A 115343-nucleotide genomic window follows, 5' to 3' on the forward strand; every position below is an offset into this window, starting at 1 on the left:
CGGCGAGTTCACCTGGGTCCTGCCCGTACTGCACGTCGGGATCATCGGGATGCTGATCCTGACCCGCTGGTGGGACTTCTGGACCAGCTGATACTTCGGCCCGGACCCCTGCTGCACGGGGCCGGGCGGGATTGTCAGTGGGGTGACATAGGGTTTTCGACGTGGAGCCCGACCTGTTCACCGCCGCAGCCGAAGACCGCCAGGAAAAGGACCCGTCCAGCAGTCCCCTGGCCGTCCGGATGCGCCCGCGTACCCTCGACGAAGTCGTCGGCCAGCAGCATCTGCTGAAGCCGGGGTCACCCCTGCGCCGCCTTGTGGGGGAGGGTGATCCGGCCCGCGGCGGGTACAGCCCCGCGGGCCCTTCGTCGGTGATCCTCTGGGGCCCGCCCGGCATCGGCAAGACGACCCTCGCGTACGTCGTCTCCAAAGCGACGAACAAGCGTTTCGTGGAGCTCTCCGCGATCACCGCGGGCGTCAAGGAAGTACGGGCCGTCATCGACGGAGCCCGCAGGGCACTCGGCGGTCACGGCAAGGAGACGGTCCTCTTCCTCGACGAGATCCACCGCTTCAGCAAGGCCCAGCAGGACTCCCTCCTGCCGGCCGTCGAGAACCGCTGGGTCACCCTGATCGCGGCGACCACGGAGAACCCGTACTTCTCGATCATCTCCCCGCTCCTGTCCCGCTCCCTGCTCCTCACCCTCGAATCCCTCACGGACGACGACCTGCGCGCCCTGCTCCGGCGCGCCCTCGCCGAGGAGCGCGGTCTCGGCGGCGCGGTCACGCTCCCCGATGACGCCGAGGCGCATCTGCTGCGCATCGCGGGCGGCGACGCCCGCCGTGCCCTCACCGCGCTCGAGGCGGGCGCGGGTTCGGCCCTCGCCAAGCAGGAGAAGGAGATCACCCTCCAGACCCTGGAGGAGTCCGTCGACCGCGCCGCGGTCAAGTACGACCGGGACGGCGACCAGCACTACGACGTCGCGAGCGCCCTGATCAAGTCCATCCGCGGCTCTGACGTGGACGCCGCCCTGCACTATCTGGCCCGCATGATCGAGGCGGGTGAGGACCCCCGCTTCATCGCCCGCCGCCTGATGATCTCCGCGAGCGAGGACATCGGCCTGGCCGACCCGACGGCCCTGCCCACAGCCGTCGCCGCGGCCCAGGCCGTCGCGATGATCGGCTTCCCCGAGGCGGCGCTCACCCTCAGCCACGCGACGATCGCCCTCGCCCTGGCCCCGAAGTCGAACTCCGCGACGACGGCGATCGGCGCCGCTATGGAGGACGTCCGCAAGGGCCTCGCCGGCCCGGTCCCGCCCCATCTGCGCGACGGCCACTACAAGGGCGCGGCCAAGCTCGGCCACGCCCAGGGGTACGTGTATCCGCACGACGTCCCCGGAGGCATCGCCGCCCAGCAGTACGCGCCGGACGCGGTCAAGGGCAAGCGCTACTACCAGCCCACCCGGTACGGGGCGGAGGCCCGGTACGCGGACGTGGCCGAGCGTGTCCGCGAGCGCCTCACCGGCGAGCAGCCGGGCGCGACGGACGGCTGACGGCGAGTTCCTCCGCGCGCCACCTGCCCTGCGTGACCCTGGTCCGCGGCACTCCTCGGCACCCTGTAAACTCTCCGAAGCGCTGCGTCTCGCGTCCGGCCCCGGTCGGCACCACCAGAGCGGGACATGCAGCCGGAACCCCGGCGCCGCAAGGCATGGGGATCCAGGAGCGTCGCGCACCGTCGATAGGTGTCGCGGGCAGCCCACCACCATCCCGGACCTCCGGGAAGCGGTCGGTGGGCCACTCGCGTGCTGCACGTATGTGCCCAGACCAGGGAGCGGCTGCCTGCCCCGTCCGCAAGGACAAGGCGGGTTTCCCCGGCTGCGGATGCGACCTCCCTTAACCCTGGTGAAGCCGTATCCACACAGAACAATGAGGTGTTTGGTTCATGACGAACCAGTCCCGCCCCAAGGTCAAGAAGTCGCGTGCCCTCGGTATCGCGCTGACCCCGAAGGCCGTCAAGTACTTCGAGGCCCGCCCCTACCCGCCGGGCGAGCACGGCCGCGGCCGCAAGCAGAACTCGGACTACAAGGTCCGTCTGCTGGAGAAGCAGCGTCTGCGCGCGCAGTACGACGTGTCCGAGCGCCAGCTCGTCCGCGCCTACGAGCGTGCCGCCAAGACGCAGCTCAAGACCGGTGAGGCCCTGGTCATCGAGCTGGAGCGTCGTCTCGACGCCCTGGTTCTGCGTTCGGGCATCGCCCGCACGATCTACCAGGCCCGCCAGATGGTCGTTCACGGCCACATCGAGGTCAACGGCGGCAAGGTCGACAAGCCGTCGTACCGCGTCCGTCCCGACGACGTCGTGATGGTCCGTGAGCGCAGCCGCGAGAAGCCGCTGTTCCAGGTCGCGCGTGAGGGTGGCTTCGCCCCCGACGGCGAGATCCCGCGTTACCTCCAGGTCAACCTGAAGGCCCTGGCCTTCCGTCTGGACCGTGACCCGAACCGCAAGGAAATCCCCGTGATCTGCGACGAGCAGCTCGTCGTCGAGTACTACGCCCGCTGATCATTCGGCGGACGCAGCACTTCCTGCGTTTCAGCCCGTCGTCTCCCCGCCCTGCACGGTCGGGGAGGCGACGGGTTCGCGCGTTTCCGGGGCCGGATGTGCGGCCCGCGGCCCCGGCACGGCGGGCGGCCGGGATCCGGTGTCCCGCCCGAGCGCCCGCTCCACGGCCTCCCCGAGCTCGAGGCGCGCCCCGGCCGCCACGAACGACTCGAACCGCGCGTCGCCGAGCATCGCCCGGGCGTCCGACGCGCACCGCTCGTGCGGCACGTTGTAGTGCTCCGAGCCGAACAGCGGCAGCCCCACCGACGGCCAGATCCGGCCCGCCGCGCCCTGGAGCAGCGCCGCCTCGCCCGCGTCCCCCTCCGTGACCGTGACGAGCGCCAGCAGCTCGATGGTCAACACCGTGCCCAGCAGATCGTGAAACGTGTCCCCGATGACGAGGCACTCGCGCAGCAGCTGCCGTGCCCGCACCAGATCGCCCTTGACCCACTCCGCGTACGCCAGGACGTAGAGCGCGTACGCGAGCGTCCACCGCTCGCCGTGGTCCTCGCAGACCAGCCGTACGTCCTCGCACAGCTCGACGGCCGTGGCCAGATCGCCCTGGAAGGCCACGGCCATCGCCAGCTCGACCTGCCCCATCAGCACGCTGCTGTTCAGCTCACCGATCTCCCGGTACCCGGCGAGCGCCGTGCGCAGCAGTTCCTCGGCGCGCGGCAGATCGTCCGTGACCAGCGCCAGGCAGCCCCTGCGATGCACCGCGTACGCGACCGCCGTGGCGTCACCGATACGTTCCGCCTCGTCACGGCACTCCTGGAGTGCGGCCAGCGCGGGCACCGTGTCGCCCTGGAGGATCGCCACGTAGCCGAGTACCCACAGGGCCTTCAGACGGGACCGGGCGTAGTCGCCGCCCTCGCTCTCCGCGTCGAGTTCCACGCTGCGCTCCAGCCAGTGCCGCCCCTCCGACAGCTGGCCGCAGCCCGCCCAGTAGAACCACAGCGTGCCCGCGAGGTACTGCCCCAGATGCGTCTCGCCCGGCTCCGTCAGACAGAACTCCAGTGCCGCGCGCAGATTCGGCAGCTCCGCACCGATCTGCGCCGCCACGTCCGACTGCCGCGGCGAGAACCAGTCCAGCTCGCACCAGGTGGCGAGGCCCATGTACCAGTCGCGGTGCCTGCGCCGCATCCGCGTGGTGTCGCCCGACACCTCCAGCCAGTCCGCGCCGTACGCCCTGACCGTGTCGAGCATCCGGTAGCGCACCACGGAGTCCGCCTCCTCGCGGATCACCAAGGACTGCGCGATCAGCTCCGAGAGCACATCGAGGACCGCGTCGGCGTGCAGCCCGTCACCACTGCAGATGTACTCCGCCGCGTCCAGGTCGAACTGCCCGGAGAACACGGAGAGCCGCGCCCACAGCAGCCGCTCCTGCGCCGTGCACAGCTCGTGGCTCCAGCCGATCGCCGTCCGCAGCGTCTGATGCCGCGGCAGTACCCCGCGCGCGGTGCCCGTCAGCAGCCTGAACCGGTCGTCGAGCCGGCCGAGGAGGTCCGCCGGGGACAGCGCCCGCAGCCGCCCGGCCGCCAGTTCCACCGCGAGCGGCAGACAGTCGAGCCGTCGGCAGACCTCGACGACATCCGTCCGGTTCCCGTCGTCCAGCGTGAAGCCGGGCAGCAGTGCTACGGCCCGGTCGGCGAAGAGGTCAGCCGCGTCCGCCGTGCCGAGCGGCGCCAGCGGGAAGATGCGTTCTCCTTCGACGGACAGGGGCCTGCGCCCCACCGCGAGGATCCGCAGATCCGCCGCCGCGCCCAGGAGTTCCCGTACGAGTGAGGCGCACGCGTCGACGAGATGCTCGAACCCGTCGATGACGAGCAGGAGTTGACGCTGCCCGAGATGGTCGAGGAGGACGTCGTGCTGCGGACGGCTCGTGTGGTCGGTCAGTTCGAGGGCCGCGGCGAGCGCGTACTCGACCAGGTTCGGCTCGCGCACCGTGGCGAGGTCCACCCGCCGGACGGCCTCGCAGCCCAGGTGCTCCGCGGCCAGGGCCGCCGCTCTCGCGGAGAAGCGGGACTTGCCGACGCCGCCGGCGCCGGTCACGGTGACCAGGCGAGCTGCCTCAAGAGCCCGCGTGAGCTCCGCGAGTTCGGCGGCCCGACCGACGAAGCGGTTGAGCTCGAGGGGGAGGTTGCCGGGCGGGGTGGAACCCTCCGGCCTGTCGGCAGGGCGCAGTTCGCGTCGCATGAGGTACGGAGCGTACTCATGCGTAAGCACTCCGTACAATCGGTACGCGAGACTCCGCCCGCGGCGAGGGGTAATCCGGTACGGAGCGCGGACCCCGGCGCGATAGGCTCGGGGGACTATTTCTTTCGGTGTTTTCGATGTTTCAGGGAGCGGTGCTAAGTGTCCGGTGGAGAGGTGGCCGGGATCCTGGTGGCCGTCTTCTGGGCGATCCTGGTCTCCTTCCTCGCGGTGGCTCTGGCGAGGCTGGCCCAGACGCTCAGGGCGACCACCAAGCTCGTGGCGGATGTGACCGAGCAGGCGGTCCCGCTGCTTGCCGACGCCTCCGCCGCCGTGCGTTCCGCGCAGACGCAGATCGACCGGGTCGACGCCATCGCGTCGGACGTCCAGGAAGTCACGTCGAACGCGTCGGCACTCTCCTCCACCGTCGCCTCCACCTTCGGTGGCCCGCTCGTCAAGGTGGCCGCCTTCGGCTACGGAGTGCGGCGGGCGATCGGCCGCAAGTCCACGGGTGCCTCCGCAGCCGACGCGCCCGCCAAGCAGTCCCGCCGCACCGTGATCGTGGGCCGCACCGTCCCGTCGGCGCGGCGCAGCAAGCGGGCCACGCGGGACAACCCGAACAAGAGGGACTGACGCAGCGATGTTCCGCCGTACGTTCTGGTTCACCGCGGGCGCAGCCGCCGGCGTATGGGCCACCACCAAGGTCAACCGCAAGCTGAAGAAGCTGACGCCGGAGAGCCTCGCCGCGCAGGCCGCGAACAAGGCGATCGAGGCGGGTCACCGCCTCAAGGACTTCGCCCTCGACGTCCGCGACGGCATGGCCGAGCGCGAGGCCGAACTCGACGACGCACTGGGCCTCAACGCCCCGGTCGACGCCGAACTCCCCGCGCAGCGCCGCTTCGCCGTCATCGAGAACCACATGAAGAACAACTACGTGAAGAACAACCCCAAGTACCTCGAGAACACGACGTACTCGTACAACCGGAATGAGGACCACTGATGGAGTCGGCTGAAATCCGCCGCCGCTGGCTGAGCTTCTTCGAGGAGCGTGGCCACAAGGTCGTGCCCTCGGCGTCGCTCATCGCGGACGACCCGACTCTGCTGCTGGTCAACGCGGGCATGGTCCCGTTCAAGCCGTACTTCCTCGGCGAGGTCAAGCCGCCCGCCCCGCGCGCCACATCGGTGCAGAAGTGCGTGCGCACGCCGGACATCGAAGAGGTCGGGAAGACCACGCGCCACGGCACGTTCTTCCAGATGTGCGGCAACTTCTCCTTCGGCGACTACTTCAAGGAAGGTGCCATCAAGTACGCCTGGGAGCTGCTCACCAGCTCCGTGGCGGACGGTGGTTACGGCCTCGACCCGGAGAAGCTCTGGATCACGGTCTACCTCGACGACGACGAGGCCGAGCGCATCTGGCACGACGTCGTCGGCGTGCCCAAGGAGCGCATCCAGCGCCTGGGCAAGAAGGACAACTTCTGGTCCATGGGCGTCCCCGGCCCCTGCGGCCCGTGTTCCGAGATCAACTACGACCGCGGCCCCGAGTTCGGTGTCGAGGGCGGCCCGGCCGTCAACGACGAGCGGTACGTGGAGATCTGGAACCTGGTCTTCATGCAGTACGAGCGCGGCGCCGGCATCGGCAAGGAGGACTTCGAGATCCTCGGCGACCTGCCGTCGCAGAACATCGACACGGGTCTCGGCCTCGAGCGTCTCGCCATGATCCTGCAGGGCGTACAGAACATGTACGAGACGGACACCCTGCGGGTCGTCATGGACAAGGCCACCGAACTCACCGGTGTCCGGTACGGCGAGAAGCACGGCACCGACGTCTCGATGCGCGTCGTCTCCGACCACATCCGCACGTCCGTGATGCTTATCGGCGACGGCGTGACCCCCGGCAACGAGGGCCGTGGCTACGTCCTGCGCCGCATCATGCGCCGCGCCATCCGCAACATGCGCCTCATGGGCGCCACCGGTCCGGTCGTCAAGGACCTCGTCGACGTCGTGATCGACACGATGGGCCAGCAGTACCCGGAGCTCATCACCGACCGCAAGCGCATCGAGACCGTCGCCCTCGCCGAAGAGGCCGCCTTCCTCAAGGCCCTCAAGGGCGGCACGAACATCCTTGACACCGCCGTCATCGACACCAAGGCCGCGGGCGGCACGGTCCTCGCCGGCGACAAGGCGTTCCTGCTCCACGACACCTGGGGCTTCCCGATCGACCTCACCCTGGAGATGGCCGCCGAACAGGGCCTGTCCGTGGACGAGGACGGCTTCCGGCGCCTGATGAAGGAGCAGCGGGAGCGCGCCAAGGCCGACGCCCAGGCCAAGAAGACCGGCCACGCCAACGTCGGCGCCTACCGCGAGATCGCCGACGCCGCCGGCGCCACCGACTTCATCGGCTACACGTCGACCGAGGGCGAGTCCACGGTCGTCGGCCTGCTGGTCAACGGCGTCTCCTCCCCGGCCGCCTCCGAGGGTGACGAGGTCGAGGTCGTCCTCGACCGCACCCCGTTCTACGCCGAGGGCGGCGGCCAGATCGGCGACACCGGCCGCATCAAGCTGGACAACGGCGCAGTCATCGAGATCCGCGACTGCCAGAAGCCGGTCCCGGGCGTCTACGTCCACAAGGGCGTCGTCCAGGTCGGCGAGGTCACCGTCGGCGCCCCGGCCCAGGCCGTCATCGACGTGGCGCGCCGCCGCTCCATCGCCCGCGCCCACTCCGCCACGCACCTCACGCACCAGGCGCTGCGCGACGCCCTCGGCCCGACGGCCGCCCAGGCCGGTTCGGAGAACCAGCCCGGCCGCTTCCGCTTCGACTTCGGCTCGCCGTCCGCCGTGCCCACGACCGTGATGACGGACGTCGAGCAGAAGATCAACGAGGTGCTCGCCCGCGACCTCGACGTCATGGCCGAGGTCATGAGCATCGACGACGCCAAGAAGCAGGGCGCCATCGCCGAGTTCGGCGAGAAGTACGGCGAGCGCGTCCGCGTCGTCACCATCGGCGACTTCTCCAAGGAGCTGTGCGGCGGTACGCACGTGCACAACACCGCCCAGCTGGGCCTGGTGAAGCTGCTCGGCGAGTCGTCCATCGGCTCGGGCGTGCGTCGCATTGAGGCCCTGGTGGGTGTCGACGCGTACAAGTTCCTCGCCCGCGAGCACACGGTCGTCGCCCAGCTCCAGGAGCTGGTCAAGGGCCGTTCCGAGGAGCTCCCGGAGAAGATCTCCGCCATGCTCGGCAAGCTGAAGGACGCCGAGAAGGAGATCGAGAAGTTCCGCGCGGAGAAGGTCCTCCAGGCCGCCGCCGGTCTCGCCGCGGGCGCCACCGACGTACGCGGGGTCGCCCTGGTCACCGGTCAGGTCCCGGACGGCACCGGCGCCGACGACCTGCGCAAGCTCGTCCTCGACGTGCGCGGCCGCATCCAGGGCGGACGCCCCGTAGTGGTGGCCCTGTTCACGACGGTCAACGGCAAGCCGCTGACGGTCATCGCCACGAACGAGGCCGCCCGTGAGCGTGGTCTGAAGGCCGGCGACCTGGTCCGCACTGCCGCCAAGACCCTCGGCGGTGGCGGCGGCGGCAAGCCGGACGTCGCCCAGGGCGGCGGCCAGAACCCGGCCGCCATCGGTGACGCCGTGGCTTCCGTCGAGCGCCTCGTCGCGGAAACCGCCTGATGCGACGCGGCCGACGACTCGCGATCGACGTCGGGGACGCCCGGATCGGGGTCGCCTCGTGCGACCCCGACGGGATCCTCGCCACCCCGGTGGAGACCGTGCCGGGACGCGATGTCCCGGCCGCCCACCGGCGGTTGAGACAACTCGTGGAGGAGTACGAGCCGATCGAGGTCGTCGTCGGACTCCCTCGCTCCCTCAAGGGGGGCGAGGGGCCGGCCGCGGTCAAGGTCCGTGCCTTCGCCCAGGAGCTGGCCGGCGGGATCGCCCCCGTCGGCGTGCGGCTCGTGGACGAGAGGATGACCACAGTGACGGCCAGCCAGGGGCTGCGCGCCTCGGGCGTGAAGTCCAAAAAGGGCCGGTCTGTCATCGACCAGGCGGCCGCGGTCATCATCCTCCAGCAGGCACTGGAGTCCGAACGGGCGTCGGGTAAAGCTCCGGGCGAGGGCGTCGAAGTGGTCAGCTGATCGCGATACGGTAACGTTCCGCGCGACCGGCGGCGTTCGAACAGCTGCCGCACAGCATCAAGAGGCGGAACGGTTGCCCTGCCACCCAGACGCGGCCGCCGCCTCGCGGCTTGTAGGGGATCGATGACTGAGTATGGCCGGGGCCCGGGCTCCGAACCGTGGCACCCCGAGGACCCGCTCTACGGGGACCAGGGGTGGGGGCAGCAGGCCGCCGACGGCCAGTCTGCCTACGGCGGCCAGGGGCAGTACCACCCTCAGCAGCCGCAGCAGCAGCATCCTCAGGGCCAGCAGCAGCCGCAGCATCCTCATCAGGCCCAGCAGCAGCCGCAGCAGTACGGCGGCGACTGGGGCACCGGCCAGCACGACCAGTACGGCCAGCAGCAGTACGGCGGCGGCCAGCAGTACGGCGGTCAGCCGCAGGGTGGCGGCTGGGACACCGGTCAGCACGGCCATGTCCCGTACAACCCCGACCCGGTGGACGCGTACGGCGCTCAGCAGCAGCCTGTCGCGTACGGCGGTGAGCAGCCGGACCTCTACGGCACCCCCGACGCGTACCCGCCGCCGGAGCCGCCCGGCCGGCGTGGGGCCGCCCCGGAGCCGGAGACGAACTGGGACCCGGGCCCCGATCAGGGTGAGCACGCGTTCTTCGCCGGTGGCGGCGATGACGACGCCGACGACTACGACGACCCGCGTGACCGGGGCGCCCGGCGCGGCCGCGGCGGTAAGAAGCCGAAGAAGCGGCGCAGCGGATGCGCCTTCCTGGTCCTCGTGATCTTCGTGGGCGCTGTCGGCGGCGTCGGCTATTTCGGCTATCAGTTCTACCAGGACCGTTTTGGATCGGCGCCGGATTATGCGGGGTCCGGAAATGGTGAATCCGTTTCCGTGGACATTCCCCCGGGCGCGGGCGGCTATGTCATCGGCCAGCGTCTGAAGGACGCGGGCGTCATCAAGAGCGTGGACGCCTTCGTCTCGGCGCAGGAGCAGAATCCGCGGGGCAAGTCCATTCAGGACGGCGGATATACGCTCGAGAAGGAAATGTCGGCCGAAAGCGCGGTCGAGTTGATGCTCAGCCCGAAGAGCCGGAACAACCTGATCATTGCCGAGGGCCGCCGTAACGCGTGGGTCTACGAGCAGATCGACACCCGGCTCGGTGTCGCCAAGGGCACGACGCAAAAGGTGGCGAAGAAGGACTACAAGAAGCTCGGTCTGCCCTCCTGGGCCATGAACGAGCCGAACGTGAAGGACCCCCTGGAAGGGTTCCTCTACCCGTCCAGCTACGGCGTCGCCAAGGGCGCAAAGCCCGAGACGGTCCTGAAGCAGATGGTGTCGCGGGCGACCCAGGAGTACGACGCGATGGGCGTCGAGAAGAAGGCCAAGAGCCTTGGCCTCGACAGCCCGTGGCAGCTCATCACGGTGGCGAGCCTCGCGCAGGCCGAGGGCACCAGCCACGACGACTTCCGCAAGATGGCCGAAGTGGTCTACAACCGCCTCAAGCCCGGCAACGAGCAGACCAACGGAATGCTGGAGTTCGACTCCACGTACAACTACGTCAAGGGTCAGAGCAAGATCGACCTGAGCCTTGCCGAACTGCGCAAGTACGACAACCGCTACAACACGTACTACTACAAGGGTCTGCCGCCGGGGCCGATCGGAAACCCGGGTGAGCAGGCTCTGAAGGGCGCCATCAACCCGACCAGCGACGGCTGGTACTACTTCATTTCGATGGACGGCAAGACCAGCGAGTTCACCAAGACGAACGACGAACACCAGAAGCTGGTCGACGAGTGGAACGCGTCGAGGAAGAACTGATGTCAGCAATCAGGAGGGCGGCCGTACTCGGGTCGCCCATCGCCCACTCCCTTTCCCCGGTGCTGCACCGCGCCGCCTACGAGGAACTGGGCCTGAAGGACTGGTCCTACGACCGTTTCGAAGTCGACGAGGTGGGCCTGCCCGACTTCCTGGCCGGGCTCGGGCCCGAGTGGGCGGGACTCTCGCTGACGATGCCGCTGAAGCGCGCCGTGATTCCGATGCTCGACACGATCAGCGACACGGCCGCCTCCGTCGAGGCCGTCAACACCGTCGTCCTCACCGAGGACGGGCACAAGGTCGGCGACAACACCGACATCCCCGGCATGGTCGCCGCCCTCGCCGAGCGCGGCATCGACAAGGTCGAGTCCGCCGCGATCCTGGGCGCGGGCGCCACCGCCTCCTCCGCGCTCGCCGCCCTCTCGCGGATCTGCGCCGGCGAGATCGTCGCGTACGTGCGCAGTGACGCCCGCGCCGCCGAGATGCGGGAGTGGGGCGAGCGGCTCGACGTGGACGTGAAGATCGGGCAGTGGTCGGACGCGGCGCGTGCCTTCGCCGCGCCGCTGGTCGTCGCCACGACGCCCGCCGGGACCACGGACGCCCTCGCCGCCGAGGTCCCCGAACGGCCCCGCACCCTTTTCGACGTCCTCTACGACCCGTGGCCCACCCAGCTCGCGGCCCGCTGGTCCGCGTACGGCGGAGCGGTCGTCAGCGGCCTCGACCTGCTGGTGCACCAGGCCGTCCTCCAGGTCGAGCAGATGACGGGACGCGCCCCGGCGCCGCTCGGTGCGATGCGCCGGGCGGGGGAGCGGGCGCTCGCCGGCTGACCGAACCGTGTCCGTCCCGGCGTCCGTCTGATGGACCGGCGCCGGATCGCGCGCGCGGACGTGGGAGGATCGAGGTGGCGGGCCGGGGCCGCGCACCCGGCCGCGCCAACGCAGTTTCGAGGCGCGAGCAAGAGGAGCACCGTTGAGCAGGTTGCGCTGGCTGACCGCTGGGGAGTCCCACGGACCCGCACTTGTCGCGACGCTGGAGGGACTTCCCGCCGGCGTGCCGATCACCACGGAGATGGTGGCGGACCACCTGGCCCGGCGGCGGCTCGGCTATGGACGAGGCGCGCGGATGAAGTTCGAGCGCGACGAGGTGACCTTCCTCGGCGGCGTGCGTCACGGCCTCACCATGGGCTCGCCGATCGCGGTCATGGTGGGCAACACCGAGTGGCCCAAGTGGGAGCAGGTCATGTCGGCCGACCCGGTCGACCCCGAGATCCTCGCCGATCTGGCGCGTAACGCGCCGCTGACCCGTCCCCGCCCCGGCCACGCCGACCTCGCCGGAATGCAGAAGTACGGCTTCGACGAGGCCCGGCCGATCCTGGAGCGGGCCTCCGCCCGTGAGACGGCGGCCCGCGTCGCGCTCGGCGCCATCGCCCGCTCCTACCTCAAGGAGACGGCCGGCATCGAGATCGTCAGCCACGTCACCGAGCTGGCGAGCGCCAAGGCGCCCTACGGCGTCTACCCGACCCCGGCCGACGTCGAAAAGCTCGACGCCGACCCGGTGCGCTGCCTGGACGCGGACGCGTCGAAGGCGATGGTCGCGGAGATCGACCAGGCCCACAAGGACGGCGACACCCTCGGCGGCGTCGTCGAGGTCCTCGCCTACGGCGTGCCGGTGGGCCTCGGCTCGCACGTGCACTGGGACCGGCGCCTGGACGCCCGGCTCGCGGGGGCCCTCATGGGCATCCAGGCCATCAAGGGTGTCGAGGTCGGCGACGGCTTCGAGCTCGCGCGCGTGCCCGGCTCGAAGGCGCACGACGAGATCGTGACCACGGACGAGGGCATCAAGCGCACGTCGGGCCGCTCCGGTGGCACCGAGGGCGGCCTCACCACCGGTGAACTGCTGCGCGTGCGTGCCGCGATGAAGCCGATCGCGACCGTCCCGCGCGCGCTGGCCACCATCGACGTCGCGACCGGCGAGGCCGCGAAGGCCCACCACCAGCGCTCCGACGTGTGCGCGGTCCCGGCCGCCGGCATCGTCGCCGAGGCCATGGTCGCGCTCGTGCTCGCCGACGCCGTCGCGGAGAAGTTCGGCGGCGACAGCGTCCCCGAGACCCGGCGCAACGTGCAGTCGTACCTCGACCACCTCCAGATCCGGTGACCGGCCCACTGGTCGTACTCGTCGGCCCGATGGGCGTCGGCAAGTCCACGGTGGGGGAGCTCCTCGCCGAGTGGCTGGGCTGTCCCTACCGGGACACCGATGCGGACATCGTCGCCGCCCAGGGCCGCCCCATCGCGGACATCTTCGTGGACGAGGGCGAGCCCCACTTCCGCGCACTCGAACGGCAGGCCGTGAGTGCGGCCGTCGCCGAGCACCCGGGTGTGCTCGCGCTCGGGGGCGGAGCGATCCTCGACGAGTCGACGCGCGCTCTGCTCGCGCCGCTCCCCGTCGTCTATCTGTCGATGGACGTCGAGGAGGCGGTCAAGCGGACCGGTCTCAACACCGCCCGTCCGCTGCTCGCCGTCAACCCGCGCCGCCAGTGGCGCGAGCTGATGGAGGCCCGCCGCCACCTGTACACCGAAGTCGCCCGCGTCGTCGTACCCACCGACGACCGCACCCCCGAAGAGGTCGCCCGCGCGGTCCTCGACGCCCTGGAGTTGAAGAAGGCATGACCGAGCAGCAGGTGACCCGGATCCAGGTCGGCGGCACGGCCGGCACCGATCCGTACGAGGTCCTCGTCGGGCGTCAGCTCCTCGGCGAACTCGGCGGTCTGATCGGCGAGTCCGCCCAGCGCGTCGCGATCATCCACCCCGAGGCGCTCGCCGAGACGGCTGACGCGCTGCGCGGCGACCTCGCCGAGCAGGGCTTCGAGGTCGTCGCCATCCAGGTGCCCAACGCCGAGGAGGCCAAGACCGCCGAGGTCGCCGCCTACTGCTGGAAGGCGCTCGGCCAGTCCGGCTTCACCCGCACCGACGTCGTCGTCGGCGTGGGCGGCGGGGCCACCACGGACCTCGCCGGGTTCGTGGCCGCGACCTGGCTGCGCGGGGTGCGCTGGATCGCCGTGCCGACCACCGTGCTCGGCATGGTGGACGCGGCGGTCGGCGGCAAGACCGGGATCAACACCGCCGAGGGCAAGAACCTCGTGGGTGCCTTCTACCCGCCGGCCGGCGTGCTCTGCGACCTCGCGGCTCTGGACTCGCTGCCGGTCAACGACTTCGTGTCCGGGCTCGCGGAGATCATCAAGGCCGGCTTCATCGCCGACCCGGCGATCCTCGACCTGATCGAGTCCGACCCCGAGGCGGCGCGCTCCCCGCAGGGCCCGCACACCGCCGAGCTCATCGAGCGCTCCATCAAGGTCAAGGCCGAGGTCGTCTCCGGTGACCTCAAGGAGTCGGGTCTGCGCGAGATCCTCAACTACGGGCACACCCTCGCGCACGCCATCGAGAAGAACGAGCGGTACAAGTGGCGGCACGGCGCCGCCGTCTCCGTCGGCATGCACTTCGCCGCCGAACTCGGCCGTCTCGCCGGGCGCCTGGACGACGCCACCGCCGACCGGCACCGCACCGTCCTGGAGTCCGTCGGGCTTCCCCTGAGCTACCGCTACGACCAGTGGCCCAAGCTCCTGGAGAACATGAAGGTCGACAAGAAGTCGCGCGGCAACCTGCTGCGCTTCATCGTGCTCGACGGCCTCGCCAAGCCGACGGTCCTCGAAGGACCCGACCCGGCCGTGCTCCTCGCGGCCTACGGCGAAGTGGCCGAATAGCTCCCGTCTTCGGGCACTTCGCGACCTCCCCGGCCGTTCACACAACGGCGGCCGGGGAAGGTACCGTTCGGTAGCGCCTTGTTCGCCGGCGCCAGTTGCCTGTACGAGACGGAGTCGCACCGGATGCAGCACGGAGTGGGTTCGCCGCTGCCGCCGCCCCCTCAGCCGGGGCACGGACCGGCCGCCGGCTGGTCCCAGGCCGCGCATCACCCGGGCGCCCACCCGGGCCCCGGACCGGCGGGTCCGCCCCCGCCCGCCCCGGGCTTCGCGGTCCCACCCGGTCCCTCGGGCCCGGCGCCGCACGCCCCCGCGCCCGCCGCGCACCAACCCGCGCCGCACAGCCAGCCGCCGCACCCGGGCGTCCCCCAGCACGCACCCCCGCACTCCCCGCAGCCCCCCTCGCGGGACACCACGGGCCATGTGCAGCTCCCGCCCGGCGGCCCCGTCGCCATGCCGAGCCCGCCGCCCGCCGCAGGCACGGCCGACGCCACCGGCACGACGCTCGCCGTCCTGCTCATCGGCCCCGCCGGCGCGGGCAAGACGAGCGTCGCGAAGCACTGGGCGGAGCAGCGCCGCGTCCCCACGGCCCACATCAGTCTCGACGACGTACGCGAGTGGGTGCGCTCCGGCTTCGCCGACCCGCAGTCCGGGTGGAACGACCACTCGGAGGCCCAGTACCGCCTCGCCCGCCGCACCTGCGGCTTCGCCGCGCGCAACTTCCTGGCCAACGGGATCTCGTGCATCCTCGACGACGCCGTCTTCCCGGACCGCCCGGTCGTGGGCCTCGGAGGCTGGAAGCGGCACGTGGGCCCCGGCCTGCTGCCCGTGGTGCTGCTCCCCGGCCTGGAGATCGTCCTCGAGCGGAACGCGGAGCGCAGCGGGAACCGTCGCCTCACGGACGAGGAGGTCGCCCGCATCCACGGCCGCATGGCCGGCTGGTACGGCTCGGGCCTGCCGATCATCGACAACTCCCAGATGGACGTGCCCACCACGGCCCGCATCCTGGACGACGTCCTCGCCCGCTCGATCGCGAGCCCGCCCCAGTGGTAGCGGGCCCCTTGCCCGTCACACACCCGCCTGCTGCGGCCTCCTCGCCGCCCGTCCGGACGCGCTGACCAGGCCGCGTTCCTCTGTCACTCGTACGCTCGGTTCATGTCAGAGGTGTACGCGGCCCGTAGGGACCGGCTGAGGGAGCGCGCTGCGGCGGGCGGCAGTGCGGCCGCCCTCGTCTCGCGCCCCGCCAACGTTCGCTATCTCGCGGGTGCGGCGCCCCACGGCGCCGTACTCCTGCTGGGCAAGGGCCCGGGCGCCGAGGGCGATGTCCTGATGTGCCGGCTGCCGCCCGGCGAACAGCACGCCGAGGGACGGCCCGACGAGTCGCTGCGCATCCAGGTGCTCGACGCGCCCGCCGGTGACCCCGCCGTGGCCGCCGCCGACGTCGCGCTGTCCGGCGGGGCCGATTCGCTCGCCGTCGAGGAACACCATCTGACCGTGGCCAGGCACCGGGCACTGGGTTCCGTGGCGCCACGGCTGCGACTCACCGATCTGGGCGGCGCCGTGGAGCAGCTGCGCCTCGTCAAGGACGAGGACGAGATCTCCTGTCTGCGCATCGCCGCAGAGATCGCCGACCAGGCCCTCGGTGAACTGCTCGAATCGATCCTCGTCGGCCGCACGGAGCGCCATCTCGCCCTGGAGCTCGAGCGCCGGCTCGTCGATCATGGCGCGGACGGCCCCGCCTTCCCGACCTCGGTCGGCACCGGGCCGAACTCGGGCCGCGGTGCCCACCGTCCCACCGATCGCCGCGTCGAAGAGGGCGACTTCCTCTCGGTCTGCCTCGGCGCCGCCTATCGCGGATACCGGTGCGAGATCGGCCGAACGTTCGTCATCGGCACCTCGCCCGCGGACTGGCAGATCGACCTGTACGACCTGGTCTTCGCAGCCCAGAGGGCCGGCCGGGAGAGCCTCGCACCCGGCGCCGAGTGCCGCGAGGTGGACCGTGCGGCACGCCACGTGCTGGACTCCGCGGGGTACGCGGACGGCCTCTCACAGCTCACCGGACACGGCGTCGGACTCGAAATCGACGAGGAGCCGCAGTTGGCCCCCGCGGCCATGGGTAAACTGGACCTTTGTGTGCCGGTCACCGTCGAACCGGGGGTCCACCTTCCGGGCCGGGGCGGTGTCCGGATCGATGACACGCTCGTCGTGCGCCCCGAGGCGGACGGCGGACCCGAGCTACTCACCATTACGACCAAGGAGCTGCTCGCGCTGTAACGGCGCGCGCCCCCGGGGTCGTCCATCGTCAGTCCAGGAGATTCCGCAACCGTGGCTTCCACGAACGACCTCAAGAACGGCCTGGTGCTCAAGCTCGACGGGGGCCAGCTCTGGTCCGTCGTCGAGTTCCAGCACGTCAAGCCCGGCAAGGGCCCTGCCTTTGTGCGCACCAAGCTCAAGAACGTGCTCTCCGGGAAGGTCGTCGACAAGACCTTCAACGCCGGCGTCAAGGTCGAGACGGCCACGATCGACAAGCGCGACATGCAGTTCTCGTACATGGACGGCGAATACTTCGTCTTCATGGACATGCAGACGTACGACCAGCTCATGGTCGACCGCAAGTCTGTCGGTGACGCCGCCAACTTCCTGATCGAGGGCTTCAACGCCTCCGTCGCGCAGCACGAGGGCGAGGTGCTCTTCGTCGAGCTGCCGGCCGCCGTCGAGCTCGTCGTCCAGGAGACCGAGCCGGGCGTCCAGGGTGACCGCTCCACCGGCGGCACCAAGCCCGCCACGCTGGAGACCGGCCACCAGATCCAGGTGCCGCTCTTCATCACGACCGGCGAGAAGATCAAGGTCGACACCCGCACGAGCGACTACCTCGGCCGGGTGAACAGCTAACCGTGGCTGCTCGCAACACGGCCCGCAAGCGCGCCTTCCAGATCCTTTTCGAGGCAGACCAGCGCGGAGTCGACGTCCAGACGGTCCTCGCGGACTGGATCCGGCACTCCCGGTCCGACACCCGGCAGCCACCGGTCAGCGAGTACACGATGGAGCTGGTCGAGGGATACGCACGCAAGACCGCGCGTATCGACGAGCTCATCTCGCAGTACGCCGTCGGGTGGACCCTGGACAGGATGCCGGTCGTCGACCGCAACATCCTGCGCCTGGGCGCCTACGAGCTCGTCTGGGTCGACGACACCCCGGACGCCGTGGTGCTCGACGAGGCGGTGCAGCTTGCCAAGGAGTTCTCCACGGACGACTCCCCGGCCTTCGTCAACGGGCTTCTGGGGCGCTTCAAGGACCTCAAGCCGACGCTGCGCCGCGACGAGGCGTAGCAGACAGGCAGCGACAGCCGTCAGGCCCGGAGCGGACACCGAATGGTGTGCCACTCCGGGCCTGACGCTTTTGCCGGGACACCGGGACACCGGGACACCGGGACACCGGGCCAGTAGGCCAGCAGGGCACGGGAACGCCCAAGGGGCGGGCCGCGAAAACGCGGGCCCGCCCCTTGGGCGTGACGTTTCTGCCGACTTCCGTCTGTCAGAGGTCGTCGTGTCCGACAGCGCGACGCGCGTCGGCGTCGAGGACGCCCCAGCTGATGAGCTGCTCGGTCAGGACCGAGGGCGACTGGTCGTAGATGACGGCGAGGGTGCGCAGGTCGTCCTGGCGGATCGACAGCACCTTGCCGTTGTAGTCACCGCGCTGCGACTGGATCGTCGCCGCGTAGCGCTGCAGGGGGCCCGCCTTCTCCGGCGGGACGTGGGCCAGGCGCTCCAGGTCGAGAACGAGCTTCGGCGGCGGCTCGGCCGCACCGCCCGGCGTGGTGCCCGGCAGCAGCTCCTGCACCGGCACCCCGTAGAAGTCCGCCAGCTCGGCGAGGCGCTGCACGGTCACGGCACGGTCGCCGCGCTCGTACGAACCGACCACGACCGCCTTCCAGCGCCCCTGGGACTTCTCCTCGACACCATGGAGGGAAAGGCCCTGCTGGGTGCGGATGGCGCGGAGCTTGGCCCCGAGCTGTTTGGCGTATTCGCTGGACATATAGCTCCCGGACGCTGTATCAACGTGCGGCTCCGCCGCGTGGCTGGTAACTCACTGTGAGGTTACGCAGCGTTACTTGGCTGCGTCAAGCCGAGTGGTCCGTTACCGACCTTCCCCTGGAACGGCGTCCCTCGCACCTCCAGGGGGGTGATCGGCGGCGTTGCGGGCCTGGTAACGTGGACGGCGCAAATCCGACGTCCTTTAAGGTCCGTCCCGTGAGGCGGAGAAGGGGGTCCGTTTTTTATGGACATCAGCAGCTCCGATGAGGCACGCCCCGTACTCGAGGGCCCCGACATCGCGCGGGTACTGACCCGCATCGCTCACGAGATCGTCGAGCGCGCCAAGGGCGCCGAAGACGTCGTGCTCCTGGGCATTCCCACCCGCGGCGTCTTCCTGGCCCGCCGGCTCGCGGACAAGCTCGAAGAGATCACCGGACGGAAGATTCCGGTCGGCTCCCTCGACATCACCATGTACCGCGACGACCTGCGCATGCACCCGCCGCGTGCGCTGGCCCGCACGGAGATCCCCGCCGACGGCATCGACGGCCGCCTCGTCGTCCTCGTCGACGACGTGCTCTTCTCCGGCCGCACCATCCGCGCCGCACTCGACGCCCTGAACGACATCGGGCGGCCCCGCGCCGTGCAGCTCGCGGTCCTCGTCGACCGCGGCCACCGCGAACTCCCCATTCGCGCCGACTACGTCGGCAAGAACCTCCCCACGTCGCTGCGGGAGACGGTCAAGGTCCAGCTCGCCGAGGAGGACGGACGCGACTCCGTGCTGCTCGGCGCCAAGCGGACCGCTCCGGCCGGCGAGCAGTAGCCACCCTCAGCCCGATCCTGAGGGTGCTGCCGCGCGCCCGTATGCCCGAATACTCCTGAACTTTCCTACGGAGCCTCCCCGATGATGCGACACCTCATCTCGGCCGCCGACCTCACCCGCGACGACGCCGTCCTCATCCTCGACACCGCCGAGGAGATGGCCCGGGTCGCCGACCGGCCGATCAAGAAACTGCCCGCCCTGCGCGGCCGCACGATCTGCAACCTCTTCTTCGAGGACTCGACCCGCACCCGGATCTCCTTCGAGGCCGCCGAGAAGCGCCTGTCGGCGGACGTCATCAACTTCGCCGCCAAGGGATCCAGCGTCTCCAAGGGCGAGTCCCTCAAGGACACCGCCCAGACCCTGGAGGCGATGGGCGTCGACGCCGTCGTCATCCGGCACGGCGCCTCCGGCGCGCCCTACCGCCTCGCCACCTCGGGCTGGATCGACGCCCCGGTCATCAACGCGGGCGACGGCACCCACCAGCACCCCACGCAGGCGCTCCTCGACGCGTTCACGATGCGCCGCCGCCTGGTCGGCCGTGACGCCGGGCTCGGCAAGGACCTCGAAGGCAAGCGCATCACGCTCGTCGGGGACGTCCTGCACAGCCGCGTCGCCCGCTCGAACGTCGACCTGCTGCACACCCTCGGCGCCGAGGTCACCCTCGTCGCACCGCCCACCCTCGTCCCGGTCGGCGTCGAGACCTGGCCCTGCGAGGTCTCGTACGACCTCGACAGCACCCTGCCGAAGTCCGACGCGATCATGATGCTGCGCGTCCAGCGCGAGCGGATGAACGCCGCCTTCTTCCCGACCGAGCGCGAATATTCGCGTCGCTACGGCCTGGACGGCGACCGCATGGCGAAGATGCCCGAGCACGCCATCGTGATGCACCCGGGCCCGATGGTCCGCGGTATGGAGATCACCGCCGAGGTGGCCGACTCCGACCGCTGCACGGTCGTCGAGCAGGTCGCCAACGGCGTCTCCATCCGCATGGCCGTCCTGTACCTGCTTCTGGGCGGCAACGAACCCGCCGTCACCCACACCCGTACCGAGGAGAAGTAAGAACCATGAGCAAGATCCTTATCCGAGGTGCGAAGGTGCTCGGCGGCGAGCAGCAGGACGTCCTGATCGACGGCTCCGTCATCGAGGCGGTCGGCACCGGCCTGTCCGCCGAGGGCGCCCAGGTCGTCGAGGCCGCAGGCAAGGTGCTCCTGCCGGGTCTCGTCGACCTGCACACCCACCTGCGCGAGCCCGGCCGTGAGGACTCCGAGACCGTCCTGACCGGCACCCAGGCCGCCGCCTCCGGTGGCTACACCGCCGTGTTCGCCATGGCCAACACCTTCCCGGTCGCCGACACCGCCGGCGTCGTCGAGCAGGTCTACCGGCTCGGCCAGGAGCACGGCTACTGCGACGTGCAGCCCATCGGCGCCGTCACCGTCGGCCTGGAGGGCAAGAAGCTCGCCGAGCTCGGCGCCATGCACGAGTCCGCCGCCGGCGTCACGGTCTTCTCCGACGACGGCAAGTGCGTCGACGACGCGGTGATCATGCGCCGCGCCCTGGAGTACGTGAAGGCCTTCGGCGGTGTCGTCGCCCAGCACGCGCAGGAGCCCCGCCTCACCGAGGGCGCCCAGATGAACGAGGGCATCGTCTCGGCGGAGCTCGGGCTCGGCGGCTGGCCCGCCGTCGCCGAGGAGTCGATCATCGCCCGCGACGTGCTGCTCGCCGAGCACGTCGGCTCCCGCGTGCACATCTGCCACCTGTCCACGGCCGGCAGCGTCGAGATCGTGCGCTGGGCCAAGTCCCGCGGCATCGACGTGACCGCCGAGGTCACCCCGCACCACCTGCTCCTCACCGACGAGCTGGTCCGCTCGTACAACCCCGTCTACAAGGTCAACCCGCCGCTGCGCACCGAGCGCGACGTCATGGCCCTGCGCGAGGCGCTCGCCGACGGCACGATCGACATCGTCGCCACCGACCACGCCCCGCACCCGCACGAGGACAAGGACTGCGAGTGGGCCGCGGCCGCCATGGGCATGGTCGGGCTCGAGACCGCCCTGTCCGTCGTGCAGCAGACGATGGTCGAGACCGGGCTGCTCGACTGGGCCGGCGTCGCCGACCGCATGTCCGTCAAGCCCGCGCAGATCGGCGGGGCGAAGGGCCACGGACGGCCCGTCTCGGCAGGTGAGCCCGCGAACCTCGTCCTGGTCGACGCCGATTACCGTGGAGCCGTGGACCCCGCCGGCTTCGCCTCGCGCAGCCGCAACACGCCCTACGAGGGGCGTGAGCTGCCCGGACGCGTCACGCACACGTGGCTGCGGGGCAAGGCCACGCTCGTCGACGGGAAGCTCGCGTGACACGACTGACGCAACCACTGGCAGCGCTCGCCGCCGAACAGAAGTCGGCGGACGTGACGGACTGGCCCGACCGGATCGGCTGGATCGTCGGACTGCTCCTGTTCATCACGCTCGTCTACTGGCTGATGCGCCAGGGCTGGAAGTGGCGCGGCACCCTCCAGGGCGACCTGCCGCCGCTCCCCACCGTGCCGTCCGCGCCCGGTCCGGCCAGACTTGAGCTGAGCGGCCGCTACCACGGCTCCACGACCGCGGGGCAGTGGCTCGACCGCATCGTGGCGCACGGCCTCGGCACCCGCAGCCGCGTCGAGCTCACGCTCACGGACGAGGGTCTGGACGTCGTACGCCCCGGGGCCACGGACTTCTTCATCCCCGTCGCACAGCTGCGCGAGGCCCGACTCGACAAGGGCATCGCCGGCAAGGTCCTCACGGAGGGCGGTCTCCTGATCGTCACCTGGGGGCACGGCGACAAGCTGATCGACTCCGGCTTCCGCTCCGACCACGCCGCGGAGCAGGCCGAGTGGGTCGAGACCCTCAACAACATGATCGACACGAACAGCACGAACAGCACGAACAGCACGAACAGCACGAGCAGCTCAGGCAGCACCAGCAGTACGAGCACCTCAAGCAGCACGAACAGCACGACCATCACGACGGAAGGCACCGCACGATGACGACCTCCACCCGGGGAGCCGCCAAGGCTCCCGCCGTACTCGTCCTGGAGGACGGCCGCATCTTCCGCGGCCGCGCCTACGGGGCCGTGGGGGAGACCTTCGGTGAGGCGGTGTTCAACACCGGCATGACCGGCTACCAGGAGACCCTGACCGACCCGTCGTACCACCGGCAGGTCGTCGTGATGACCGCCCCGCACGTCGGCAACACCGGCGTGAACGACGAAGACCCCGAGTCGAAGCAGATCTGGGTCGCGGGTTACGTCGTGCGGGACCCCGCGCGCGTGCCCTCCAACTGGCGCTCCCGGCGCTCACTCGACGAGGAGCTGCGCAAGCAGGGCGTCGTCGGCATCAGCGGCATCGACACCCGCGCCCTCACCCGCCACCTGCGCGAGCGCGGCGCCATGCGCGTCGGCATCTTCTCCGGCAACGCGCTGCCCGACGACGGCACGATGCTCGCCGAGGTGCGCCAGGCGCCCGAGATGAAGGGCGCGAACCTCGCCGCCGAGGTCGCCACCAAGGAGGCGTACGTCGTCCCCGCGATCGGTGAGAAGAAGTTCACCGTCGCCGCCGTCGACCTCGGCATCAAGGGCATGACCCCGCACCGGATGGCCGAGCGCGGCATCGAGGTGCACGTGCTTCCCGCGACGGCCACGGCCGAGGACATCTACGCGGTCCAGCCGGACGGCGTGTTCTTCTCCAACGGTCCGGGCGACCCGGCCACCGCCGACGGCCCCGTCGCGGTCATGCGGGAGGTCCTCTCCCGGAAGACCCCGCTGTTCGGCATCTGCTTCGGCAACCAGATCCTCGGCCGCGCCCTCGGCTTCGGCACCTACAAGCTGAAGTACGGCCACCGCGGCATCAACCAGCCGGTGCAGGACCGCACGACCGGCAAGGTCGAGGTCACCGCGCACAACCACGGATTCGCCGTCGACGCCCCGCTCGACAAGGTCTCCGACACCCCCTACGGCCGCGCCGAGGTCTCCCACGTCTGCCTGAACGACCAGGTCGTCGAGGGTCTGCACCTCCTCGACCAGCCGGCCTTCAGCGTCCAGTACCACCCCGAGGCAGCGGCGGGCCCGCACGACGCGGCCTACCTGTTCGACCGCTTCGTAGAGCTCATGGCAGAAAAGGGAGCCCAGCGTGCCTAAGCGCACCGATATCCAGTCCGTCCTGGTCATCGGTTCCGGACCGATCGTCATCGGCCAGGCCGCCGAGTTCGACTACTCGGGCACCCAGGCCTGCCGCATCCTGCGCGCCGAGGGCCTGCGGGTCATCCTCGTGAACTCCAACCCGGCGACGATCATGACCGACCCGGAGATCGCCGACGCCACGTACGTCGAGCCGATCACCCCCGAGTTCGTCGAGAAGATCATCGCCAAGGAGCGCCCCGACGTGCTCCTGCCCACCCTCGGCGGCCAGACCGCGCTCAACACCGCGATCTCCATGCACGAGAACGGCGTCCTCGAGAAGTACGGCGTCGAGCTCATCGGCGCCAACGTCGAGGCCATCAACAAGGGCGAGGACCGCGACCTCTTCAAGGGTGTCGTCGAGGCGGTCAAGGAGAAGATCGGCTACGGCGAGTCCGCCCGCTCGGTCATCTGCCACTCCATGGACGACGTCCTCAAGGGCGTCGACACGCTCGGCGGCTACCCCGTCGTCGTCCGCCCCTCCTTCACGATGGGCGGCGCGGGCTCCGGCTTCGCGCACGACGAGGAGGAGCTGCGCCGCATCGCCGGCCAGGGCCTGACCCTGTCTCCCACCACCGAGGTGCTCCTGGAGGAGTCCATCCTCGGCTGGAAGGAGTACGAGCTCGAGCTGATGCGCGACAAGAACGACAACGTCGTGGTCGTCTGTTCCATCGAGAACTTCGACCCGATGGGCGTCCACACGGGTGACTCGATCACCGTCGCCCCGGCGATGACGCTCACCGACCGCGAGTACCAGCGGCTGCGCGACATCGGCATCGCGATCATCCGCGAGGTCGGCGTCGACACGGGCGGCTGCAACATCCAGTTCGCGATCGACCCGACCGACGGCCGGATCATCGTCATCGAGATGAACCCGCGCGTCTCGCGGTCCTCGGCGCTCGCCTCCAAGGCCACCGGCTTCCCGATCGCCAAGATCGCCGCCAAGCTGGCCGTCGGCTACACGCTCGACGAGATCCCGAACGACATCACCGAGAAGACGCCGGCCTCCTTCGAGCCGACGCTCGACTACGTGGTCGTGAAGGCCCCGCGCTTCGCCTTCGAGAAGTTCCCCTCCGCCGACTCCACCCTCACCACCACCATGAAGTCGGTGGGCGAGGCCATGGCGATCGGCCGCAACTTCACCGAAGCCCTCCAGAAGGCGCTGCGCTCCCTGGAGAAGAAGGGCAGCCAGTTCACCTTCGTCGGCGAGCCCGGCGACAAGGCCGAGCTCCTCGCCGAGGCCGTCCGCCCGACCGACGGCCGCATCAACACCGTCATGCAGGCCATCCGCGCCGGAGCCACCCAGGAAGAGGTCTTCGAGTACACGAAGATCGACCCCTGGTTCGTCGACCAGCTCTTCCTCATCAAGGAGCTCGCGGACGAACTGGCCGCCGCCGAGCGCCTCGACGTCGACCTGATCGCCGAGGCCAAGCGGCACGGCTTCTCCGACGCCCAGATCGCCGAGATCCGCGGCCTGCGCGAGGACGTCGTACGTGAGGTCAGGCACGCCCTCGGTGTCCGCCCGGTCTACAAGACGGTCGACACCTGCGCCGCCGAGTTCGCCGCGAAGACCCCGTACTTCTACTCCTCGTACGACGAGGAGACCGAGGTCGCGCCGCGCACCAAGCCCGCGGTGATCATCCTGGGCTCCGGTCCGAACCGCATCGGCCAGGGCATCGAGTTCGACTACTCCTGCGTCCACGCCTCCTTCGCCCTGAGCGACGCGGGCTACGAGACCGTGATGGTCAACTGCAACCCGGAGACCGTGTCCACGGACTACGACACCTCCGACCGTCTGTACTTCGAGCCGCTGACGCTCGAGGACGTCCTGGAGATCGTCCACGCGGAGTCCCTCGCGGGCCCGATCGCGGGCGTCGTCGTCCAGCTCGGCGGCCAGACCCCGCTCGGCCTGTCGCAGGCGCTCAAGGACAACGGCGTACCGGTCGTGGGCACCCCGCCCGAGGCCATCCACGCCGCCGAGGACCGAGGCGCCTTCGGCCGCGTCCTGGCCGAGGCCGGTCTGCCCGCGCCCAAGCACGGCACGGCGACCACCTTCTCCGAGGCCAAGGCCATCGCCGACGAGATCGGCTATCCGGTCCTCGTCCGCCCGTCGTACGTCCTCGGCGGCCGCGGCATGGAGATCGTGTACGACGAGACCCGCCTCGCCTCGTACATCGAGGAGTCGACGGAGATCTCCCCGTCCCGCCCCGTGCTCGTCGACCGCTTCCTCGACGACGCGATCGAGATCGACGTGGACGCGCTCTACGACGGCACCGAGCTGTACCTCGGCGGCGTCATGGAGCACATCGAGGAGGCCGGTATCCACTCCGGCGACTCGGCGTGCGCCCTGCCCCCGATCACGCTGGGCGGCTTCGACATCAAGCGCCTGCGCGCCTCGACCGAGGCCATCGCCAAGGGCGTCGGCGTCCGCGGCCTGATCAACATCCAGTTCGCGATGGCGGGTGACATCCTCTACGTCCTCGAGGCGAACCCCCGCGCCTCGCGCACGGTCCCCTTCACCTCGAAGGCGACCGCGGTGCCGCTCGCCAAGGCCGCCGCGCGCATCTCGCTCGGCGCGACCGTGGCCGAGCTGCGCGAGGAAGGCCTGCTCCCGAAGACCGGCGACGGCGGCACGCTGCCGCTGGACGCGCCGATCTCCGTCAAGGAGGCCGTGATGCCGTGGAGCCGCTTCCGCGACGTCCACGGACGCGGCGTGGACACCGTCCTCGGCCCGGAGATGCGCTCCACCGGCGAGGTCATGGGCATCGACTCGGTCTTCGGCACGGCGTACGCCAAGTCGCAGGCCGGCGCGTACGGCCCGCTGCCGACGAAGGGCCGCGCGTTCATCTCGGTCGCCAACCGGGACAAGCGCACGATGATTTTCCCGGCGCGCGAACTCGTCGCGCACGGCTTCGAGCTGCTCGCCACGTCCGGCACCGCCGAGGTGCTGCGGCGCAACGGCATCAACGCCACGGTCGTGCGCAAGCTCAGCGAGGGCGAGGGCCCGAACGGCGAGAAGACGATCGTCCAGCTCATCCACGACGGCCAGGTCGACCTCATCGTCAACACCCCGTACGGCACGGGCGGCCGCCTCGACGGCTACGAGATCCGTACGGCGGCGGTGGCGCGCAGCGTCCCGTGCCTGACCACGGTGCAGGCCCTGGCGGCCGCCGTACAGGGCATCGACGCCCTCAACCACGGTGACGTGGGCGTCCGTTCACTCCAGGAACACGCGGAACACCTGACCGCGGCCCGCGACTAGCAGCCCACTGAGGGGGACATCGGAAACGGTGTCCCCCTCCGTGTGAGGACACCCACGATGTACAAACTGTTCTTCAACCTCGTCTTCAAGCGCATGGACCCCGAGAAGGCGCACTACCTGGCCTTCCGCTGGATCCGCCTCGCGGCCCGCGTCCCCGTGCTCCGCACGTTCGTCGCGGCCGTCCTCGCGCCCCGGTACAAGGAGCTGCGCACGGAGGCCCTCGGCCTGCGCATGCACGGCCCCTTCGGGCTCGCCGCCGGCTTCGACAAGAACGCCGTCGCGATCGACGGCATGACGATGCTCGGCTTCGACCACATCGAGATCGGCACCGTCACGGGCGAGCCGCAGCCCGGCAACCCCAAGAAGCGCCTGTTCCGCCTCGTGCCGGACCGCGCGCTGATCAACCGCATGGGGTTCAACAACGAGGGCTCCGCGGCCGTGGCGGAGCGCCTGGCGGCCCGCAGGCCCGCCTTCCGGGCCACGGTCGGCGTGAACATCGGCAAGACCAAGGTCGTGCCCGAGGAGGAGGCGGCCGGCGACTACGTGAAGTCGACCGAGCGCCTCGCCGCCCACGCCGACTACCTCGTCGTGAACGTCTCCTCGCCGAACACCCCCGGCCTGCGCAACCTCCAGGCCACCGAGGCGCTGCGCCCGCTCCTGACCGCCGTGCGCGAGGCCGCCGACCGCACCGTCACCTCGCGCCGCGTCCCGCTCCTGGTGAAGATCGCCCCCGACCTGGCCGACGAGGACGTCGACGCCGTCGCCGACCTGGCCGTGGAGCTCGGCCTCGACGGGATCATCGCAACGAACACCACCATCGCGCGCGACAGTCTCGGCCTGGCCTCCGACCCGTCCCTCGTGAAGGAGACCGGCGGCCTGTCGGGCGCGCCCCTCAAGGCACGCTCCCTGGAGGTCCTCAGGCGCCTCTACGCGCGCGTGGGGGACCGGATCACCCTGGTGGGCGTCGGCGGCATCGAGAACGCCGAGGACGCCTGGCAGCGCATCCTCGCGGGCGCCACCCTCGTCCAGGGCTACAGCGCCTTCATCTACGAGGGCCCCTTCTACGCCCGAGCCATCCACAAGGGCCTCGCCGCCCGCCTGAACACCTCGCCGTACGCCACCCTCGCCGACGCCGTCGGCGCCGACGTGAAGAAGGCCCACGCATGACGGTTCTCGAACCCTTCGGCGCCCGACTGCGCCATGCCATGGACGAGCGGGGCCCCCTCTGCGTGGGCATCGACCCGCACGCGGCGCTGCTGTCGGCCTGGGGCCTGAACGACGACATCGACGGCCTGGAGCGCTTCACGCGGATCTCCGTCGAGGCGCTCGCCGACACCGTCGCCGTCGTCAAGCCGCAGTCGGCGTTCTTCGAGCGCTTCGGCTCGCGCGGCGTCGCCGTCCTGGAGCGCGCCGTCGCGGACCTGCGCGCCGCCGGCACGCTGGTCGTCATGGACGCCAAGCGCGGCGACATCGGCTCGACCATGGCCGCGTACGCGGAGACCTTCCTGCACCAGGACTCCCCGCTCTTCTCCGACGCCCTCACCGTCTCGCCGTACCTCGGCTACGGGTCCCTGAAGCCGGCCGTCGACCTGGCCCGCGAGTCCGGCGCGGGGCTCTTCGTCCTCGCCCTCACCTCCAACCCGGAGGGCGGCGAGGTGCAGCACGCCGTCCGCGCCGACGGGCGCAACGTGGGTGCGACGATGCTCGCCCACCTCGCCGAGGAGAACGCGGGCGAGACGCCCATGGGCTCCTTCGGCGCGGTCGTCGGCGCGACGCTCGGGGACCTGTCCTCGTACGACCTGGACATCAACGGTCCGCTCCTCGCCCCGGGCATCGGCGCCCAGGGCGCGACCCCGGGGGATCTGCCGAGCGTCTTCGGCAAGGCCGCGCGCAATGTCGTCCCGAACGTCAGCCGGGCCGTCCTGAAGGCGGGCCCTTCGGTGGCCGCCCTGCGCGAGGCGTCGGTGCGCTTCGCGGACGAGGTTCGCGCGGCGGTCGCCGCCGCCTGACCGGATCTCGATCTGCCCCGAAGGCCCCCGCACGCGCGTGTGGGGGCCTTCGGCATGCCCGTGAGGCATCCGGAATGCGGGCATCAGGTCACGGATTCGCTGCTGTTCGAGGTGCTGAGAGGCGCCGCCGAGGTGCGAAAAGAGTCCTTGCGAGGGCTCTCGAGAGCCTGCTTGACCATTCCGTGATGTTTCAGCGGGGCCCCGGGGAGGGGCTCGCATCCGGATCCGGGCAGAAATCCGGGGCTATATGTCTGTAATGTCTGGCTCGACGGAGGCTGACCAGGACTTTTCGTCTGTTCTCGCTGACTCAGGCGGTCCTGGCCGCTAGTCTCCGTCGAGTGGGGGCACCCCCCCACACTCTCAACGCAGTGGGGGAGGAACGGGCGAGCGTATTGCTCGTTGCTCCCCAGGTGAGGGGCGACTAGGTTCCTCACGGTCCGTATCCGACAGTTCGACATCCGAGGTGACGTAGGCGTGGCTCTTCCGCCCCTTACCCCTGAACAGCGCGCAGCCGCGCTCGAAAAGGCCGCCGCGGCTCGCCGGGAGCGGGCCGAGGTCAAGAATCGACTCAAGCACTCCGGCGCCTCCTTGCACGAGGTCATCAAGCAGGGTCAGGAGAACGACGTCATCGGCAAGATGAAGGTCTCCGCCCTCCTTGAGTCCCTTCCGGGCGTGGGCAAGGTCCGCGCCAAGCAGATCATGGAGCGGCTCGGAATTTCCGAGAGCCGCCGCGTGCGTGGACTCGGTTCCAACCAGATCGCGTCCCTGGAGCGCGAGTTCGGCAGCACCGGCGCCTAGTCCTCCGTGCCCGGACCGACTGGTCCGGGCATGCGGGGATAGCTGGAATAATCGCTGCATGAGTGAACGTCCGCGGCTGACCGTGCTCTCCGGCCCCTCCGGGGTCGGCAAGAGCACGGTCGTCGCTCATATGCGCAAGGAACACCCCGAGGTCTGGCTGTCGGTTTCGGCCACCACCCGCAAGCCGCGCCCCGGCGAGAAGCACGGTGTCCACTACTTCTTCGTCACCGACGAGGAAATGGACAAGCTGATCGCCAACGGCGAGCTGCTGGAGTGGGCCGAGTTCGCGGGCAATCGTTACGGGACCCCGCGCCGGGCCGTCCTGGACCGTCTCGAGTCGGGCGAACCCGTCCTCCTCGAGATCGACCTCCAGGGCGCCAGGCTCGTCCGTGAGTCGATGCCCGAGGCGCAGCTGGTCTTCCTCGCCCCGCCGAGCTGGGAGGAGCTGGTCCGCCGGCTCACCGGTCGGGGGACCGAGGCCCCCGAGGTGATCGAGCGCAGACTCGCGGCCGCCAAGGTCGAACTCGCCGCCGAGGCGGAGTTCGATACGACCCTGGTCAACACCTCCGTCGAAGACGTGGCCCGTGAGCTGCTAGCCTTGATGAGAGTTGTTTGATCTTCGATCTATATGTGATCTCGAATTCCGCCGGAGCAATCCCGCGTTTTCTTGATCACATGTGATCTTCAATCCCATCGGAAGGCAGAGAGTGTCCTCTTCCATTACCGCGCCCGAGGGCATCATCAACCCGCCGATTGATGAGCTGCTCGAGGCGACCGACTCGAAGTACAGCCTCGTGATCTACGCCGCCAAGCGCGCGCGCCAGATCAACGCGTACTACTCGCAGCTCGGTGAGGGCCTGCTCGAGTACGTCGGCCCGCTGGTGGACACCCACGTCCACGAGAAGCCGCTCTCGATCGCGCTCCGCGAGATCAACGCGGGCCTGCTGACCTCCGAGGCCATCGAGGGCCCCGCTCAGTAGGCAATCAGTTTTTCTTGGCCACAGGCCCGGCAGCGCGACTGTCGGGCCTGTGGTGTGTCATGGAGTCGTACGTCTCCGAGGGGAGTCGTACGTTCCCGAGTGCGGGAATCCGAGTGCGGGGAGGCACGGACCGTGGACAAGCCCAAGGTCGTTCTGGGGGTCAGTGGCGGAATCGCCGCCTACAAGGCGTGCGAGCTCCTGCGCCGGCTGACCGAGTCGGGACACGACGTGCGCGTCGTGCCGACCGAATCCGCCCTGCACTTCGTCGGGGAGGCGACCTGGTCGGCACTGTCCGGCAACCCGGTCTCGACCGAGGTCTGGGAGTCCGTCCACGAGGTCCCGCACGTGCGCATCGGGCAGCACGCCGACCTCGTGATCGTCGCGCCGGCCACCGCCGACATGCTCGCCAAGGCCGCGCACGGTCTCGCCGACGACCTCCTCACGAACACGCTCCTGACCGCCCGCTGTCCGGTCGTCTTCGCCCCCGCCATGCACACGGAGATGTGGGAGCACCCGGCGACGCGGGAGAACGTGGCCACGCTCCGCCGCCGCGGCGCCCTCGTCATCGAGCCCGCCGTCGGCCGCCTCACCGGCGTCGACACGGGCAAGGGCCGCTTCCCCGACCCGGTGGAGATCTTCGAATTCGTACGACGGGTACTCGCCCGCGGCGAGCAGGCGACCACTCAGGATCTCGTCGGCCGGCACGTCGTCATCAGCGCAGGCGGCACCCGCGAGCCCCTCGACCCGGTCCGCTTCCTCGGCAACCGCTCGTCGGGCAAGCAGGGGTACGCCCTCGCGCGCACGGCGGTCGCCCGCGGCGCCCGCGTCACCCTCCTCGCGGCGAACGCGGCCCTGCCCGACCCGGCCGGTGTCGACGTCGTCCACGTCGGGACGGCCGTACAGCTGCGCGAGGCCGTGCTCAAGGCTGCGCCGGAGGCGGACGTGGTGGTCATGGCGGCCGCGGTGGCCGACTTCCGCCCCGAGACGTATGCCACAGGGAAGATCAAGAAGAAGGACGGACACGAGCCGGAGCCCATCGCTCTGGTCCGTAACCCGGACATCCTCGCCGAGGTCTCGGCGGACCGGCCGCGCCCGGGACAGATCGTCGTCGGCTTCGCCGCCGAGACGGACGACGTCCTCGCCAACGGTCGCAAGAAACTGGCCCGCAAGGGCTGTGACCTGCTCGTCGTCAACGAGGTGGGGGAGCGCAAGACCTTCGGCTCCGAGGAGAACGAGGCCGTTCTGCTCGGCGCGGACGGCAGCGAGACCCCGGTCCCGTTCGGTCCGAAGGAAGTGCTCTCGGACACGATCTGGGACGCGGTCGCCCGGCTGCTGCCCGTCGGCGACGCGCGGGCCCAGGAGCGGATCTACGACGGCGAGTGAATGCCACTTTCGCTCCAGCGGAGGCCCCGAACCGCATGAAACCCTTACAATTCGGGCACCTGCCCCTCTTCCTAAGAGGGATGGTCGTACCGCAAAATGCAGTGCCGCTGGTCACAGCGCTCCCAAGTGGCGAGACGCGTGGTCCGACGGCCGAGAGTGACCGATAAACTGGTCGCGGACGACGTCGGGCGCAGCCCCCGGCCGTCCGCAAATGATCAGCCAGCAGCCGCTGCAACCACAGGGAGCGTTGTGTCCCGTCGCCTGTTCACCTCGGAGTCCGTGACCGAGGGTCACCCCGACAAGATCGCTGACCAGATCAGCGACACCATTCTTGACGCGCTTCTGCGGGAGGACCCGACCTCCCGGGTCGCCGTGGAAACGCTCATCACGACGGGCCTCGTGCACGTCGCCGGTGAGGTCACGACCAAGGCGTACGCGCCGATCGCGCAGCTCGTGCGCGAGAAGATCCTCGAGATCGGCTACGACTCCTCGAAGAAGGGCTTCGACGGCGCCTCCTGCGGCGTGTCGGTGTCCATCGGCTCGCAGTCCCCCGACATCGCCCAGGGCGTCGACACGGCGTACGAGTCGCGTGTCGAAGGTGACGAGGACGAGCTCGACAAGCAGGGCGCGGGCGACCAGGGCCTGATGTTCGGCTACGCGTGCGACGAGACGCCCGAGCTGATGCCGCTCCCGATCCACCTCGCGCACCGCCTCTCGCGGCGTCTGTCCGAGGTCCGCAAGAACGGGACGATCCCGTACCTGCGCCCCGACGGCAAGACCCAGGTCACCATCGAGTACGACGGCGACAAGGCCGTCCGCCTCGACACGGTCGTGGTCTCGTCCCAGCACGCGTCGGACATCGACCTCGAGTCGCTGCTCGCCCCCGACATCCGCGAGTTCGTCGTGGAGCCCGAGCTGAAGGCCCTCCTCGACGACGGCATCAAGCTGGAGACCGAGGGCTACCGCCTCCTGGTCAACCCGACCGGCCGCTTCGAGATCGGCGGCCCGATGGGCGACGCCGGCCTCACCGGCCGCAAGATCATCATCGACACGTACGGCGGCTACGCCCGCCACGGCGGCGGCGCCTTCTCGGGCAAGGACCCGTCGAAGGTCGACCGCTCCGCCGCGTACGCGATGCGCTGGGTCGCCAAGAACGTCGTCGCCGCCGGCCTCGCCTCGCGCTGCGAGGTCCAGGTCGCGTACGCGATCGGCAAGGCCGAGCCCGTCGGCCTGTTCGTCGAGACCTTCGGCACGGCGACGGTGGACCCGGACAAGATCGAGCAGGCGATCACCGAGGTCTTCGACCTCCGCCCCGCCGCGATCATCCGCGACCTCGACCTGCTCCGCCCGATCTACGCGCAGACCGCCGCGTACGGCCACTTCGGCCGCGAGCTCCCCGACTTCACCTGGGAGCGCACGGACCGCGTGGACGCGCTGCGCAAGGCCGCGGGCCTGTAAGCGGATCCGCACGGGCGGACGACGCCCGTGCATGAACGGCCCCGGACCGGTTCGGTCCGGGGCCGTTCATGCGTCGTCGCCCCCCCATCGCGGCGGCCGGTGTCAGTGGCGTCTGGTAGGAATTTGGCTGTGAGCAGCGAGAACGGGCAGGGCGAGGGTGGCGGTGACGGGGCGCCGCCCGAGCAGCTTGCGCTGATTCGGGAGAGCGTGCGTCAGGCCAAGGTTCCGCGGGCCAAGCCGCGGACGTGGCGGGGGGCCGCACTCGCCAAGGAGCTGCCCGTGGCCCGGGTGCTCGTCGACAAGGGCGTGCTCCATCTCGACCGGTACTTCGACTACGCGGTGCCGGAGGAACTCGACGACGACGCGCAGCCGGGGGTGCGGGTGCGCGTGCGGTTCGGCGCCGGGAAGCACTCCGTGCGGGACGGGCGCCGCGAGGGCGGCGGGCTGATCGACGGGTTCGTCGTCGCGCGGGTCGCAGAGTCCGAGTACCAGGGGCCGCTGGCCGCCCTCGCGCAGGTCGTGTCGCCCGAGCCCGTGCTCGGGGAGGAGCTGCTCGGCCTCGCCCGCGCCGTCGCCGACAGGTATGCGGGAAGCCTCGCCGACGTGCTCCAGCTGGCCGTCCCGCCGCGGAACGCGCGCGCGGAGAAGAAGCCGTCGCCCGAGCCGCTCCAGCCTCCGCCGGCGCCGGATGCGGGGAGCTGGCGGCGGTACGAGCGCGGGCCGGGATTCCTGGACGCTCTCGCGTCGGGCGGCGCGCCCCGGGCCGTATGGAACGCGTTGCCCGGACCGGAGTGGGCCGACGAAGTGGCGCGCGCCGTCGCCGCGACCCTCTCCTCGGGGCGCGGAGCCCTGGTCGTCGTGCCCGACGGGCGGGTGGTCGCGCGGGTCGACGCCGCGCTGAGCGCCGTACTCGGCGAGGGGCGGCATGCCGTGCTGACCGCCGACGCGGGGCCCGAGAAGCGGTACCGGGAGTGGCTCGGGGTGCGGCGCGGGTCGGTGCGGGCGGTCGTGGGCACGCGGGCCGCGATGTTCGCCCCCGTGCGGGACCTGGGGCTCGTGGTCATCTGGGACGACGGCGACTCCAGCCATGCGGAGCCGCATGCTCCGCAGCCGCATGCGCGCGATGTGCTGCTCCTGCGAGCGGCGCACGACAAGTGCGCTTTCCTGCTGGGGAGTTGGAGCTGCACGGTCGAGGCCGCGCAGCTCGTCGAGAGCGGTTGGGCCGCGCCCCTCATCGCCGGGCGTGAGCAAGTGCGGGGCGCCGCACCTCTCGTACGGACCGTGGGGGACGGGGATCTCGCGCGCGACGAGGCGGCGCGGGCCGCGCGGTTGCCGACGCTCGCGTGGCAGGTGGTGCGGGAGGGTTTGAAGAGCGGGCCGGTTCTGGTGCAGGTGCCACGGCGCGGTTACGTACCGCGGCTCGCGTGTGAGCGCTGCCGCGAGCCCGCGCGCTGCCGCCACTGCGCCGGGCCGCTCGAGGCGAGTGAGGGGACCTCCGCCCTGAAGTGCGGTTGGTGCGGCCAGGAGGAGAGCGCCTGGCACTGTCAGGAGTGCGGGGGGTTCCGGCTGCGGGCGCAGGTCGTGGGGGCGCGCAGGACGGCGGAGGAGCTGGGGCGGGCGTTTCCGGCGGTGCCGGTACGCACGTCCGGACGGGAGCAGGTGCTCGACACGGTGGCGGGGGCGCCGGCCCTGGTGGTGAGTACGCCGGGCGCCGAGCCGGTGGCCGAAGGCGGGTACGCGGCCGCCTTGTTGCTCGACGGCTGGGCGATGCTGGGCCGCCCCGACCTGCGGGCGGGGGAGGACGCGCTGCGGCGCTGGATCGCGGCGGCCTCGCTGGTCAGACCCCAGGGGGCGGGCGGCACGGTGGTGATCGTGGCCGAGCCGACGCTGCGTCCTGTGCAGGCGCTGGTGCGGTGGGACCCGGTGGGGCACGCCGTGCGGGAGCTCTCCGAGCGGGCCGAGCTCGGCTTTCCTCCGGTGTCGCGGATGGCGGCGGTGTCGGGTGCACCCGAGGCGCTCGCCGGGTTCCTGGCGGCGGTGGAACTGCCGGGTGACGCCGAGGTGTTGGGCCCCGTCCCGGTGCCCGACGCGGCGCCTGGACCGTCACGCCGCCCCGGAGCGCCGCCGCCGGGGGAGCACTGGGAGCGCGTCCTGGTCAGGGTCGCGCCCGGCAGCGGCGCGGCACTCGCGTCGGCCCTGAAGCACGCACAGGCGGCCCGGATGGCCCGGGGTGGCACGGAGCCGGTACGGGTGAGGGTGGATCCGCCGGATATCGGGTGAGACGGCGTACGTCGTTCGGGGTGGCGGCGCCGGTGGACGGGCTGGTGGCGGTGTGCCTGCCCGGTGTCGCTGCGAGGCGACGTGTGCCGCGGAGCACGCTGCGTTCCGGGGAGTGGTGCGCCGAGAGGCGACGTGTGCGCCGGGGCGACGTGCCGCCTTCCGGGAAGTGGGGCGGCCCGGGCGGAGTTGGCGTTCCGGAGGCATGTGCCGTCCTTGGGCGGTGCGTTGGCAGTCGGACTGGCTCACGTGCTGCTGCGGGGTGTGTGCCGCGGAGCAACATGATGCGTCCCAGGGAGCGGTGTGCTGCGAGGCGACGTGTGTGCCGAGGCGGCGTGCCGCCTTCCGGGAAGTGGTGCCGCCGGTGAGGAGTTGGCGTTCCGAGAGCATGTGCCGTCCTTGGGCGGTGCGTTGGCAGTCGGACTGGCTCAGGTGTCGCCGCGAGGCGACGTGTACACCGGAACAACATGCCGCCCCGGCAGAGTTGCCGTCCGGAGAGAGCACATCGCCGGGACAACGCGCCGCCCGGGAGCCCCGACGCACGCCTCCGAACACAGCCCCGCCCCCTCCGAACACAGCTCTGCCTCCCCGCACTTGATGTGCGGGGAGGCAGAGCAGTGGGTTCAGCCGTTGCGTGGGCCGGGGAAGGCCGTGGGGCGGGGGTCTTCGCGGAGGACCGGGCTGCCCGCGGTCGGCTGCGTGGGCATGGAGCGGGCGGCGGGGACGGACGGGATCGTCGCCGTGCCGATGGGGACGGGGGGCCGTGTCCCCATCGTCTCCGTGGCGCGCTCGGCGTCGGCCGCCGCCTGCGCCGCGGCCCTGCGGGCCCCGTACCTGCGGTGCACCGCCTGCTTCGTCACCCCGAGCGCCGAGCCCACCGCGTCCCACGAGAAGCCCAGCGAGCGGTCGAAGTCGACCGCTGCGGTCACCAGGGTCTCGACGCTGTCGCGCAGCTCCTGGGCCAGGCGGACGGTCGGGGCGGGGGCGCGCCCGTAGACGACGAAGCCCGTGGAGGGGCCGGAGCGGCGCGGGCGGTAGACGTTGCCGAGCTGGGCGGTGAGGGTGCGCAGTGCGTCCACCTGCCGGCGGACCCGCTCGATGTCCCGTACCAGGAGGTGCAGGCTGGCCCGTGCCTGGGCGTCGTGGGTTGCGTGGTCGGCCATGAACAAGCCTCTCGAACCGGCGTTGAAACGGATCGGGCCGCATCTGTGGCCCTTGGTTGGTCAACTCTTCCTTGACCAACGCGCCAGTTGGTGAGGGGTCACGCTGGAGGGGCGTATGCGCATATGCGCAGGGCGCGCGTCGATGCGTACGCCCCCAGGGGCAGGCGGCCCGGAATACCGGAGGGAACGGGGCCGTGGAACGGCCATAGACTGGTGTGCTGCCCGTCAAGTCCCTGCCCCGAGAGGCCGAAAGACACCGATGAAGCTCGTCTTCGCAGGCACCCCCGAGGTCGCCGTTCCCGCTCTGGACGCCCTGATCGCCTCCGACCGGCACGAGGTCGCCGCGGTCGTCACCCGGCCGGACGCTCCCGCGGGCCGCGGCCGCAGGCTCGTCGCCAGCCCGGTCGCCGAGCGCGCGGAGGAGGCGGGGATCGAGGTCCTCAAGCCGGCGAAGCCGCGCGACGAGGCGTTCCTGGCCCGGCTGCGCGAGATCGCGCCCGACTGCTGCCCGGTCGTCGCCTACGGCGCACTGCTGCCGAAGGTCGCCCTCGACGTCCCGGCCCGCGGCTGGGTCAACCTGCACTTCTCGCTGCTGCCCGCCTGGCGCGGCGCCGCCCCCGTGCAGCACGCGATCATGGCCGGCGACGAGATCACCGGAGCGTCGACGTTCCTGATCGAGGAGGGGCTCGACTCGGGGCCCGTCTACGGGACGGTGACGGAGATGGTGCGGCCCACCGACACGAGCGGTGACCTGCTGACCCGGCTGGCCTTCGCAGGTGCCGGGCTGCTCTCCGCGACCATGGATGGCATCGAGGACGGCTCGCTGAAGGCTGTGGAGCAGCCCGTCGACGGCATCACGGTCGCCCCCAAGATCACCGTCGAGAGCGCGCACGTCGACTGGACGGCGCCCGCCCTGCGCGTCGACCGAGTCGTCCGCGGCTGCACGCCGGCGCCCGGCGCCTGGACCGTCTTCCGCGACGAGCGCCTCAAGCTCATCCAGGCCGTCCCCGTCCCGGACCGTACCGATCTGGCTCCCGGCGAGCTCGCGGTCGGCAAGAAGAACCTGTACGTCGGCACCGGTTCGTACGCCGTGGAGCTGCTGTGGGTGCAGGCCCAGGGCAAGAAGCCGATGGCCGCGGCCGACTGGGCGCGCGGGGTGCGGATCGCCCCGGGCGAGCGCCTCGGCGGGACCGACGTAGGCTGAATGGGTTCGAGCCGATACCAGCAGCGGAGCACCTTTGAACGACCAGCCCGGCCGGCGTCCCCAGAAGTCGGGTAAGCCCGGCACCTCCGGGAAGCAGGGCAAGCCCGGCAAGCCGTACCGCCGTCCTCAGAAGGACCCGGTCCGCTACCTCGCCTTCGAGGCGCTGCGGGCCGTGGACGAGCGCGATGCGTATGCGAACCTCGTGCTCCCGCCGCTGCTGCGCAAGGCCCGCGAGAAGGAGGGGCCCGAGAAGTTCGACGCCCGTGACGCCGCGCTCGCCACGGAGCTGGTCTACGGGACGCTGCGCCGGCAGGGCACGTACGACGCGATCGTCGCCGCCTGTATCGACCGACCGCTGCGGGAGGTCGACCCGCCCGTTCTCGACGTGCTGAACATGGGCGTCCACCAGCTGCTCGGCACCCGGATCCCCACGCACGCCGCCGTGTCGGCCTCCGTGGAGCTGGCGCGGGTCGTGCTGGGCGACGGGCGCGCCAAGTTCGTGAACGCCGTGCTGCGCAAGGTCGCGCAGGACGACCTCGACGGATGGGTGGAGAAGGTCGCGCCCCCGTACGACGAGGACGCCGAGGACCATCTCGCCGTGGTGCATTCGCATCCGCGATGGGTCGTCTCGGCGCTGTGGGACTCGCTCGGCGGTGGCCGGGCGGGCATCGAGGACCTGCTGGAGGCCGACAACGAGCGGCCCGAGGTCACGCTCGTGGCGCGGCCGGGCCGGACGACCGCGGACGCCGTCCTGGACGAGGTCGGCGAGGAGTCGGCGCTGCCGGGACGCTGGTCGCCGTACGCCGTGCGCCTCACCGAGGGCGGTGAGCCCGGCGCGCTCGACCCCGTGCGGACCGGCCGGGCCGGCGTCCAGGACGAGGGCAGCCAGCTCGTGGCGATCGCCCTCGCGAACGCGCCCCTGGAGGGCCGCGACGAGAAGTGGCTCGACGGCTGTGCGGGACCCGGCGGCAAGGCGGCCATGCTCGCCGGCCTCGCCTCCGAGCGCGGTGCCGCCCTGCTCGCTGCCGAGAAGCAGCCCCACCGCGCCCGCCTCGTGGCGAACGCGCTCGCGGGGAACCCGGGCCCGTACCAGGTCATCGCGGCCGACGGCACGCGCCCGCCGTGGGGGCCCGCCACCTTCGACCGCGTCCTCATGGACGTGCCGTGCACCGGTCTCGGCGCGCTGCGCCGTCGGCCCGAGGCGCGCTGGCGGCGGCGCCCCGAGGACCTGGAGGGCTTCGCGCCGCTCCAGCGCTCGCTCCTGACCACCGCCCTCGACTCCGTACGGGTGGGCGGCGTCGTCGGTTACGCGACCTGCTCGCCGCACCTCGCCGAGACCCGCGCGGTCGTGGACGACGTCATGAAGCACCACCCCGGCGCCGAACTCATCGACGCCCGCCCGCTGATGCCCGGCGTACCGGCGCTCGGGGATGGCCCCGACATCCAGCTCTGGCCGCATCTGCACGGCACGGACGCGATGTATCTGGCGCTGATCCGGCGTACCGCCTGACCAGCGCCCGACACGGACATACGGCTGACCGTCGGTCCCGCGCGCCGTCAGGTGCCGGGGCAGGCGGTCAGTTGGGTCGTGGGTGCCGGGGACGCAGGGAGAGGCGGGAAGAGGCGGGGAGAGGCGGTGTGCGAGGTACGCCGCCTGACCGCGAAGCCGATCTCCGCGAACGCCACCGTCGGGAGCGTGCCGAGGGCGGCGAAAGTGCCGGCCAGGACGAGTCCCGCCGAGGCGATGACCGAGCCGGCCGGGGCGCACAGCATGACACGGAGGCGCGAACGCGGCATCCGGGGAGCGAGACAGGTCTGGACCGGGGGGAGCAACCGGCGCCGGGCATGGCAGTCTTGGGTCATGGCCGTGCAGATCAACCCCAGCATCCTGTCCGCGGACTTCGCCCGCCTTGCCGAAGAGGCAAAGGCCGTCGAGGGCGCCGACTGGCTCCATGTCGACGTCATGGACAACCACTTCGTCCCGAACCTGACCCTCGGGGTGCCGGTCGTGGAGTCCCTGGCGCGGGCCACGGACATCCCGCTGGACTGCCATCTGATGATCGAGGACGCTGATCGCTGGGCCCCGCAGTACGTCGAGGCGGGTGCCGGATCCGTCACCTTCCACGCCGAGGCCGCGGCCGCCCCCATCCGGCTGGCCCGCGAGATCCGCGCCAAGGGCGCCCGCGCCTCCATGGCGCTCAAGCCGGCGACGCCCATCGAGCCGTACGAGGACCTGCTCCCCGAGCTCGACATGCTGCTGATCATGACGGTCGAGCCGGGCTTCGGCGGGCAGTCCTTCCTGGACATCATGCTGCCGAAGATCCGCCGCACCCGAGAGCTGATCAGCAAGCACGGCCTCGAGCTCTGGCTCCAGGTCGACGGCGGGGTCTCGGCCTCCACCATCGAGCGCTGCGCGGAGGCGGGCGCCGACGTCTTCGTCGCCGGTTCCGCCGTCTACGGCGCCGCCGATCCCGCCCAGGCGGTACGTGCACTGCGCACGCAGGCGGAGACGGTGTCGACCGCCGCGGCCTGGGCATGCGGCCACTGAGCCACGGGAACGTGAACGCCGCCCATCAGGGCAGATCGAGTCCGCCACATCTGCGAGGATGAACGGCGAATCCAGGTTGTGAACAGCAGTGAGGAGATCGCCGTGTCGGCACTGTCGCCGGGTCGCTCAGCGATGCGGATGGGACCCGCGGAGCTGGTGCAGGCGGCGGCCATGGCCCGCCGCTTCTATCTCGAGGGCAAATCCAAGATCCAGATCGCCGAGGAGTTCGGCGTGAGCCGCTTCAAGGTGGCCAGGGTCCTGGAGACCGCGCTCGAACGGGATCTCGTACGCATCGAGATCCGCGTACCGGCCGAGCTCGACGCGGAGCGCTCCGACGCGCTGCGCGCCCGCTACGGCCTGCGGCACGCCGTGGTGGTCGAGTCCCCGGCCGAGGCCGAGGAGTCGCCCGACCCCGAGAACCTCGGCGAGGTCGCGGCCGACCTCCTGGGCGAGCTGGTCTCCGAGGGCGATGTGCTCGGCCTGGCGTGGGGCCGCTCGACCATCCACATGGCGGCTGCCCTCGACCGGCTGCCGCCGTGCACGGTCGTGCAGCTCACGGGCGTGTACGACGCCGGGACCGCCGAGCGCGGCTCCGTCGAGGCCGTGCGCCGCGCCGCCCAGGTCTCCGGCGGCGAGGCCCACCCGATCTACGCCCCGATGCTGCTGCCCGACCCGGCCACCGCGGCCGCGCTGCGCAACCAGACGGGCATCGCCCGCGCCTTCGAGTACTTCGACAAGGTCACGGTCGCCTGCGTCTCCATCGGCTCCTGGGAGCCGGGCATCTCCACCGTCCACGACATGCTCAGCGACGAGGAGCGGGCCCACTACGCCTCGCTCGGTGTCGCCGCCGAGATGTCCGCGCACCTCTTCGACGCCGAGGGCCGACGCGTCGGCCGTGACCTGGGCGAGCGGTGCATCACGGTCGAGGCGGACCGTCTGCGACGGATACCGGAAGTCGTCGCCATCGCGGGCGGTCAGCGCAAGGCTGCCGCCATCGACGCGGTGCTCAGGTCGGGGCTCGTCACCAGCCTGGTCACGGACACGGCCGCCGCGGACTTCCTCCTCACCGCGGGCCCCACGCCGAAGCCGGCGCTGAACCGGGCGGATCCCGACGGGGTCTGAGCCTCTTCGGGCGGTACTCACGTCGCGTGCCGCGCTCACCGGAGGCGGCTGTGGCAGCATCGGCGGCATGCTGCCGCGGCTTCTCACCCGCCATCCCACCCGCCTCCCCACTCTGCTCCTGGGGGGTCTGCTCGTCGCTCTCGCCCTGCTGGTCACCGGGTGCTCCGCACAGGACACACAGCAGGTCACACCGGCCGCCCCGGCCCGCTCCACGCCCGCCTGGGCGCGTGGCATGCCCACGGTCCCCGCGTCGCGGCTCCCCGCCGAGGCCCGTACGACCCTGACGCTCATCGACAAGGGCGGGCCGTTCCCGTACGCCAAGGACGGCACGGTCTTCGGGAACTTCGAGCGGGAGCTGCCCCGGCAGAGCCGCGGCTACTACCACGAGTACACCGTCCCCACCCCCGGCGAGCGGGACCGCGGCGCCCGGCGCATCGTCACGGGGCAGAGTCACGAGACGTACTACACCGATGACCATTACGAGTCGTTCAAGGCGGTGCTGAGATGACCGGAGGTCCCGACAGGATCCGCGTCCTCGACCTCGAAGGTGTCAAGGACAAGGCCGGGTTCATGGACCGGTGCGTGCGCGACCTGGAGCTGCCGGACTGGTTCGGCCGTAACTGGGACGCGCTCTTCGACGTCCTGACCGACGTCTCCTTCTGGCCCGACGGCAGCGACCAGGACCTGCTCCTGTCCGTCGTGGGCTGGCGGGCCTACGCCGGCGCCCGGCCCGGGGACTGGGAGACCGCGCTCGACGTGTTCACCGACGCGGTCGACCGCAGGCGTGGCCGAAACCCGAGGCTCGTGATCGCACTGACCCTTGGAGGATCCGACCACAGCCCCTCGCAACCGCCTGTGTAATCGTCCGTGGGCATGTGGTAGCGGTGGCATGGGACAATGAAGTACGTGCTTTCCCCCACGGGCTGTCCTGCTCGGGGGCCACCTCTGATCGACTGGGATGAGCAGCACGTGCGTTTCCTCAACGACATCCAGCCTGCGTACGACCTGACCTACGACGACGTCTTCATGGTGCCGAGCCGCAGCGCCGTGGGTTCCCGTCAGGCGGTCGACCTGGCGTCCCCCGACGGCACCGGCACCACGATTCCGCTGGTCGTCGCCAACATGACCGCGATCGCCGGGCGCCGCATGGCCGAGACCATGGCCCGCCGCGGGGGCCTCGTCGTCATCCCGCAGGACATCCCCATCGAGGTGGTCACCGAGGTCATCTCCTGGGTGAAGACCCGGCACCTGGTTCTCGACACCCCCATCGTCCTCGCCCCGCACCAGACCGTCGCGGACGCGCTCGCTCTGCTGCCCAAGCGCGCGCACAACGCCGGCGTCGTCGTGGACGAGGAGCAGCGGCCCGTCGGCGTCGTCACGGACGCGGACCTGACGGGGGTCGACCGGTTCACGCAGCTGTCCGAGGTCATGTCGAAGGACCTGCTCCTGCTCGACGCGGACATCGATCCGCGCGACGCCTTCAACAAGCTGGACCACGCCAACCGCCGCTACGCCCCCGCCGTGGGCGCGGACGGCCGCCTCGCGGGCATCCTGACCCGCACGGGCGCCCTGCGCGCGACCCTCTACACCCCGGCCACCGACGCGAACGGCAAGCTCCGTATCGCTGCCGCCGTCGGCATCAACGGCGATGTCGCGGGCAAGGCCAAGCAGCTTCTCGACGCCGGCGCGGACACCATCGTGGTCGACACCGCCCACGGCCACCAGGAGTCGATGATCTCCGCGATCAAGGCCGTCCGCGGCCTCGACCCGCAGGTGCCCATCGTCGCGGGCAACATCGTCGCCGCCGAGGGCGTCAGGGACCTCATCGAGGCCGGCGCCGACATCATCAAGGTCGGCGTGGGCCCCGGCGCCATGTGCACCACGCGCATGATGACCGGTGTCGGCCGGCCGCAGTTCTCCGCCGTCCTGGAGTGCGCCGCCGAGGCGAAGAAGTACGGCAAGCACGTGTGGGCCGACGGCGGTGTCCGTCACCCGCGCGACGTGGCCATGGCGCTCGCCGCCGGTGCGTCGAACGTCATGATCGGCTCCTGGTTCGCGGGCACGTACGAGTCCCCGGGCGACCTCCAGCACGACGCCCAGGGGCGCGCGTACAAGGAGTCCTTCGGCATGGCCTCGGCCCGCGCCGTCAAGAACCGGACCTCCGACGAGTCCGCCTACGACCGCGCCCGCAAGGCGCTGTTCGAGGAGGGCATCTCCACCTCGCGCATGTTCCTCGACCCGGAGCGTCCGGGCGTCGAGGACCTCATCGACTCGGTCATCGCGGGCGTCCGCTCCTCCTGCACCTACGCGGGTGCCAGCTCCCTCGCGGAGTTCGAGGAGAAGGCCGTCGTCGGCATCCAGTCCGCCGCCGGCTACGCCGAGGGCAAGCCGCTCCACGCCAGCTGGAGCTAGTCGCCACCCAGCAGCACCCTGCCCCGCGCCCCATTTTTGGGGCGCGGGGTTTCGCTTTTTGCGGCAGTTTTCCCGGGAGCCGGAACGCAACGGACGAAACGGACCGCGCAACGTTCGTCCGTACCCGCGCGCACCACGCAACGTTCATGCGCGTATACGCAAGGTTGCTGCATTACAGCTGGGAACAGAAACCCTTTAGAGTCAAGCGCTGTACGTGGCGTGGCGGGGACGGCCTGCTCGGCGGTCCCCGGTCTGGTGTGGGCTGCCGTTGCTTGCCGTTTCCGGCGCGCGCCCACCTGACCGGCAGCGATGAAGGAGCCAGCCCGTGCTCGACCACGGCGCACCACCGCGCACCCGAACAACCGAGACCCCCACCCCGGGCCTCGGCGCCAGGCTGATGCGGCGCAAGCCGGTAGAAGCACTGGTCGCAGAGGGTGGCCAGGGTGAGGGCGGCAGTCTGCGCCGCTCGCTCGGCATGTGGCAGCTGACCATGATCAGCATCGGCGCAACGCTCGGCACCGGCATTTTCGTGGTGCTCGGCGAGGCCGTCCCGAAGGCGGGCCCCGCGGTCACCGTCGCGTTCGTCATCGCCGGACTCACGGCGCTGTTCTCCGCGCTCTCGTACGCCGAACTGGCCGGCTCCATACCGGTCGCCGGCTCCTCCTATTCGTACGCTTACGCAACGATGGGTGAACTCGTCGCCTGGGTCTGCGGTTGGTGTCTGGTCCTGGAGTACGGCGTTTCCGTCGCCGCCGTGGCCGTCGGCTGGGGCGAGTACCTCAACGAGCTGCTCGACGGCACCATCGGTGTGACCCTCCCCGACGTGATCTCGTCGGCCCCGGGTGAGGGCGGCGTCATCAACCTGCCCGGTCTGGTCGTCGTCCTGCTGGCGATGGTGTTCCTGCTGGGCGGCGCTCGCGAGTCCGCCGTGGTCAACACGATCATGGTCGCGGTGAAGATCGTCGCGCTCGCGCTGTTCTGCGCGATCGGCTTCATGGGCTTCAAGTCCGGCAACTACCGCGACTTCATGCCGCTCGGCACGGCGGGCGTCAGCGCCGCCGGCGCCAGCCTGTTCTTCTCGTACATCGGTTTCGACGCCGCCTCCACGGCCGGCGAGGAGGCCAAGAACCCGAAGCGTGACCTGCCCCGCGCGATCATGCTGTCGCTGCTCATCGTCACCGTCCTCTACGTCCTGGTCGCCGCCGTCGCGGTCGGGGCGTGGAACTGGAAGCAGTTCGAGGGCTCCGAGGCCACGCTCGCGGCGATCATGAACGACGTCACCGGCCAGACCTTCTGGGGCACCATGCTCGCCGCAGGCGCGGTGATCTCCATCGCCAGCGTCGTCCTCACCGTCCTCTACGGCCAGACCCGCGTCCTCTTCGCGATGTCCCGCGACGGCCTGGTCCCGAAGGTCTTCGGCAAGGTCAGCGGCAAGACGGGCACCCCGCGCGTGAACACGGTCATCGTGTCGCTCTTCTGCGGCGTGCTCGCCTCGCTCATCCCGCTGGGCAAGCTCGTCGACGCCACCAGCATCGGTACCCTCTTCGCCTTCGGCCTGGTCAACATCGCGGTCATCGTGCTCCGCTACACCCGCCCCGACATGCCGCGCACCTTCAAGGTGGCGCTCGGGCCGGTCTTCCCGGTCCTCGGCTTCGTCTTCTGCGCGTACAACATGTTCAGCCTCGACGCCGTCACCTGGGTGGTCTTCGGCGTGTGGATGGCCGTCGGCCTCGTGTTCTACTTCCTTTACGGGGCCCGTCGCTCCCGACTCGCCTCCGCGCCTGCCCAAGAGAAGTGAACCACCTGCCTTGCTGAACGATCTCGACGAACGCATCGTGCACGCCCTCGCCGAGGACGCCCGTCGCTCCTACGCCGACATCGGCCAGCTCGTCGGCCTGTCCGCGCCCGCCGTCAAGCGGCGCGTGGACCGGCTGCGGGCCACCGGGGCCATCACGGGCTTCACGGTCAGGGTCGACCCGGCCGCGCTCGGCTGGGAGACCGAGGGGTTCATCGAGATGTACTGCCGCCGCAACACCTCGCCCGAGGCCATCAAGCGCGGCCTCGAGCGCTACCCCGAGATCGCGTCCGCCTCCACCGTCACCGGCGACGCGGACGCGATCATCCAGGTCTTCGCCGCGGACATGCGGCACTTCGAGCGGGTCCTGGAACGCATCGCGGGGGAGCCGTTCGTGGAGCGGACCAAGTCGGTGCTCGTCCTGTCGCCGCTGATGCGCCGCTACACGTCGGGCTCGCCCGCGTAACGCCTCACTTCGTGGGATACACCGGGTGCCACGGCAGCACCTCGAAGTCGCCGGTGCCCTTCTTGACCGTCTCGAAGGGCGCCGAGCCGAGGCACTGCGGCACCTTGTTCTTCTCCGTGTCGGCACTCGCCCAGCTGTAGCCGACGCGGTCGTGCCGGCCGTCGTCCTGGACCGTGATGCCGACCCGCTTCCCCTTGAACGGGGTGTCGGAGTCGGTGACGACGCCCGTCATCACGGCCACCTTGCCGCCCGTCAGCAGGCAGTCGACCCGGCCCTTCGCCCAGCCGCCCTTTCCGTTCAGGTAGTGGCTGAAGGCGAAGGTGCCGTACGCCTTCTCCGGCTTCATGTTGTCCCGCGCCGCCAGATGCGCGTCGAACGTGAACGTGATGTCGTCGCCGAGCGGCCGGTACAGCTTCGCCGAGCCGGTCAGCGCGGCGGCCTCCCGCTCCTTGTGCGGCCGGTGCCCGGCGCCGCCGTCCGCGGTCGCCGCGGCCGTGCCCGCCGCTGCCGCCACCAGAAGAGCCGCCGTCGCCGCCAGGATGCGGATGTGCGCCATGGGATCCCCCCGGGTTCTTCCTGCTCACCCGGTCCGTCCGGGCGAGATCACGATCCCGCGAAGGAGGTACCCGGCACGTCGGGCCACGGTCGGCTTCCTGCCTCCGCCGCGCGGCTGAGGCCGCCCCGTACGAACTGCGACCGAGGGCTCACCCGGGCGCGCAACGAATCGCCGCAGACGGCCCGTGAGGCGCAACGGATCGTACGAGAAGACGCAACAGTCCCGTCTTGTCCCGCCGGTCCGCGGAAACGTACCGTCTTATCCGATCCCCCTCCCCCTTTTCGCACGCTCCCTAGGACGCCCATGCCGCCGCTGCGCACCGCCCTGCTCCAGAGCTCCGGCCGCCCCGGGTCCGTCGCCGAGAACCTCAAGGTGCTCGACGAGGCCGCGGGCCGCGCCGCCGCGACCGGAGCCCGGCTCCTGGCGGCCCCCGAGATGTTCCTGACCGGGTACGCGATCGGCGACGACGCGGCCCGCCTCGCCGAGCCGGCCGACGGCCCCTCCGCGCAGGCGATCGCCGAGATCGCGGCCCGCCACGGCGTCGCCCTGGCCTACGGTTACCCGGAGCGCGACGGAGAGCTGGTGTTCAACTCGGCCCAGCTGATCGCCCCCGACGGCACCCGCCTCGCGAACTACCGCAAGACGCACCTCTTCGGCTGCTTCGAGCGCGACGCGTTCACGCCCGGCGACCAGGCCGTCGTCCAGGCCGACCTCGACGGTGTCCGCATCGGCCTCATGATCTGTTACGACGTCGAGTTCCCCGAGAACGTGCGCGCGCACGCCCTCGCCGGCACGGACCTGCTGCTCGTACCCACGGCCCAGATGCACCCGTACCAGTTCGTCGCAGAGTCCGTCGTGCCGGTGCGCGCCTTCGAGAACCAGATGTACGTCGCGTACGTCAACCGGGTCGGCCAGGAAGGGGAGTTCGAGTTCGTCGGGCTCTCCACGCTCGCCGGGCCCGACGGGGTCGCCCGCGCGCGTGCCGGCCGCGGTGACGAGCTGATCTGTGCCGACGTGGACCCCGCCTTCCTGGCCGCGTCCCGCGACGCCAATCCGTACCTCAGCGACCGCCGCCCGGCCCTGTACACGCCGCTGATCTGAGCCCCGAGCCGCCGCCCCGAACCTTCAGTACCTCAGTTCCCGCAAGGAGTCCGTACCCCATGACGTCCACGGTGCCCAACGCCGTCCAGCACACCGACGCGCAGCCCCCCATCACGATGTTCGGGCCGGACTTCCCGTACGCGTACGACGACTTCCTCGCGCACCCCGCGGGACTCGGCCAGATACCGGCGACCGAGCACGGCACCGAGGTCGCGGTCATCGGCGGTGGCCTCTCCGGCATCGTCGCCGCGTACGAGCTGATGAAGATGGGCCTCAAGCCCGTCGTGTACGAGGCGGACGAGATCGGCGGCCGGCTGCGCACCGTCGGCTTCGAGGGCACCCCCGCCGAGGCCGCCGGGCTGACCGCGGAGATGGGCGCGATGCGCTTCCCGCCGTCGTCGACCGCGCTCCAGCACTACATCGACCTGGTCGGCCTAGAAACGCGGCCCTTCCCCAACCCGCTCGCCCCCGAGACCCCCTCGACCGTCGTCGACCTCAAGGGCGAGTCCCACTACGCGAACACCGTCGACGACCTGCCGCAGGTCTACCGCGACGTCATGAACGCGTGGAACGCCTGCCTCGAAGAGGGCGCCGACTTCTCCGACATGAACCAGGCCATGCGGGAGCGCGACGTGCCGCGCATCCGCGAGATCTGGTCGAAGCTCGTCGACAAGCTCGACAACCAGACGTTCTACGGGTTCCTCTGCGAGTCGGAGTCCTTCAAGTCCTTCCGGCACCGGGAGATCTTCGGGCAGGTCGGCTTCGGCACCGGCGGCTGGGACACCGACTTCCCGAACTCCATCCTGGAGATCCTGCGGGTCGTCTACACCGAGGCCGACGACCACCACCGCGGCATCGTCGGCGGCTCCCAGCAGCTCCCGCTGCGCCTGTGGGAGCGCGAGCCGGAGAAGATCGTCCACTGGGCGTACGGCACCTCGCTCGCGGAGCTGCACGACAGTGGGAAGCCGCGCCCGGCCGTGACCCGGCTGCACCGCACCGCGGGCAACCACATCACCGTGACCGACGCGTCCGGTGACATCCGCACCTACCAGGCGGCGATCTTCACCGCCCAGTCCTGGATGCTGCTGTCGAAGGTCGCGTGCGACGACTCGCTCTTCCCGATCGACCACTGGACGGCGATCGAGCGCACCCACTACATGGAGAGCTCGAAGCTCTTCGTCCCTGTGGACCGGCCGTTCTGGCTGGACAAGGCCGTCGACGACATGGGAAACCCGACCGGGCGGGACACGATGTCCATGACCCTCACCGACCGCATGACGCGCGGCACCTACCTGCTGGACGACGGCCCGGACAAGCCGGCCACCATCTGCCTGTCGTACACGTGGTGCGACGACAGCCTGAAGTGGCTGCCCCTGTCGGCGAACGAGCGCATGGAGGTCATGCTCAAGTCGCTCGGCGAGATCTATCCGAAGGTCGACATCAGGAAGCACATCATCGGCAATCCGGTGACCGTGTCCTGGGAGAACGAGCCCTACTTCATGGGCGCGTTCAAGGCGAACCTGCCGGGTCACTACCGCTACCAGCGCCGCCTGTTCACGCACTTCATGCAGGACCGCCTCCCCGAGGACAAGCGCGGCATCTTCCTCGCGGGCGACGACATCTCCTGGACGGCCGGCTGGGCCGAGGGCGCCGTGCAGACCGCGCTCAACGCGGTCTGGGGCGTGATGCACCAGCTCGGCGGCGCGACGGACGGCACGAACCCCGGCCCTGGTGACGTGTACGACGAGATCGCTCCGGTCGAGCTGCCCGAGGACTGACGGGCGTGCGGGCCCCGGCAGACGCCGGGGCCCGCACCGCTCAGACCCCGGCCTCGCGCGCCGCCGTGTACACCTCGGCCGCGACATCCGTCAGCTCGTCCGCGTCACGGACGAGGCCCTGGAGGTCGATCAGCATCTCCTCCAGGCCCACCGCGTTGTGCGCCACCAGGTCCTCGACGATCTGCGCGACGCTGCCCTGGAACGGGCGGCGGTCGTCGCCCTTGTACTCGTCGCGCGTGTAGATCGTGTTCACCCGCAGCACGCTCTGGATCGGTTCCTTGCGACCGCGCTCCTCGGCCAGTTCCTGAAGACTCCGCCACTGCTCGGCGAGCTCCTGCGCGCCCGCGGCCCCCGGCATCCAGCCGTCCGCGCGGTCCACGAGCCGGCGCGCGGCCTTCGGGCTGTTCGCCGGCAGGAGCACCGGGATCGGCCCGGCGGGCTTCGGCCCCACCACGGACGGCGCGATCGTCGTCAGCTCGCCCTCGTAACTCACCGGGTCGGGGCCCCACACGGCCTCGAACACGTCGAGCAGCTCGTCCAGGACCTGGCCGCGCTTCTCGAAGGGGGCCACGGAAGCGGCCGCGTACTCGTCGTGGGACCACCCCGTGCCGATGCCCGCGACGACGCGGCCACCGCTCGCCGCGTCCAGCGAGGCCAGGGCGCGCGCCAGTTGGAACGGCACGTGCAGCGGGGCGACAAGGACGCTCGTGCCGAGCCTGGCCCGCTCGGTGACGGCGGCGGCCAGGGTGAGGGAGACCAGCGGGTCGGCGACCGAGCGGTACTGGTCCGGCCAGGGCAGGCCCGGGACCCCGTACAGGCCCTGGCGTGCGGGCTCCGGGAACAGGATCCGCTCGAAAACCCACAGGCTCTCGTAGCCGATCTCCTCGGCGGCGCGCGCGACCGCAGGAATGTCGCGCCCGATGTCGTACTGCTTCATCTGGGGGAGGCCGAGGCCGAGTCGGGTCGCCATTCCTGTGCTCCTTCGCGTTCGCATCCGGGATCGCTCGCGTAGCTCCTCGTCAACGTACAGCGATCACCCGGGAGTTCCGCGGCTGTGGCGGGCGCGTGGCCGAATCAGTCCGGCAGGGGCGTGAGCATCATGCGGCCGACCAGGCCGACCGATGTGTCGAGACGCCGGATGAACTCCTCGGTGACATCCGGGAAACCTCGCAGCGCCCACAGGGCGCGGGCCGCGGCCCAGGCGCCGTCCCTGGCGCGCTCCAGGGTCCAGGAGCCGAGCAGATGGGTCAGCGGATCGGCCACCTGGAGCAGATCGGGGCCCGGCATCAGATCCTCGCGGATGCGCTCCTCCAGCGAGACGAGGACATCGCCCACGCGGTCGAACTCGTCCTCCACATCGGCCGGTTCACAGCCGAGCGTACGGCAGGTGTCCACGACGGCGAGCGCCAGATCGTGGCCGATGTGCGCATTGATGCCCGAGAGCGCGAACTGCAGCGGGCGTACGCCTGGATGGCGCCGGTACTGGAGCAGCGGACGCCAGCAGGCGGGCGGACGGTGGTCGGGGGAGCGGGTGCCGACGGCCGCCAGATAGCGCCCGGCGAAGCGGACGTCCAGCATGGTCGCGGCTTCGGCGTCGGCGAACCGGCCGCCGTCGATGTGCCGGTCGACCTCTTCCGTGACGGACAGATAGACCCGGTTGAAGACGCCCACACCGTCGCCGGCCGGCCAGGACTCGGCCAGCTCACGCATCCGGGACACCACGGAGTCGACCCCGCGCGCGGCGGGCGTGCACTTCGCGAACCGTTCCAACTGCGCCATGGGGGCAGGTTCTCAAGCCCGGGCCGGCCCGCGCGGCGCCTGGCCGGGGGCTTCCCCAGAACGAGGGAACGGGCCAGGGCCTGTGCGTGGGGGCGTCTTCCCTACTCGGCTTCCCTACTTGGCGGACCGGCCGCCGCCGTCCGAGGACGGGTCGTCGTACGTCGAGGTCCCCGAGTCGAGGAGCGGCTCCTGAGTCTTGAGGTGCGCGGGGGCCAGGGCGCGCAGCGCGTGGTAGCCGGTGATGACGACGATGGTGCCCAGCGCGATGCCGCTCAGCGAGAAGTTGTCGGTGAACTTCAGGGACACGTTGCCGACGCCGATGATGATGCCGGCGGCGGCCGGGACGAGGTTCAGCGGGTTGCGCAGGTCGACCTTGGCGCTGATCCAGATCTGCGCGCCGAGCAGGCCGATCATGCCGTAGAGGATGACGGTGATGCCGCCGAGGACGCCGCCCGGGATGGCGGCCACGATGGCGCCGAACTTCGGGCACAGGCCGAAGAGCAGCGCGAAGGCGGCGGCCGCCCAGTACGCGGCCGTCGAGTAGACGCGGGTCGCGGCCATCACGCCGATGTTCTCGGAGTACGTCGTGTTGGGCGGGCCGCCGACCGCGGTGGAGAGCATGGAGCCGACGCCGTCGGCGGAGATCGCGGTGCCGAGCTTGTCGTCGAGGTTGTCGCCGGTCATCTCGCCGACGGCCTTGACGTGTCCGGCGTTCTCGGCGATCAGCGCGATCACGACGGGCAGTGCGACGAGGATCGCCGACCACTGGAACGACGGTGCGTGGAAGGAGGGCAGGCCGATCCAGTCGGCCTTGCCGACGCCGGACAGGTCCAGGCGCCAGTGGTCGACGGCCTCGGCGCCGCCGGAGACCGAGTGGATCCGGCCGAAGATCCGGTCGAACACCCACGAGATGCCGTAGCCGAAGAGCAGCCCGAGGAAGATCGCGATGCGGGACCAGAAACCGCGCAGGCACACCACGGCCAAACCGGTGAACAGCATCACGAGGAGCGCGGTCCACTGGTCCTGCGGCCAGTACGTCGACGCCGTCACCGGCGCGAGGTTGAAGCCGATCAGCATGACGACCGCGCCCGTGACGATCGGCGGCATGGCGGCGTGGATGATCCGCGCGCCGAACTTCTGCACCGCGAGCCCCACCAGGAACAGCGCGGCGCCGACCACGAAGACCGCTCCGGTCACCGTGGCGCTGGTCCCGCCCTGCGCCCGGATCACGGCGGCGACGCCGACGAAGGAGAGCGAGCAGCCCAGATAGCTGGGCACGCGGCCGCGGGTGGCGAGCAGGAAGATCACCGTCGAGACGCCGGACATCATGATCGCGAGGTTCGGGTCGAGACCCATCAGGACGGGCGCCACGAAGGACGCGCCGAACATCGCGACGACGTGCTGGGCGCCGAGCCCGAACGTGCGCGGCCAGGAGAGCCGCTCGTCCGGGCGCACGACGGCGCCCGGAGCCGGGGTGCGCCCATCGCCGTGAAGTTTCCAGCGCACACCGAGGTCCATATGAGTTCTGCTTTCTGTGGTGCTTTTGTGGCTCGAAATAACCGCCGCCATGTTAATGCGCCGTAAGGCCACTTTCGTGCCACGCCCGGCGGCCCCGATCTCATCCGTGAATCCCTGCCGGAGGCATTGTCACCACCACCTCGGCGCCCTACGCTCGCACGGCTCAGTCCATGAACATCGTTCAGATATGTGATGGGAGTTGTGATGCGTGCCAGATCCCGTGTGCGTCTCGGTGCTCTGCTCACCGCGGCGGCCGCCCTCGCCGCCGTCGTCGCCGTCCCCGTGTCGGCCCAGTCCGCGACGGCCGGAGTGAGGGCCCCGCGAACCGCCGTCCTCGACGGTGAGCGCCTGCTGCGGACCAAGCAGCGCCTCGACCACGGCGACCCGCAACTCAAGCGCACGGTGCGGGACTTGACGGCCCGCGCCGACACCTGGCTGGACCAGGGTCCCTGGACCGTCGTCGACAAACCGAAGCCCGCGCCCGGCGGTGACGTCCACGACTACCTGAGCCAGGCTCCCTACTGGTGGCCCTCACAGACGCCGACCGCCGACAACCCCTGGGGCTGCCCCTACGTCCAGCGCGACGGGCAGCGCAACCCCGAGGTCGACACCGGGACCGACCGCCAGGACGTGGAGAAGGTCTTCGACTCGACGTACGACCTCGCCCTCGCCTGGTACTACACGGGCCGCAAGGTGTACGCGGAGAAGGCCGCCTCGGTCCTGCGCACCTGGTTCCTCGACCCGGCCACGCGCATGAACCCGAACCTGGACCACGCCCAGTTCATCCCCTGCAAGTACGACGGCCGGGCCATCGGCATCATCGACTTCTCGCAGTCGTACACGAGCGTCACCGACGCCGTCGCCCTCCTCGGCACCGGCGCCCCGGGCTGGTCGAAGGGCGACCGCTCGGCGATGGGGGAGTGGAACAAGGACTTCCTCGGCTGGCTCGTGGACAGCGACTTCGGCAAGGAGGAGGGCGCCGCCGAGAACAACCACGGCACGTTCTACGACCTCCAGGTCGCGGCCCTCGCCTACGCGACCGGCGACACCGCCCTCGCCCGCCGCACCGTCCTCGACGCCCGCACCAAGCGCATCGCCCCGCAGATCGCGGGCGACGGCAGCCAGCCGCAGGAGCTCGCCAGGACCCGGAGCTGGCACTACTCGACCTTCGACCTCGTCGCCTACACCCGGCTCGCCGCGATCGGGCGGCATGTGGGCGTCGACCTGTGGTCGTACCGGGGCCCGGACGGGCAGAGCCTGTTCAAGGCCGTCGACTATCTGCTGCCCGCGGCGACCGGGGCGACGGCGTGGCCGCACCCCGAGCTGGAGTTCCACCGGTTCGCGGCGAGCGACATCGTGCACGCGGCCGCCGACGCCGGGAGCGCGGCGGCGAAGCGGGCGGTCCCGCATCTGGAGACGCCGCCCGGCGGGGACCTGTGGGCGCTGCGCCCGGCGGCCGAACAGCTGGACTCGATCGCGGGCTGAGCGGGTCGTGCGGCGCCCCGGACCCGGCCTGCTGAGCGTTTGCTTAGTTCAAGGTCGTACGATGGGGCTCTTGTGCGTACCGCATCAGCTGTACGTACCGCATCAGTGCCGCACCAGGAGCCCCACCCGTGACAGCCGAAGCCCTCGCCCGCCCTGCCCGGACCTACGGGCAGCTCGTTCCCGTCGCCGTCCACTTCGACGACCTCGACGCGCTCGGCCTGCTCCACAACGCCCGCTACCCGGTGCTGGCCGAGCGCGCCTGGACCGCGCTGTGGGCGGAGCGCGGCCTCGTCTTCGAGGGCGACTGGGTGGCGGCCGGCGACTTCTGCAACGCGGTCAAGGAACTGCGCATCACGTACGACGCGCCGGTCAACCGCCCCGGCGCGTACGCCGTGCACCTCTGGCTGGACCGGCTCGGCACTACCGGCCTGACGTACGGCTTCCGCTTCTGCTCGGCGGACGGCGGGACGACCTACGCCCACGGCACCCGCGTACTCGTCCGCCTCGACCCGGCCACCCTGCGCCCCGCCCCCTGGAGCGAGATGTTCAGGACCCTTGGCCGTGAGCTCCTGCGCTCGCAGGACTGACCTCGGCCTGCTTCGTCCGGGTCCGGTCCCCCGTGCGCAGCACCCCGGCGAACACCGCGAGCCCGCACGCCAGGAACGTCACCAGGCCGAACGACACCACCAGGCTCGTCGCGTCGGCCAGCGTCCCGATCGCGGAAGGGGCGACGAGGCCCGAGGTGTACGTGATGGTGGCGACGCCCGCGATGGCCTGGCTCGGATTGGGTCCACTGCGCCCCGCCGCCGCGAAGGCGAGCGGCACGACGACCGCGATCCCGAGGCCCATCAGGCCGAAACCGGCCATCGCGACCGCCGGGTTCGGCGCCACCACCACGAGCAGTCCGCCGAGTGCGGCGCCCACCCCGCCGACCCGCACGGTGCGCACCGCGCCGAACCGGTCCACGACCCTGTCGCCGACGAGCCGCGCCACGGCCATCGTGAGCGTGAACGCGGTGGTGCACGCGGCCGCGAGGCCGGCGGAGGTGTCCAGGACGTCCCGCAGATAGACCGCCGACCAGTCCAGGCTCGCCCCCTCGGCGAACACGGCGCAGAAGCCGACCGCGCCGATCAGCAGCGCCGACCTGGGCGGCAGCGCGAAGCGCGGTGGCGGCTCCTCGTCCTCCGTGGGGCGCAGGTCCAGCACGCCTGCGCACGCGATGAAGCCCATGACCGTCAGCGTCGCCGCGGCTAGCAGGTGGTGCAGCCGGGCGTCGGAGCCGAGGTGCGCGGCCAGCGTGCCGGCCGCCGAACCGATGAGGGCACCCACGCTCCACATGCCGTGCAGGCCGGACATGATCGACCGGTCGAGGCGGTTCTCCACCTCGACCCCCAGTGCGTTCATCGCCACGTCCGACATGCCCGCCGACGCGCCGTACGCGAAGAGAGCCACGCACAGCACGAGCAGATTCGGCGCGAGCGAGGGCAGGATCAGCGCGAGCGTCCACAGGGCCAGCAGCCCGCGCAGCGCCGTGCGCGCGCCGAACCGGTGACTCACCCGGCCCGCGAGCGGCATCGCCACCGAGGCGCCGAGCGCGGGGAAGGCGAGTGCGAGTCCCAGCTGGCCCGCGCTGACTCCCGCGTGCTCCTGGATCCAGGGCACCCGGGTCGCAAACGACCCGGTGACCGCTCCATGGACGCAGAAGACGGTCGCGACCGCGATCCGGGCACGCTTCAACTCCCTTGGTCCGTAAGCGACTTCACTCATTCGACGTGCCCTCCCGATACCGTCCCCAGGCTGCTGGCGTAAACTATCAGGAACCCTGCCTGATAAATAGTCGGTTTCCCACCGGTCTCCCCGCACGGCCCCGGTCCCGGCAGCGAAGGCGATCTGGAAGGATCCGCGCCATGCCCGCATCACCGAGTACCGCCCGGGCCATCAACGACCGGCTCGCACTGCGCCTCCTCCAGAGCGAAGGGCCCCTGACGGCCGGACAGTTGAAGGAACTCACTGGCCTGTCCCGGCCCTCGGTCGCCGACCTCGTCGAGCGGCTCACGGCCCGGGGCCTGATAGAGGTCGTCGGGGAGGCCGGAGCCCAGCGCCGCGGCCCCAACGCCAAGCTCCACGGGATCGTCTCCGGGCTCGCCCATCTCGCCGCGCTCGACGTCCGCACCGAGGGCGTCACCCTGACTGTCGCCGACCTGGTGGGCACGGTCCTCGCCGAGGCGTCCGCGCCCATCGGCGGCGAGGAGGGCACCGGCCCCGCCGTCGAACGGGCCGTCGCCCTGGTCGAGGGCACCGCGAAAGAGGCGGGCGCCGAGCCCCTGCACACCGTGGGAATCGGCGCCCCCGGCCTCGTCGACCCCGTCACCGGCGAACTCCGCGACTCCTCCGGCCTGCCCGAGTGGCACCGCCGCCTCGTCGCCGCCCTCCACGAACGCCTGCCCGCCCGCGTCCTAGTGGAGAACGAGACCAATCTCGCCGCCCTCGCCGAACAGCGCGACGGCGCCGCGCGCGACCGCGGCACGTTCGCCCTGCTCTGGCTCGGCCACGGCATCGGCGCCGCGGTCGTCCTCGACGGCGTCCTGCGCCGCGGGGCCTCCGGCGGCACCGGCGAGATCGGCTTCCTGCCCGTGCCGGGAACGTCCGGACTCCCGTCCGCGACCGGGTGCGACGGAGGTTTCCACTCGCTGGCCGGATCCGCCGCCATCGCCGAACTCGCCCGCGCCCACGGCCTGGTGGGCCCTTCGGCCGCACCGGGGGAGCCGGCCGCCGCGGCGCTCGTGCGCGAAGCCGTGCGGGCGGAGCCCGGGACTCCCGCCGCCCGCTTCCTCGACGCACTCGCCGACCGGCTCGTCCTCGGGGCCGCCTCCGTCGTCGCCGTCCTCGACCCCGGCTGCCTCGTCCTGGGCGGCGAGGTCGGCCGCGCGGGAGGCGACCGCCTCGCGACCCTGGTCGCCACCCGCCTCGCCGCCATGTCCCCCCTGCCCACCGAGGTGCGCCCGAGCGCGCTCGGCGGCGGCGCGGTGCTGCGAGGAGCGCTGCTCATGGCACGTGACGGGGCGCAGGACGACGTCTTCGCGCCGGCGGGTCGCTGACCCCGCGCACGCACCTGGATCAGCTCGCGGGGAACCGCCGTGCGAGGAAATCCTCGAACGTGCCCTTGCCCGCCGCGCGTCCGGGCGTCAGATGCCCGCCGTCCCGCATGCCCTTGTACGTCTTCCCGGCCAGGCGCACCTCGAGGACCGGCCGACGCCGATCGCTCGCGCGCAGATAGGCGCGGGCCAGATCCGGCGCCGTACGCACCTCGGGACCACCCATGTCCGCCACGCGTCCCGCAGGTCCGCCCGTCGCCAACTCCGCGAGGCGGTCGGCCACTTCGGCGACCTCGACCGGCTGGTCGGCGACCCCCGCCGGAAGGATCACCACCGGCAGCTTGGCCAGCGCCTGAACGCCCTGGAACACCAGGTCGTGGAACTGCGTCGTGCGCAACACCGTCCAGCCGAGACCCGACTCCTCGATCAGCTTCTCGACCGCGTACTTGGCCTTGTAGTAGCCGAGCGGCACCCGGTCCACGCCCACGATCGAGATGTACAGCAGATGCGGCACCCCGGCCCGTCGCGCGGCCTCGATCAGATGCCCGGCCGCCTCCTCGTCACCGCCGCGCGGCGTGCTCGCACAGTGCACGATCGTGTCCACACCCGCGACGGCCTCGTCCAGGCCGGGCCCGCCCTTCCGCAGGTCCACCGCGTACGGCCGCGCATGCCGGCTGAGTACCCGCACCTCGTGCCCGTCCGCGCGCAGCCGCTCGGCGACGAGCCTGCCGAGGGTTCCCGTGCCGCCGGTCACCAGGATCGTGGTCATCGCACTTCAGCTCCTTCGCACACCGGACGCTCCACGACGGAACGTCCCTCGCCAGGTGAGACTGGTGACGGCGCGAAAATGTGACATCGCCCGCGAGGCGCCTCAGGATTCCGCCGACAATTCGCCCGCCTCGGCGGTTGCGATCGTCACGCTCTTGCGCGGGCAGAGGCGACCGCCCGGAACGCTGCGCGAGTCCACGCACACGTCCTGTGAGCCAGCCCACAGGCGATCACCCGTTTGGCCCACGCGAGGACGTGGCACACTGGCCCTGTACCAGAAGCAGCGCACTCCGGGGTCGGTGAAAGTCCGAACCGGCGGTTACAGTCCGCGACCCGGTCGCTTCCAGCGGCCGGTTGACCAGGTGAAATTCCTGGACCGACGGTTAAAGTCCGGATGGGAGGCAGTGCGCGGCGGGCGGGCATTCGTGCGCGCCGCCGTTTGTTTCGACATGTCCTCAGGGACAGGTCTCATTCGGCGTCGGCCTCGGTGTCCTCGCCCGTACGTTCTGTCGCCGTATCGCGACAGTGCCCCGGAGTCCGTGCCCGAAGAGGCAGGAGGACCCGGTGGCCCCCACTTCCGCAGTGCCCGCCCGGCGAGCAGCCGTGCGCCCGCACGCGTCCTTCGCTCCTTCAGGAATCCCCGCCGGCCCTGAGGCGTTGCGCCTCACCGCCACCCTTGTCGGCCCCGCGGCCCCTGCAGCGAAGGAGCACTGAAGTGTTCACCGGAATCGTCGAAGAGCTGGGCGAGATCACTGCCGTCGAGGAACTCGGCGACGCCTCCCGCTTCAGGCTGCGCGGCCCCGTCGTCACCGAAGGGGCCCGGCACGGCGACTCCATCGCCGTCAACGGCGTCTGTCTGACGGTCGTGGAGCACGAGGGCGACGAGTTCACCGCCGACGTCATGGCGGAGACCCTCGACCGGTCCAGCCTCGGCGCCCTCGCGGTCGGCTCCCGGGTCAACCTGGAGCGCCCCACCGCTGTCGGCGCCCGCCTGGGCGGACACATCGTGCAGGGACACGTCGACGGCACGGGCAGCATCGTCGAGCGCAAGCCGTCGGAGAACTGGGAGATCGTCAAGGTCTCGCTCCCGGCGCACCTCGCGCGCTACGTCGTCGAGAAGGGCTCCATCACCGTCGACGGAGTGAGCCTCACGGTCGTCGACGCGGGCCCCGACTACTTCACCATCAGCCTCATCCCCACGACCCTCGCCCTGACCACGCTCGGCCTGAAGCAGCCCGGCGACCCGGTCAACCTCGAGGTCGACGTCATCGCCAAGTACGTCGAGCGGCTGCTCGGCGACCGCGCCCAGGAGGCCACCAAGTGAGCCTGAACTGGCTGAACTCCGAGGCGTTCACGCTCTTCGGGCAGCACATTATGTGGTCCGACATGATCGGCAACACCGTCGGTCTGGTCGCCCTGGCGCTCGGCTGGCGCCGCTCGATCTGGACCTGGCCCGCGCAGCTCGTCTCCGGCCTCATCCTCCTCACGGCCTTCGCGACCGCCCACCTCTCGGGCAGCGCGGGCAAGCAGCTCGTGGTCATCGTCGTCGCCGCGTGGGGCTGGTGGCAGTGGAACCGCGGCAAGGGCAGGGCCCAGGACGGCTCCCTCGCCGTCCGGTTCGCCACCTGGCGCGAGCGCGGCTTCCTGCTGGGCGCCGCCGCACTCGGCACCCTCGCGGTCGGCGGCCTCTTCACCGCATTCCCCACGCTGTCGTGGGACCCCTGGCCGGACGCGTACATCTTCGTCGGCACGATCGTCGCCATGTACGCCCAGGCGCGCGGCATGGTCGAGTTCTGGTTCGCCTGGCTGCTCGTCGACCTGGTGGGCGTACCGCTGAACTTCGCCAACGGATTCGCCTTCTCCGGTTTCGTCTACGTGATCTACGGCGCGCTCGTCCTGTGGGGCATGCGCGACTGGTGGCTGCGGTCCCGTTCGGCCTCGCAGCCCGCCCTGGAAGGAGCACCGGCATGACCACGGCCCCCATTTGGTACAGCACCGCGCACGACGAGGACACCTCGGACCTGTCGCTCGACCCCGTCGAGCAGGCGATCCGCGACATCGCGAACGGCCGCCCCGTCGTGGTCGTCGACGACGAGGACCGCGAGAACGAGGGAGACCTCGTCATCGCGGCCGAGAAGGCCACCCCCGAGATCGTCGCCTTTATGATGAGCGAGTGCCGCGGGCTGATCTGCGCTCCCATGGAGAACGACGAGCTGGAGCGCCTCCAGCTGCCGCAGATGGTCGAGCACAACACCGAGTCGATGCGGACGGCCTTCACGGTCTCCGTCGACGCGGGCCCCGCGCACGGCGTGACCACCGGCATCTCCGCCGCCGACCGCGCCACCACGCTCCAGCTCCTGGCCGGCGGCACCGCGGAGGCGGGCGACTTCGTGCGGCCGGGCCACATCTTCCCGCTGCGTGCCAAGGCCGGCGGTGTCCTGGTCAGGAACGGCCACACCGAGGCCGCCGTCGACCTCGCCCGGCTCGCGGGCCTGCGCCCCGCCGGGGCGATCGTCGAGATCGCGGGCGAGGACGGCACGATGCTCCGCCTGCCCGAACTGATCCCGTTCGCCCGCAAGCACGGCCTGACGATCATCTCCATCGAGGACCTGATCGCCTACCGCCGCTCCTCCGAGCCGACCGTCCGCCGCGAGGCCGAGGTCAATCTGCCCACCGCCTTCGGCGCCTTCACCGCGTACGGCTACCGCTCCACGGTCGACGGCGTCGAGCATGTCGCCCTCGTCCACGGCGAGATCGGCGACGGCAAGGACGTCCTCGTCCGGGTCCACTCCGAGTGCCTCACCGGCGACGTCTTCCACTCGCTGCGCTGCGACTGCGGCCCCCAGCTCGAAGAGTCGATGCGGCGCATCACCGAGGAGGGGCGCGGCGTCGTCGTCTACCTGCGTGGTCACGAGGGGCGCGGCATCGGGCTGCTCTCCAAGCTGCGCGCCTACGAGCTCCAGGAGCGCGGCCGCGACACGCTGGACGCCAATCTGGAACTGGGCCTGCCGGCCGACTCGCGGGACTACGCGGCGGGCGCCCAGATCCTCGAGGACCTCGGCGTGCGCAGCCTGCGCCTGCTGACCAACAACCCCGACAAGACCGACGCGCTCGTGCGGCACGGCCTCGAGGTCGCCGCCCGCGAGTCCATGCCGGTCCAGGCGGGCGAGCACAACCTCCGTTACCTGCGCACCAAGCGGGACCGGATGGGCCACGACCTGCCCTGGTTGGACGCCCCCGCGACCACGACCTGCGCGAACCAGTAGCCCGTACCCCTTTCGGGCGACATACCGCACACCGAATCACCGCACACAGCACAACGAACACAGCACGACATCAGCACCACACAAGCACTGAGGAGCAACGTGAGTGGCAAGGGCGCACCCGAACTGTCCGTACGCAACTGCGGTGACCTGCGCGTCGCCGTCATCGCGGCACAGTGGCACGAGAAGGTGATGGACGGCCTCGTGGACGGCGCCCTGCGCGCCCTGCACGAGCTCGGCATCGACGAGCCGACCCTCCTGCGGGTACCGGGCAGCTTCGAACTCCCCGTCGTCGCCAAGGTCCTCGCGGGCCGCGGCTACGACGCGATCGTCGCCCTCGGCGTCGTCATCCGCGGCGGCACCCCGCACTTCGAGTACGTGTGCCAGGGCGTCACCATGGGGCTGACCCAGGTCACGATCGACACCGGTGTCCCCGTCGGCTTCGGCGTGCTGACCTGTGACACCGAGGAGCAGGCCCTCGACCGTGCCGGAATCGAGGGCTCGAACGAGGACAAGGGCCACGAGGCCGTCACGGCGGCCGTCGCCACCGCGGCCACACTGCGCTCGGTCAGCGAACCCTGGCGCTGAGTGGCCGGGCGTAACCCCGTAGTCTTAGGACCATCATGGCGAACAAAACCTTCGAAGAGCTCTTCGCCGAGCTTCAGCTCAAGGCCAAGAACGGCGACCCCGCGACGTCCCGCACCGCCGAACTGGTGGACAAGGGCGTCCATGCCATCGGCAAGAAGGTCGTCGAGGAGGCCGCCGAAGTCTGGATGGCCGCCGAGCACGAGGGCAAGGAGGCAGCTGCCGAGGAGATCTCGCAGCTGCTGTACCACGTCCAGGTGATGATGGTCGCCCGGGGAATCTCCCTCGACGACGTCTACGCCCACCTCTAGAGCCGACGCCCGGTTCACCGCCGCACCCGTCACACCTCTCTTTCACGACTCACACGCACTTTCACGCAAAGGAATCCGACCTCATGCTGCGCATCGCCGTCCCCAACAAGGGTTCACTGTCCGGACCTGCGTCGGCGATGCTCCATGAGGCCGGATACCAGCAGCGCAAGGAGTCCAAGGAGCTCGTCCTCGTCGACCCGGCCAACGAGGTGGAGTTCTTCTACCTGCGGCCCAAGGACATCGCGATCTACGTGTCGGCGGGCAAGCTCGACATCGGCATCACCGGCGAGGACCTGCTGATCGACTCCGGCGTCAACGCCGAGGTCATCCTGCCGCTCGGCTTCGCCCGCTCCACCTTCCGCTTCGCCGCCAAGCCGGGCACCGTGTCCGGCCTCGAAGACCTCGCGGGCAAGACGATCGCCACCTCCTACGAGGGCATCGTCGCCAAGCACCTCGCCGAGTCAGGCGTCGACGCGTCCGTCGTCCACCTCGACGGCGCCGTCGAGACGGCCATCGAGCTGGGTGTCGCCCAGGTCATCGCGGACGTCGTCGAGACCGGCACCTCCCTGCGCAACGCGGGCCTCGAGGTCTTCGGCGAACCGATCATGAAGTCCGAGGCCGTCGTGATCCGCCGCTCCGGCGCGGCCACGGAGGAGCCCAAGGTCCAGCAGTTCCTGCGCCGCCTCCAGGGCGTCCTCGTCGCCAGGACGTACGTGATGATGGACTACGACTGCCGCGCCGAGTTCCTGGAGAAGGCCGTGGCCCTGACCCCCGGTCTCGAATCGCCCACGATCTCGCCCCTGCACAACGAGGGCTGGGTCGCCGTCCGCGCGATGGTCCCCACCAAGGACGCCCAGCGCATCATGGACGACCTGTACGACCTCGGCGCGCGGGCCATCCTGACCACGGCCATCCACGCCTGCCGCCTCTGAGGACCGCCGTCATGTCCGAAGTCCCCACGCTGCCCGTCACCTTCCGGCCGGCCCGCACCCGGGCCGTCCTGCTCGGCCTCGGCGGAGCGATGTTCGTCACTCTCACGGCCATCGCCCTCATGCTGGGCGGCCTCAACCCCGGCGACCGCCTCACCTTCATCTTCACCGGGGCGCTCCTCGCCGGCGGCCTCGTCCTGCTCGCCCGGCCCAAGGTCGTGGCGGACGACGAGGGCGTCACCGTGGTGAACATCGCCCGCAGCCGCCGCCTGTCCTGGGCGGAGATCGTCCAGGTCACCCTGCGGCCCGGCGACCCCTGGGTGTTCCTCAACCTCAGCGACGGCACGAGCCTTGCGGTCATGGGCATCCAGCCCGCCATGGCCAAGGAGCGTGCCCTCGCCGACGCGCGTGCCCTGCGCGCCCTCACCGAGGCCCGTTCTGTGTTTTCGGGGGGATCCGGGCGATCCGGGGAACTTCAGGGCTGACTCAGGGCCGCACGCCCTGACGCTTCCACCCCTGTCTTGATTAATCTGGTGGCGGGCGCGCGCACATCGCCGCCCCGCCCCCGACGACGGGTCCGCCAGGGCCCCGGGGGTTTCCTGCTACCCGAGGAGTGACTCCCTCCGGCGATGGACGGTTCGTCCTGCAGTACATGCGCCGCCCCCTCCCGACCTAGCGCGACCGAATTGCGCTGTGTGTGCGCGGAGGCGGCGGCATGACCATCCCCTTGTTGCTCCTCGGAGCGGCATTCCTGCTGATCCTGGCCAACGGCTTCTTCGTGGCGGCCGAGTTCGGCCTCGTCACGGTGGAGCGCGCCGACGCCGAGAAGGCAGCGGCCGACGGCGACCGACGGGCCCGTACCGTCGTGAACGCCCTCAAGGAGCTGTCCTTCCAGCTCTCCGGCACCCAGCTCGGCATCACCATCACCTCGCTGGTCGTCGGCATGCTCGCCGAACCGGCGCTCGCGACGCTGCTCGCGGGGCCCTTCACCGCCGTCGGCATCCCGGAAGGAGCCGTCGGAGGCGTATCCGTCGTCGTCGGCATGCTGCTGGCCTCCGCGGTGCAGATGGTGATCGGCGAGCTGGTGCCGAAGAACTGGGCGGTGTCCAAGCCGCTCCAGGTCGCACGGTTCGTCGCGGGCCCCCAGCACGCGTTCTCGCGCCTCTTCCGGCCCGTGATCGCCCTGCTCAATGCCGTGGCCAACCGCGCAGTACGCGCCCTGGGCGTCGAGCCCGCCGACGAGCTGGCCTCGGCCCGCACCCCCGGCGAGCTCGTCTCCCTGGCCCGGCACTCCGCGCAGGCGGGCACCCTGGAGCAGGACACGGCGGACCTTTTCGTCCGCACCCTGTCCCTCGGGGAGCTCACCGCCCAGCACGTCATGACGCCGCGCGTGAAGGTCAGCGCGCTCCAGGCCTCGGCGACCGCCGAGGACGTCGTGAACCTCACGCGCGCCACCGGCCTCTCCCGCTTCCCGGTCTACCGCGAGCGGATCGACGAGATCGTCGGCATGGTGCACCTCAAGGACGCCCTCGCGGTGCCCGCGCACGACCGGCTGCGCACCCCCGTGAGCCGTATCGCGCAGGCCCCGCTGCTCGTCCCGGAGACGCTGCCCGTGCAGCCCCTCCTGGAGCGCCTGCGCAGCGAGCAGCCCATAGCCGTCGTCGTCGACGAGTACGGCGGTACGGCCGGGGTCGTGACCCTGGAGGACATCGTCGAGGAGCTCGTCGGTGAGGTCCGCGACGAGCACGACCGACTCGACCTGCCCGAGCTCGCGCTCGCCCCGTCCGAGGACGGCCGCCCCGCGTGGGACGCCGACGGCAGCTGCCGGGTCGACATCCTGCGCCGCATAGGCCTCGACGTCCCGGAAGGCCCGTACGAGACCGTCGCCGGTCTCGTCGCCGATCTGCTCGGCCGGATCCCGGCGCCCGGTGACCGGGCCGAGCTGCCCGGCTGGCGGCTCGCGGTGCGTCAGGTCGACCACTACCGCGCGGAGCGCGTCCGGATCGTACGGACAGCGGACGCCGTCCAGCTCGCGGAGGCGGCCCGATGAGCGCGCTCCAGCTCTTCTTCGCCCTCCTCCTCGTGCTGGCCAACGGTTTCTTCGTGGGCGCCGAGTTCGCCCTGGTCTCCGTGCGCCGCAGCCAGATCGAGCCGATCGACAACAAGCGGGCCCGACAGGTCCTGTACGGCCTGGAGCACCTGCCGCAGATGATGGCGGCGGCCCAGTTCGGCATCACCGTCTGCTCGTTGACGCTCGGCGCGGTCGCCGAGCCGACGGTCGCCCAGCTGCTGGAGCCGCTCTTCGAGGCGATGCACCTGCCCGAAGGAACGATCCACCCCCTCGGCTACGTCATCGCGCTCGCCGCCGTCGTCAGCCTCCACCTCGTCATCGGCGAGATGATCCCGAAGAACCTCGCGATGGCGGCGCCGGAGAAGACCGCGCTCTGGTTCAGCCCCGGCCTCGTCGCCTTCGCCCGGCTGTGCCGGCCGGTCACCATCGCCCTCGGCGCCTGTGCCCGGCTCGTGCTCAAGCTGTTCGGGGTCGAGCCGCGGGACGAGGTCGAGGCGGTCTTCACCAGCGTGCAGCTCGGCCGTCTCGTCGAGGACTCCGGACAGGCGGGGCTGCTCGAACCCGAGGCGCAGGAACGCCTGGGGGACGCCCTGGAGCTGGGCTCGCGCCCGGTCACCGACGTCCTGCTCGACCGGGCGTCCCTCGTCACGGTCGGCCCCTCGGTCACCCCCGGCCAGGTCATCGAGCTGACCGGCCGCACGGGCTACTCCCGTTTCCCCGTCTGCGCGGAGGGGGGCGCCTTCATGGGCTATCTGCATGTGAAGGACGTCCTCGACCTGATCGACTCCGCCGACCACGACCGCGCGGTGCCGCAGCAGATCTGGCGCCCCATGACGACGCTGCGCGCGGAACTCCCGCTCGACGACGCCCTGACGGTGATGCGCCGTGCCGCGACGCACCTGGCGCAGGTCGCCGACGCCTCGGGCCGGGTCCTCGGCCTGGTCGCCCTGGAGGACGTCCTGGAGATGCTCGTCGGCGAGGTCCGTGACCCCGCGCACCGGGACGCTCCGGCGCCCGGGACAAGGGTGGCGGAGCCGCGGGCCGAGGCGCCCGAGGAGGCGCTGGCCGGCTGACGGCACACGGCGAAGGGGCGGGTCCCGTTTCGGACCCGCCCCTTCGCCGTGTCACATCGCCGACGGATCCTGGGGCCCGCGCCCCGAGAGGACCTCGCCGTACGCCTGCATCAGATCGGGCAGCCGCAGCGTCGACAGATCGTCCCGCGTCGGTGTGGTCGCGTACCCCGTCAGCCGCAGGTCCCGGTAGGCGCACGACTTCTCGTACAGCGTCCGCAGGAACCTTCCGTTGCCGAGTTCGTCGATCCAGCCCTGGTCGACGACGTGTCCGCTGATGGAGCGCAGCTCGTCGAGGGCCTCCTCGTCCCACACGTCACCGTTCTCCCCGGCGAGCACCTCGCCGATCGCGGTGAGTTCGAGGGGCCGGTACGAGGGGAAGTCGACCCGCGTCGTGAAGCGCGAGGACAGTCCGGGGTTCGCCGCGAGGAGGCGGTCCATGCCCTCGGGGTAGCCCGCGAGGATCACCACGAGGTGGTCCCGGTTGTCCTCGGCGCGCTTGAGGAGAACCTGAAGCGCCTCGTCGCCGTACGCGTCGCCCTTGCCGTAGCCCGAGTTCGACAGGGCGTACGCCTCGTCGACGAACAGGACTCCGCCGATCGCCGAGTCGATCAGCTCGTTCGCCTTCACGGCCGTCTGGCCCAGATACTCGCCGACCAGGTCGGCCCGCTGAGCCTCCACGAGATGGTCGCCGCCGAGCAGCCCGAGCGCGTAGAAGACACGCCCCAGGATGCGGGCCACGGTGGTCTTGCCGGTGCCGGAGGGGCCCGAGAAGACGAAGTGCCGTTTCGGCGGCTGCACGGGCAGGCCCTGCCCGGCCCGCAGACGCGCCATGTTGAGTTGCGCCGAGAGCGCTTTCACCTGCCGCTTCACGGGTTCCAGGCCGACCATCCGCTCCAGCTCGGCGAGGGCCTCCTCGAGGAGCGCGGGGTCGGCGGGCCCGGCCGGCAGCTGCGGCGTGATCGGTACGACGGCCTTCTCGCGGACCGCGTCCGTCTCGGCGGGCACGGCGCCGGGCGGCGGCAGATCGGGCTCGCTCACCTTCAGGTCCCGGCCGTCGCCCTCGTACAAAGGATCCATCGACTCGGAGCCGTCCAGCACATCCTGGCCCAGCCCGGTCAGGGTGAGGGGACTGAGGTCCGTGCCGTCGCCGAAGTCGCCGTAGCCGTCGCTCTCGGCGATGGCCGCGAGGCGGGCCGAGGTGTCCATGAAGGCGGGGTCCACGCGGTGCACGGCCCGGTACAGGGGGAGCGCGGCGGCGGAGCGGCCGGTGCCCTCGTGCGCGCGGGCCAGCCAGTAGCGCAGCTCCTTGCGCTGGGGCTGCTCGCTCCGGCAGCGCATCAGCGCGGCGGACAGCAGCGGCTCTGCCTGCCCGTACATCTCCAGGCGCACCCGGGCCATCCCGCCGAAGAGCCCGGCCTCGATGCCGAGGAGCCCGTCGTCGAGCAGCGGGTCCGTGTGCCGGACCAGCTGCTCCCAGTCCTTGACGAGGTAGGCGCGGCAGGCGTGCAGGAACCGCACCTGCGGATCGGCGTCCACGCGCGGCAGCGTCGCCAACGCCCCGTCCAGGTCCGGGACATGGCGCCCGTCGAGCCAGTGCGACGCGTGCGCGAGCAGCAGATCGCGCGGCCGCTCCAGGACGGGCTGCACCCACCAGCCGAGCCAGTACCAGGAGTTGAGGGTGCGCCGGTGCCGCGTGCGCTGCTCGCCGAACCGGTCGCGGTGCCGGAACATGCGCAGCAGCGCCGTCGTCGTGTCGATGCGTAAGGCGTGCAGCCCGAGCCAGCCGTCGGCCATGCCGGGATCCATCCGGACCGCGGCCCGGAACTCCTCCTCGGCCTGCGGATAGGCGCCCATGGTGTAGGCGTCCACGCCACGCACCCAGGCGAGGTCGGCCGGGCCGGGCGAGCCCTGTGTGCCGAAGTCCATCACGTCCCCCACAAACCGTGCCCCCGTGGTGCTCCGCCGGGCCGGTGCCCGCCGGCTCCTGCGCCGAACCGATGTGCTGTGGACGGGAGTTGTCACGGTGCGGACCGCGAGCCGTCCGTAGGCCGCACCGAAAGGCATCGTACCTGCGCAGGAGTCGTCGGCCGAGGGCGCCGCAGGGCCGGATCCGGGAGGGGCGGCGCAGGTGGGGGCGGGGCCGGACGGTGACCGAGGGTGAACGAATCGGGGCTCAACGCACCCCTGAAAGGGTGAACAGGGCAGAACGAAGCCCCCGATCACGGGGGAACAACCGGGGGCTTCGCGTCTGCCGGCGACCCCGTAAGGCCGCACATTCAGAACGTAAGTCCTGTACGGCCCCTCGGTCAAGCCGAGTTGAGGCACTCGCGGAAACTGGCGGAAGGCGGCTCAGGAGGGGGCAGCGCGCTGCCGACCGACCCTCACGGTGAGTGACGGAAGGCGTCGGAAGTCAGGCCCCGGGAGGTGCCTGACGTGCCTCGTAGCCCTCTGGACACTCACGTACCAATGTCTGCGCGAAGGGGCGCGAAGGGTCGTCGGCGAAGTGCGCGCGCTCCGCACGGATCCAACCGTCCCAGAATTCGCGCTGCGCCGGTCCGTCCCGTCGCCGCCCCCGTTCCCAGGACACCTCGGTGGGCATGTCCATCCACAACAGCCGCGCCAGGAAGGGCCGTACGGCGCGTCGGCCCGCGCCCACGCCCTCCATCAGCACCACGGGCGCCGGCGCCAGGGCGCGCGGTGTGCCGAAGCGCCGGGTGTTCCAGTCGTACGGCTCGTACCGGGCGCTCTCGCCGCGGGAGAGCGGATCGACGACCTGCTCGCGCAGCCGCGCCGTCCAGTCGAAGAGGGCGTCGTGGCTGGCGAGATCGTCGAGGTGCAGGACGGGCGCCTGCCCGAGTGCCTCGGCGAGCCGGGCGGCGAACGTCGACTTGCCGGAGCCCGCATGGCCGTCGACGGCGATCAGCCGGACCGGCCCGCACGAGGGCGGCAGGGCGCGCAGGGTCGCGGCGAGCCGGGGGAGCGGCAGGTGCTGGAAGGTCATCGCCCGCAAGGGTACGGGAGGCGCCCGGCCGGTTTCCCGCGCGCCGCCGCAGGTCATGCCAGTGGTACAGGCCAATATTGGTAGTGACGACCGGACCGGAAACGCTGGTGGAAGTCAGCGGGTACCGGCCATAGTTGGCGCACTGTCGTGCACCTCACCCGCCCCTTTACGGATATCTCGTCGACTGGGGGAGCCCCGCCCATGACCCGACCCGAACCTCTGTCCCGCAGAACCCTGCTCACCGCCGCCGCGGCCACCGCGGGCGTCGCCGCGCTCGCCACGACCGCGGGTCCCGCCGTCGCCGACACCGGCGCACCCGCGCGAGCTCACGCGGCCCCGCGCCTCGTGGACAACCACGCCTGGACCTCGCACACGGACTGGCGCTCCGGAACGGCGGCCGGCACCCGCGCGGTCGCCGGGTCCCGCCCCGGGCTCACGCTCGCGACCCCCGAGGGCCGCACCGACTACACGGATCCGCACACGGGCAAGACCGCCACCTGGGAGTACGGCCGGTGGACCTCCCCGGCGCACCGCCTGTCGGTGCCGGCCACGGAGGTCATCGCCTCCTGGAACGCGCGGACACCGGCCGGCACCTGGATCCAGATCGAGCTCCAGGGCACGTACTCCGACGGCGCGGCGACGCCCTGGTACGTGATGGGCCGCTGGGCCGCCGGCGACCAGGACATCCGGCGGACCTCCGTCGACGACCAGTCGGACGGCAAGTCCAGCATCTGGACGGACACCTTCTCCATCGACGACGCGGCCTCGGGCCTGCGCCTCGTCTCCTACCGTCTGCGCCTGACCCTGTACCGCGCCCCGGGCTCCAAGGCCGCGCCCCTCGTGTGGCGGCTCGGCGCCATGGGCTCCGACGTCCCCGACCGCTTCTCGGTCCCGGCCTCTAAGCCGGGGCTCGCCAAGGAGCTGGCCGTTCCGCGCTACTCGCAGAGCATCCACGCGGGCCAGTACCCCGAGTACGACAACGGCGGCGAGGCCTGGTGCAGCCCCACGTCCTCGCAGATGATCGTCGAATACTGGGGCCGCGAGCCCTCCTCGGGCGACCTTTCCTGGGTCAACCCGGACTACGCCGACCCGCAGGTCTGCCACGCGGCCCGCTACACGTACGACTACCAGTACGAGGGCTGCGGGAACTGGCCCTTCAACGCGGCCTACGCGGCGACGTACAAGGATCTTCAGGGAGTCGTCACGCGGCTCGGCTCGCTCGGTGATCTGGAGACCCTGATCGCGGCGGGGATCCCGGCCATAACGTCTCAGTCGTTCCTCAAGGAGGAGCTGACGGGCGCGGGTTACGGGACGTCCGGACACCTCATGACGGTGATCGGCTTCACCGCGGACGGCGACGTGATCGCCAACGACCCGGCGTCGCCGAGTGACACGGCCGTGCGCCGCGTCTACAAGAGGGCCGAGTGGGAAAAAATCTGGCTCCGTACCAAGAGGTACAACGCCAGTGGCAGCGTCGTGTCCGGCACCGGCGGCGTCTGCTACCTGTACTTCCCGGCTCACCCGACCCCGAAGCAGCGCAGCGCGCTCCAGGCGGTCGGTGTCCGCTGAGGAACCTGCCACGGCCCCTCCCGGCGTGTCCGGGAGGGGCCGTGGCGTGCCGCGTTCCGAAGCGGTGCGTGACCAAGCTCTCGCCCACAGGCGGTCGCGGCGGTGGCATGGTGGACGGGTCAGTGGGGGGATGCCACTGCCGGACGACCTCAGCGAGATGCCATGACCGCGACCACCGCCACGAACCGCGCCGCCCGGACCCGCACCGGCGGCCCCAAGGACAACGGGCCCAAGATCCTTGAGCACGTCCTCGGCTGGACCTTCGTCGTGGTCCTCGCCATGTTCGTCACGCAGGCCGGACTGATGTGACCGGGCTCTCCCCGGCGCCCGGCTCGACGCGCCAGTGCCGGTCCGGGAGCCCCACGAGCCCGTAGAGCCATCGCACGGGAGAGCGCCGGGGCAACAGGACGAGCCCCGCGAGCACCGCGAACAGCGGCAGCCCGGCCCAGGCCCCCGCCAGCCGCACCAGGACGCTCGCGGCCAGCGCCCCGGCGAACGGCAGCCCGTACACACCGGCCCCCGCGATCGCCACCGCGACCACCCGGGGCACCCCGCGGTCCTCGTCCGCGCCGGGCAGTGCCCATCCCTCGACGAGCCAGCCGATCTCCGTCAGGAGCATCGTGCCGATCACGGCCGCACCGAGGACGAGCAGCGCGAGAAACGTGCCGGACGTCAGGAAGTCGAGCACGTGATTGACCACGCTGTCCCGCGGCCAGTGCGTGAAGTCGTCGGCGCCGGGGGACAGGAACCGCTCGTAGCCCCGCCCGTCCCAGCCGTGGATCAGCGTCCCGAACAGCAGGAAGTAGCCGCCCACGCACTGGAGGTACGCCCAGTACCCCGCGCCGACCAGGACGAGTGCCTGTGCCGCGAGGAACCCGAGCACGGCGCCGACCGGGATCCCGCCCGCGTACAGCAGCACGAACCCGGCCCACACGCCCCCGTGGCCGCCTGCCACGTGCATGGTCGCCCACGACGGGTTCTGCCAGAGCAGGAAGAGGCCCGTCGGCACCAGCAGGACCGACGCGAACGCGAGGGTCAGTGTGAGGTACGGGTTCGCCGCCCGGCTGCGTGTACGCGGGCCCTCACTCGCGTTCAGCCTTTCCCACACCTGGAGTTGACGCCCCGCGGACAGCGCGAAGGTGGCGCCCGCGCCGTACGCCCAGAACAGGGCCGCCTGGATCTCGATCACGGCCGCGCCCCCAGGGTCAGCCCGCCCGCCACGATGGAGTCGGAGGTCACCAGGGCCTGTTCGGCGTCGACGTCCGTCATGAAGACGAACGGCGGCACGACGGGCGGCACCGGCAGCCGGTCCGGCGTGAAGGTCAGGCAGAGCATGCCCTCCAGGCAGCCGCTGAACTTCGTCAGATAGAGCGTCACTTTGCCGATGAGATCCAACGTGTCGGCGCCCAGGGCGAGTTCTCGGCTGCCGTCACGGGTGCTCAGCCGGTAGTCGGTCAGTGAGGCGGCGTCCATGCGCAGGACCATCACCTTCAGCGGGCCGTCGGCCGTGGGGACGGTACGGACACCGGCGAGGAGAAAGCCCTTGGGGGCGAAGAGTGTCGTGGTCACGGTCGGCGGGGTGCGCGCCGCCGTGATGCCACCCGCGTCGGCCGCCCGCGCCGGGTTCCCGTGCAGCGACGCGCCGATGATCACGACGGGCAGCAGCACGGCGAGCGTATGGGTGCCCTGGTGGTCGCGTACTTTCGTCCGCCCCGCCGTCTCCTCCGGCGTGGGCGTCCAGCCGAATCCCATCGCGCTGCCCACGATCCCGAGGACCATGCCGGCGAGGAACCCTCCGAGGTTCGTCGCCGCGAACGAAAGGACGGACAGGATCAGGGCGTTGAGGCTGACGTAGTGGCGGGTGTGCGGCAGCAGCCAGAGGAAGCCGCCCGCGACGACCAGGGCGATCCCGATGCCGATCGCCGCGATCCCGCCGAGCCCCAGGCTGACCAGGACCGTCAGCGGGGACAACGGCACGAGCAGGAGTTCGGTGCCGCCGAGGATGAGCAGCAGCCCCGCCCAGAACGGCCGCGTCCTGCGCCACTCGCGCACCACCCGGCGCAGGTCTCTCAGCGGCAGCCGGTCGTCCAGCCGTCTGTCCAGCCATCCGTCCCTCAGAAGCACTTCTTGCCGCCGATGCTCACATCGACCTTCATGCCCCGGAGCCGGAAGTTCCCGCCGGTCGCGGACCAGGCGTGCGACCTGACCCCGGCGACCTCGATGCCGCGCGCCTGGAGCCCGAACTTGCCGCGCTCGCCCCGGACTCCGTTCACCGCGTCCAGGGTGGAGGCGTCGCGCCCGATCTCCGCCGTGCCGAACCGGGCGTCGCCCACCAGGTCCTCGCCGTCGATGACGAGATTGCTCGCGGTGACCTGGCCCGCGTCACCGCCCGCCGTCAGCTTGAACACGACTGTTCCGACAGGGGTCTTGACCTCCGCCGCCTGGCAGATGTCGCTCAGTGTCGCGTTTCCGATCCCGAGGAGCGCCACGGGGTGGCCCTTGCCGTCGACGTCCCGGTCCGTCTGGACGTACGAGGAGAGCCCCTGACTCTTCAGATTGCCCGAGGAGACCTGGAAGCTGGTGCCGGAGACGGCGAACGACGCGGCGAGCGCGCCCTGCGCCATCACGGAGGCCATCGTGCCGACCGCGAGGACCGCCGGCAGTGCCACGACTGCCGTCTTCTTCCAGTTGGTTCTGCCGTGCCGGTGTGCTTCGCTCACTGTTCCTCCCGTACATCGTCCGCATGCGCGGGGAGCGCGCGGGAAAGGGGGAGTGCGTGGGAAGGTTCGAACCGCGGGTGTCCCGTCGGCAGTTGGAGACTAGGGCGGAAATTGAATAATAGTCAACAGCGCGGTGCGGACCCCGGTCTCGCGCGCCCGCAGGCGCGCGGCACCGACCGGTCCGTGGCGCGCCGCGCCGAACTCATCACCATCGGGCGGAAGTTGTTCGCCGACACGTCCTACGACGCGCTGTCGATGGACGACATCGCCCGGCAGGCCGGCGTCGCCAAGGGGCTGATCTACTACTACTTCAAGTCGAAGCGCGGCTACTACCTCGCGATCGTGGAGGAGTCCGTCACCGACCTGGTCGCGCGTGCGGGCGGCGTCGGCGACCTCGCGCCCGTGGACCGCGTGCACCGCACCATCGACGGCTATCTCCGCTACGCCGAGCACCACCAGGCGGCGTACCGCACCATCATCAGCGGTGGCGTCGGCTTCGACGCCGAGGTGCACGCCATACGGGACGGGGTGCGCGAGGCGATGATCGCCGCCATCGCCGAGGGCGCGTACGGGCGCAGCGACATTCCCCGGGTCGCGCGGATGGCGCTGCTCGGCTGGCTGTGCAGCGTCGAGGGGGTCACGCTCGACTGGATCGGCGAGCGCAGGCCCGCCAGGGACACGGTGCGCGAACTCCTGGTGCGCCTGCTCGGCGAGACCCTGCGCGTCATCGAGGAGTTCGAACCGGACTGCCCGGCGCCCGCTCGGCCCTGACGCGACGCGCGAAGGGGCGGGGGACGCCGCGCATCCCCCGCCCCAAGTACCTTGTGTGAACTGCTAGTTGACCGACTTGATCAGCTCGCCGTTCGTCGTGTCACCGCTGAGCTCCCAGAGGAAGGTGCCGCCGAGGCCCTGCTGGTTCTTGTAGTCCATCTTCCCGGCGATGGTGGCCGGGGTGTCGTAGCTCCACCAGTTGTTGCCGCAGTAGGCGTAGGCGGTGCCGCCGACCGTGCCCGTCGCCGGGCACTTCGACTTGAGCTCCTTGTAGTCGTCGATGCCCTGCTCGTACTTGCCTGCCGCCGGGCCCGTCGCCGTGCCGCCGGGCGCCGCCTGCGTGACGCCGGTCCAGCCGCGCCCGTAGAAGCCGATGCCGAGGAGCAGCTTCGATGCCGGGACGCCGAGTCCCTTGAGCTTGGTGATGGTGGCGTCGGTGTTGTAGCCCGCCTTCGGGATGCCGCTGTACGAGGTCAGGGGCGAGTGCGGGGCGGTCGGCCCCTGCGCGTCCCAGGCCCCGAAGAAGTCGTACGTCATCGGGTTGTACCAGTCGACGTACTGGGCGGCGCCGGCGTAGTCGGTGGCGTCGATCTTGCCGCCGTCGGAGGCGTCGGCCGGGATCGCGGACGTGACCAGCGCGCTGGAGCCGAACTTCGAACGCAGGGCGCTCATCACGTTCTTGTAGGCGTCGCGCCCACTCGTGTCGCAGGTCAGGCCACAGGCGTTCGGGTACTCCCAGTCGATGTCGATGCCGTCGAAGACATCGGCCCACTTGGAGTTCTCGACCAGGTCGTAGCAGGACTGGGCGAAACCGGCCGGGTCCTTGGCCGCGTCGGTGAAGCCGCCGGACCAGGTCCAGCCACCGAAGGACCAGAGGACCTTGAGGTTCGGGTGCAGCTTCTTCAGCTTGAGCAGCTGATTGAAGTTGCCGCGCAGCGGCTGGTCCCAGGTGTCGGCGACGCCGTCCACGGCCTGGTCGGCGGTGTACGCCTTGTCGGTCGCGGCGTACGAGTCGCCCATCGCGCACTTGCCGCCGGTGACGTTGCCGAAGGCGTAGTTGATGTGCGTGAGCTTGTCGGCCGAGCCCGACGTCTCGATGTTCTTGACGTGGTAGTTCCGGTCGTAGACACCCCATTCGGTGAAGTAGCCGACGACCTTCGAACCGGCCGCGGCTGCCTGGGGGCCGACCTCGTTCTGCGCTGTGGCGGTGCCGGCGGAGGCGAGCAGTCCGGCGCCGAGAACGGCACAACACGCGGCGGACAGGAGCGCCCGGAAGGGGGCGCGGGGACGGTGCGGTCTGAGCATCGTGTCTCCTCGTGGGGGAGGGGAGCGTGGGGGGATTTGCTGTGGACCTCGGGGGCGTCGTCACGCGATCTGTCCGTGTCACGAGTCTTTGGCATGAACGCGTTAAGACGTTGCAGGGAACCTTAGGAGGACTAGACCAGTGGGGTCAATGGTGCGGACCAATGTGCTCGGCTCCCGGCGTGGACCCCGGGGGTCGTCGGTGAGGGCTCCGGACCGCTCCCGGCCGCCCCGCCGCCGTCTTTTCGGTATCTTTGAAGTAAGCGGTCGTTAACTGGTGACTGGCCGCCGTCGAACGGGCATACTCAACGGGCCGCAGCCGCTGGTCAGCGCCCGTCCGAGACCCGGAGGGGAGCCCTCGGCGGCGGCTCGAACATGGCGCCGCCGCACCACCCCGCGCGCGACCGCCGCAGTGCCCGACAGGGAGGAGAGCGTCGATATGCCCGACCGCGCCCCGCAGCCGGTGGACCGTCAACTGCCCACGGACGAGGCCCGGGATCTGTTCTCGCTCGTACGTGAACTCGTGCTGCGCGAGATCGCCCCGAGCGCGGCCGAGGAGGAGGACGCCGGACGCTTCCCGCGCGAGACGTTCGCACTGCTCTCCGAGTCGGGCCTGCTCGGCCTCCCCTACGACTCCGACTTCGGCGGTGGCGACCAGCCGTACGAGGTCTACCTCCAGGTACTGGAGGAGCTCGCCGCCGCCCGGCTCACCGTCGGCCTCGGCGTCAGCGTCCACTCGCTGGCCTGTCACGCACTGGCCAATTTCGGCACCAAGGAGCAGCGGGTCGAGCATCTGCCCGCCATGCTCGGCGGCGGCCTGCTCGGCGCGTACTGCCTCTCCGAGCCGTCCTCGGGATCCGACGCCGCGTCCCTGCGGACCAAGGCGGTCCGCGAAGGCGACAACTGGGTGATCACGGGCACCAAGGCCTGGATCACGCACGGCGGCGTCGCCGATTTCTACACCGTTCTGGCGCGCACCGGCGGCGAGGGGGCGCGTGGCATCACCGCGTTCCTGGTCCCGGGAGACGCCGAGGGGCTGAGCGCGGCGGCGCCCGAGAAGAAGATGGGGATGAAGGGCTCGCCCACCGCGCAGGTCCACTTCGACGGGGTGCGGGTGAGCGACGCGCGCCGGATCGGCGACGAGGGGCAGGGCTTCGCGATCGCTCTGTCCGCCCTCGATTCGGGGCGGCTCGGCATCGCGGCCTGCGCCATAGGCGTGGCGCAGGCGGCCCTCGACGAGGCGGTCGCGTACGCCAGGGAGCGCGAGCAGTTCGGACGGCCCGTCGCCGACTTCCAGGGCCTGCGCTTCATGCTCGCCGACATGGCCACGCAGATCGAGGCCGGCCGGGCGCTGTATCTGACGGCGGCCCGCCTGCGCGACGCGGGCCGGCCCTTCTCCAAGCAGGCCGCGATGGCCAAGCTGATGTGCTCGGACACGGCGATGAAGGTCACCACGGACGCCGTCCAGGTGCTCGGGGGGTACGGCTACACGGCCGACTTCCCGGCCGAGCGCTACATGCGTGAGGCGAAGGTGCTCCAGATCGTGGAGGGCACCAATCAGATCCAGCGCATGGTCATCGCCCGGCACCTCGCCGGTCCTGAAAGTCGCTGAACTGCCCCGTTCTGACCGGGGGCGCCACCAGCCGGGTCCACTCCGGATCGTGGTGTCCCGGCAGGGTCTTGCCGCGGTCGGCCCAGTGGCTGACCAGTGCGCGGTAGATGGGCGGGTCCTGGGGCGCGGGGCGCTCCGGGGGCGGCGGCTGCGGAACCGATTCTGCGGTGGCGGGGACCAGGAGGCGACGGCGACGGCCGGTGGCGGTCTGCGTAAGGGGCATGCCGGACCAACGCGCCCGCGCCGAACAGGTCACCGTCCGGGACATGGGGGCGTGAGTTCTAGGGCCTTTCGTTTGGATCAGGCTGGATCAGATCGGATCGGAGTCGGCCCCGCGCCCGGCCTGATCCCGCCGTCGCCGTAACCGGGTCGGCGCACGCATCTGGCTCCGTCGGCCGAGCTGACGTACCGTCAACTCCGCCGCCGGGGGCCGCACCCCTCCGGGCGACGTCAACCGCCGTACGCCCAGGGAGGAAACGCGTGGCAGACGACCGTCCCGTCGCACTCGACGAATACCCGGTCCACCAGGTACCGCTGTCCATGAAGCACGTCGCGACCGGTGACCGCAACGCCTACGACCGGTGCATCTTCCATCTCGTCGACCCCACTGGGGAGTTCCTGCTCATCCTCGGTCTCGGTGTCTACCCGAACCTCGGCGTCATTGACGCGTACGCGACCCTGCGCGTCGGCGACACCCTCCACGCGGTGCGCGCCTCCGACGCCCTGCGCGACGACGCCCGCATGGAGCTCGCCGTCGGCCCGCTCCGGATCCACGTCGAACGCCCCTTGAAGGACTTCGTCCTGACCTGCGCGGCCGACCCGGACGACCCCGACGGACTCTCGTACGAGATCAACTGGTCGGCGGCCTTCCCGGCCCTCTGGGAGCCCCACCACACCCAGCGCCGTGGCGGCCGCCTCACCCTTGAGGGCCGGCGCTTCGTGCAGGCCGGGCGCTGTGACGGCCGGCTCCGCGTCGGCGGGCGCGAGGTCTCGCTGGACGGCTGGACCGGCACCCGCGACCGCAGTTGGGGCGTGCGCCCGGTCCCCGGCGAGGAGGGCGGCCGGCTTGCCGAGGAGAACGGGACCGAGGGCTTCCACTGGATCTGGTCACCGGTCCGCTTCGACGACCGCTTCCTGATGGTGATCGTCCAGGAGGACGCGGACGGCTACCGCACCCTCAACGACGCCACCCTCGTCGGCGACGGCCGCCCGGACCTCCAACTCGGCTGGCCCCAGGCTGACATCACCTACCGGACGGGCACCCGCCACCCCGAGAGCGCCGTCATCCACCTCACGGACCCGCTCTCCCGCAAGCCCCTGGAACTGGGCGTCGAGATCCTCGCCTCGTCCCCCCTCGCCGTCGGCGCCGGATACCCGCCCGCGGACGACTGGCAGCACGGCACCTGGCGCGGCCGTGACTGGACCGACCGCCGCAGCTACGACCTCTCCGACCCCGGCGCTCACCCGATGGCCGCCTACGGCGTCATCGACCATGCGGCGCGCTTCACCCTGGACGGCCAGGTCGGCCACGGCATATTCGAGCACGGCAGTTTCGGCAGGCACGACCCGAGCGGCTTCACCGGCTACGACTCCGTGGCGCACTGAAGCCGGTGACGCCCCTGACATCGGCCACGCCTCAGGCCCTGAGATCGGTGGCGCCCTGAAAGGAGCCTGCGATGGCGACAGCACCCAGACCGCGCACCAGCACCCGCGACCCCGAGGAAGTGGCCCGTCGGCTCACCACGTGGCTGGCCGCCCGACTGCCGGGCGCCAAGGCGGTGAACGTGACCGTCCCCGGGTCCAACGGCATGTCCAGCGAGACGCTGCTCTTTGACATCGAACACCCCGAACCACCCGTCCGTGCCTGCGCGTTGAGACTCGCCGCAGACCCGTCCGCGTACTCGATCTTCCCGGACTACGACATGCCGCGGCAGTACCGCACGATGCGGCTCGCCGCCGATCGGACCGGGCTGCCGGTGCCGCGCGTGCTGTGGCTGGAGGAGGATCCAGGGCCGCTGGGCGCTCCGTTCTTCGTGATGGAGCGCGTCGAGGGCCGCGTACCGCCGGACGTTATGCCGTACACCTACGAGGGCAACTGGCTGCACGCCGCGACGGACGCCGAGCGCGCACGGCTCCAGGAAGCGACCGTGCGGCTCATCGCCCGGCTGCACGACGGAGTCCCGGCGTCCGAGGCGGAGTTCCTCAACGCACCCGGAAGGGGCAGCGCGCTGCGCCGCCACGTCGAGGCCCAACGCGCCTACTACGCCTGGGTGGTGGACGGACTGCCGCCGTCACCGCTCATCGAGAGTGCCTTCGACCGGCTCGCCGAACTCTGGCCCGCCGATGAGGGTGAACCCGTCTTGAACTGGGGCGACGCCCGCATCGGGAACATCATCTACGACGGCTTCGAACCGGCCGCCGTGCTCGACTGGGAGATGGCGTCCCTGGCCCCGCGCGAGGTCGACCTCGGCTGGACCGTGTACCTGCACCGCTTCTTCCAGGACCTGACCGAGAGCTTCGGCCAGGCCGGCCTGCCCGGCTTCCTGAGCCGCGCGGACGTCGAGCGCCGCTACGCCCAACTCACCGGTCACACACCGCGCGACATGGACTTCCACACCCTGTACGCCGCCCTGCGCCACGCCATCGTGATGCTGCGCGTTGCCTATCGGCAGGTGTACTTCGGTGAGGTGGCCGTGCCGGAGGATCCGGACACACTGATCCTGCACCACGCCAGTCTGCGGGCCATGGTGCAGGGCAGTTACTGGAGTTGAGGCGCCGTCAGGCGGCCGCGCGCCGCGCCTGCTCGGGGACGCGCAGCGGGCGCGAACCCGGGCCGCCCACGTGCGAGAAGGGCTGCATCCGCCAGTCAAGGCCCTGAGGGAGCGTCAACAGGAGGGCGGTGTCCTGCTCCTGAGCCTCCGTCGAGTCGTCGGCGGGCCGGGCGTCAGCCGCGGCGCGGCCCGTACCGGGGCAGACCGTGAGACCGAACGGGTTCCACGGCGAGGCGCACAGCGCGTGCTCCGGCAGCACGTCCTCGTCGGCGAGCAGCGCGATCGGCTGGGCGCAGTCCGGGCAGAACACCCGGTACATCTCGAAGGTGTCGTACTCGTCGAACGCGTCGATCCCGGTGTCCGCCGGTTCGACGCCCTCCGGCTCGGGCTCGTTCACCGGCTGCTGCCGACTGCGGGCAGGACGACCGGGACGCTTCACATTCTGCATGGGACTCTCCCCCTCGGGTGGGCCGACAAGGCGCTGCGGCCTCGACCACAGCAAGCACTTCCCGTCCCGTCGTGGGGGTAATCGTGGCACGCGCGTGGACACGGTTCGACAGGTGTGGTCTTCGTCACATGTCGATTGCCGATGCCCGCCAGCAGGTAGGCGTAGCCGCCCCCATGTCCCGAGCGGACCAGGCAGGCGTGTCCGCCCTGGGACCGCTCGGGTATCCCGGGGGATCAAGGGCCCTGTAGGTTCTGCGCCATGGAGGAGCTCGACCGACAGATCGTGCAGCTGCTCGTCAAGGACGGGCGGATGAGTTACACCGACCTGGGCAAGGCCACCGGCCTGTCCACGTCCGCGGTGCACCAGCGCGTGCGCCGCCTCGAACAGCGCGGGGTCATCCGCGGCTATGCCGCGGTCGTCGACCCCGAGGCGGTCGGCCTGTCGCTCACCGCCTTCATCTCGGTGAAACCCTTCGACCCGAGCGCCCCCGACGACATCGCGGAACGCCTCGCGGGCGTCCCCGAGATCGAGGCCTGCCACAGCGTCGCCGGCGACGAGAACTACATCCTCAAGGTCCGCGTGGAGACCCCGCACGACCTGGAGAACCTGCTGGCCCGGGTGCGTTCCCTGGCCGGCGTCTCCACCCGCACGACCGTGGTCCTCTCCACGCCGTACGAGGCACGGCCGCCCCGCGTCTGACCGGCGCGGGTCCGAGCCGTGCGGGCCCCGGGTGCGGCCCGTGGGGACAAACGCGGGAAACTGTCCCCATGAGTACGACCCCCACGCCGCCCGCACCGGCGCACCCCCGCACCGTCCTTCTGCGCGGAGGCGACGTCCACAGCCCCGCCGACCCCTTCGCCACGGCCATGGTCGTCGAGCGGGGGCACGTCGCCTGGGTCGGCTCCGAAGGCGCGGCAGACGCGTTCGCCGAGGGGGTCGACGAGGTCGTCGACCTCGAAGGCGCCCTCGTGACTCCCGCGTTCACCGACGCCCACGTCCACACCACGTCGACCGGGCTCGCCCTGACCGGCCTCGACCTCTCCGCGGCCCGCAACCGGGGCGAGGCGCTCGCCCTCGTCCGCGCCCACGCGGCCGCCCGCCCCACGGACCGGATCCTCCTCGGCCACGGCTGGGACGCGGCCCGCTGGCCCGACGGCGCGCCCCTCACCCGCGCCGAGCTCGACGAGGCCACCGGCGGCCGCCCGCTCTACCTCTCGCGCATCGACGTCCACTCGGCCGCCGTCACCACGGCCTTGCTCGACCTCGTGCCCGGCATCGCCGACCGCCCCGGCTTCACCCCCGACGGACCCCTCACCCGTGACGCCCACCATGCCGTCCGCGCCGCCGCCCACGCCGCCGTCACCCCCCAGCAGCGGGCGGAGGCCCAGCGCGCGGCCCTGCGGCACGCGGCCTCCCTGGGAATCGGCTCCGTGCACGAGTGCGGCGGCCCCGACATCTCCTCCGAGGACGACTTCACCGGCCTGCTGCGCCTGGCCGCCGAGGAGGCCGGCCCCCGGGTCGTCGGCTACTGGGCCGACCGGGACATCGAGCGGGCCCGCGCGCTGGGCGCCGTCGGCGCCGCGGGCGACCTCTTCGTGGACGGAGCCCTCGGCTCCCACACGGCCTGCCTGCACGAGCCGTACGCAGACGCGGCCGCCGGGCACACCGGCACGGCCTACCTGGACGCAGAGGCCGTCGCCGCCCATGTCGTCGCCTGCACCGAGGCGGGGCTCCAGGCGGGCTTCCACGCCATCGGGGACGCCGCGGTGACCGCCGTCGTGGACGGCGTGCGCGCCGCCGCCGAGAAGGTCGGCCTCGCCCGCGTCAGGGCCGCACGGCACCGTGTCGAGCACGCCGAGATGCTGTCGCCGGAGACCGTCGCCTCCTTCGCCGAGTTCGGCCTCACCGCTTCCGTGCAGCCCGCCTTCGACGCCCTGTGGGGCGGCGATGACGGCATGTACGCGGACCGTCTCGGCGTCGAACGGGCCCGCGCCCTCAACCCGTTCGCCGCGCTCCTGCGCGCCGGGGTCCCGCTGGCCTTCGGCTCCGACAGCCCCGTTACCCCGCTCGACCCGTGGGGCACGGTCCGCGCCGCGGCGTTCCACCGCACGCCCGAGCACCGGGTGTCGGTGCGGGCCGCGTTCACCGCGCACACCCGCGGCGGCTGGCGCGCCGTCGGCCGGGACGACGCGGGCATCCTGGTCCCGGGCGCCCCGGCGGACTACGCCGTGTGGCGCACCGCGGAGCTCGTCGTCCAGGCGCCCGACGACCGGGTCGCGCGCTGGTCGACCGACCCGCGCTCCGGGACGCCCGGCCTCCCCGATCTCACGCCGGGCGCCCAACTGCCGCTCTGCCTGCGCACGGTGGTCGGCGGGCGGACCGTGTACGTAGGGCCGGACGAGTGATGTAGGCGGGCGCAGTACGGCCGATCGCGCTCCGACGCACGTTCGCGCGACCTGCGGATCCTCGGCACTGACCAGGCGGTTTCCCCAATCGCCGCAGGTCAAAGGGCTGTTGACAGCTGGGAGCGGTCGACGGGTAGGTTCTGCCGGGTCCACCACTGGACGTCCGACCGGGGAACCTCCGCGCAGTCGATGAACGCCGCTGGGTCATGGGGTGGTGCGCCGCACCGGCGCACCACCACTGGGAGCCAGGCCCAGCACCCGCGCCATGGGGCGCTGGAACGTTCCGGCCGGATGGGGGTCCCTCCCTGCTCCGCGGGAGCACGGGGGAAGGTGCGACCCGGGTGGGGCCCGGACGCTCAGTAGACAACGGCTCTCGGTAGACCCGCAGCCAGCGGGTCCCAGGCCGGCCCGAAGGGCACCGGGCCCCGATCCCGCAGTCCCGCGCAGGGCGCCTTACCAGCGCCGACCAGCACCCTCGCTATGGTGGTCCCCTCGTACAGGAGTCTTAAGGGGAAGCTGTGAACGACGGCGGTGGGCGGCAGTTCGGTCCTCTCGGTACGGCGCTGGTGATCATCCCGACCTACAACGAGGCGGAGAACATCAGGTCGATCGTCGGCCGGGTGCGCGCGTCCGTGCCCGAGGCGCATGTCCTCGTCGCCGACGACAACAGCCCCGACGGCACGGGAAAGCTCGCCGACGAGCTCGCGTCGGCCGACGACCAGGTCCAGGTCCTGCACCGGCAGGGCAAGGAAGGTCTCGGCGCGGCCTATCTCGCGGGCTTCCGCTGGGGCCTCGAGCACGACTTCGGCGTCCTGGTGGAGATGGACGCCGACGGCTCCCACCAGCCCGAGGAACTGCCCCGGCTGCTGACCGCGCTGAAGGGCTCCGACCTCGTGCTCGGCTCCCGCTGGGTACCGGGCGGACGGGTCGTCAACTGGCCCAAGTCCCGCGAGTTCCTCTCCCGAGGCGGCAGTACGTACTCGCGGCTGCTGCTCGACGTGCCGATCCGGGACGTCACCGGAGGCTTCCGCGCCTTCCGCCGCGAGACCCTCGAAGGCCTCGGGCTCGGCGAGGTCTCGTCGCAGGGCTACTGCTTCCAGGTCGACCTCGTGCGCCGGGCGGTCAAGGCCGGCTATCACGTCGTCGAGGTGCCCATCACGTTCGTCGAGCGCGAGCTCGGCGACTCCAAGATGAGCCGCGACATCGTCGTCGAGGCGCTGTGGCGGGTCACCGCTTGGGGCGTGGGGGAGCGCGTGGGGCGTGTGATCGGCCGCAAGTAGGCCTGAGCCGCAGCCTCCGTCGATCTTGATCTCCCGCTTACGCCACTCGGGTCGGGGCCCAGGCACACTGGGGGCATGACCACTGGCACACCGCCCCCTTCGCGCCCCGCCACGCCCCGGCGTTCCCGGGTCCGCACGTTCCTGCCGCTCGGCATCGCCGCGTGGCTGGTCCTGGAGATCTGGCTGCTGACCGTGGTGGCGGGCGCGGCAGGCGGGTTCACCGTCTTCCTGCTGCTGCTCGCCGGCATCGTGCTGGGCGCCGTCGTCATCAAGCGCGCCGGGCGCCGGGCCTTCAGGAATCTGAGCGAGACGCTGCAACAGCAGCAGAGCGGCACGCTCCCCTCCGGCGGGCAGCGCTCCGGGGGCAATGGTCTGGTGATGCTGGCGGGCCTGCTCCTGATGATCCCCGGCCTGATCTCGGACGCCCTGGGCCTCGTCCTGCTCGTGCCGCCCGTCCGTACGGCCCTGAGCCGCTACACGGAGCGGACGATCGAGCGGAAGATGCAGTCGGCCACCCCCGGGACCCTCGGCGACGCGTTCCAGCAGGCGCGGATGCACCGGCCGGACGGCACGGTCATCCAGGGCGAGGTGATCAAGGACGATGAGCGGCCCGCACAGCGCCCCGACGCGGGTCCGCGCCCCCCGATCACTCCGTGAGCGTGTACGGGGCTCAGAAGCTCACTGAGCCCCGCCGGGAGCTGGACATGCGAAAACCGGAGCCGGACATGCGGAAACCGGAGCCGAGCATGCGAAAGAGGCCGGCGCCCGGCAGGCGAAAACGGGCTCAGGACATGCGAAAAGCCGTGGGCCGGACACACGTGACGTGTGTCCGGCCCACGGCTTTGTTCAGTCGCTCCCGCTGCTCCCGAGGGATCAGGCGGACTTGCGGCTGTCGCGCGGATGCACCGCGATGTTCATGGCACCTGATCGGAGAACGGCGAGCCGCTCCGCGAGGACCTCTTCGAGTTCCTCGCGAGTGCGCCGCTCCATCAGCATGTCCCAATGTGTACGAGCGGGCTTGGCCTTCTTCTCCTCAGGGCCGTCTCCGTCGACCAGAAGTGCTTGGGCCCCGCAGACCTTGCACTCCCACTCGGCCGGAATTTCGGCCTCCACCGAGAAGGGCATCTCAAAGCGATGTCCCTTCTCGCATGCGTACTCCACGGCCTGGCGCGGAGCCAGGTCGATGCCGCGGTCCGTCTCATAGCTGGTCACTACGAGGCGTGTGCCGCGAAGAGCTCGCTCACTCATGAATCGTGCCTCCCGGGCTTGTCGCCCACAGGACAGGTGTCGCTGTCGTCGTCATCCGGTCAACGTCCGGTCGGCGGTAAAGATTCCCGGTTCCGGGTCATGCGTCGCCGTCGTAGCCGCCCCTTGTTGTACCCACCGGCGCCCGGTTTGTCACATCTGCCAGCAGATGTCACCCGGCGTTTTGCGATATTGACGTGCAGTAACGGTACGCCTGGCAGGCCAAACGCGTACACTACCGGCCTTTGGCCCCAGGTGCTAAATCCGGGTGGGTACGGGATTTCCCGCGGCCCGCACCGCCTGCCTCACCGGAACCCGGGCAAGCAGCACAAAGCCGATCATGAAGAACGCCACCAAGGACACGATGGCGTCCCTATAACTGCCGGTCAGCTGGTATGCGAGGCCGAAAACGAGCGGTCCGAGCCAACTCATTCCCCGGTCGCTCATCTCGTATGCGGAGTAGTACTCGGCCTCCTTGCCGGCCGGTACCAGGTGTGAGAACAGGGAACGCGACAACGCCTGCGTGCCGCCGAGGACGAGCCCGATCCCGGCCGCCAGCGCGAAGAACCACACCGGCGCCCCCGACGGCAGGAAGTAACCGGCCCCGATTGTGACCGTCCAGGCGATCAGCGAGCCGAGAATCGTGTTCTTCGCGCCGTACGTACGGGCGAGGCGCCCCATCGCGAGCGCCCCCGCGACGGCCAGGACCTGGACCAGTAGCACCGCCACGATCAGCGTCGACTGGTCGAGGCCGAGCTCTTCCGAGCCGTACACGGATGCCTGCGAAATCACCGTCTGGATGCCGTCGTTGTAGACCAGATAGGCGAGCAGGAAGGACAGCGTCAGCGGGCGGCGGCGCATGTCGCGCACGGTCGAGGCCAGTTGACGCCAGCCGGGGACCGCGGCCGCCTCGCCGGCGGCGGGTGCCGTGCGCCGGTCCCGCAGGCGGCGGAGCGGTACGAGCGTGAACGCGCCCCACCACACGCCCGCCGAGGCCAGACAGATCCGTACCGCCGTCGACTCGGAGACACCGAAGGAGTCGTGGCCGGAGTACAGGACGAGGTTCGCCACCAGGACGAGCGCCCCGGACGCGTAGCCGAACGCCCAGCCGCGCGAGGAGACGGCGTCTCGTTCCTCGGGGGGTGCGATCTGGGGCAGATAGGAGTTGTAGAGCACCATCGACACCGCGAGCGAGGCGTTGGCGACGACGAGCAGGAACCCGCCCAGCAGATAGCGGTCCCCGTCCAGGAAGAACATCCCGGCGGTCGCCGCGGCCCCCAGGTAGGCAGAGATCGCGAGCAGCGGCTTCTTGCGGCCCGTACGGTCCGCGGCCGCACCCGCGAGCGGCATCACCAGGATCGAGATGATCACCGAGGCGGAGACGGTGTACGCGAAGAACGCGCCGGCCCGCACCGGTATCCCCAGCGGGTGGACGAAGCCGTCCGCGTCCGCCGCCGACTTGGCGACCGCCGTCAGATACGGCCCGAGGAACACCGTGAGGACGCTCGTCGAATAGACCGAGCACGCCCAGTCGTAGAAGTACCAGCCGCGCTGCTCCCGGCGCCGCTGCGCCGCGTCGTCGCCCGCTGTCTGTGCCCGCACGGTGTCGCTGCCCACCCGCGCCCCCTCGCTGTCCCCGTGTCCGGACGCGGCCCGCGGGCCGTCAGGTCCAGGCTCCCCGGTCCTTGAGCACGTCACGCAGCGTCTCGATGTGATCGGTCATGATGCCATCCACGCCGAGGTCGAGGAGTTCACCCATCTGTGCGCGGTCGTTGACCGTCCACACGTGCACCTGGAGCCCGCGCGCGTGGGCCGCGCGGACGAAGCGGCGGTCGACGACGCGTATCCCCGACTGGGCCACGGGCACCTGGGCGCACACCGCCGAAGGGCGTAGCGCCGCCGGCAGCCCGAGGGACCGCAGCCGCAGGCCGAGCACACCACGCGTGCCGTACGACGTGGCGAGTCGGGGACCCGCGAGGGACTGCGCCCTGGCGACCCTGGCTTCCGAGAACGAGCCGACGCAGACCCGGTCCCACGCGTCCGTGCGGCCGATCAGATCGAGCAGCGGAAGCAGCGCGCGCTCGGCCTTGACGTCCACGTTCCAGCGCACGTCGGGGAAGGTCTCCAGGAGTTCCTCGAAGAGCGGCACCGGCTCGCGGCCCGCCACGCGCGCGTGGCGCACGTCGCTCCAGGGCAGGTCCGCTATTCGGCCCGCCCTGTCGGTGACCCGGTCCAGCGTCGTGTCGTGGAAGGCCACGAGCGTGCCGTCGGCCGTGGCGTGCACATCGGTCTCGATGTAGCGGTAGCCGAGGTCCACGGAGCGCCGGAACGCCGCCATCGTGTTCTCCAGACCGTCGGCCGTCCCGCCGCGATGGGCGAAGGCCAGAGGTCCGGAACGGTCGAGATAGGGATGGGGTACGCGCGTGGTCACCGCGGAAGTATCGCCCCTTCGGGTGACGCGCCGGCAACCGCGGTGGGGGCGTCGGGCGGCGCGGAAACGGCGAAGACCTTCAGGAACACCTGGGCCAGCGGGCCGATCGACACGGCGTACAGGACGGTGCCGACGCCGATGGTGCCGCCGAGGGCGAAGCCCGTCGCGACCACCGCGATCTCGATGGTCGTCCGCGCCAGGCGGATCGAGCGCCCGGTACGCCGGTGCAGCCCCGTCATCAGACCGTCGCGCGGGCCGGGCCCGAAGGAGGCGGCGATGTAGAGGCCCGTCGCCACGCCGTTCAGGACGATCGCCGCCGCCATCAGCGGGATCCGGATCCCGAGGGCGTGCACATCGGGCACGACGGCCAGCGCGCCGTCCATCGCGATGCCGACCACGAAGACGTTCGAGACGGTGCCGAGGCCGGGGCGCTGCTTGATCGGGATCCACAGGAGCAGCACCAGGGCGCCCACGATGATCGACACGACGCCGATGGAGAGCCCCGTGAGTTCGGCGAGGCCCTGGTGGAGGACGCCCCACGGCTCCAGACCGAGCCCCGCCTCCACGAGGAGACCGGAACTCACGCCGTACAGGGCCAGGCCGACGTAGAGCTGGAGAAGGCGCCGGGTGAGACCGGCGCCGGGTGGCGTGGACGACGCGGACAAGTGGAGCCCCCTGTGGTGGTAGTGGCCTGTCGCATGACACTCTGTGGCTTGGGAACACAGGCCAACCATGGCCAATTCGGGGAAGGTGGACTGGACTGCTATGGCTCAGTGGACTTCGGCGGTCGGCGCGGCTCAACTCGCCCGGCTGCTCGCCTCCCAGCAGACGCGCCCCCCGGGCCCCGGCAGTCGCCGCCCGCCCGCCTACCGCGCCCTCGCCGACGGCATCCGCCTCCTCGTCCTCGAAGGGCGCGTGCCCGTCGCGGCGCGCCTTCCCGCCGAGCGCGAGCTCGCCGTCTCCCTGGCCGTCAGCCGCACGACCGTCGCCGCCGCCTACGAGGCGCTGCGCGGCGAGGGGTTCCTCGAATCGCGCAGGGGAGCGGGCAGCTGGACCGCCGTACCGGCCGGGAACCCGCTGCCCGCGCGCGGCCTGGAGCCCCTGCCGCCCGAGGCGCTCGGCTCGATGATCGACCTCGGCACCGCGGCCCTGCCCGCCCCCGAACCCTGGCTGACCCGCGCCGTCCAGGGCGCCCTCGGCGAACTCCCGCCGTACGCGCACACCCACGGCGACTACCCGGCGGGCCTGCCCGCGCTGCGCGAGATGCTCGCCGAGCGCTACACCGCACGCGGCATCCCCACGATGCCCGAGCAGATCATGGTCACCACCGGCGCGATGGGCGCGATCGACGCGATCTGCCATCTGTTCGCGGGCCGCGGCGAGCGCATCGCCGTCGAGTCGCCCTCGTACGCCAACATCCTCCAGCTCATGCGCGAGGAGGGCGCCCGGCTCGTCCCGGTCGCCATGGCCGAGGGGCTCGGGGGTTGGGACCTCGACCGTTGGCGGCAGGTCCTGCGCGACGCGGCGCCCCGGCTCGCCTACGTCGTCGCCGACTTCCACAACCCCACGGGGGCGCTCGCCGACGAGGACCAGCGCAGGCAGCTCGTCGAGGCGGCGCGCTCGGCCGGCACCGTGCTCGTCGTCGACGAGACCATGACCGAGCTCCACTTCGACCCCGACCTGGACATGCCCCGCCGCGTCTGCGCCTTCGACCCGGCGGGCTCCACCGTCATCACGGTCGGCTCGGCGAGCAAGGCGTTCTGGGCGGGCATGCGCATCGGCTGGGTGCGGGCCGCGCCCGATGTCATCCGCAGTCTCGTGGCCGCGCGCGCCTACGCCGACCTCGGTACCCCGGTCCTGGAGCAGCTGGCCGTGAACTGGCTGCTCAGCACCGGCGGTTGGGAGGAGGCCGTTCAGCTGCGCCGCATCCAGGCCAGGGACAACAGCGCCGCGCTGGTCGGCGCACTGCGCCGCGAGCTGCCCGACTGGGAGTTCGACGTGCCGGTCGGCGGACTGACGCTGTGGGTCCGCGCCGGAGGCCTGTCGGGGTCCCGGCTCGCGGAGGTCGGCGAACGCGTCGGCGTACGGGTGCCCTCGGGCCCCCGCTTCGGGGTGGACGGCGCCTTCGAGGGGTATGTGCGCCTGCCGTTCACGGTGTCCGGGGCGGTCGCCGACGAGGCGGCGGTGCGGCTTGCGACGGCGGCGCGGCTGGTGCGGGAAGGCGGAGCGTCCGGGGCGGAGCCGCCGCGGACGCTCATCGCCTGAGGCCGGTGGGGGCCCGGTCGTCACCCTTCGGCGGCGACCGTGCGCACCGCAGCCACTGCTTCCACGACTTCCACCGCTTCCACGGCTTGCACCGGCTCGGCTGCTTCGACCGGCGCTGCCTCGGGGCTGTCGTCGGCCGGAGCCGTCCGCTGCGGGAGCAGCGCGAGCACCGCCTGCCGGTGTGCGTCACTCGTCGCGTCGTCGTACGGGTCGGGAGTGGCCGGCACCTGGAGGCGGTGGACGGCACCCGCGCCGAGACGGGCGTAGCCCCGTCCGGCGGGCACGTCCGGAGTGGGCGTTGTGTGGGGCGCGACGCCGAGGACGTCCTCGATCTGGTCGTACGTGGCCGGGCCGAGCACCACGCGCGCGCGGGTGTGCTGACAGACGGTGTCGGTCAGGGAGTCGAGGCTGTCGAACTGGTCGGCCACGACGACCGTGACGTTGGCGGCGCGCCCGTGCCGCAGGGGGACCTGGAGCAGGTCCTGCGGGTCCTTGCGCCCGCCGGCCGCGGCCAGATGACCGAGGACGCTGGGCCGGTCGAACAGGATCCACAGGGGGCGCCGGGTGTCGTCCGGCGCGGGGTGGCCGGCCTGGCGCGCCCGGTTGGCGGCGATCAGGCGCCGCTCCGTCTCGTGAGCCGCCCATTCGAGGCTGGCCAGCGCGCCGGCGAGACCGCACTCGACGGCCAGGACACCGCTGCGTCCGGTCAGGCACGCGTAGTCGCCCGTTCCGTTGCCCTCCACGATGAGGACGTCACCGTGCTGGAGGGCCTGGAGCGCGATGGAACGCAGGAGTGAGGTGGTCCCGCTGCCGGGGTGGCCGACGGCCAGGAGGTGCGGCTCGGTGGAGCGCATGCCCGTACGCCAGACGACGGGCGGTACGTCGCGCTGCTCGTGGCCGTCACCGAGGGGCAGGGTCCGCTGCGTGCCGCTCTCGTCGGTGAAGCCGAGGACCATTTCCCCCGGTGCCGTGACGAAGCGCTGGGCGGCGATGTCGGTGGCCAGCGGCGGCAGGACGGTGACCGTCAGCCGGTTGCCCTCCTGGTCCCACTCGAAGCGGTACTCGCGGCCCCGGCCCGACTTGGCGTGCAGGAGTTGTTCGATACGGGCGCGGGAGTCGGCCTCTCCGTCCGTGAAGTACGCCGGGTAGCACACCACCATCCGCGAGACGCGCCCGTCGTCGTCGAAGTCGTACGACTCGAAGGCCTTCTCCCACTCGCCGCCGTGGGCGAAGAGCGGGCTCGGGTCCTCTGGGACGGAGAAGTACGGTACGAGCGCCTCGTAGAGCGCGGTGAGCCGCTTGACCTGGGACTCGTCCGGGCCGGTCGGCGCCGTCGGAGTGAGGTCCCTGCCCTTCCATGCGGCCGCTGCCATCAGGGTGATGAGCGCCAGCAGCGGCCCGTACGGAATCAGCACCACGACCAGGACCACGGACGCCACCAGGAACAGCAGCGGTCCGCGCCGGTCCTTGGGGGTGTCGGCCCACTTGTGCCGCCCGGCGGATGCCAGGCGGCCCAGGCCTTTGCTCATCGTGATGAGGGGATGGAGTACGTCGATGGCCCCGTCGGCTGCCGTCCGTGCCAGTTCCCGGCTCCGGGCGATGGGGGCGCTGCCGTTGCTCAGAATGCGGGGGAGGGGGCGCCGGGCCACGTCAGTCTCCTGAAGGTGCGTGCGAGGGGGGAGGGGGTCAGAACTTGATCCCGCCGAGCAGGCCGGCCAGGCTCGCGCCGCCGGCCTTGATGCTCGGGGCGATGGCGGTGCCCGCGAGGTAGAAGCCGAAGAGGGCGCAGGTCAGGCCGTGCGAGGGCTTGAGCCCGTCTTTGCGGAAGAAGAGGAAGGCGATGATTCCGAGCAGCATCACGCCTGAGATGGACAGGATCATTTGAGTTCTCCTGGTCGATGGGGACAGTCACCATGAGTTCTTCCAGGCTCACAGCATGTATCTATACGATAAAAGGTGCAAATGGGTGGAATATTCTTGATTTCACCCATTCGGCAGGCGCTCGGTGAGCCTCCTGAGTGCGTGCCGTACCGCCGTCAGGGCTCGTCGTGATCTTTGCCTCGGGCGGCGCTGCTCATGTGCTGAACCGGGCAGTACTCTGTCGATTCACTCGTACGGCCGCACGGTCGTAGCACTCCGTACACGCAAAGGCGGTCTGTTCCGATGAGCGAAGTCCCCGACCCGGAGGTCGTCGAACTGGCTACCAAGATCTTCGATCTTGCGCGCCGGGGCGAGAGCGAACAGCTCGCCTCCTATGTCGACGCGGGCGTATCGCCGAACCTCACGAACGACCGTGGCGACTCCCTCGTGATGCTCGCCGCCTATCACGGGCACGCCGAGGCGGTCCGCTCCCTCCTGGCGCGCGGCGCCGACGCCGACCGCGCCAACGACCGGGGCCAGACCCCGCTCGCGGGCGCCGTCTTCAAGGGCGCGGACGACGTGATCAGGGCGCTGCTCGACGGCGGGGCCGACCCGGCCGCGGGGACCCCGTCCGCCATCGACACCGCCCGCATGTTCGCCAAGACGGAGCTTCTGGAGCTCTTCGGCACTTCCTGACACACGGGCTTTGACCAGGCAGAACGGGGGAGCAGGAAATGTGGTCGCGGTGGGAAGAACCGCTGGGTCATCATGACGACGTGATTCACGGACGCGACGGCGGGGCAGATGGTGCCACACCGCGCGGGCCGTGAACGGTCCGCTTCGGACCACGGACGAGAGGCAGAGGAAGATGGTCTACAACAAGCAAGAGACGGCGGGCGCCCCGCAGTGTTGTCGCGCGGCCAGGTAGTGCAGTTCCCCCGGTTGCGTCGACGCTTGATGTGAGGCTGTTTCCCATGTTCGATCCGTTCATAGCGCCCAGCGGCACGCTGCTCGGCCTACTGCAGAGGGGCCGCGGCGACGGCACCCTGCACGCGCTGACGGCGCCGCGCGCCGAAGCGCTCGCTGCTCTCAATCACTGTGTGCTGAGCGACCCCCGCCACGACTGGCAGGTGGAGAACCGCTCGCTCTACTACGCCCGTCTCTACCTCGACCTCCACGGAGAGCTCGGAGAGATCGAGCGCCACCTCTTCGACCCCGACGACGTCCTCAATACGGACGAGTCACGCACGGGCCTCGCGCTCGCGGTCCTCGGCCATCTCGCCTCGTACGGCAGGCGCGACGCCCTGGAGCTGCTGCGCCGCTACGCCGCCTTCGGGTCCAGCTGGGCCTGGGCCCTCGACGAGCTGGCCCTGCGCGACGACGACGCGGGGCTGCGCGTACTCGCCGCCCCCATCCTCGACAGATTCCCCGAGGACCCCGAGGGCGACGCGGAACTCGCCGCCGCCGTGCGCGACGCGTACGAACCGCGCCCCTGGCGGCTGTGGGCCGACGACCCCAGGGAAGCCATCGGCGCCCGCGTGCGCGCCGCCCAGGAACGCGGCTCCTTCGACCAGTGGCAGCGCCAGATGCGCCCCGCCGGGCCACGCCCCGGATGGAGCGTGCAGGCCGTCTTCGACTGGGCCCAGGAAGGCCTCGAACGGGGAGCCGTCCTGTACGTGCCCGCCGCGCGCTGCCTGACCGCCGTCGCCGGACCCGACGACAGGGCCGAAATCGTCCGGGCCGCGCTCACCGGGCACGACGGCGCCCGCAGTACGGCCCTGCGCTACCTCGCCGACACCCATGATCCGGACGTGCTCGATCTGATCGAGGCCGCCGTGGAGAGCCCCTCGCACGCGGTCGTGGACGCTGCCCTCGACGCATTCGAGCGCATGCGGACGGTCTCCTCCCTGGAGCGCGCCCGCCGCTGGGCCCCCAGGCCGGACGCCCTCGGCGCCGCCGCGGGACGCATGCTGGCCTGCCGCGGCGGCGGCCAGGACACCGAACTCGTCCTGGCCGCACTGCGCGAGGCGGTGCGCGGCGAAGGCGCCGACGCACCGACCCTGTGGCCCCTGGTCGACGGGGCAGGACGCCTCGGCATCGCCTGCGCCGCCCCCGTCCTGCGCCACGTCTACAGAGAGACCGCCTCGTCCCATCTGCGCGGCCACGCCGCCAAGGCGCTGGCCGCCACCGACCCCTCCTTCGCCGCCGGATTCGCCGTCGAATGCCTGTGGGACTGCGAGGAGTCCACCCGCGAGGTCGCCGCGCGCCACGCGGAGACCGGCGACGCGCGCGTCGTGGACCAGCTCAGGAGACTCGCCGCCGACCCGGCCGAGGAGGCCGAGGTACAGACCGCGGTACGCAGCAGAATCGGACCGGACGCGACGGCTTTGTGACCGGCGGCTTTCCGGGAGGCAACGCTCGAAGGACGCTGCCTCCCGGCCGCTGACGGGCGAGGGCCAACGCTCATGGGACGTTCCTCGCCAGGAAAGATCCACGTTGGCGTGCCCACGCTCGACGCGACGACAACACCGGTATGCGTGTCGTCATCGTCACCGAGTCCTTTCCCCCCGACATCAACGGTGTGGCTCACTGCGCCCTGCAGACCGCCCGGCATCTCGCCGCCCGCGGTCACGACCCCCTCGTCATCGCCCCGGCCACGGCGTCGGGCCCTGACGCCGACACCGACGCCCCCTGCCCTGTCATACGGGTACCGTCCCTGCCCCTGCCGGGCTACCCGCAGGTCAGGGTGGCCCTGCCGAGCCGCCGGGTGGCCGCGGCCGTGGCCGCCCACGGCGCCGAACTCGTCCACCTGGCCAGCCCGTTCATCCTCGGCGTTCGCGGCATGGCGGCCGCCGCACGGCTGCGGATCCCCGCCGTCGCCGTCTACCAGACCGATCTCGCCGGTTACGCGCGTACGTACATGGGAGTCGGCGAGGCCACCGCGTGGCGGCGGATCCGAGGCGTCCACGGCGCCGCCGACCGCACACTCGCCCCGTCCAGCGCCGCCGTGCGCGACCTGGAGGGGCACGGGGTGCCGCGCGTGCGCCTGTGGCCGCGCGGGGTGGACACCGTACGGTTCCGGCCCGACCTGCGCGACGAAGCGCTGCGGCGCGAACTCGCCCCCGACGGTGAGCTGATCGTCGGCTACGTCGGCCGGCTCGCCCCGGAGAAACAAGTCGACATGTTGGCAGGTGCGTGCGCCCTCGACGGCGTGCGCGTGGTGATCGTGGGCGACGGCCCCAGCGAGCCCGGCCTGCGCGAAGCACTTCCGGGCGCCGTCTTCCTCGGCCGCCGCACAGGCGCCGAACTCGCCCGCATCTTCGCCTCGTTGGACATCTTCGCCCACACGGGCCCCTACGAGACGTTCTGCCAGACCGTTCAGGAGGCCATGGCCAGCGGCGTGCCGGTGATCGCGCCCGCCGCCGGCGGGCCGCTGGACCTCGTCGCACACGGCCGGACCGGGCTGCTCGTCACGCCCGGCGACGCGGCCGCCGTACGCGACGCCGTCTGGTCGCTCGCCGAGGACCCGCTGCGCCGCCTCACCTACGGGGCGGCCGGCCGCAGCACGGTCGAAGGGCGGACCTGGGAGGTCGTCGGAGACCAGCTCCTCGGCCACTACGAAGAGGTCCTCGACGCGCGGACGGCGGTGGCGGCATGAGCGGCCTGCGGATCGTGCGCCTTGCCAACTTCGTCGCGCCCGCCTCGGGCGGACTGCGCACCGCCCTGTGGGAGCTGGGGGCCGGCTACCGCACCGCCGGGCACGAGCCCGTCCTGATCGTGCCGGGGGAGCGGGCCGGCGAGCACGAGAGCGCGCAGGGCCGCGTCATCACGCTGCCGGGGACGCTGCTTCCCGGCACCGGCGGCTACCGCGTCCTCACCGACCGGCGGCGCGTGGCCGAACTGCTCGAACGCCTCGCCCCCGACCGCATCGAGGTGTCCGACCGCACGACCCTGAGGTGGACGGGGGAGTGGGCGCGGCGCGCCCGCGTGCCCGCCGTGATGGTGTCCCACGAGACGGCCGACGGGGTTTTGCGGACCTGGGGCCTGCCCGAGAAGTTCGCCCTGCGCGCCGCCGACGCGCTCAACTCCCGCACCGCGCACGCCTACGCGCGCGTGGTGTGCACGACCGAGTACGCCGAGCGCGAGTTCATCCGCATCGGGGCGCGCAACGTCGTACGCGCCCCGCTCGGCGTCGACCTGGAGCGTTGCCACCCGGCCCTGCAGGACCCCGCCGTGCGGGAGCGGTACGCGCGCGTGGGTGAGGTGCTGCTCGTCATGTGCTCGCGTCTCTCCGTGGAGAAGCGGCCCGGCACCGCGCTCGACGCCCTGGACGCGCTCCGCCGCGGGGGGACGCAGGCGGTGCTCGTCGTCGCCGGGGACGGGCCGCTGCGGGCGCGTCTCGAACAGCAGGCACGCGCGCGGAGGTTGCCGGTGAGGTTCCTCGGGCACGTGGCCGACCGCGGGCACCTCGCGGCGTTGCAGGCAGCCGCGGACGTGTGCCTCGCGCCGGGGCCCGCGGAAACGTTCGGGCTCGCCGCGCTCGAGGCGATGGCCTGTGGCACCCCCGTCGTCGCCAGCGCGTCGTCGGCGCTGCCCGAGGTCGTGGGCCCCGCCGGGGGAGTCGCGCAGGACACCGGTGAGGCGTTCGCCGTCGCGGTGACGGAGCTCGTCGCACGGCCCCGGGGCGAACGCCGCGAGGCGGCACGCGCGCGTGCGGAGTGCTTCGGGTGGGGCGCGGCGGTGGACGCCTTCCTCCAGGCGCACGACGCGGTACGGGTCACGGCCGACGTGCCCCGCCGGACAACCGCCGACACGCCCTTCGGGGAAACGGCGGACGTGTCTCTGCGGGTGACCGGGCGGGATGCCGTATGAGCGCTGTCCTGCGGTTCGCCGCCCTCGGGGACTCCCTCACCGAAGGGGTCGGCGACCCGGTGGGCGACGGCTGGCGCGGCTGGGCCGAGCTGCTCTCCGCCGTGCTTGCCCCGGAGGGCGTACCCGTGGAGTTCCACAACTTCGCGGCGAGCGGCGCCCAGACGCATGACGTCCTCGCCCGACAGATGGCGGCGGCGCTCGCCGTGCGGCCCGACATCGCCTCCGTCCTCGTCGGTGTCAACGACACCTTGCGCCGCACCTTCGACATCCACGCCGTGGCCGCCCGCCTCGACCAGGTGTACGCGGCGTTCACGGAGCAGGGCGCGGTCCTGCTCACGGCGTGCCTGCCCGACCCCGGCACCATGCTGGGGCTGCCCGGCCTCCTCGGTCAGCCTCTCGCCAGGCGCCAGCAGGCGGTGAACTCGGTCGTCCACGCCCTGTCCGAGCGGTACGGCGCCGTGCATCTGCACGCGGCCGAGGGGGCATGGGTCACCGACCGTTCCATGTGGAGTGCGGACCGGCTGCACCCCGGGGAGCGAGGGCACCGGATGCTCGCCGCCCGGTTCCACGCCCTGCTCGCGGCCGAGGGGCGCGCCCAGGGCACGCCGCCGTCACCGCAACCCGAACGGCCCGCGCCCACACGCTCGGCGAGCCTGTTGTGGCTCGCCACGGCGGGCGCGGGCTGGGTCGCCCGGCGGTGCACGGACCTGCTCCCTCAGCTCCTCACCCTTGCCGCGGACGAACTGCGCCACCGGGCGCGCGGCACCAGCGCCCGCCTCGACCTGCGGGCGTCCAGCTCGGTGGTCGCGGCGCTCGCGGCGCTGGCGGCTGTGGAACGGGCGGACGCGGCGTGAGGAGCGGAGCGCGTGTGAGGTGACGTGGTGACGGGCGCGTCCGGCCACCGCAGGATGGTGGCCGGGTAGCCGGGTGGTCCGCGCTCAGTGGTCTGCGGTCGCTGTGAGGGGTGCCGTCAGCGGCCCGCCGCCAGGACGAAACGGACCGGTGTGCCAGGGGTCGCCTGTGCCGCTGCGGGCAGGTCTTCTTGGCGGACGACGGCGACCACCGGATAGCCACCCGTCGTCGGGTGGTCGGCGAGGAACACGACGGGCCTGCCGTCCGGCGGAACCTGTACGGCTCCCAGGACCATTCCCTCACTGGGGAGTTCACCCTCCAAAGCCCTGAGCAGAGGCGGTCCCTCCGTACGCAGACCGATGCGGTTGCTGGCCGACGACACGCGGTACGCGCGCGCGGTCAGCGTGCGCAGGGCGGCCGCTGTGAACCAGTCCGAGCGCGGCCCGAGCGAGATCCGCAGGACCAACTCACGGGGCGGCCCCGGCAGCGGGGCCACGTCCACGCGCGCGTGCGCCGACGACACCGCTCCCAGGGGAAGCACCACGCCGTCTGCGAGGGGGGCCGGTCCGAGCCCGGAGAGCAGGTCGCTCGACCGGCTGCCGAGGACCGGCTCGACGGCCACCCCACCGGCGAACGCCGCGTAACTACGCACTCCACAGAGCGCGGGTCCGAGGTCGAGCAGCGCCCCGGCCGGGACCCGCACCGGCGCGCCCCAGGCGACAGGACGCCCGTCCACCGTCACCGTGCACGGCGCTCCCACCACGGCCACCGTCACTTCACAACGCGGCCGCAGGGCACATCCGTTGAGGGTGGTCTCCAGGACGGCGGCCCCCCACGGGTTGCCGACGAGCCGGTTGGCGAGGCGGGCCGCCGGGAGGTCGAGCGCGCCGGAGTGCGGCACCCCGAGATGCGCGTGCCCGGGCCGGCCCTCGTCCTGCACGGTGGTCAGCGCTCCGGCCCGGACGACGGCCATGGCACGGTCCGTCACGCGGCCACCTCCGGCACGAAGCGGACCCGGGTCCCCGGGGCGAGGAGGGCGGCAGGCACGCGCGCGTGGTCCCACAGCACGATGTCCGTCGTCCCGATCAGCTGCCAGCCGCCGGGCGACGAGCGGGGGTACACGCCCGTGTAAGGCCCCGCGAGCGCGACGGAGCCTGCCGGGACGGACGTGCGCGGAGTCGGCCGGCGTGCCACGTCGTACCGGGCAGGCAGCCCTGTCAGATAGCCGAAGCCGGGCGCGAACCCGCAGAAGGCGACTCGGAATTCGGCCGCCGCGTGGATGCGTGACACCTCCTCCACCGGAACGCCCCACAGCTCGGCGACGTCCGCCAGGTCGGGCCCGTCGTAGCGAACGGGGATGTGCACGGCGTCGCCCTCGCGCGGGGGCAGCGACGGGACCTCCCAGTGCGGAAGCTGCGCGGCGAGCCGGGCCGCGGGCTCGTCGAGGCCGTCGAGGAGCACCGTGCGGGCCGCGGGCACGATCTCGCGCACGCGCAGCTCGCCCGCGGCGCGGCGGCGCAGCAGCTCGGCGTGGAGCGCGGTGGCCTCCTCGCCTCCGGAGACCTCGACGAGCAGCGCCCGGTCGCCCACCGGAAGGGCCTTCATGCGAAGGCCTCCACCCGGACGCCCGCCGACTCCAGCTGCGCCCGCACCCGTCGGGCGAGGTCCACCGCGCCCGGGGTGTCCCCGTGCAGGCACAGGGAGCGTGCGCGTACGGAGATCCGCGCGCCGTCGTGCGAGTTCACCGTCCCGAAGCGGGCCAGGCCGACGGACCGCTCGACCACGGTCTCGGGGTCCGTCACCACGGCGCCGTCACTCCCGCGCGGCACGAGCGTGCCCCGCGCGGTGTAGGCCCGGTCCGCGAACGCCTCGGTCACGACAGGCAGTCCGGCCTCGCCGGCCACCTCCAGAAGTCGTGAGCCGGGAAGCCCGAGGACGGGCAGCGTGTCGTCCGCCAGGCGGACACCGTCGACGACCGCGCGGGCCTGCTCCTCGTCGTGGACGACACGGTTGTAGAGCGCTCCGTGCGGTTTGACGTAGGCCACGCGCGTGCCCGCCGCGCGCGCGAAGACCTCCAAGGCGCCGATCTGGTACGCCACTTCGGCCGCCAGCTCCTCGGGTGGCACGTCCATGGCGCGCCGCCCGAACCCCGCCAGATCCCGGTACGAGACCTGAGCGCCGACCCGGACACCGCGCTCGGCCGCGAGGGCGCACACCCGGCGCATCGTGGCCGCGTCCCCGGCGTGGAAGCCGCAGGCCACGTTGGCGCTCGTGACGACGGACAGGAGCTGCTCGTCGTCGGTCAGGCGCCAGCGGCCGAAGCCCTCGCCGAGGTCGGCGTTCAGGTCGATGGTCACCGCCGTGGGCGGAGCCTGCGTGGTCGGTGAGGTCGGTGAGATCGGTGAGGTCACGGAACCCTCTTCTTCCGGTGGGGTGTTGCGGGATCAGGCGACGCGGTACTGCTCGTCGCGCGCGTCGGTCAGGAACATCCGGCCGGGCGCGTGCGTGATGGCGAACGGCGGCCGTGAGGCCATCACCGCGGCCTGGGGAGTGACGCCGCACGCCCAGAACACCGGGATGTCGCCCTCATGCGCGGTCACGGGATCGCCGAAGTCCGGCCGCCCGAGATCCTCGATGCCGAGCCCGGACGGCTCTCCGCAGTGCACCGGGCTGCCGTGCACGGCGGGCAGCAGCGAGCTCTCCCGGACGGCCGCCGCGAGATGCTCCGGCGGCACGGGGCGCATCGACACCACCATCGGCCCCCGCAGCCGCCCCGCGGGCCGGCACTGGCGGCTGGTCGTGTACATCGCGACATTGCTGCCCTGTTCGATGTGGCGCATCGGCACACCGGCCTCGGACAGCGCCCACTCGAACGTGAAGCTGCACCCGATGAGGAACGACACGAGGTCGTCGCGCCAGTGGTCGACGACGTCGGTCGGCTCGTCGGTCAGCTCGCCGTGCTCCCACACCCGGTAGCGCGGCAGGTCGGTGCGCAGATCGGCGCCGGGAGCCAGCGGGGTGGTCCAGGAGCCCGCGTCCGTGACGTCGAGCACGGGACAGGACTTGGGGTTGCGCTGGCAGAACAGCAGCATCTCGTAGGCCCAGTCGGCGGGGACCGAGATGAGATTGGCCTGAGTGTGTCCGCGCGACCAGCCGGCGGTCGGCCCCGAGGCGCCGGCGCGGATGCGGGCGCGGGCCTCGGCCGGGCTCCACGCGTGCGCGTGGCTGTCGACGAGTTCCGTAGCGGCCGGGGACCTGTCGGGGGTGACGGTCCCCGTCGAGAGGGCTTGCGGGTGGTTCACAGGAGCTCCCTTCCGCGGGTCTCGGGCAGTCCGAAGAGGGCGATCACGGCAAGTGCGTACCCCACCGCACCGAAGATCAAGGCGCCGCCGACACCCCAGCTGTCGGCGAGGTACCCGACGAGCGTGGGGAAGACGGCTCCGACGGCACGACCCGTGTTGTACGTGAAGCCCTGTCCCGTACCGCGCACGGCCGTCGGGTAGAGCTCGCTGAGGAACGAGCCGAAGCCGCTGAAAATGGCCGACATGCAGAAGCCGAGCGGGAAACCGAGCACAAGGAGAAGGCTGTTGGCCCCGTCGGGGATGCTCGTGTAGGCGGCGATGCTCACCGCGGACAGCACCGCGAAGAGCGCGATGTTGCGCTTGCGGCCGAGAAGGTCGGTGAGACAGCCCCCGGCCAGATAGCCGGCGAAGGCGCCGGAGATCAGGAACGTGAGATAGCCACCGGTGCCGACGACTGTCAGGCCGCGCTCCGTCTTGAGGTACGTGGGTACCCAGGTGGCGAGCGTGTAGTAGCCGCCCTGGACACCCGTCGACAGGAGGACGGCGAACAGGGTGACGCGTCGCAGGCCGGGAGCGAAGATGGCCGCGAAGGAGCCCTTCTGCGCGCTCGTGTCCAGCTGTTCGGTTGCCTTGGGCGCGTCCTGCACCCGGCGCCGTACCCACAGGACGAGGAGTGCGGGCAGCGCCCCGGTCCAGAACATCACGCGCCATGCGAGGTCGTCGCCGAGGAACTGGAACACCAGCGTGTAGACGACCACGGCGAGCGCCCAGCCGATCGCCCACGCGCTCTGCACCGCTCCCAGGGTGCGGCCGCGGTTCCTGGCCGTGGCGTACTCGGCGACGAGGATCGCGCCGACCGCCCACTCGCCGCCGAAGCCGAGGCCCTGGAGAGCGCGGAAGACCAGCAGGGTGTCGTAGTTGGGGGCGAAGCCGCAGGCCACGGTGAAGACCGCGTAGGTGATGACCGTGATCAGCAGGGCCTTCACGCGGCCGATGCGGTCCGCCACGACGCCGGCGACGGCGCCGCCGACCGCGGAGACGACGAGCGTGACCGTGGTCAGCAGGCCCGTCTGGCCGCTGTCGAGCCCGAAGTACGCGGCCAGCGCGACCATGCTCAGCGGCAGTGTGAAGTAGTCGTACGAGTCGAGCGCATAGCCGCCGAAGGCGCCCCCGAAGGCGCGTCGGCCGCGCGGGCCGAGATCGCGCAGCCAGCCGAAAGCGCCTTCGGAGGGCGGGAGTTCACCAGGGCGTGTGGGGGAGTCGGCCAAGGTCGCGTCGGGCGGTGGAGTCGTGCTCATGGGCACCTCGCGGGAGGGGGGATGGGTGCTTCCTGAGGGGGCTGAACCGATGGGCGCGGAGCGTGCGGGGATCCGCGTCTGACCGACAAGGTAGAGGATCGTTGAACGATCCCTCAATACCCATGTTGTTTCGTTCTGGTATCTGCGCTTGAATTCGGACGTGGCCGAACTGAACGGACTGGCGGACGATCGCGCGCTCCTTGGGCGCACCAGCACCGCCGAGCGGGTTGCGGACATCCTCAGGAGCCGCATCGCGGAGGGGTACTTCCCGCCTGGCACGCGCCTGTCGGAGGACAGCATCGGCGGCGCACTCGGCGTCTCGCGCAACACACTGCGCGAGGCGTTCCGACTGCTCACCCACGAGCGGCTCCTGGTGCACCAGCTCAACCGTGGCGTCTTCGTGCGCGTGCTCACCGTCGAGGACGTCGAGGACATCTACCTCACGCGCCGCCTCGTCGAGTGCGCCGTCGTGCGCGGCCTCGGCCGGCCCCCTTACGACGTAGGGCCCCTGGCCGAAGCGGTCACCGACGGGCACCGCGCCGCCGAGGCGCGGGAGTGGAAGGGCGTCTCCACCGCCAACATCCACTTCCACCGGGAGCTCGTGGCACTCGCGGGCAGCGCGCGGACCGACGAGCTGATGCGCAGCGTCTTCGCCGAACTGCGCCTCGCGTTCCACGTCGTGGACGATCCGCGCCGCCTGCACGAGCCCTATCTCGCCCGCAACCGGCAGATCCTCGAGACCCTGGGGGCCGGGCGCCGCGACGACGCCGAGCGGCTGCTGGCCCAGTACCTCGACGACTCCCGCGAAGGCCTGGTCGACGTCTACGGCCGACGGGTCGCCAAGGGCGAACAGCCGGACGGCTGACGGCTGCCGTACCCGGCGGCGCGGCCTGCGCGGGGCGTGCGGTGCGGGCGGTCGCTTCTGCGCCGTTTCGACCGTTGTCAGACCTAGGACCTAGTCTGTGCTCCGTGACTTCGCCTGCCACCACGGAATCCGTTCCGCCCCAGCTCAGCGCGGGGCCGCGGCCCGCACCGGGCCCGGCCGCCGACGAAGGGCTCGCGCGCCGCCTTCGCGCGCTCGCCTGCACTGCGCCGCTGCACGACCTCGACGTGCGCAAGGCCAATCTCGCGGGCGAGTATTCCGGATACGGCATGGCCGAGGTGGCACTCTCCGCCATCGACCTCGTCACACTCAACATGGACTTCGACACGGGCGCCGACCACGAGCAGATAGTGGCCAGGCTCATCCCCCGCGTCGGCGCACAGGCCCCGCAGCGCCCCGCCGCCGAGCACGAGCGCGTGGCCCGCTGGGTCCTGGAGAACCTGATCAACGTTGGCAGCGTCGACCGCGGCTTCCGCGCCGTGTACGGCACGTTCGCGCCCGACGGCTCCTACGTCCGCAGGGACTACGACTTCAAGCTGATCGAGGAAGTCCCCGGCTACGGGGGCAGCGTCTACCTCCGCACCACGGACGAAGCGGTCAACGTCCTGGTGGGCGCCCTCGACACCGACGTCACCAGCGCCCAGATCGCCGCCGAGGTGAAGCTGGAGGTGCTGATCAACCGCGGCCGTCTCGCCGACGCCCAGCTCGCCGCCGAGCAAGCCAGGTACCGGACGGTGCAGTTCTCCGAGACCCTCCGAAGGGCCCTGGACGCGACCCGGAGGAACGTCCGCGCGGTGGACTGGCTGAACGCCGTCCCGGACATGATCGCCGAGGCGCTCGACCACGTCGCCGACCGCTACCGCCACGAGAACGCGATCCTCACGAACATCCGCAAGGCCCGCGACGAGTCCGAGGACCCCGAGCACAAGCGACGCGCCGCCGAGCTCGTCGACATCGTCAAGGACTGCATCCGCCGCCACACGCAGCTCCAGTCCCGCCTCCTCGAAGCGGGCCCCCTGTTCCGCGCCGAGCAGGACCGGCAGGCGTTCGCCGCGCCGTCCGCGCGCGCGGGCCTCGACCTGTACGGGCAGCTCGTCGCGCCCCTGCTGCCGCTGCCGGTCGAGCAGGCCAGCCGCGTCACCGACGCGTTCTTCGCGCGCGGGACGGGCATGCGGACGCCCGTGTCCGTACGGGTCGGGGACCTGATCGACATACTGCTGACGCCGCCCCAGGAGCGGGAGCACCTCGGCGTCGAGATGCCCGAGCCCGACCTGATCGCCACCCCCGACGACAGCCGGTTCAGCGAGGAACAGCTCGCGAGCGCCATGGAGCTGCTCGACCTGCCCTCCGACGCGCCGCGCCGGCTCTCCGGACTGCTCGCCGAGGCGCGCCGCCGCGACCCCGAACTGCCCTATCTGGTCGCCCTGTTGTCCGTCCACGCGGCCAGCCCGCCGGTCGGCACGGCCTATCGGCAGGGCGAGGAGAGGCTGCTGTTCGCCGTGGACGACGGCACCGAACTGGACGACCCCGAGTTCGGCGGCGCCGACCTCATCGTCGGCACGGCCCTCCTGGACGCCGCGGGCATGGCGGCCGACCGGACGGAGGCCGCGTAGTGCCGATCACAGCGCACCGAGCCTCCGCGCCGCACGCTTCCGCCGACCTACACCCGAGCTTCGCAGCAGACCTGACCAAGGAGCACCAGCCGTGACCACCGATCACCCCGCAGAGCACGCCGCGTGGGGCGAGGCGGAGCCCTCGGAGGCTCCGGCGGCCGGCGCGCCCGTCACTCCGGCCGACGCCGCCGACGCGGCCCGGCTCGTGGCCTTCGGCCTCCAGCCCAAGCTGCAGCCCGCCCGCGACCAGGAGTACGCCGAGCTGCTGCGCCGCTACCGCGAGGACCCGCCGTTCGCGCGGCTCGCCGACGCCGTCGCCGCCGGCCTCGGCCTCGTCGTCCTGGAGGTCTCCCCGCGCGCGGGGATGGCCGTGACCGCCGCCGAGGACTCCGTCTTCGCCGTCCGCATGGGCGACTACGCGCGCCGCACCTCCGCCGACGGAACCGACCGCTTCCTGCACGGCCTCGCGCACCTCGCCGTCGCCGCCATGGCCTTCCCGCGCCCCGAGGACCTCGCCGACGACGGGTACATCGGCCGCGTCACGGTGAACGGCGTGGACGCCTTCGTCCGCCAGGCCTGCCGCCGCCTGGAGGAGCGCGCCGAGGAGCAGGGCGAGAACACGGACCCGGTTTCCGACGCCCCGGGCCTCGAGGCCGCGTGGCGCATCTGGGCCCGGCGCAGCTCGACGGGCGCCACGAAGGACGCGCGCCGCCTCGCCGGATCCACCACCGGCATCGTCGCCAAGGCCGTCGCATTCCTCACCGACTCCGGGTTCCTGCAGAGAACAGGCGACGACTCGGGCGGTACCTACCGCACCACGGCCCGCTACCAGCTCCAGGTCCGCGACCTGGCCGGCACCGCCGCCCTCTCCGAGCTGGCGGACCTCGGCATCGTGCCCGTCACGGACGGCTCCGCGAGCCTCCTGCCGCCCGTGGACGAGGACGACGGGGAGCTCGTGGCCGACGCAGGACTCCCCTTCCACTCCTGACCGGCCGCGCACCACCCCCCCCACGACGTACCGACGTACCGACTTACTGACTTGCCGACTTACTACGACGAGAGTCCGCCGCCATGTACGAGCTGTCCCGGATTCGCCTCTACTCCATCGGGCCCGCCGGTGCGCGCTACGCCGACACCGTCCTGGACCTGCGGGGCGTGGGCGAGCCCGTGCCCGACCCCGCGCCCACTCAGGCGGAGTTCTTCGAGGACGAGCCCGTCGGGCCGCCGCGGCGCCCCGCGCCCGCGGGCGTGCTCTTCCTCGAGAACGGCGGCGGCAAGTCCGTCCTCCTCAAGCTGATCTTCTCCGTGATGCTGCCGGGCCACCGGAACACGCTCGGCGGCGCCAGCTCCGGCGTGCTGCGCAAGTTCCTGCTCGCCGACGACTGCGGGCACGTGGCCCTGGAGTGGCAGCACACCCTCACGGGCGAGTGCGTCGTCGTCGGCAAGGTCAGCGAGTGGCGGGGGCGACAGGTCTCGAACGACCCGCGCAAGTTCGCCGAGGCCTGGTACTCGCTGCGGCCCGGACCCGGCATGAGCCTGGACTCGCTGCCCGTCGCCGAGTCCTCCGCCGTACGGGCCTCGGCCGAGGGCGTCTCGGGTGCGCAGGGGCGGCGGCGCACCATGAAGGGCTTCCGGGACGCTCTCACCGACGCGGGCAAGGCGTACCCGCACCTCGAAGTGCACTGGGAAGAGATCCACGACCGGTGGAACGAGCACCTGGGCGACCTCGGCCTCGACCCCGAACTCTTCCGCTACCAGCGCGAGATGAACGCGGACGAGGGTGAGGCCGCCGGCCTCTTCGCCGTCAAGAAGGACTCCGACTTCACCGACCTGCTGCTGCGTGCCGTCACCGACACGCGGGACACGGACGGGCTGGCCGACCTGGTCAGCGGGTTCGGCAACAAGCTGGGGCGGCGCGCCGAGCTGATCGCCGAGCGCGAGTTCACCGCCGGCTCCGTGGATCTCCTCGGCCGCATCGTGGACGCCGCGGACACCCGGGCACGCGCGCGTGACGTGCACGCCGGGGCCGAGCGCCGCACCCGCACCCTGGCCCGCAGGCTCGCCGCCCGCGCCGCCCTGGAGCGCGGCCGTGCCGCCGACCTCGCCCAGCAGGTCACCGACGCCGCGCACACCGTCGGCGAGGCGGACCAGGCCCGCGGCCGCAGCGCCCTGATCGCTTCCGAACTGGCGTACCGGCACGCCTCGTTGGCACTCGCGGGAGCCGAGAAGGCCGCCGCCGCCCAGAAGCGTGAGCTGGCCGACGCGCGCACCCTGCACGCGGCCTGGCAGGCCGCCGAGGCCGTCCTGCGTCACCGCGCCGCCGCCGACCGCTCCGCGCGCGTGGCCGTCGCCATCCGCGAGGCCGAGCGAGATGCCGCCCCGGCCCTCGCCGCCCGCGCCAAGGCCGCCGCCGACCTCGTACGCGCCCTGCACGGAGCGGCCGAGAGCGCCGAGCAGCTGGCGAACGAGGGAGAGGAGCGTTCCGCCGCGCTCCAGGAGGCGGGCGAGACCGCTCACCGCGACGCGACCGTCGCCGCGACGGAGGCGCAGCGCGCCCGCAGCGAGGTCGGACACCTGCGGCAGCGCCTCTCCGAGGTCGAGCAGGAGACCGCCGAGGCGGTACGGGCCGGCTGGCTCGACGACACGGCGCCCGACGCCGACCCCGCGCGCGCGGCGCTCGCCGCGAGCGACGCGGAGAAGACCACGGTCGCTGCCTGGGACACGGCGCGCGACGCCGCGCGGCGCGCGAGCGAGCACGCCCGGGAGACGGCGGGCGTCGAGGCCCGCGCCGAACTCACCGCGGCCCGCGCCGCGGACGCCGCCACGGCCGCCGAGAACGCGTACGCGGCCGAGCACCGCGCGGCCGATGCCCTCGCGCGCGAAGAGCGCGTCGCCGAGCTGCTCGGACTGTCCGGGGTCCCCGGGATCCCCGCAGCAGGGGTGCCCGCACCCCGGGACGCGGCGGCCGGGGGAGCCGCGACCGGGCACGCCCGCATGGCGACGGTCACTCGCGACCTCATCGAAACCCCGCTCACGGCCGAGGAGTTGGACCGCGCGGCCGACGACCTCAAGGCACTGCTCGACGACGGCGTCGCCGCCGCCGAACGCCAGCTCTTCGACCTGCGCACAGCCGCTGCCGACGACGCCCGCATCCTCGGAGCGCTCGGCGACGGAGGGCTCCTGCCGCCCGGACCCGACGTCCTCGCCACCGTCGAGTTCCTCGGCGAGCACGGCATCCCCGCCCTGCCCGGCTGGCGCTATCTGGCCCAGGCCGTCGACCCCGCGGACCACGCGCGCGTGCTCGCCGCGCGCCCCGAGCTCGTCGACGGCGTCGTCATCACCGACCCCGACACGCATGCCCGCGCCCGCGAGGCACTCAGCGGCGCCGCCCTGCTGCCCCGCTCCGCCGTCGCCGTGGGCACGGCGGCCGCCCTGCTCGCCCCGACCCCCCACACCGAAACCGGCGACGGCGGTGTTTTCGGGGTCTTTCTCGTACCGCCGAACCCGGCGATGCACGACGAGCACGCCGCCGACGAGGAGCGGCAGGCGCTGCGCACGCGCGCGACCGAGCGCGACGAGGAGATCCGTGCCCTCGCTGCCCGGCTCGCCAAGGACCGCGAGCTCGCCGCCAGGATCGGCTCCTGGCGCACCGGCTGCCCGGTCGGACGCCTGGCCGAGCTGGCCGCCGCGGCACAGGAGGCACGCGCCTTCGCCGACGAGACCGAGGCCGAGCTCGCCGAGGCCCGCACGGTCCGCGCCGAGGCCGACGAGACCGCGGTCGAGGCGACCCGCGTACGTGACGAGCGGCAGGACGCCGCCCAGCGGGCCCGGCGCGTCGCCGACGCCCTCGCGGGCCTCGCGTTCCGGCTGCGCGAGCGCGCCGGCTGGCAGGTCAAGCTGCGCGAACTCGCCGACGAGGCCGTCGAGTCGGAGGCACGCGCCCAGACCTGCCTGGAGCGCGCCCGCGCCGCCGACGAGGACCGCAGAGCGGCGCAGCGCGCCGCCGACGACGCCCGCCGTACCGCCCGCGCCCTGCGTGCCGAACGCGCGGAGATCGCCGGTGCCCCCGACGACGTACCCGCGGACCCGGAGCAGTCCGCCCCTCAGACGCCGAAGCCGTCGCTGCCCGCCCTGCGCGAGGCGTACCGCGCGGCCTCCCAGGTCTACGAGAAGGTCGGCGTCGGCGCCGACCTGCGCGCCGAGCAGGCCCGCGCGGAGAGCGACGAGAGCGCCTCGCTCGCCGAGCTCGACCGCCTCAGCAACAAGGTCCGCACCCGCGCCGCCCAGCTCCTGGAGTCGCCCGACGGCTCCGACGGGCCGTCACGGCAGGCCGCCGCGGCCCGCGCCGACGAGCTGGTCCAGCTCCTGGAGGCCCGCGTTTCCACCGCGAGCGAGCAGCTCGGACGTCTGCGCGGCGAGGCCGAGCGGCTCGCCCCCCAGGACGGCGACGACGCCCACACCGAGCTGCCCGACGACCTCGTCCCCACCGGCGCCGAGCACGCCCAGACGCTCCTGCGCACCGCCACGGGCGAACTCGCCGCGCGCACCGACGCGTTGACCGTCGCCCGCGCCGCCCACACCGAACTCCTCGACGCCCACCGCGCAGCCGAGAAGGCCACCGGCGGGTTCGAGGAGACCGCCGCGCTCCTGAAGGACCTGCTGCGCGAGCACCCCGACCGGCACGAGGCCGAGCAGGACGAGCCGGAGCCCTACCCCGGGACCCTCGAAGAGGCCAGGCAGGCAGCGGCCGAGGCCCGGCGCTCCCTGCGCGGCTGCGCCGCCGACCTGTCCGCCGCCGAGGCCGCCGTGCGCGACGCGAGCGACATCCTCGTACGGCACGCGAACGCCACGCGTTACGAGCAGGTGCGCACGCCCGCCCGGCAGCAGATCCGCGAGCTGCCCGCCTCCGCGCTGCCGGAGCACGCGCAGAAGTGGGCGGACGCGTTCGCGCCCCGGCTGCGCGTCCTGACCGACGAGCTGGAGCAGCTGGAGCGCAACCGAGACTCGATCGTGGACCGGCTGCGCGGGCTCGTCGAGTCGGCGCTCGCCACGCTGCGGTCCGCTCAGCGCCTGTCACGCCTCCCGGAGGGGCTCGGCGAGTGGTCGGGCCAGGAGTTCGTGCGGATCCGCTTCGAGGAGCCCGACCAGGCGACCCTCGTGGAGCGGCTCGGCGAGGTCGTCGACGAGGCGACCCGCGCCGCCCTCAAGAAGAACTCCGACCTGCGCCGCGACGGCATGTCCCTGCTCCTGCGCGGCGTCGCCGCGGCGCTCCAGCCCAAGGGCATCGCCGTGGAAATCCTCAAGCCGGACGCAGTGCTGCGCGCGGAGCGGGTCCCCGTCGGACAGATGGGCGACGTGTTCTCCGGCGGTCAGCTGCTGACCGCGGCCATCGCCCTGTACTGCACGATGGCCGCCCTGCGCTCGAACGACCGGGGCCGCGACAGGCACCGGCACGCGGGCACGCTGTTCCTCGACAACCCGATCGGCCGCGCCAACGCCACGTATCTGCTCGAACTCCAGCGGGCCGTTTCGGACGCGCTCGGTGTGCAACTCCTGTACACCACCGGCCTGTTCGACACGACGGCGCTCGCCGAGTTCCCGCTGGTCATCAGGTTGCGCAACGACGCGGACCTCAGGGCCGGGCTGAAGTACATCAGCGTCGAGGAGCACCTGCGGCCGGGCCTGCCGAAGCAGGACCCGGGCGAGGAGACCGTGCACGGGGAGATCACGGCGACGCGCATGTACAAGCGCCCCGCGAGCCATACGGCCTAGCCCACCGGACGACTTGGCCCACCGTGCGAACTAAGCGTCCGCGCGCAGCAGATCGGCGCACTTCTCGCCGATCATCATGGTCGTGATGCATGGGTTGACCGTGACGAGGTCCGGCATCACGGAGCCGTCGGCGACACGCAGGCCCTCGGTCCCCTTCACGCGCAGCCGCGCGTCGAGCGGGGCCGAGGCGTCGTCGTCCGCGCCCATCTTCACCGTGCAGGCCGGGTGGTAGACGGTGTTGTGCGTCTTGTGGATGTAGTCGAGCAGTTCGTCGTCGGTGCGGACGTCAGGGCCTGGAGCCAGCTCCGCCCCGGCCCAACCGCTCAGCGCGGGCTGCTCCGCGATGCGCCGCGCCAGCTTCAGCCCATACGTCATCACGCGCGCGTCGTGCTCGTGCGTGAAGTACCGCGGGTCGACCAGCGGCTTGTCCCGGTAGTCGCGGGTGCGCAGCCGCACGGTACCGCGTGACTTCGCACGCGTCACGTTGGGCGTGAGGCAGAAGGCGTTCTCCGACGTCGGGTAGCCGTAGCGCGCGGTGTTCATGTCGAAGGGCACGGAGCCGTAGTGGAACATCAGGTCGGGCCGGTCGAGGCCGGGCTCGGTGTCGTAGAAGATGCCGGCCTCCCACCACTGGCTGGACGTGGTGGTCATCGGCTGCTTCGCCTCCCACATGATCACGCCCTCGGGGTGGTCCTGGAGGTTCTCGCCGACCCCGGGGGAGTCCACGAGCACGTCCACGCCCATCTCGCGCAGATGACCGGCCGGGCCGATCCCGGAGAGCATGAGGAGCTTGGGCGAGTCGATGGAGCCGCAGGAGAGGATCACCTCGCGGCGGGCCCGCACCGTCCTGGTGTGGATGAGATCGGGGTCGAGGTACTCGGCGCCCACACAGCGCCGGGCCTCGAAGACGAGCCGCTTGGCCCGTACCCCGGTCCGCACCTCCAGGTTGGGCCGCCTGCCCATGACCGGGTGCAGATAGGCGACCGAGGACGACTGGCGGGTGTTGTTCTCGTCGGAGTTGATCTGGAACCAGTTGGCTCCGCGCACCACCGTGCTGCCCGAGTTGAAAGGCGTGGTCGGGATGCCCGCCTCGGCGCAGGCCGCGAGCAGGGCGCTGCCGCACGGGTCGGCGCCCTTGAGGGTGCGCAGCTTCACCGGGCCGGAGCGGCCGTGATGGTCCCCGGGGGCGTCGTTGCTCTCCAGGCGCTTGTACAGCGGGAACACATCCGCGGCGCTCCACCCCGTGCAGCCCGCCGCCGCCCAGTCGTCCAGGTCCTCGGCCGGCGCCCAGAAGGCGATGCACGAGTTGTGGGACGAACAGCCGCCGAGGACCTTGGCGCGCGCGTGCCGCATGAAGCTGTTGCCGCTGGCCTGCGGCTCGACCGGGTAGTCCCAGTCGTACCCCGACTCCAACAGGCCCATCCAGCGGTCCAGTTGGAGGACGTTGTCGTCGCCGACGTCGCTCGGTCCCGCTTCCAGGACGCACACGCTGACGGACGGGTCCTCGGACAGACGGGCCGCGACGACGTTCCCGGCGGTGCCTCCGCCGACCACGACGTAGTCGAAGACGTCAGAGTTCATGGGCTGGTTCACGGGGTGGTGACCTCCTCCAGGGCAACGGAATCATCGGACGGGGCAGACTCGGCCGCGTGCTCGGCCAGGACGCCGGTGCGGTGTCGCTGGACGAACCAGTAGTAGGCGAAGCCGCCGCCCGCGATCACCGCGATGAACAGGACGGCGCCCCAGCGCAGGTACCAGTGGTAGGGGGCGGCGGCGTTGTAGACGGCCGCGCGCGGCCAGATCAGGTTGAGCGTCATCGCACCGCCCCACAGCACGGCGATGATGTTGACGGGCAGTCCCCAGCGGCCGAGGGAGAACTTCCCGTCGCCCGCCGGCTGCCACTTGCCGCGCAGCCGCGCCACCAGCATCGGGGCGGTGACCAGCAGATAGGCGAGGTAGATCATGATGATGCCGATGCTGGTGACCACGGTGAAGATCTGCGGCTGGCGGATGTTGACGATCAGGATCGCGAGCGCCAGGACGCCGATGACGACGGCCGGGACGACCGGTGTCCTGAAGCGCGGACTGACCCGGCCGAGGACGGACGACGCCGGCAGGTTGTTGTCGCGGGACATCGCGAAGGCGAGGCGGATCGCCGCCGTGTGCACGGCGAGCGCGCACACCGTGACCGCGATCAGGACGCACCACAGCATCGCCTTGCCGGCCGTCGGGCCGAGCACGTCCAGGACGACGTACTGCAGGCCGTCCGTCGACAGCTTCTTGCCGGTCAGGCTCGACACGCTCATCAGGGCGAGCAGCAGGATCAGCCCGCCGAGGACGAACGAGGCGACGATCGCGCGAATGATGGCGCGCGGGGCGCCCCGCGTCGGGTCGAGGGACTCCTCGCCGAGCGAGGCCGCCGTGTCGAAGCCGTACATCACGTACGCGGAGGCCAGCGACGCGACCAGGAACGCGCTCAGGTAGCCGAACGGCTGGCCGTGTCCTGCCCCCGCCGTGTGCGTCACGACCTGCGGGCCGCGCACGATGTGGACCGCGAACAGCACGATCAGGACGACGGTCGCGATCAGTTCGAGGAAGACGCCGGCCGTGTTGATGGTGGCCATCAGCTTCACGCCGAAGGCGTTGACGAGCGTGGTGAACAGGATCAGTACGGAGGCCAGGACGACGGCGTTGGTCGCGACGTCGTACGGGCCGGTGCCGTCCCCGATGAACTGGAAGGCCGACGAGATCTGCGGCAGCGTCAGCTGGTAGGCGAGCGCGACGGCCGCGATCGACACGACCGAGGCGAGCAGCATCATCCACCCGGCGAGCCAGCCGACGTGCGGATTGCCCACCTTCTTCGCCCAGTTGTAGACGGAGCCCGCGACGGGATAGCGGGCGGCCAGTTCGGCGAAGCAGAGGGCCACCATGAACTGGCCGCCGAACACCATCGGCCAGGACCACCAGTAGGCGGGGCCGCCGCTCGCGAAGCCGAAATAGAAGAGCTGGAAGGTGCCGGTGAGGATGGAGATGTAGCTGATGCCCGCGGCGAAGGTGTGGAAGTTGCCCAGGGTGCGCTTGAGTTCGGGCCGGTAGCCGAACTCGGCGAGTTCTGCGTCGTCCCCGCTGCCTTGCGTGCTCTCGTCCTGGCTCATGACGGCTCACCGTCCCCGGAACACTCCGGCGGCGCGCCGAACCAGCCCTGCGCCACCGGCTGCGTATTGCGCCAGATGTGTTTGGTCTCGCGGTACTCGGCGAGCCCCGAGGGGCCGAGCTCGCGCCCGGTGCCGGACTGCTTGTAGCCGCCCCACTCCGCCTGGGGGACGTACGGGTGGTAGTCGTTGATCCAGACCGTGCCGAGGCGCAGGGCGCCCGCGACGCGCGCGGCCTTCGCCTCGTCGCTCGTCCAGACGGCGCCCGCGAGCCCGTAGATCGAGTCGTTCGCGAGACGCACCGCGTCCGCCTCGTCGGTGAACCGCTCGACGGTCAGGACCGGGCCGAAGGACTCGTCCTGCACGACGGACATGCCGCTCGTGCACTCGTCGAGGACGGTCGGCAGGTAGTAGTAGCCCTGCTCGTACGCGGCCGAACCCGGCTGCCTTCCCCCGCAGCGCAGCACCGCCCCCTCCGCGACGCCCCGTGCGACATAGGCCTCGACCTTGGCGCGGTGCGCGGCCGAGATCAGCGGCCCCGTCTGCGCGTCCTCGTCGAACGGGCCGCCCAGCCGGATGAGTTCGGCGCGTCGCACGACCTCGTCGACGAAGCGGTCGTGCAGCGCGTCCTCCACGAGGAGCCGCGCGCCGGCCGAACACACCTGCCCCGAGTGCAGGAACACGGCGGTGAGCGCCATGTCGACGGCCGCGTCGAAGTCGGCGTCCGCGAACACGATGTTCGGGTTCTTGCCGCCGAGTTCCAGGGCGACCTTCTTGACCGAGCCCGCCGCGGCCGCCATCAGCAGCCGCCCCGTCTGCAGGCCGCCCGTGAACGACACGAGGTCCACGTCCGGATGGTCGCCAAGCGGCGCGCCCGCCTCCGGGCCCGCGCCGAGGACCAGATTGGCGACGCCCGCGGGCAGTCCTGCCTCGTCCAGCAGCCGCATCAGATGGATCGCCGTGTGCGGGGTGAGTTCGCTCGGCTTGAGGACGAAGGTGTTGCCGGCGGCGAGCGCCGGGGCGACCTTCCACGCGGTCTGCAGGAGCGGGTAGTTCCACGGGGTGATCAGGCCGCACACCCCGACCGGTTCGTACACGATCCGGCTCTCGGCGCCCTCCGTCCCCGTCTCGACGACGCGTCCGGTGTCGGCGGCCGCGAGCCGCCCGAAGTAGCGGAAGCAGTTCGCGATG

Annotated in this window: 103 protein-coding genes, 1 pseudogene and 1 riboswitch (1 of these 105 running past the window's edge); of the genes and pseudogenes, 73 read left to right on the top strand and 31 right to left on the bottom strand. The window is 71.4% G+C overall.

Annotated elements, in window-relative coordinates; all coding sequences use genetic code 11:
* The 3 genes and pseudogenes from AC07EJ_RS34155 to rpsD form a co-directional block, all read left to right on the top strand.
* Positions 1-91 (top strand): annotated as a pseudogene (locus AC07EJ_RS34155) (vitamin K epoxide reductase family protein); the annotation flags it as partial.
* A gap of 70 nt (positions 92-161) precedes the next feature.
* Positions 162-1547, top strand: a complete 1386-nt coding sequence (locus AC07EJ_RS34160) for a replication-associated recombination protein A (protein ID WP_389487143.1) — start codon at positions 162-164, stop codon at positions 1545-1547.
* 389 nt (positions 1548-1936) lie between these two features.
* Entirely contained in the window at positions 1937-2551 is a 615-nt protein-coding gene (rpsD, locus tag AC07EJ_RS34165) for a 30S ribosomal protein S4 (protein ID WP_100597404.1), read from the top strand.
* Positions 2552-2581: 30 nt separating this feature from the next.
* On the opposite strand, the gene AC07EJ_RS34170 is transcribed toward rpsD, so the two are convergent.
* Complete coding sequence (locus tag AC07EJ_RS34170; protein ID WP_478885718.1) at positions 2582-4786, bottom strand: ATP-binding protein; 2205 nt, start codon at positions 4784-4786, stop codon at positions 2582-2584.
* A 159-nt stretch (positions 4787-4945) separates the two neighbouring features.
* On the opposite strand from AC07EJ_RS34170, the gene AC07EJ_RS34175 reads away from it, so the two are divergent.
* From AC07EJ_RS34175 to nusB, 13 genes are all read left to right on the top strand, one after another.
* Positions 4946-5416 (top strand): DUF948 domain-containing protein, encoded by a 471-nt coding sequence (locus tag AC07EJ_RS34175; protein ID WP_362910633.1) that lies wholly within the window; start codon positions 4946-4948, stop codon positions 5414-5416.
* Between the two features lie 7 nt (positions 5417-5423).
* Entirely contained in the window at positions 5424-5783 is a 360-nt protein-coding gene (locus tag AC07EJ_RS34180) for a DUF6167 family protein (RefSeq protein WP_389487148.1), read from the top strand.
* Complete coding sequence (gene alaS, locus AC07EJ_RS34185; protein WP_389487150.1) at positions 5783-8452, top strand: alanine--tRNA ligase; 2670 nt, start codon at positions 5783-5785, stop codon at positions 8450-8452. Before AC07EJ_RS34180 ends, alaS begins: the two co-directional genes overlap by 1 nt.
* Positions 8452-8916: a Holliday junction resolvase RuvX gene (ruvX, locus tag AC07EJ_RS34190; RefSeq protein WP_389487152.1), complete on the top strand. Its 465-nt coding sequence runs from the start codon at positions 8452-8454 to the stop codon at positions 8914-8916. Before alaS ends, ruvX begins: the two co-directional genes overlap by 1 nt.
* A 123-nt stretch (positions 8917-9039) precedes the next feature.
* Entirely contained in the window at positions 9040-10725 is a 1686-nt protein-coding gene (mltG, locus tag AC07EJ_RS34195) for an endolytic transglycosylase MltG (protein WP_389487154.1), read from the top strand.
* A complete protein-coding gene (locus AC07EJ_RS34200) occupies positions 10725-11549 on the top strand; it encodes a shikimate dehydrogenase (protein WP_389487156.1) in 825 nt (274 codons plus the stop codon). The genes mltG and AC07EJ_RS34200 overlap by 1 nt, the downstream gene beginning before the upstream one ends.
* A 142-nt stretch (positions 11550-11691) precedes the next feature.
* On the top strand, positions 11692-12876 hold the full coding sequence (gene aroC / locus AC07EJ_RS34205; RefSeq protein WP_389487158.1) for a chorismate synthase: 1185 nt from the start codon (positions 11692-11694) through the stop codon (positions 12874-12876).
* Complete coding sequence (locus AC07EJ_RS34210) at positions 12873-13388, top strand: shikimate kinase (RefSeq protein WP_389487160.1); 516 nt, start codon at positions 12873-12875, stop codon at positions 13386-13388. Before aroC ends, AC07EJ_RS34210 begins: the two co-directional genes overlap by 4 nt.
* A complete protein-coding gene (gene aroB, locus AC07EJ_RS34215; protein WP_478885719.1) occupies positions 13385-14479 on the top strand; it encodes a 3-dehydroquinate synthase in 1095 nt (364 codons plus the stop codon). The genes AC07EJ_RS34210 and aroB overlap by 4 nt, the downstream gene beginning before the upstream one ends.
* 123 nt (positions 14480-14602) lie before the next feature.
* Positions 14603-15529, top strand: a complete 927-nt coding sequence (locus tag AC07EJ_RS34220; protein ID WP_389487164.1) for a Pro-rich N-terminal domain-containing protein — start codon at positions 14603-14605, stop codon at positions 15527-15529.
* 102 nt (positions 15530-15631) lie between these two features.
* Entirely contained in the window at positions 15632-16750 is a 1119-nt protein-coding gene (locus AC07EJ_RS34225; protein ID WP_389487166.1) for an aminopeptidase P family protein, read from the top strand.
* A gap of 51 nt (positions 16751-16801) precedes the next feature.
* Complete coding sequence (gene efp / locus AC07EJ_RS34230) at positions 16802-17368, top strand: elongation factor P (RefSeq protein WP_100597415.1); 567 nt, start codon at positions 16802-16804, stop codon at positions 17366-17368.
* A gap of 2 nt (positions 17369-17370) precedes the next feature.
* Positions 17371-17805, top strand: a complete 435-nt coding sequence (gene nusB / locus AC07EJ_RS34235) for a transcription antitermination factor NusB (protein ID WP_100597416.1) — start codon at positions 17371-17373, stop codon at positions 17803-17805.
* Between the two features lie 205 nt (positions 17806-18010).
* Here the strand turns inward: nusB and bldD are convergent, their stop codons facing one another.
* Positions 18011-18511, bottom strand: a complete 501-nt coding sequence (gene bldD, locus AC07EJ_RS34240) for a transcriptional regulator BldD (protein ID WP_389487168.1) — start codon at positions 18509-18511, stop codon at positions 18011-18013.
* Between the two features lie 243 nt (positions 18512-18754).
* Here bldD and pyrR point away from each other — a divergent pair, with 243 nt between their 5' ends.
* The 14 genes from pyrR (at position 18755) to AC07EJ_RS34310 (ending at position 35709) form a co-directional block, all read left to right on the top strand.
* Positions 18755-19330, top strand: a complete 576-nt coding sequence (pyrR, locus tag AC07EJ_RS34245; protein WP_362910610.1) for a bifunctional pyr operon transcriptional regulator/uracil phosphoribosyltransferase PyrR — start codon at positions 18755-18757, stop codon at positions 19328-19330.
* Positions 19331-19411: 81 nt separating this feature from the next.
* A complete protein-coding gene (locus AC07EJ_RS34250; RefSeq protein WP_389487171.1) occupies positions 19412-20389 on the top strand; it encodes an aspartate carbamoyltransferase catalytic subunit in 978 nt (325 codons plus the stop codon).
* A 5-nt stretch (positions 20390-20394) separates the two neighbouring features.
* Positions 20395-21681, top strand: a complete 1287-nt coding sequence (locus tag AC07EJ_RS34255) for a dihydroorotase (RefSeq protein ID WP_389487173.1) — start codon at positions 20395-20397, stop codon at positions 21679-21681.
* On the top strand, positions 21678-22352 hold the full coding sequence (locus AC07EJ_RS34260) for a PH-like domain-containing protein (RefSeq protein ID WP_478885720.1): 675 nt from the start codon (positions 21678-21680) through the stop codon (positions 22350-22352). Before AC07EJ_RS34255 ends, AC07EJ_RS34260 begins: the two co-directional genes overlap by 4 nt.
* Entirely contained in the window at positions 22349-23500 is a 1152-nt protein-coding gene (carA, locus tag AC07EJ_RS34265; RefSeq protein ID WP_389487177.1) for a glutamine-hydrolyzing carbamoyl-phosphate synthase small subunit, read from the top strand. Before AC07EJ_RS34260 ends, carA begins: the two co-directional genes overlap by 4 nt.
* Positions 23493-26801 carry a carbamoyl-phosphate synthase large subunit gene (gene carB / locus AC07EJ_RS34270; RefSeq protein WP_389487179.1) on the top strand — a complete coding sequence of 1103 codons (3309 nt, stop codon included), beginning with the start codon at positions 23493-23495 and terminating at the stop codon, positions 26799-26801. The genes carA and carB overlap by 8 nt, the downstream gene beginning before the upstream one ends.
* A gap of 57 nt (positions 26802-26858) precedes the next feature.
* Positions 26859-27968 carry a quinone-dependent dihydroorotate dehydrogenase gene (locus AC07EJ_RS34275; protein WP_389487181.1) on the top strand — a complete coding sequence of 370 codons (1110 nt, stop codon included), beginning with the start codon at positions 26859-26861 and terminating at the stop codon, positions 27966-27968.
* Positions 27965-28810 (top strand): orotidine-5'-phosphate decarboxylase, encoded by an 846-nt coding sequence (gene pyrF, locus AC07EJ_RS34280; RefSeq protein WP_389487183.1) that lies wholly within the window; start codon positions 27965-27967, stop codon positions 28808-28810. Before AC07EJ_RS34275 ends, pyrF begins: the two co-directional genes overlap by 4 nt.
* A gap of 474 nt (positions 28811-29284) precedes the next feature.
* On the top strand, positions 29285-29608 hold the full coding sequence (locus AC07EJ_RS34285) for an integration host factor (protein ID WP_026246651.1): 324 nt from the start codon (positions 29285-29287) through the stop codon (positions 29606-29608).
* 58 nt (positions 29609-29666) lie between these two features.
* Complete coding sequence (gmk, locus tag AC07EJ_RS34290) at positions 29667-30224, top strand: guanylate kinase (protein ID WP_100597426.1); 558 nt, start codon at positions 29667-29669, stop codon at positions 30222-30224.
* 91 nt (positions 30225-30315) lie between these two features.
* Positions 30316-30588 carry a DNA-directed RNA polymerase subunit omega gene (gene rpoZ / locus AC07EJ_RS34295; protein ID WP_005319902.1) on the top strand — a complete coding sequence of 91 codons (273 nt, stop codon included), beginning with the start codon at positions 30316-30318 and terminating at the stop codon, positions 30586-30588.
* A gap of 132 nt (positions 30589-30720) precedes the next feature.
* Positions 30721-31971, top strand: coding sequence for a bifunctional phosphopantothenoylcysteine decarboxylase/phosphopantothenate--cysteine ligase CoaBC (gene coaBC, locus AC07EJ_RS34300; protein ID WP_389487185.1), 1251 nt, complete (start codon positions 30721-30723; stop codon positions 31969-31971).
* A gap of 249 nt (positions 31972-32220) precedes the next feature.
* Entirely contained in the window at positions 32221-33429 is a 1209-nt protein-coding gene (metK, locus tag AC07EJ_RS34305) for a methionine adenosyltransferase (protein ID WP_389487187.1), read from the top strand.
* Between the two features lie 129 nt (positions 33430-33558).
* On the top strand, positions 33559-35709 hold the full coding sequence (locus AC07EJ_RS34310; protein ID WP_478885721.1) for a primosomal protein N': 2151 nt from the start codon (positions 33559-33561) through the stop codon (positions 35707-35709).
* A 620-nt stretch (positions 35710-36329) separates the two neighbouring features.
* Here the strand turns inward: AC07EJ_RS34310 and AC07EJ_RS34315 are convergent.
* Positions 36330-36869 carry a hypothetical protein gene (locus tag AC07EJ_RS34315; protein ID WP_389487191.1) on the bottom strand — a complete coding sequence of 180 codons (540 nt, stop codon included), beginning with the start codon at positions 36867-36869 and terminating at the stop codon, positions 36330-36332.
* Between the two features lie 259 nt (positions 36870-37128).
* Here AC07EJ_RS34315 and fmt point away from each other — a divergent pair, with 259 nt between their 5' ends.
* Positions 37129-38073, top strand: a complete 945-nt coding sequence (fmt, locus tag AC07EJ_RS34320) for a methionyl-tRNA formyltransferase (RefSeq protein WP_389487193.1) — start codon at positions 37129-37131, stop codon at positions 38071-38073.
* A 34-nt stretch (positions 38074-38107) separates the two neighbouring features.
* Positions 38108-39583, top strand: a complete 1476-nt coding sequence (locus AC07EJ_RS34325) for an RsmB/NOP family class I SAM-dependent RNA methyltransferase (protein WP_393586144.1) — start codon at positions 38108-38110, stop codon at positions 39581-39583.
* A gap of 47 nt (positions 39584-39630) precedes the next feature.
* Here AC07EJ_RS34325 and AC07EJ_RS34330 read toward each other — a convergent pair whose 3' ends face one another.
* The gene (locus tag AC07EJ_RS34330) at positions 39631-39870 is read right to left on the bottom strand and encodes a hypothetical protein (RefSeq protein ID WP_478885744.1); all 240 of its coding nucleotides are present in this window, start codon (positions 39868-39870) and stop codon (positions 39631-39633) included.
* Between the two features lie 64 nt (positions 39871-39934).
* On the opposite strand from AC07EJ_RS34330, the gene rpe reads away from it, so the two are divergent.
* The 7 genes from rpe to AC07EJ_RS34365 all read left to right on the top strand — a co-directional run bounded on the left by rpe (position 39935) and on the right by AC07EJ_RS34365 (position 46416).
* A complete protein-coding gene (rpe, locus tag AC07EJ_RS34335) occupies positions 39935-40621 on the top strand; it encodes a ribulose-phosphate 3-epimerase (protein ID WP_389487197.1) in 687 nt (228 codons plus the stop codon).
* A 78-nt stretch (positions 40622-40699) separates the two neighbouring features.
* Positions 40700-41743: a sugar-binding transcriptional regulator gene (locus AC07EJ_RS34340; protein WP_362910578.1), complete on the top strand. Its 1044-nt coding sequence runs from the start codon at positions 40700-40702 to the stop codon at positions 41741-41743.
* A 67-nt stretch (positions 41744-41810) separates the two neighbouring features.
* A complete protein-coding gene (locus AC07EJ_RS34345) occupies positions 41811-42251 on the top strand; it encodes a guanyl-specific ribonuclease (RefSeq protein ID WP_389487199.1) in 441 nt (146 codons plus the stop codon).
* The gene (locus tag AC07EJ_RS34350; protein ID WP_389487201.1) at positions 42248-42604 is read left to right on the top strand and encodes a barstar family protein; all 357 of its coding nucleotides are present in this window, start codon (positions 42248-42250) and stop codon (positions 42602-42604) included. Before AC07EJ_RS34345 ends, AC07EJ_RS34350 begins: the two co-directional genes overlap by 4 nt.
* 108 nt (positions 42605-42712) lie before the next feature.
* On the top strand, positions 42713-44155 hold the full coding sequence (locus AC07EJ_RS34355) for a GuaB1 family IMP dehydrogenase-related protein (RefSeq protein ID WP_389487203.1): 1443 nt from the start codon (positions 42713-42715) through the stop codon (positions 44153-44155).
* Positions 44156-44480: 325 nt separating this feature from the next.
* Complete coding sequence (locus tag AC07EJ_RS34360; protein ID WP_393586138.1) at positions 44481-45953, top strand: amino acid permease; 1473 nt, start codon at positions 44481-44483, stop codon at positions 45951-45953.
* Positions 45954-45963: 10 nt separating this feature from the next.
* On the top strand, positions 45964-46416 hold the full coding sequence (locus tag AC07EJ_RS34365) for an Lrp/AsnC family transcriptional regulator (RefSeq protein WP_362910569.1): 453 nt from the start codon (positions 45964-45966) through the stop codon (positions 46414-46416).
* Between the two features lie 4 nt (positions 46417-46420).
* Here the strand turns inward: AC07EJ_RS34365 and AC07EJ_RS34370 are convergent, their stop codons facing one another.
* A complete protein-coding gene (locus AC07EJ_RS34370) occupies positions 46421-46972 on the bottom strand; it encodes a hypothetical protein (protein WP_393586136.1) in 552 nt (183 codons plus the stop codon).
* 303 nt (positions 46973-47275) lie between these two features.
* Between AC07EJ_RS34370 and AC07EJ_RS34375 the strand changes: the two genes are divergently transcribed.
* Together AC07EJ_RS34375 and AC07EJ_RS34380 are read left to right on the top strand one after the other, a co-directional pair.
* Positions 47276-48073, top strand: a complete 798-nt coding sequence (locus tag AC07EJ_RS34375; RefSeq protein WP_478885722.1) for a carbon-nitrogen hydrolase family protein — start codon at positions 47276-47278, stop codon at positions 48071-48073.
* 59 nt (positions 48074-48132) lie between these two features.
* Complete coding sequence (locus AC07EJ_RS34380) at positions 48133-49851, top strand: flavin monoamine oxidase family protein (protein ID WP_393586132.1); 1719 nt, start codon at positions 48133-48135, stop codon at positions 49849-49851.
* Between the two features lie 40 nt (positions 49852-49891).
* Here the strand turns inward: AC07EJ_RS34380 and AC07EJ_RS34385 are convergent, their stop codons facing one another.
* From AC07EJ_RS34385 to AC07EJ_RS34395, 3 genes are all read right to left on the bottom strand, one after another.
* Positions 49892-50821: an LLM class F420-dependent oxidoreductase gene (locus AC07EJ_RS34385; RefSeq protein WP_393586130.1), complete on the bottom strand. Its 930-nt coding sequence runs from the start codon at positions 50819-50821 to the stop codon at positions 49892-49894.
* A 104-nt stretch (positions 50822-50925) separates the two neighbouring features.
* The gene (locus AC07EJ_RS34390) at positions 50926-51630 is read right to left on the bottom strand and encodes a DUF5995 family protein (protein WP_393586128.1); all 705 of its coding nucleotides are present in this window, start codon (positions 51628-51630) and stop codon (positions 50926-50928) included.
* Between the two features lie 114 nt (positions 51631-51744).
* Positions 51745-53148 carry a uracil-xanthine permease family protein gene (locus tag AC07EJ_RS34395; RefSeq protein ID WP_389487219.1) on the bottom strand — a complete coding sequence of 468 codons (1404 nt, stop codon included), beginning with the start codon at positions 53146-53148 and terminating at the stop codon, positions 51745-51747.
* Between the two features lie 204 nt (positions 53149-53352).
* Here AC07EJ_RS34395 and AC07EJ_RS34400 point away from each other — a divergent pair, with 204 nt between their 5' ends.
* Together AC07EJ_RS34400 and AC07EJ_RS34405 are read left to right on the top strand one after the other, a co-directional pair.
* On the top strand, positions 53353-54633 hold the full coding sequence (locus tag AC07EJ_RS34400) for an alginate lyase family protein (RefSeq protein ID WP_393586126.1): 1281 nt from the start codon (positions 53353-53355) through the stop codon (positions 54631-54633).
* Between the two features lie 128 nt (positions 54634-54761).
* The gene (locus AC07EJ_RS34405; protein ID WP_389487223.1) at positions 54762-55220 is read left to right on the top strand and encodes an acyl-CoA thioesterase; all 459 of its coding nucleotides are present in this window, start codon (positions 54762-54764) and stop codon (positions 55218-55220) included.
* On the opposite strand, the gene AC07EJ_RS34410 is transcribed toward AC07EJ_RS34405, so the two are convergent.
* Positions 55180-56400 carry an MFS transporter gene (locus tag AC07EJ_RS34410; RefSeq protein ID WP_389487225.1) on the bottom strand — a complete coding sequence of 407 codons (1221 nt, stop codon included), beginning with the start codon at positions 56398-56400 and terminating at the stop codon, positions 55180-55182. The genes AC07EJ_RS34405 and AC07EJ_RS34410 overlap by 41 nt on opposite strands.
* Before the next feature lie 140 nt (positions 56401-56540).
* On the opposite strand from AC07EJ_RS34410, the gene AC07EJ_RS34415 reads away from it, so the two are divergent.
* Positions 56541-57731: an ROK family transcriptional regulator gene (locus tag AC07EJ_RS34415; RefSeq protein ID WP_393586122.1), complete on the top strand. Its 1191-nt coding sequence runs from the start codon at positions 56541-56543 to the stop codon at positions 57729-57731.
* Positions 57732-57750: 19 nt separating this feature from the next.
* On the opposite strand, the gene AC07EJ_RS34420 is transcribed toward AC07EJ_RS34415, so the two are convergent.
* Positions 57751-58497 carry an SDR family oxidoreductase gene (locus tag AC07EJ_RS34420; protein WP_478885723.1) on the bottom strand — a complete coding sequence of 249 codons (747 nt, stop codon included), beginning with the start codon at positions 58495-58497 and terminating at the stop codon, positions 57751-57753.
* 280 nt (positions 58498-58777) lie between these two features.
* Positions 58778-58908, top strand: a riboswitch (FMN riboswitch).
* Between the two features lie 303 nt (positions 58909-59211).
* On the opposite strand from AC07EJ_RS34420, the gene AC07EJ_RS34425 reads away from it, so the two are divergent.
* The 9 genes from AC07EJ_RS34425 to AC07EJ_RS34465 all read left to right on the top strand — a co-directional run bounded on the left by AC07EJ_RS34425 (position 59212) and on the right by AC07EJ_RS34465 (position 66728).
* Positions 59212-59820 (top strand): riboflavin synthase, encoded by a 609-nt coding sequence (locus tag AC07EJ_RS34425; protein ID WP_389487231.1) that lies wholly within the window; start codon positions 59212-59214, stop codon positions 59818-59820.
* Positions 59821-59822: 2 nt separating this feature from the next.
* Positions 59823-60467 carry a nicotinamide mononucleotide transporter family protein gene (locus AC07EJ_RS34430; protein WP_478885741.1) on the top strand — a complete coding sequence of 215 codons (645 nt, stop codon included), beginning with the start codon at positions 59823-59825 and terminating at the stop codon, positions 60465-60467.
* A complete protein-coding gene (locus tag AC07EJ_RS34435; RefSeq protein ID WP_389487233.1) occupies positions 60464-61762 on the top strand; it encodes a bifunctional 3,4-dihydroxy-2-butanone-4-phosphate synthase/GTP cyclohydrolase II in 1299 nt (432 codons plus the stop codon). Before AC07EJ_RS34430 ends, AC07EJ_RS34435 begins: the two co-directional genes overlap by 4 nt.
* 99 nt (positions 61763-61861) lie before the next feature.
* The gene (gene ribH / locus AC07EJ_RS34440) at positions 61862-62347 is read left to right on the top strand and encodes a 6,7-dimethyl-8-ribityllumazine synthase (RefSeq protein ID WP_100597452.1); all 486 of its coding nucleotides are present in this window, start codon (positions 61862-61864) and stop codon (positions 62345-62347) included.
* 35 nt (positions 62348-62382) lie between these two features.
* Complete coding sequence (locus tag AC07EJ_RS34445; RefSeq protein WP_100597453.1) at positions 62383-62655, top strand: phosphoribosyl-ATP diphosphatase; 273 nt, start codon at positions 62383-62385, stop codon at positions 62653-62655.
* Positions 62656-62738: 83 nt separating this feature from the next.
* Positions 62739-63587 (top strand): ATP phosphoribosyltransferase, encoded by an 849-nt coding sequence (gene hisG, locus AC07EJ_RS34450; protein WP_389487236.1) that lies wholly within the window; start codon positions 62739-62741, stop codon positions 63585-63587.
* An 11-nt stretch (positions 63588-63598) separates the two neighbouring features.
* Complete coding sequence (locus AC07EJ_RS34455; protein ID WP_389487237.1) at positions 63599-64069, top strand: PH domain-containing protein; 471 nt, start codon at positions 63599-63601, stop codon at positions 64067-64069.
* 230 nt (positions 64070-64299) lie between these two features.
* Positions 64300-65634: a hemolysin family protein gene (locus AC07EJ_RS34460; protein WP_478885724.1), complete on the top strand. Its 1335-nt coding sequence runs from the start codon at positions 64300-64302 to the stop codon at positions 65632-65634.
* Positions 65631-66728, top strand: a complete 1098-nt coding sequence (locus AC07EJ_RS34465) for a hemolysin family protein (RefSeq protein ID WP_389487241.1) — start codon at positions 65631-65633, stop codon at positions 66726-66728. Before AC07EJ_RS34460 ends, AC07EJ_RS34465 begins: the two co-directional genes overlap by 4 nt.
* A gap of 51 nt (positions 66729-66779) precedes the next feature.
* On the opposite strand, the gene AC07EJ_RS34470 is transcribed toward AC07EJ_RS34465, so the two are convergent.
* Both AC07EJ_RS34470 and AC07EJ_RS34475 read right to left on the bottom strand, forming a co-directional pair.
* Positions 66780-68654: an AAA family ATPase gene (locus AC07EJ_RS34470; RefSeq protein ID WP_389487243.1), complete on the bottom strand. Its 1875-nt coding sequence runs from the start codon at positions 68652-68654 to the stop codon at positions 66780-66782.
* 484 nt (positions 68655-69138) lie between these two features.
* Positions 69139-69729 (bottom strand): uridine kinase family protein, encoded by a 591-nt coding sequence (locus AC07EJ_RS34475; protein WP_389487245.1) that lies wholly within the window; start codon positions 69727-69729, stop codon positions 69139-69141.
* Positions 69730-69930: 201 nt separating this feature from the next.
* Between AC07EJ_RS34475 and AC07EJ_RS34480 the strand changes: the two genes are divergently transcribed.
* Positions 69931-71298 carry a peptidase C39 family protein gene (locus AC07EJ_RS34480; protein ID WP_389487247.1) on the top strand — a complete coding sequence of 456 codons (1368 nt, stop codon included), beginning with the start codon at positions 69931-69933 and terminating at the stop codon, positions 71296-71298.
* Positions 71299-71460: 162 nt separating this feature from the next.
* Positions 71461-71607, top strand: coding sequence for an SCO1431 family membrane protein (locus AC07EJ_RS34485; RefSeq protein WP_107489218.1), 147 nt, complete (start codon positions 71461-71463; stop codon positions 71605-71607).
* Here the strand turns inward: AC07EJ_RS34485 and AC07EJ_RS34490 are convergent.
* The 3 genes from AC07EJ_RS34490 to AC07EJ_RS34500 are packed head-to-tail and all read right to left on the bottom strand — an operon-like array spanning position 71585 to position 73934.
* Positions 71585-72487, bottom strand: coding sequence for a hypothetical protein (locus AC07EJ_RS34490; protein WP_389487249.1), 903 nt, complete (start codon positions 72485-72487; stop codon positions 71585-71587). The two genes, AC07EJ_RS34485 and AC07EJ_RS34490, sit on opposite strands and share 23 nt — an antisense overlap.
* Positions 72484-73416 (bottom strand): DUF6114 domain-containing protein, encoded by a 933-nt coding sequence (locus AC07EJ_RS34495; RefSeq protein ID WP_478885742.1) that lies wholly within the window; start codon positions 73414-73416, stop codon positions 72484-72486. The genes AC07EJ_RS34490 and AC07EJ_RS34495 overlap by 4 nt, the downstream gene beginning before the upstream one ends.
* Complete coding sequence (locus AC07EJ_RS34500; RefSeq protein ID WP_389487270.1) at positions 73413-73934, bottom strand: DUF6230 family protein; 522 nt, start codon at positions 73932-73934, stop codon at positions 73413-73415. The genes AC07EJ_RS34495 and AC07EJ_RS34500 overlap by 4 nt, the downstream gene beginning before the upstream one ends.
* A gap of 195 nt (positions 73935-74129) precedes the next feature.
* Between AC07EJ_RS34500 and AC07EJ_RS34505 the strand changes: the two genes are divergently transcribed.
* Positions 74130-74789: a TetR/AcrR family transcriptional regulator gene (locus AC07EJ_RS34505; protein WP_389487250.1), complete on the top strand. Its 660-nt coding sequence runs from the start codon at positions 74130-74132 to the stop codon at positions 74787-74789.
* A gap of 63 nt (positions 74790-74852) precedes the next feature.
* On the opposite strand, the gene AC07EJ_RS34510 is transcribed toward AC07EJ_RS34505, so the two are convergent.
* Complete coding sequence (locus AC07EJ_RS34510; RefSeq protein WP_393586106.1) at positions 74853-76094, bottom strand: glycoside hydrolase family 18 protein; 1242 nt, start codon at positions 76092-76094, stop codon at positions 74853-74855.
* Positions 76095-76530: 436 nt separating this feature from the next.
* Here AC07EJ_RS34510 and AC07EJ_RS34515 point away from each other — a divergent pair, with 436 nt between their 5' ends.
* The 3 genes from AC07EJ_RS34515 to AC07EJ_RS34525 all read left to right on the top strand — a co-directional run bounded on the left by AC07EJ_RS34515 (position 76531) and on the right by AC07EJ_RS34525 (position 80474).
* Positions 76531-77703, top strand: coding sequence for an acyl-CoA dehydrogenase family protein (locus AC07EJ_RS34515; protein WP_389487254.1), 1173 nt, complete (start codon positions 76531-76533; stop codon positions 77701-77703).
* Positions 77704-78183: 480 nt separating this feature from the next.
* Positions 78184-79308 (top strand): Rv3169 family protein, encoded by a 1125-nt coding sequence (locus AC07EJ_RS34520; protein ID WP_389487256.1) that lies wholly within the window; start codon positions 78184-78186, stop codon positions 79306-79308.
* 71 nt (positions 79309-79379) lie between these two features.
* A complete protein-coding gene (locus AC07EJ_RS34525; protein ID WP_478885725.1) occupies positions 79380-80474 on the top strand; it encodes a phosphotransferase family protein in 1095 nt (364 codons plus the stop codon).
* Between the two features lie 7 nt (positions 80475-80481).
* Here the strand turns inward: AC07EJ_RS34525 and AC07EJ_RS34530 are convergent, their stop codons facing one another.
* Positions 80482-80922: a hypothetical protein gene (locus AC07EJ_RS34530; RefSeq protein ID WP_389487260.1), complete on the bottom strand. Its 441-nt coding sequence runs from the start codon at positions 80920-80922 to the stop codon at positions 80482-80484.
* Between the two features lie 258 nt (positions 80923-81180).
* On the opposite strand from AC07EJ_RS34530, the gene AC07EJ_RS34535 reads away from it, so the two are divergent.
* The 4 genes from AC07EJ_RS34535 to fxsA all read left to right on the top strand — a co-directional run bounded on the left by AC07EJ_RS34535 (position 81181) and on the right by fxsA (position 85264).
* Complete coding sequence (locus AC07EJ_RS34535) at positions 81181-81621, top strand: Lrp/AsnC family transcriptional regulator (protein ID WP_100597468.1); 441 nt, start codon at positions 81181-81183, stop codon at positions 81619-81621.
* A gap of 68 nt (positions 81622-81689) precedes the next feature.
* Positions 81690-83327 carry an amidohydrolase gene (locus tag AC07EJ_RS34540; protein ID WP_478885726.1) on the top strand — a complete coding sequence of 546 codons (1638 nt, stop codon included), beginning with the start codon at positions 81690-81692 and terminating at the stop codon, positions 83325-83327.
* A gap of 518 nt (positions 83328-83845) precedes the next feature.
* Positions 83846-84607, top strand: coding sequence for a polyprenol monophosphomannose synthase (locus tag AC07EJ_RS34545; protein WP_389487264.1), 762 nt, complete (start codon positions 83846-83848; stop codon positions 84605-84607).
* A 75-nt stretch (positions 84608-84682) separates the two neighbouring features.
* Positions 84683-85264, top strand: a complete 582-nt coding sequence (gene fxsA / locus AC07EJ_RS34550) for an FxsA family membrane protein (RefSeq protein ID WP_389487266.1) — start codon at positions 84683-84685, stop codon at positions 85262-85264.
* Between the two features lie 216 nt (positions 85265-85480).
* Here the strand turns inward: fxsA and AC07EJ_RS34555 are convergent, their stop codons facing one another.
* The 4 genes from AC07EJ_RS34555 to yczE all read right to left on the bottom strand — a co-directional run bounded on the left by AC07EJ_RS34555 (position 85481) and on the right by yczE (position 88948).
* A complete protein-coding gene (locus AC07EJ_RS34555) occupies positions 85481-85855 on the bottom strand; it encodes an RNA polymerase-binding protein RbpA (protein ID WP_261709266.1) in 375 nt (124 codons plus the stop codon).
* A gap of 255 nt (positions 85856-86110) precedes the next feature.
* On the bottom strand, positions 86111-87469 hold the full coding sequence (locus tag AC07EJ_RS34560) for an MFS transporter (RefSeq protein WP_389487977.1): 1359 nt from the start codon (positions 87467-87469) through the stop codon (positions 86111-86113).
* 46 nt (positions 87470-87515) lie between these two features.
* Positions 87516-88283 (bottom strand): glycerophosphodiester phosphodiesterase family protein, encoded by a 768-nt coding sequence (locus AC07EJ_RS34565; RefSeq protein ID WP_478885727.1) that lies wholly within the window; start codon positions 88281-88283, stop codon positions 87516-87518.
* Entirely contained in the window at positions 88280-88948 is a 669-nt protein-coding gene (yczE, locus tag AC07EJ_RS34570; RefSeq protein WP_389487981.1) for a membrane protein YczE, read from the bottom strand. The genes AC07EJ_RS34565 and yczE overlap by 4 nt, the downstream gene beginning before the upstream one ends.
* Positions 88949-89048: 100 nt before the next feature.
* Between yczE and AC07EJ_RS34575 the strand changes: the two genes are divergently transcribed.
* On the top strand, positions 89049-90548 hold the full coding sequence (locus AC07EJ_RS34575; protein WP_478885728.1) for an SCO1417 family PLP biosynthesis transcription factor: 1500 nt from the start codon (positions 89049-89051) through the stop codon (positions 90546-90548).
* 20 nt (positions 90549-90568) lie between these two features.
* On the opposite strand, the gene AC07EJ_RS34580 is transcribed toward AC07EJ_RS34575, so the two are convergent.
* Both AC07EJ_RS34580 and AC07EJ_RS34585 read right to left on the bottom strand, forming a co-directional pair.
* Entirely contained in the window at positions 90569-92197 is a 1629-nt protein-coding gene (locus tag AC07EJ_RS34580) for a hypothetical protein (protein ID WP_478885729.1), read from the bottom strand.
* 37 nt (positions 92198-92234) lie between these two features.
* Positions 92235-92429 carry a hypothetical protein gene (locus tag AC07EJ_RS34585; RefSeq protein ID WP_389487987.1) on the bottom strand — a complete coding sequence of 65 codons (195 nt, stop codon included), beginning with the start codon at positions 92427-92429 and terminating at the stop codon, positions 92235-92237.
* Positions 92430-92711: 282 nt separating this feature from the next.
* On the opposite strand from AC07EJ_RS34585, the gene AC07EJ_RS34590 reads away from it, so the two are divergent.
* The 5 genes from AC07EJ_RS34590 to AC07EJ_RS34610 all read left to right on the top strand — a co-directional run bounded on the left by AC07EJ_RS34590 (position 92712) and on the right by AC07EJ_RS34610 (position 98134).
* Positions 92712-93104 (top strand): ankyrin repeat domain-containing protein, encoded by a 393-nt coding sequence (locus AC07EJ_RS34590; RefSeq protein WP_389487989.1) that lies wholly within the window; start codon positions 92712-92714, stop codon positions 93102-93104.
* 278 nt (positions 93105-93382) lie between these two features.
* Positions 93383-94801 (top strand): HEAT repeat domain-containing protein, encoded by a 1419-nt coding sequence (locus tag AC07EJ_RS34595; RefSeq protein WP_389487991.1) that lies wholly within the window; start codon positions 93383-93385, stop codon positions 94799-94801.
* Between the two features lie 140 nt (positions 94802-94941).
* Positions 94942-96066: a glycosyltransferase family 4 protein gene (locus AC07EJ_RS34600; RefSeq protein WP_478885730.1), complete on the top strand. Its 1125-nt coding sequence runs from the start codon at positions 94942-94944 to the stop codon at positions 96064-96066.
* A complete protein-coding gene (locus AC07EJ_RS34605; protein WP_478885731.1) occupies positions 96063-97280 on the top strand; it encodes a glycosyltransferase in 1218 nt (405 codons plus the stop codon). The genes AC07EJ_RS34600 and AC07EJ_RS34605 overlap by 4 nt, the downstream gene beginning before the upstream one ends.
* The gene (locus AC07EJ_RS34610; protein ID WP_478885732.1) at positions 97277-98134 is read left to right on the top strand and encodes an SGNH/GDSL hydrolase family protein; all 858 of its coding nucleotides are present in this window, start codon (positions 97277-97279) and stop codon (positions 98132-98134) included. Before AC07EJ_RS34605 ends, AC07EJ_RS34610 begins: the two co-directional genes overlap by 4 nt.
* Before the next feature lie 116 nt (positions 98135-98250).
* Here the strand turns inward: AC07EJ_RS34610 and AC07EJ_RS34615 are convergent, their stop codons facing one another.
* From AC07EJ_RS34615 to AC07EJ_RS34635, 5 genes are read right to left on the bottom strand one after another with little or no spacing between them, the layout of a single operon-like run.
* A complete protein-coding gene (locus AC07EJ_RS34615) occupies positions 98251-99120 on the bottom strand; it encodes a 5-oxoprolinase subunit C family protein (protein WP_389487999.1) in 870 nt (289 codons plus the stop codon).
* Complete coding sequence (locus AC07EJ_RS34620) at positions 99117-99737, bottom strand: 5-oxoprolinase subunit B family protein (RefSeq protein WP_478885733.1); 621 nt, start codon at positions 99735-99737, stop codon at positions 99117-99119. Before AC07EJ_RS34620 ends, AC07EJ_RS34615 begins: the two co-directional genes overlap by 4 nt.
* Entirely contained in the window at positions 99734-100543 is an 810-nt protein-coding gene (locus tag AC07EJ_RS34625; protein WP_389488003.1) for a LamB/YcsF family protein, read from the bottom strand. The genes AC07EJ_RS34620 and AC07EJ_RS34625 overlap by 4 nt, the downstream gene beginning before the upstream one ends.
* 33 nt (positions 100544-100576) lie before the next feature.
* Complete coding sequence (locus AC07EJ_RS34630) at positions 100577-101434, bottom strand: putative hydro-lyase (RefSeq protein WP_389488005.1); 858 nt, start codon at positions 101432-101434, stop codon at positions 100577-100579.
* Positions 101431-102732 (bottom strand): MFS transporter, encoded by a 1302-nt coding sequence (locus tag AC07EJ_RS34635; protein ID WP_478885734.1) that lies wholly within the window; start codon positions 102730-102732, stop codon positions 101431-101433. Before AC07EJ_RS34635 ends, AC07EJ_RS34630 begins: the two co-directional genes overlap by 4 nt.
* A 160-nt stretch (positions 102733-102892) precedes the next feature.
* Between AC07EJ_RS34635 and AC07EJ_RS34640 the strand changes: the two genes are divergently transcribed.
* The 4 genes from AC07EJ_RS34640 to AC07EJ_RS34655 all read left to right on the top strand — a co-directional run bounded on the left by AC07EJ_RS34640 (position 102893) and on the right by AC07EJ_RS34655 (position 111000).
* On the top strand, positions 102893-103597 hold the full coding sequence (locus AC07EJ_RS34640) for a GntR family transcriptional regulator (RefSeq protein WP_389488009.1): 705 nt from the start codon (positions 102893-102895) through the stop codon (positions 103595-103597).
* 104 nt (positions 103598-103701) lie between these two features.
* Positions 103702-105228, top strand: coding sequence for a hypothetical protein (locus AC07EJ_RS34645; RefSeq protein ID WP_389488011.1), 1527 nt, complete (start codon positions 103702-103704; stop codon positions 105226-105228).
* Between the two features lie 91 nt (positions 105229-105319).
* Entirely contained in the window at positions 105320-106216 is an 897-nt protein-coding gene (locus AC07EJ_RS34650) for a hypothetical protein (RefSeq protein ID WP_389488013.1), read from the top strand.
* Positions 106217-106299: 83 nt separating this feature from the next.
* Positions 106300-111000, top strand: a complete 4701-nt coding sequence (locus AC07EJ_RS34655; RefSeq protein ID WP_389488015.1) for a hypothetical protein — start codon at positions 106300-106302, stop codon at positions 110998-111000.
* A 30-nt stretch (positions 111001-111030) separates the two neighbouring features.
* On the opposite strand, the gene AC07EJ_RS34660 is transcribed toward AC07EJ_RS34655, so the two are convergent.
* The 3 genes in view from AC07EJ_RS34660 to AC07EJ_RS34670 are tightly spaced (at most 8 nt apart) and all read right to left on the bottom strand, a layout consistent with a single transcriptional unit that may run on beyond the window.
* Positions 111031-112581 (bottom strand): GMC family oxidoreductase, encoded by a 1551-nt coding sequence (locus tag AC07EJ_RS34660; RefSeq protein WP_389488065.1) that lies wholly within the window; start codon positions 112579-112581, stop codon positions 111031-111033.
* Between the two features lie 8 nt (positions 112582-112589).
* Positions 112590-114155 carry an APC family permease gene (locus tag AC07EJ_RS34665; protein ID WP_389488017.1) on the bottom strand — a complete coding sequence of 522 codons (1566 nt, stop codon included), beginning with the start codon at positions 114153-114155 and terminating at the stop codon, positions 112590-112592.
* Positions 114152-115343, bottom strand: the 3' portion of a protein-coding gene (locus AC07EJ_RS34670; protein ID WP_389488019.1) for an aldehyde dehydrogenase family protein. 311 nt of this gene lie beyond the right edge of the window; 1192 of the gene's 1503 nt are visible here — the last part of the coding sequence; its start codon lies off the right edge, out of view — the gene reads right to left on this strand; the stop codon is at positions 114152-114154. The genes AC07EJ_RS34665 and AC07EJ_RS34670 overlap by 4 nt, the downstream gene beginning before the upstream one ends.

The sequence above is a fragment of the Streptomyces sp. NPDC045026 genome (genome assembly GCF_056432625.1).

Bases quoted from the DNA above. Each gene is read 5' to 3' on its own strand.
- AC07EJ_RS34395 (WP_389487219.1), bottom strand. From the start codon at position 53,148: ATGGACCTCGGTGTGCGCTGGAAACTTCACGGCGATGGGCGCACCCCG.
- alaS (WP_389487150.1), top strand. From the start codon at position 5,783: ATGGAGTCGGCTGAAATCCGCCGCCGCTGGCTGAGCTTCTTCGAGGAG.
- AC07EJ_RS34475 (WP_389487245.1), bottom strand. From the start codon at position 69,729: ATGACCTTCCAGCACCTGCCGCTCCCCCGGCTCGCCGCGACCCTGCGC.
- AC07EJ_RS34555 (WP_261709266.1), bottom strand. From the start codon at position 85,855: ATGAGTGAGCGAGCTCTTCGCGGCACACGCCTCGTAGTGACCAGCTAT.
- AC07EJ_RS34255 (WP_389487173.1), top strand. From the start codon at position 20,395: ATGAGCAAGATCCTTATCCGAGGTGCGAAGGTGCTCGGCGGCGAGCAG.
- AC07EJ_RS34390 (WP_393586128.1), bottom strand. From the start codon at position 51,630: ATGGCGCAGTTGGAACGGTTCGCGAAGTGCACGCCCGCCGCGCGCGGG.
- AC07EJ_RS34605 (WP_478885731.1), top strand. From the start codon at position 96,063: ATGAGCGGCCTGCGGATCGTGCGCCTTGCCAACTTCGTCGCGCCCGCC.
- rpsD (WP_100597404.1), top strand. From the start codon at position 1,937: ATGACGAACCAGTCCCGCCCCAAGGTCAAGAAGTCGCGTGCCCTCGGT.
- aroB (WP_478885719.1), top strand. From the start codon at position 13,385: ATGACCGAGCAGCAGGTGACCCGGATCCAGGTCGGCGGCACGGCCGGC.
- AC07EJ_RS34585 (WP_389487987.1), bottom strand. From the start codon at position 92,429: ATGATCCTGTCCATCTCAGGCGTGATGCTGCTCGGAATCATCGCCTTC.
- pyrF (WP_389487183.1), top strand. From the start codon at position 27,965: ATGACGGTTCTCGAACCCTTCGGCGCCCGACTGCGCCATGCCATGGAC.
- ruvX (WP_389487152.1), top strand. From the start codon at position 8,452: ATGCGACGCGGCCGACGACTCGCGATCGACGTCGGGGACGCCCGGATC.
- bldD (WP_389487168.1), bottom strand. From the start codon at position 18,511: ATGTCCAGCGAATACGCCAAACAGCTCGGGGCCAAGCTCCGCGCCATC.
- fxsA (WP_389487266.1), top strand. From the start codon at position 84,683: ATGACCACTGGCACACCGCCCCCTTCGCGCCCCGCCACGCCCCGGCGT.
- AC07EJ_RS34400 (WP_393586126.1), top strand. From the start codon at position 53,353: ATGCGTGCCAGATCCCGTGTGCGTCTCGGTGCTCTGCTCACCGCGGCG.
- AC07EJ_RS34435 (WP_389487233.1), top strand. From the start codon at position 60,464: ATGACCACGGCCCCCATTTGGTACAGCACCGCGCACGACGAGGACACC.
- AC07EJ_RS34610 (WP_478885732.1), top strand. From the start codon at position 97,277: ATGAGCGCTGTCCTGCGGTTCGCCGCCCTCGGGGACTCCCTCACCGAA.
- AC07EJ_RS34220 (WP_389487164.1), top strand. From the start codon at position 14,603: ATGCAGCACGGAGTGGGTTCGCCGCTGCCGCCGCCCCCTCAGCCGGGG.
- AC07EJ_RS34540 (WP_478885726.1), top strand. From the start codon at position 81,690: ATGAGTACGACCCCCACGCCGCCCGCACCGGCGCACCCCCGCACCGTC.
- AC07EJ_RS34170 (WP_478885718.1), bottom strand. From the start codon at position 4,786: ATGCGACGCGAACTGCGCCCTGCCGACAGGCCGGAGGGTTCCACCCCG.
- gmk (WP_100597426.1), top strand. From the start codon at position 29,667: ATGAGTGAACGTCCGCGGCTGACCGTGCTCTCCGGCCCCTCCGGGGTC.
- AC07EJ_RS34470 (WP_389487243.1), bottom strand. From the start codon at position 68,654: ATGGACTTCGGCACACAGGGCTCGCCCGGCCCGGCCGACCTCGCCTGG.
- AC07EJ_RS34250 (WP_389487171.1), top strand. From the start codon at position 19,412: ATGATGCGACACCTCATCTCGGCCGCCGACCTCACCCGCGACGACGCC.
- AC07EJ_RS34620 (WP_478885733.1), bottom strand. From the start codon at position 99,737: ATGAAGGCCCTTCCGGTGGGCGACCGGGCGCTGCTCGTCGAGGTCTCC.
- fmt (WP_389487193.1), top strand. From the start codon at position 37,129: ATGAAGCTCGTCTTCGCAGGCACCCCCGAGGTCGCCGTTCCCGCTCTG.
- AC07EJ_RS34445 (WP_100597453.1), top strand. From the start codon at position 62,383: ATGGCGAACAAAACCTTCGAAGAGCTCTTCGCCGAGCTTCAGCTCAAG.
- AC07EJ_RS34420 (WP_478885723.1), bottom strand. From the start codon at position 58,497: ATGACCACGATCCTGGTGACCGGCGGCACGGGAACCCTCGGCAGGCTC.
- AC07EJ_RS34530 (WP_389487260.1), bottom strand. From the start codon at position 80,922: ATGCAGAATGTGAAGCGTCCCGGTCGTCCTGCCCGCAGTCGGCAGCAG.
- AC07EJ_RS34350 (WP_389487201.1), top strand. From the start codon at position 42,248: ATGACCGGAGGTCCCGACAGGATCCGCGTCCTCGACCTCGAAGGTGTC.
- AC07EJ_RS34590 (WP_389487989.1), top strand. From the start codon at position 92,712: ATGAGCGAAGTCCCCGACCCGGAGGTCGTCGAACTGGCTACCAAGATC.
- AC07EJ_RS34460 (WP_478885724.1), top strand. From the start codon at position 64,300: ATGACCATCCCCTTGTTGCTCCTCGGAGCGGCATTCCTGCTGATCCTG.
- AC07EJ_RS34660 (WP_389488065.1), bottom strand. From the start codon at position 112,581: ATGAACTCTGACGTCTTCGACTACGTCGTGGTCGGCGGAGGCACCGCC.
- AC07EJ_RS34415 (WP_393586122.1), top strand. From the start codon at position 56,541: ATGCCCGCATCACCGAGTACCGCCCGGGCCATCAACGACCGGCTCGCA.
- AC07EJ_RS34385 (WP_393586130.1), bottom strand. From the start codon at position 50,821: ATGGCGACCCGACTCGGCCTCGGCCTCCCCCAGATGAAGCAGTACGAC.
- AC07EJ_RS34465 (WP_389487241.1), top strand. From the start codon at position 65,631: ATGAGCGCGCTCCAGCTCTTCTTCGCCCTCCTCCTCGTGCTGGCCAAC.
- AC07EJ_RS34370 (WP_393586136.1), bottom strand. From the start codon at position 46,972: ATGGCGCACATCCGCATCCTGGCGGCGACGGCGGCTCTTCTGGTGGCG.
- AC07EJ_RS34410 (WP_389487225.1), bottom strand. From the start codon at position 56,400: ATGAGTGAAGTCGCTTACGGACCAAGGGAGTTGAAGCGTGCCCGGATC.
- AC07EJ_RS34200 (WP_389487156.1), top strand. From the start codon at position 10,725: ATGTCAGCAATCAGGAGGGCGGCCGTACTCGGGTCGCCCATCGCCCAC.
- pyrR (WP_362910610.1), top strand. From the start codon at position 18,755: ATGGACATCAGCAGCTCCGATGAGGCACGCCCCGTACTCGAGGGCCCC.
- AC07EJ_RS34345 (WP_389487199.1), top strand. From the start codon at position 41,811: ATGCTGCCGCGGCTTCTCACCCGCCATCCCACCCGCCTCCCCACTCTG.
- hisG (WP_389487236.1), top strand. From the start codon at position 62,739: ATGCTGCGCATCGCCGTCCCCAACAAGGGTTCACTGTCCGGACCTGCG.
- AC07EJ_RS34380 (WP_393586132.1), top strand. From the start codon at position 48,133: ATGACGTCCACGGTGCCCAACGCCGTCCAGCACACCGACGCGCAGCCC.
- AC07EJ_RS34595 (WP_389487991.1), top strand. From the start codon at position 93,383: ATGTTCGATCCGTTCATAGCGCCCAGCGGCACGCTGCTCGGCCTACTG.
- AC07EJ_RS34600 (WP_478885730.1), top strand. From the start codon at position 94,942: ATGCGTGTCGTCATCGTCACCGAGTCCTTTCCCCCCGACATCAACGGT.
- AC07EJ_RS34525 (WP_478885725.1), top strand. From the start codon at position 79,380: ATGGCGACAGCACCCAGACCGCGCACCAGCACCCGCGACCCCGAGGAA.
- AC07EJ_RS34635 (WP_478885734.1), bottom strand. From the start codon at position 102,732: ATGAGCACGACTCCACCGCCCGACGCGACCTTGGCCGACTCCCCCACA.
- AC07EJ_RS34180 (WP_389487148.1), top strand. From the start codon at position 5,424: ATGTTCCGCCGTACGTTCTGGTTCACCGCGGGCGCAGCCGCCGGCGTA.
- AC07EJ_RS34535 (WP_100597468.1), top strand. From the start codon at position 81,181: ATGGAGGAGCTCGACCGACAGATCGTGCAGCTGCTCGTCAAGGACGGG.
- AC07EJ_RS34515 (WP_389487254.1), top strand. From the start codon at position 76,531: ATGCCCGACCGCGCCCCGCAGCCGGTGGACCGTCAACTGCCCACGGAC.
- rpe (WP_389487197.1), top strand. From the start codon at position 39,935: ATGGCCGTGCAGATCAACCCCAGCATCCTGTCCGCGGACTTCGCCCGC.
- AC07EJ_RS34375 (WP_478885722.1), top strand. From the start codon at position 47,276: ATGCCGCCGCTGCGCACCGCCCTGCTCCAGAGCTCCGGCCGCCCCGGG.
- AC07EJ_RS34275 (WP_389487181.1), top strand. From the start codon at position 26,859: ATGTACAAACTGTTCTTCAACCTCGTCTTCAAGCGCATGGACCCCGAG.
- mltG (WP_389487154.1), top strand. From the start codon at position 9,040: ATGACTGAGTATGGCCGGGGCCCGGGCTCCGAACCGTGGCACCCCGAG.
- AC07EJ_RS34500 (WP_389487270.1), bottom strand. From the start codon at position 73,934: ATGGCCTCCGTGATGGCGCAGGGCGCGCTCGCCGCGTCGTTCGCCGTC.
- AC07EJ_RS34485 (WP_107489218.1), top strand. From the start codon at position 71,461: ATGACCGCGACCACCGCCACGAACCGCGCCGCCCGGACCCGCACCGGC.
- AC07EJ_RS34665 (WP_389488017.1), bottom strand. From the start codon at position 114,155: ATGAGCCAGGACGAGAGCACGCAAGGCAGCGGGGACGACGCAGAACTC.
- AC07EJ_RS34315 (WP_389487191.1), bottom strand. From the start codon at position 36,869: ATGGCCGACCACGCAACCCACGACGCCCAGGCACGGGCCAGCCTGCAC.
- AC07EJ_RS34575 (WP_478885728.1), top strand. From the start codon at position 89,049: ATGGCTCAGTGGACTTCGGCGGTCGGCGCGGCTCAACTCGCCCGGCTG.
- carA (WP_389487177.1), top strand. From the start codon at position 22,349: ATGACGACCTCCACCCGGGGAGCCGCCAAGGCTCCCGCCGTACTCGTC.
- AC07EJ_RS34330 (WP_478885744.1), bottom strand. From the start codon at position 39,870: ATGCCGCGTTCGCGCCTCCGTGTCATGCTGTGCGCCCCGGCCGGCTCG.
- AC07EJ_RS34480 (WP_389487247.1), top strand. From the start codon at position 69,931: ATGACCCGACCCGAACCTCTGTCCCGCAGAACCCTGCTCACCGCCGCC.
- AC07EJ_RS34510 (WP_393586106.1), bottom strand. From the start codon at position 76,094: ATGCTCAGACCGCACCGTCCCCGCGCCCCCTTCCGGGCGCTCCTGTCC.
- AC07EJ_RS34455 (WP_389487237.1), top strand. From the start codon at position 63,599: ATGTCCGAAGTCCCCACGCTGCCCGTCACCTTCCGGCCGGCCCGCACC.
- AC07EJ_RS34225 (WP_389487166.1), top strand. From the start codon at position 15,632: ATGTCAGAGGTGTACGCGGCCCGTAGGGACCGGCTGAGGGAGCGCGCT.
- AC07EJ_RS34655 (WP_389488015.1), top strand. From the start codon at position 106,300: ATGTACGAGCTGTCCCGGATTCGCCTCTACTCCATCGGGCCCGCCGGT.